Genomic DNA, 114,072 nt, shown 5'->3' with positions numbered 1-114,072 from the left:
GGACGGTCCCGATCTGCACCGGCCAATGGTCTCGGGCAGCCTTGTTCTAGAAACGCAAGTGTCACCCTATGACCGCCCCCAGCTCCTGATCGGCTACCGGTCGCCCCGCCAGGCAAGCACCGCCCTGACGCTTCAGGCCGTGCCCGGCGGTGGCATCGTGCTTGTCATGACCCGGGGGGCAGAGACATTCCACGCGGCCGTCAACCTGGATACCGGGGGGCGCACCGACATTCTGCGTGTCACCTATAGCTGGGATCTGCGTGCCCGCCGGGGGCGCTTGACGGTCGAGCGTCCGGGGCGCGCGCGCATCGCGATGCGCGAGCTCACCGACCCGATGCCGCTCAGCCGGGCCGATCTGCGTGATATGGTCATGAAGCGCGAACTCTGTGTGTTGTCGTCCGACATCAGTTATGTCGCGGCCTCGGACCGGATCGAGCCCGTCGGACCGATGCCGTCGCTTTGTCCCAACACGCCGGTCATGACCGGGTCCGGTTATCGCCCTGCGTCAGATATCCGCCGCGGCGATGTCGTGCAGACTCTGGAAGGTAGCCTCGTGCCCGTTCTGGCCACATTCCGCCGGACCGTTCCCGCGGCGGGCCTGTTCGCCCCAGTGCGGCTGCGCTCCCCGTATTTCGGCCTGACTCAGGACATCACCGTTTCCCCGTCCCAACAGCTTGTCATCGGTGGGTCGCGGGTTGAATACCTGTTCGGTTCCGAGCACGTGCTTGTGCCCGCCGGGCCGTTGACACACGGCAAGGCCGCATCGAAACGAAAGGGGGATCTTATGATCACCTATTGCCAGTTGATGCTGCCGGACCACGAAGCGGTCCTCTGTGCCGGAACCTATCTTGAAACCCTCAACATCGGGCGCATCCGGCGCAAGCGTGCCGCCCTGCGCGCCAGCCTGCTTTGCACCCAGCCGCGCAGCAGCCTGCCCGAACATTCCCGGACGGTGTTCCCGGTGCTGGGTGAGTTCGAGGCCCTGACACTCGCCGCACAACGCGCCGCCGCCTGACGGCGCCCCGCGCTGCGCCTCAGTTCATCGGCGCGTCACTGCTTTCGCTTTCCTCGCCATGGAAGAAAGGCGTCAACTGCGCCACCACGACCGAGTTCTCGTCCAGAGCCCGCTGCATCAACGCGCGTTCGTCCTCGGCGATATCATGCCCCTGCGCCTCGCGCTCCTCGATCGTGCCATAGCCGGTCACATCCAGCGGGTTGAGATCCGCCTGCTTGAGGATGGCCACGGTTTCGCGCACGGCCTCGGCCTCGTCCACGCCGCTGGCATAGATCATCAAAGCGCCCCCGGTGGCCTTGTCGGGAAGCCCGTCGCCCTCCTTGCGTCCAACCTGGACAAGAAGCGTATAGACCTGCTGGCGGGATTTTTTCTTGGGCTTTTCCATGGCGCTGGCCTTATCGCGGGACCGGCTGGCCCGTCAACCTGTGGATGCGGCGTTCCCCTGCTTTCGACTACAATTCGCGTCGATTGCAAGACAGATTGTCCCTTGGCGTAATCCAATTGGCAATGGTCTTGCCCTAGCTCTGGAAACATGGGCTCGCGACCGAGGCAGGTGTTCGTCCCCCCATTTTCAACGCGTCTCGCAGGCACGCGGGACGTCTCTTTTGCACAGGCTCCCGGGCGGCGCAAAGGGGGAATGGGCGTGGCGTTTTCTCCTGATAATTCGGTGGCGATTCCAAAGATATGAAGGGGCGCCCATACATACGTGCCTTGTGAGTGAAGACGGTTATCAGAAGGGGGAATGCTGATGCCAACGGCTTCGGAACTGCCAATTGACACATCTGCCAGCGCCATGGACATGGCAGAGACCATGTTCGGCTCGGGAATAGAAATCACGTCGGCCACCTATACCGGCGCCAGCGCTGCGTCGGGCATCTACAGCGATGGCGACACCGTCGCGCCGAATGTCACGCCATCGGATACCGGCGTCATCCTTTCCACCGGCAACGCCAGCGCAATCACCAACAGTTCGGGCGACGCCAACACCTCGGCTGGCACTTCGGGCAATATGAAAACCGCAGGCGATGCCGACCTCAACGCAATCGCCGGGGTCCAGACATACGATGCCGCCATTTTCGAAGCGACGTTCGTGCCCGACGGCAGCACGCTGACCATGCAGGTGGTGTTCTCGTCCGAGGAATATCTCGAATATGTTGGATCGGGTTTCAATGATGCAGTGGGTATCTGGGTCAACGGGGTCAAGGCCGAGCTGACTGTCGGGGATGGTGACATCACCATCAACAACATCAACGATGCTTCGAATTCCAACCTTTACGTCGACAACCCGGCCAATGCCGAGGTCGCCAACACAGAGATGGACGGGTTCACCGTCACGCTGACCCTCAAGGCGCCGGTCAATCCGGGCGAGGAGAACACCATCAAGATCGGGATCGCCGATGGCGGCGACCGCAGCTATGATTCCAACCTTCTGATCGCGGGGGACTCGGTCCAATGCGCGCTCGTCGCCGGAGGCGATGACATCGCCGTGGGGGCCGAAAGCGAAGACACGTTCGACATCCTTGCCAATGACACCACCAGCGCGTCGGGCACGCTGACCATTACCCATATCAACGGTCAGCCGGTGACGGCAGGCGACACGATCACCCTTGCGACCGGTGAAATGATCACGCTGAACGCGGATGGCACGATCACCGTCGAAACGGACGAGGATATTGGCACCAACGTCTTCACCTACACGGTCGAGGACGCGGACGGGAACACCGATGTCGGCTTCGTCAATCTTGAAACCACCGAGGCGACCACGCCCTGTTTCGTCGCCGGGACCGAGATTCTGACCCAGACCGGCCTTGTCCCGGTCGAGGCGCTCGAACCCGGTCACATGATCCTGACCCGCGACAATGGCTTTCAGCCGCTGCGCTGGATCGGCAGGACAACCCGGCTTGCCCTTGGTCATGACGCCCCCATCAGTTTTGCCGCGGGGGCGCTGGGCAATCACGAGGCCGTGTCGTTTTCACCCAATCACCGGATCCTGCTTAACTCGCCGAAGGCGGCGTTGCTCTTTGGCGAATCCGAGGTGCTGGTCAAGGCGCGCGATCTGGTCAACGGCAACACCGTCACGGTTCAGGAAACTGGCAGGCCTGTCACCTATGTGCATCTTCTCTTTGACCGCCACGAAATCGTGCGTGGCAACGGCATGGACAGCGAAAGCTATCATCCGGGCCGCGAGACCATGGACAGTTTCGATGCCGAAACACGTGCGGAAATCCTGCGCCTGATGCCGAACATGGACGCGATGATGGGCTATGGCTATGGTCCGTCCGCCCGCGTTGCCCTGCGCCGTTACGAAGCCGAGGCGCTGCTCAAGGTCGCCTGACCACGAAAAAGGCGCGCTCGAACCAAGCGCGCCTTCACCATTTCTCGTGATCCGCCGCGGGTCAGGCCCGCAACGGTATCAATCCCGCAGCAGCTCGTTGATCGAGGTTTTCGAGCGGGTCTGTGCATCCACACGTTTCACGATCACCGCACAGTACAGGTTCACACCGTTCTTCGACGGCATCGACCCGGCCACGACAACCGACCCGGCGGGCACTTCGCCATACATCACTTCGCCGGTTTCGCGGTCGACGATCTTGGTCGACTGGCCGATGAACACACCCATGCCTAGAACCGAGCCTTCGCGCACGATACAGCCTTCGACCACTTCCGAGCGCGCGCCGATGAAACAGTTGTCTTCAATGATGGTCGGGCCGGCCTGCATCGGTTCCAGAACGCCGCCAATGCCGACGCCGCCCGACAGGTGCACGTTCTTGCCGATCTGCGCACAGGAGCCAACGGTGGCCCAGGTGTCGACCATGGTGCCTTCGTCGACATAGGCGCCAAGGTTCACGAACGACGGCATCAGCACCACGCCCGGCGCGACATAGGCAGACTTACGCACGATACAGTTCGGCACGGCGCGGAACCCGGCTTGGGTCCATTCCGCATCGCCCCAGCCCTTGAACTTGCTGTCGACCTTGTCCCACCAATGGCCGCCCTGCGGGCCGCCATCCTGCTGTTCCATGTCCTTGAGGCGGAACCCCAGCAGCACGGCTTTCTTGGCCCACTGGTTCACGTGCCAGTCGCCGCTCTCCATCTTCTCGGCCACGCGCAGCTTGCCTGAATCCAGCGCGTTCAGAGTGGCTTCGATGGCTTCGCGGGTTTCGCCGCCGGTCGACGGGGTGATGGTGTCGCGGGCTTCCCACGCGGCTTCGATGGCTTGTTCCAGTTGGGCGTTCGACATGTCTTTATGGCTCCGATGAAAGAGGATTCGAGCTTTCATAACGGCATCGCGCCCCGACGTCACCCTCGCAATCGCGTGACTGGCCCTACGGCGCCAAACACAGTACCCCTGAAAGGGAAATGCGCATTCAAGGAAATCCAATACATGCCCGAAGATCGTTTGCACCCCCTATCCGATGCCCACAGCGACCGCGACGCCGCAAGCCATGTGCCCGACACGCCGCAAACCCGTTCCAAGGCCTACCGGCTGGCTTTCGCGGATGATGATTTCCTGTGCCGCGAAGAACTGCGCCCGGTCCGCCTTCAACTCGAACTGCTGAAACCTCAGCTGATCCTCGACGAGCACGGTATCGAAAGCACCATCGTGCTCTTTGGCGGGGCGCGTATCCCGGAACCGTCCAAAAAGGATACGGCGCGCACTGAGACCCTCGCGGGGCTGTCAGAGTATTACGAAGAGGCGCGCAAATTCGCCCATCTCATGACCGAGCGCAGCAACGGACGCGAGAATGTGATCGTTTCAGGGGGCGGTCCCGGTGTGATGGAGGCCGCGAACCGCGGTGCGGTGGATGCCGGGGGGAAATCCATCGGGCTCAACATCGTGCTACCGCATGAACAGGCGCCCAATGAATACGTGACGCCCGAGCTGTGCTTCAATTTCCACTATTTCGCGATTCGCAAAATGCACTTCCTGATGCGTGCCCGCGCGATTTGCGTCTTTCCCGGTGGATTCGGGACCATGGATGAAATGTTCGAATCGCTGACCCTGATCCAGACGGGTCGCATGGAATGCGTGCCGTTCCTGCTGTTCGGGCGCGACTTCTGGGAAAAGATCATCAACTGGGATGCGCTGGCCGATGCCGGCACGATCTCGGCCGAAGATCTGGAGTTGTTCCGCTTTGTCGAAACCGCCGAAGAGGCGATCGACGTGATCGACAATTGGGGCGATTGCGGACGACGGGGCAAAATCCCCGGGCGTTAAAGCATCCACCGTGCGGGGAGGGCGTCAATAAAACGCCTTGCCCGCTTACTGGATATGGCCCGGCAAAACGCCCAGCTCGGTGCCTTGGGGCAGCTTGGTCACGACCTGTGCACCCGCCACATCCTTGATTGCATAACCATACCCGGCGAGGCGGAATTTCCACTCCCGCACGCTCAGCGCCTTGCTGCGCTCGCGTTTCAGGATGTCCAGTACAGGCGCATCAATGATTGCGCCGCCAATATCTGCATGTGCCATCTGTCAGTCCCTTGCGTGTTTGTTCACACTTTAGAAACTGTCTGTTGATCGGGGCTGAATTGGCGCTCAATTATGGAAAGTTTATGGCGGGGAAACAGATTGTTTACGATTTCGGGGCTTTCAGAGAGGGAAACAGGAACTTCGGCACCAGAATCCCGGCAATCAGCGCCCCGAGCCAGACCAGCAATGTCGCGGCCAGAAGATTCGCCGTCCCTCCGATGCTGAACCCTGCCACGAAAGGCTGCGTGATCAGCAGGCCAAAGAAGATCGCCACCAGCGACAATCCCCCCAACAGCGATGGCATGTTCTTTTCCGAAATCTTGCGGATGATCGGCGTGATCACCATCAGCACCACTGTGAAAATCACCGTCACGATGATCAGCGCCAGAAACCCGATGGAAAACCCATCCAAAAGAATCATGGCCAGCAAAAGACCGACGGCATTGGTAATCAGATGTGCCGCGGCGGAAATGACAAAACGGGGCATGTGCGCGTTCCTCCTCAAGAAACCCTGCGCCACAGCCTAGCGGCTTTTCCCGATCAGATCACGCGCAACTTCAGGCGCCGCCCAGCCCGGCTTCGGCCTCGATCTCCTTGCGCGACTTGCGCGCCCGCTCGGTGGCCGACTTCAACTGACCACAGGCGGCCATGATGTCTTCGCCGCGCGGGGTACGGATCGGAGAGGCATAGCCCGCCTTGTAGATGATGTCCGCGAAGGCTTCTATCCGGTCCCAGTCCGAGCGCTGATAAGGCGAACCGGGCCATTCGTTGAACGGGATCAGGTTGATCTTGGCCGGAATGCCGCTGATCAACTTGACGAGCCGCCGTGCATCCGCGTCGCTGTCGTTCACATCCTTCAGCATCACGTATTCGAACGTGATCCGCTCGGAGTTGGACAGGCTCGGATAGGCGCGTAGCGCCGCCAGAAGCTCTTCGATATTCCAGCGCTTGTTGATCGGCACCAGCTTGTCGCGCACCTCGTCCGTGGTGGCGTGGAACGATACAGCCAGCATACAGCCGATTTCTTCGGCGGTCTTGGCAATCTCGGGCACCACGCCGCTTGTCGACAACGTGATCCGGCGGCGCGACAGGGAAATGCCCTCGCCATCCATCGCGATTTTCATTGCGTCACGCACGTTATCGAAATTGTAGAGCGGCTCGCCCATGCCCATAAGCACGATATTCGACACCAGCCTTGGTCCCGCATCGCCTGTGCCGACGCCCGGTTGCGGCCATTCATCCAGATCGTCGCGTGCCATCATGATCTGCCCGACGATTTCCCCGGCGGTCAGGTTGCGTACCAGCTTTTGTGTGCCCGTGTGACAGAAGGAACAGGTCAGCGTGCAGCCCACCTGAGAACTCACACACAGCGTGCCGCGGTCGGTCTCGGGGATGTAAACCACCTCAACCTCGTGCCCGCCCGCGATCCGCACAAGGTACTTGCGCGTTCCGTCCGCGCTGATCTGGCGGCTCACCATCTCGGGGATCTCGATGCAGAACGTTTCGTCCAGCTGCGCGCGATACGCCTTGGCAAGGTTGGTCATGGCGTGGAAATCCCGCACGCCCCACTGGTAGATCCACTGCCAGATCTGGTTCACCCGCATCTTGGCCTGCTTTTCCGGCGTGCCATTCTCGATCAGAGCGCTGCGCAGCCCGTCCCGCGTCAACCCGACAAGGTTGATCTTGCCGCCTTCAGGCAGCTTGCGGGGAATGGTCATTACGTCCTGCGTGACGGGGGCGCTGGCGGTCATGGCTTTTGGGTCCGGGCTAGGAAATCAGACGGGTGCATTACACCATTTGGCCGCAAAAGCAAACAAAACAAGGGGCAGAGGGCCGGGTAGGGCGCGTCAGGCCACCCAGGCCGACCGCACCGCCACCTGCGCCTCGTGCGATTTCAAACAGCGCCGCGCCGTTTCGCCATAGGCTACCAGCTCGATCAGCTCGGGGAACAGGCGCAACAGCTCGTCCCGCGCCTCGTGCTCGAATTGGTCAAAGGTCATTTCTCCGGGGTGGAAACTCTCGGTCTGCATCCCGTCGGAAATGATGATCTCGTGCTTGTCGAACAGGATGTGGAAGTATTCCGGCGTCGGCACATAGGACACCTGCTTGATGCCCTTCCAACCGACAAGCTGCTTGGCCGGGATCAGAACCTCACGTTCCTCGAACAGCATTTCAAAGCTCGGGTCGCGCATCCAGACCCGGTGATTGGGCGAAACATAAAGGTCGCGTGCCGGAACCCCCCGGCCCATGGCCCCGCGCGGAATGCAGATTGGCGCGCATTTCTCGTGCCCTGCGCCCCGCGCGTCCGCGACATAGGACCCGATCCAGCGGATCGGCGCAAAGCCGCCATCGCGCACCACAACCATGTCACCGGGGCGCAGGTTTTCCACCGCAACCTCGCCCCGACGCGTGGCGATCTTCGTCCCGACAAGGAAACACGGGATCGTGCCTTCGTTAATGGCGCCCGTCGTCCAGTTGCCATTCTGATCAAGCTGAACCGATTCATTCTGGTTGTTGCCGGTCGACCCGATCTGGGTCGATGTCATGCCCGCCGCCGGACCGCTTGTCGGGGTCACGATATTGTCAAACGACACGAAGCTGACCACGACACCGTCCACCACCAGCGCGACGGCCCCGTCCTTGTGCACGGCGGCATCCAGCGAATAGACATCCTGTCCGAACATCGTGTCGTCGTAGTCGCCGATCCCGTTGATCGACCGCACGTTGCCATTGGGGTGATATACGACGATCTGTATGGTCGACACGTCCATCCCGGCGGGCACCGAAGTTTCTATGAAATCCTCGTTGCCTGCTCCGCGATACTTGATCTCGGTAAATTTCGGCTCCGCCATGTCCTGCCTCCACGTTCCGTTCGTCCGACCGGTTGTCCCGATCGGCTTCCCCCATGTGGCGATGTGGCAGTGTCCGGCCCTGGCAGAGGCCCCGTCCCGCCGCGAAAGGCGGGTATTACATTACTTGCAGCGTTTCTCGGCGTCTTCCACCGCGGCGGTGAACCCGAGAAGCGAAAACGAATCCTCGGTCTTGGTCCCGCGCGAGGACCGCGCGGTCAGCGTGGCCTTGCTGCCCCGCTTCATGGCCGCGATGATCTTGGCATCGTCCCCGGACGACGCGGGCCAGGCCCATTCGCCTTCGGTGATCATCACGAATGAGTTGCCATCCACCGTGACCTCGACATTCGATCCGCTGGCAAAGGGATAGCCGCCGGTAAAGCCGACCTGTCCTTCGACCTTCATATGCGGCAGGTAGCTTACCATCAGAAGGATGTCGCTGCGGCGCACGGCGACAACGCGCCCTTCGCGCGTGTTGACGCTCTCCTTGGCGGTGCTGACCGCCCAGCATTCCTTCTTGCCGCTGTCGCTATGTTCGAAAACACTCCAGTCGGTCATGGCCGCGACCTGGTTTTCGCTGACCTGCTGCGCCTGCGCCCCAACGGCCAAAAGCGACAGACCCGCTGCCGCAACCAACGCGCTCACGAAACGTGATCCCATAATCCACAGCCTCCAAGCTGTTCATTTGCCTCAATAGTCCCAGCCCCGGCTTGATGCCTTGTTTTGTTGGGCTGGACATTTCTATCCCGATGGCCACAGTTTAGCCTGATTTATTTGCGGGGCGAAAGACCCGTTGGCACAAAATTGCCGGTGAAAAAGCGAGGATTCATGGTTCAACCTGTCCCAATGGTGGAAATCTGGCGTGGTGATTTCCTTGAAAACACCCATCACGGCCATGCCGTGGTCTGCGACGCAAGTGGCGCGATCGTCGAAAGCTGGGGCGATCCGAACGCCGTGATCCTGCCGCGCAGCTCCTCCAAGATGCTCCAGGCATTGCCGTTGATCGAAAGCGGTGCCGCCGATGCGCATAGGCTGACGGACCAGCACCTCGCCCTTGCCTGCGCCTCCCATAACGGGGCCGATATCCACACCTTCATGGTGCGTGACTGGCTATCCGCACTTGGCCTTGGCGAAGACGATCTGCGCTGCGGCCCCCAAGAACCCGCCGACATCCCGGCCCGCAATGCCCTGATCCGCTGCGGTGATCCGGCCTGCCAGATCCATAACAACTGCTCGGGCAAACACAGCGGCTTCCTGACCCTCTCGCGCCATCTCAAGGCAGGCCCGGAATACATCGACCCGGATCACCCGGTCCAGAAGGCGGTGCGCGAAGCGGTAGAGGATACGACAAACGAAACCAGCCCCGGCTACGCGATCGACGGCTGTTCCGCCCCCAATTTCGCCAGCACCATGCACGGCATGGCCCGCGCCATGGCCTTCTTTGCCGCCGCGCGCGAAGGGCAGGGCACTCGCGCCACCGCTGCCGCCCGCCTGCGCGATGCCATGGCCAAACACCCCGAATATGTCGCCGGAGAAGGCCGCGCCTGCACCCGGCTCATGCGCGCCATGAATCACAAGGTCGCCATAAAAACCGGGGCCGAAGCCTATTTCATCGCCATCCTGCCCGAACAGGAACTGGGCATCGCCCTCAAGATCACCGACGGCACCACCCGCGCCGCCGAAGCCGCAATTGCGTCCCTTCTGGTGCGCCACGGCGCGCTTGATCCGGACCACCCGACCGCGCGCGAATACATCAACGCCCCGATCACCAACCGGCGCGACATCCTTTGTGGTGTCATGAAACCCACCCCGGGCTTCCCCTGATCCAAAAACAACGGGGCCGACACACGGCGTGGCCCCGTTGTTTCTTTTTCCAAAAATACCCCCGCCGGAGGCATCCGACCTCGCGACAGGCGCCGCGCGTTCGGATAAAGCGCTACATCTCCATCGCTTCCGCGACTTCCACGGTGCCGCCGCCTCCGTCCAGGATCGGACAGCCCTTGGCGATCGCGATGGCTGCATCCATGTCGGCGGCATTGACCAGCGTATAGCCCGACACCGGGTTCGCCCCGCCATTGTCCTCGACACCCGACGCGGTCACGGTCTTGGACATCCCCGCCGGGTTGCCCCCGTCAATCAGGTCCGCGCCGACCCCTTCCATCCACGCGCCCCAGGCTGCCATGACCTTTTCGCCCTCTTCCGGCGTCTCGGGGCGTCCGCCGCCATGGTAAATGAACATGAATTTGGGCATTGTCTTCTCCTCCTGTTGAAACCCTAGCTGAACAACGCGTCCAGCTTGTTGAGAGAGGATCCCCAACCCATCTCGTAATTCTGTGCGGCCTCGGCGTCGGACAAGTCCCGATGGTCGAGGATCAGCGTCGCGCCGCCCTCCGAGGCTGCGACTGTAAACGTCACATGGCTCTCCGGCCCGCGCGCATCCGCGTCGTCATGCCAGGCCCATGTAAACCCGACCGAGCGTGGCGGATCATAGCTCGTCACTTGCCCCGAGACCTTGAACCGCTGCCCCTCGCCATTGACCATGACCGAAAACCACGGCCCCAGCCGCGACAGGTCCAGCGCATGTTCGGGCACGTGCAGCCCTTCCGGTCCCCACCATTGCAACAGGTCCGCCTGCTGCGTGACAGCCGCAAACAGCCGCTCCGGCGAGACCGGATAACTCCGCTCCAGTCGCAAATCGCTCATTCCTTGTCCTCCGCCAAAAGCGCGCCGAGCCGGTCCAACCCCGCCTCCCAGAACGCGCGATGATCCATGGTCCAGTTCGAAATCGCCCTGAGCGCCTCGGGCCGCACGGAATAGAGCCGCCGCGTGCCCTCGGCCCGTTGCCGGATCACCCCCGCCTCGCGCAGCACCTTGAGATGCCGCGAAACCGCCGGTCCGCTGATCTCGGCATTCGCAACCAATACACCGGCGGGCAATTCCCCCTCGGCCATCAGCCGCTCTACGAGCGCAAGGCGCGTCTCGTCTGCCAATGCAGCAAAAGTATGTGAAAGCTGTACCATGACCTTATTTAACATATCCGTTAAATAGAAAGCCAACGCTTTGTTGTCACGGTTTCGTGAGCGTGTAACAAACCTGCCCCGGACATAATCCGGGGGACGTTCCATGGTTGAAAGGGTGAAAATCCGGGTCAGCCCCGGACCGGGCTGTTAAGCAACAAACTCCGCCTTGGCATATCCCTGAATGTAAAGCAGCGCGCTCAGGTCGCCGAAGTTGATGCGGATATCGCATTCCGCCGCTACCGACGGTTTCGCATGAAGCGCCACTCCGGCCCCGGCCAGCCCCAGCATCCCAAGATCATTGGCCCCGTCGCCCACGGCCATCACGGCATCATGGGTCAACCCAAGGCGCTCAGAAATCTCTTTCAACGCCTGCACCTTGGCCTCGCGCCCCAGAATCGGCCGCCCCACATCGCCGGTCAGAACACCGTCTTCGACCAACAGCGTATTGGCCCGGTTCTCGTCAAACCCAAGCTCGGCAGCCACCTTGGCGGTAAACGCCGTGAACCCGCCCGAAACCAGCGCGGCATAGGCCCCGTTCGCCTTCATCGTCGCCAAGAGCGCCTTGCCCCCGGGCATCAGAGTGATCCGCTCGGCCAACACCTTGCCAATCACACCCTCATCCAAGCCCTTGAGCAACCCAACGCGTTCGGTCAGCGCGCCTTCAAAGTCCAGCTCGCCATTCATCGCACGCGCGGTGATGTCCTTGACCCGTTCGCCAACCCCGGCCTCGTCGGCCAGCTCGTCAATGCATTCCTGCTGGATCATGGTGCTGTCCATGTCGGCCAAAAGCATCTTCTTCCTGCGCCCCTCGGCGGGCAGGATCACCAGGTCCACACCCATCTTCTGCAGGTCCGCCCAGACGTCCCAGCGATTGTCCGGCATCACCTCCAGCGTGAACTCCGCCGCCTCATCCACGGCCAGCCAGTTGGCATCCCCACCCCCCCATGCATTACGCAGCGACTCGACCAGCGCAGGATCAAGCGACGGGGAAGAGGGGGCCGTAAGCAAAGTGGCGACGAACATGAGGTTTCTCCGATAGTGGGCTGCTTAATTCTGCAGTGCGGCTATCATCTGAGCGCGCGCCCTGTCCAGCCTCGCCACGAAACGAGGGTTGTCCTCGCGAAATCGCTGCGCGAAATCATCGCTTCTTTGACCACCCAGTTTTTGATGTCGGTTCCGAGTTGTCACATCGACGCTCAGTTCAACACCGACATGCAAGGCGACTTGCCTGATGAGAGCAGTTTCATCCATCGCAATGGTCCGTTCATAGCTGAGCCGCAAGGGCTGCAGACCATTTCGAGAAAAGAGGCGTTCGGTGCGCTGTTCCATCCATCTGATGCGCCAGATGGCAAGCCTGATGGTCATGGCATCATACCGGAACGCCGCTTCATCCGTGTCCCCGCTTGCACTCTCGTGCCCAATGGCATGCGCCTGCCTGGTCTGTAACATGCGCAGAACCGAAACTGCCTGCGCGACGATATCTTCGCGTACCAACCACAGGCAGGCCGTAGGCTGCACCGCCCTGAGAAACCGAGCCCCGGTTCCAAACGCCCGCATGATGTGCAGAAAGGTGACCTCACATCCAAAGACGCCGCCCAATTGATGTCCGCGCAACAAGAGTGGCGTGTAAGTCCGCATGCTCGTGGCCCCATAGAACTGCGCGATGGCTGGCATGAAGGCGGGATTGAAAACCTCATCGGGCTTACCCAGCGCACTGGTATACGTCAGCAGATCGGTCAGCCTCGACGATCCGCTGCGTGGCGTGAAGAAAATGACATAACGCGGATCGGCCAACGCCATTTCCCGCACTTGCGCGGCGCGTGCCGGATTGGCTTCTACCTCCCGAAACGGGTTTTGGAGAAACCCCAGACCTCTCGCGATCAGGTTCTTTTTTGCATCAGCCATTCTGTGACACCTGTTCACTTTTCAAGTCATCCACCTTTGCCAAGTTTCCTATCATGAACAATCGAGACGCAAAATTGGTGCAATTGGTCGCTTTGGGGTCATTTATCAGGTTGCCGGCCGAAGATTCGCCAACTATGTCCGTCCGTGGGACACCCCTCCCCAACGAGGGGCGCTTATCTGGAAGGGTAGCATTGATGGCTATTTCACAACCGGCAACGCGGCCGGCCAACCCGCGTTTTTCCTCTGGCCCCTGCGCCAAACCCCCCACATTCGATGTCACCAAACTCGCCGACGCCGCTCTGGGCCGCTCGCACCGTGCCGCCATTGGCAAGGACAAGCTGAAGGCCGCGATCGAAGGCACGCGCGACGTTCTGGGCATCCCCGCTGATTACAAGATCGGCATCGTTCCCGCCTCGGATACCGGCGCGGTCGAAATGGCCCTGTGGTCGCTTCTGGGCGCACTCAAGGTCGAGATGCTGGCATGGGAAAGCTTCGGCTCCGGCTGGGTCACCGACGTGGTGAAGCAGCTCAAGATCGACGCCGAGGTGAAAACCGCCGACTACGGCCAGATCGTCGATCTCGCCTCGGTCGATTGCAACAACGACGTCGTCTTCACATGGAACGGCACCACCGCTGGAGTGCGCGTCCCCAACGCCGACTGGATCGCGGATGACCGCGAGGGCCTCACCATCTGCGACGCCACCTCGGCCGCCTTCGCAATGGATCTGCCCTGGGACAAACTGGATGTGACCACCTTCTCCTGGCAGAAAGTCCTGGGTGGCGAAGCGGCCCACGGCATGTTGATCCTCAGCCCCCGCGCCGTTGAACGTCTGGAAAGCTACACGCCCGCATGGCCCCTGCCGAAAATCTTCCGCCTGACCAAGGGCGGCAAGCTGATCGACGGCATCTTCACCGGCGCCACCATCAACACCCCCTCGATGCTCGCCGTCGAAGACTACCTCTTTGCGTTGGACTGGGCGCGCTCGGTCGGTGGCCTTCAGGGTCTGATTGCCCGCGCCGATGCCAACGCACAGGCCGTGTTCGATTTCTGCGACGCCAACGACTGGATCGCCAACCTCGCCGAGGATGATGCGACCCGTTCGAACACTTCCGTGTGCCTGAAGTTCACCGATGACCGTATCCAGGACGGCGCCGCCTTTGCCAAGGCCGTCGCCAAGCGTCTGGAGAACGAGAACATCGCGCTCGACATCGGCGCCTATCGCGATGCCCCCGCGGGTCTGCGCATCTGGTGCGGCGGCACGGTGGAAACCTCGGACATCGAGGCCATGCTGCCTTGGCTCGCATGGGCCTTCGAGGCCGAAATCGAAGCGCAAGCCTGAGACCAAGGTGCGTGCAAGCACGCACCCTACCACAACCCCGTAGGGTGCGTGATCTCACGCACCGCTTCCCGACATTCCAAAAGGACCACCACCATGGCCCCCAAAGTACTCGTATCCGACAAACTCTCCGAAACCGCCGTCCAGATCTTCCGCGATCGCGGCATCGACGTCGACTTCATGCCCGATCTGGGCAAGGACAAGGACAAGCTCGCCGAAGTGATCGGCCAGTATGACGGCCTTGCCATCCGCTCGGCAACCAAGGTCACCCCGACCATCCTCGACGCCGCCACCAACCTCAAAGTGGTTGGCCGCGCCGGCATCGGCACCGACAACGTCGACAAGGAAGCGGCATCGAAAAAGGGTGTGATCGTCATGAACACCCCCTTCGGCAACATGATCACCACCGCCGAACACGCCATCGCCATGATGTTCGCCGTCGCCCGCCAGATCCCCGAGGCCTCCGCCTCCACCCATGCGGGCAAATGGGAAAAGTCGAAATTCATGGGCGTCGAACTCACCAACAAGACCCTCGGCGTCATCGGTGCAGGCAACATCGGCGGCATCGTCTGCGACCGTGCCCGTGGCCTCAAGATGAAGGTGATCGCCTATGACCCCTTCCTCTCGGAAGAGAAGGCCAACAAGATGGGTGTCGAAAAGGTCGAACTGGACGATCTCCTCGCCCGCGCCGACTTCATCACCCTGCACGTGCCCTTCACCCCGGCAACCGCCAACATCCTGTCGGCGGAAAACCTCGCCAAAACCAAGAAAGGCGTGCGCATCATCAACTGTGCCCGCGGTGGTCTGGTCGATGAGGAAGCGCTCGCTGAGCTGCTGAAATCCGGCCATGTGGCGGGCGCTGCATTTGACGTGTTCTCGGTCGAACCGGCCACCGAGAACCCGCTCTTCAACCTGCCCAACGTGGTCTGCACCCCGCACCTTGGCGCGGCAACCACCGAGGCACAGGAAAACGTTGCCCTGCAGGTCGCCGACCAGATGGCCAACTACCTGCTGACCGGCGCCGTTGAAAACGCGCTGAACATGCCGTCGGTCACGGCGGAAGAAGCCAAGATCATGGGCCCGTGGATCAAGCTTGCCGATCACCTCGGCGCCTTTGCCGGTCAGCTCACCGACGAGCCGATCAAGGCAATCAACATCCTTTATGACGGTGTCGCCGCCGACATGAACCTCGAGGCGCTGAACTGCTCGGTCATCGCGGGTATCATGAAGCGCGTGAACCCTGACGTGAACATGGTCTCGGCCCCGGTTGTGGCCAAGGAACGTGGCATCAAGATCTCGACCACCAACCAGGACAAGGCAGGCGCCTTTGACGGTTATGTCAAGGTCACCGTCGTCACCGACGCACGCGAACGCTCGGTTGCGGGCACCGTGTTCTCGGATGGCAAACCGCGCTTCATCCAGATCAAGGGCATCAACATCGACGCCGAGGTCGGCGCCAACATGCTCTACACCACCAACGAAGACGTGCCGGGCATCATCGGCATGTTGGGTCAGACCATGGGCGAAAACGGCGTCAACATCGCCAACTTTACCCTTGGCCGCGCTGACGTCGGTGGCGAAGCCATCGCTCTGCTCTACGTCGATGATCAAGTCCCTGCGCCGATCATCGAGAAACTGTGCAAGACCGGCATGTTCCGTCAGGTGAAACCGCTCGCCTTCGATGTGGCCTGATCCAGAAACGCACTGCAAAATCGACGCCGTCCCACACCGGGGCGGCGTTTTGCTTTTCCCGCGCCGCCTCCCGGTCTACAAGGCTCCTGCAGACGCAGGAGACACCCCATGACCGCCCCCATCTATGCTGTCGGAGACATTCACGGACACCTCGACAAGCTTGACGCGGCGCTTGAGCGGATCACCCGCGACGGCGGTGCGGATGCCAAGGTGGTGTTCCTCGGCGATCTCGTGGACCGTGGCCCCGACAGCCGGGGTGTGATCGACCGGCTCATGACCGGCCTGCAAGAGGGCCGGGACTGGACCGTCCTGCGTGGCAACCATGACCGGATGATGTCCTACTGGCTCTCCGAGGACATCAAGCCCGATCCCCAGCTTCTGCTTGGCTATCACTGGCTCGACGACCGTATCGGTGGGCTTGATACCCTCGCGTCCTACGGCGTGACCGTGCCGGACGGCGCGCGCTACTACCAGGTCCATCCCGAGGCACAGCAGGCCGTTCCAACGGCCCACCGCGATTTCCTCGACGGGTTGCCCTACCACCATCTCCATGGCGATCTGCTCTTCGTGCATGCAGGGGTCCGCCCCGGCCTGCCACTGGCGGAACAGTCCAATGACGATCTGTGCTGGATTCGCCGCGAGTTCCTCGATTATTCCGACCCGCACCCGTGGCTTGTCGTACATGGCCATACACACCGACCGACACCGGAGCATCGTGGCAACCGCGTCAATCTCGACAGCGGGGCAGGCCATGGCCGCGCCCTGACCGCAGCGGTGTTCGAAGGCCGCGATTGCTGGGTGCTGGACGAAGACGGGCGCCGGGTGCTGCGGCCCTGAGGCAACGGGACCAACCCTTACGCACGGGTAAAGGCCGCTACGGTAACACACGGCGATTTCGGGCGGGAATCACATCGATACCGACGCAATACCGACGTGTTACCGACGCGATACCGATCACCAAACCCTTGCAAACAAGGGCCGTTAACCATTTCAGGCCCATTCGGCCGCGCTCAGGCCCACAAATCCGTGCTGAGATACTTCAATCCGCTGTCACAGATCACGATCCCGACCACCCCGCCGCGCTCCGGCCCGGCCAGCAGATCCAGCGCCGCCGCCGCATTGGCCCCGGCGGAAAACCCGCCAAAAATCCCTTCTTCGCGCGCCAAGGCCCGCGCCGTCTCCCGTGCGGCATCTCCCGTGACCGAAAGATAGCCATCCACCTGACAATCCTGCAGAAATTCCAGATCGGCCATCGCATAGCCACCGCCTTGAATCGGATGATCCGGACGTGTCACCAAGCCCCCGGCAAGGGCCTCGGCGCCCTCGGGTTCCACGACATAGCCGCGCAATTTCGGGTTGCAATCCTTCAGCGCGCGGATGGTCCCGGCAAAGGTGCCCCCCGACCCGGCAAAATCAACAAAGGCCGTCAGGCTGCCATCACTGTCGGCCCACATCTCCGGCCCCGTGGTTTCGAAATGTGCCCGCGCATTCCCGGCGTGATGAAACTGATCCGCCCTAAAGGCCTGTCGCTCTTCAACAATTTCCCGAGCCACCCGATCGACCTCGGCAAGATCGCCGCCCGAAACCTGCCCCGGCACCGACCCCGGCAGCTGGTCCACCAACACCACCTCGGCCCCCAAAGCGCACATCATTCGCGCCCGCTCAACCGAGTTCCCCCGGCTCATCACCGCCACGAAAGGATAACCCTTCAACCCGCAGACAATCGCCAGCCCGGTCCCCATATTGCCACTGGTCAACTCGACCACCGTTTGCCCGGGCTGCAACGCGCCGCTGGCCTCTGCCATCTCTATGATGCCCTTGGCCGCCCTGTCTTTCTTGGAAAATCCGGGGTTCAGGTAATCCAGCTTGGCAAGGATACGCCCCTCCAGCCCGCGCGCCTGCACCAGCCGGTCCAGCCACACCGACGGCGTCCCGCCAATCACGTCCATCAGGGAATTCGCGGCCATGCCCTCTTCCTTTTGCCAAAAATATCCTGGGGTGAATGGGCCAGCGGCCCAGAGGGGCAACGCCCCTTACCGCCAGTTCAATACCACTTTCCCAGAAGTCCCTGACTTCATTGCCAAAAACCCTTCGCGAAACTCATCCACACCAAATTGGTGCGTGATCACGCGGCTGACATCAAGCCCGTTCTGCAACATGGCGATCATCTTGTACCAGGTCTCGAACATCTCGCGCCCATAGACGCCCTTGATCGTGATCGCCTTGAACACGATCCGGCTCCAGTCCACCGGCGACTTGCCCGGCGGTATCCCCAAAAGCGCGATCTTGCCCCCCATCACCAGCGCCTCGACCATCTGGTCCAGCGCGGCCTGTGACCCGGACATCTCCAGCCCCACATCAAAGCCCTGTTTCATCTTCAATTCGGCAATCACGTCCTGCAAATCTTCGCGCGCCACATCCACCGTGCGCACTGTCGGCACCACATGTTCAGCAAGTTTTAACCTGTCCGGATTAATATCCGTGATCACGACATTGCGCGCCCCGGCATGACGCGCCACCGCAGCCGCCATGATCCCGATCGGTCCGGCGCCAGTGATCAGCACGTCTTCGCCCAACAAATCAAAGCTCAAAGCCGTGTGCACTGCATTGCCCAACGGGTCGAGAATGGCCCCGATCTCATCCGGAATATCGTCCGGCAAGGGGACAACATTGAATGCTGGCAGGCGCAGGTATTGTGCAAACGCCCCCTGTTCATTCACCCCGATCCCGCGCGTCCCCGGATCAAGGTGGAACTTCCCTGCGCGGCTCTGGCGGCTTTCCGTGCCGATCAGATGTCCTTCGCCCGACACCCGCTGACCGATCTCCAGCCCAGTCACATCCCGACCCAGTTCAACGATCTCTCCGGCAAACTCGTGCCCGGTGATCAAGGGCACCGGAACCGTATGCGCGGCCCACTCATCCCAATTCCAGATATGGATATCCGTGCCACAGATCCCGGTCTTGTTCACCCGGATCAGAACGTCATCCGGTCCGATCTCGGGCACGGGCGCCTGCACCATCCAAAGCCCCTCACGCGGCTCGGACTTCTCAAGTGCTTTCATGGTGTTAGGCCTGTTCATTGGATCACCCCCAGCGCGCGCCCGACCTTGCCAAAGGCGGCCAGCGCCCGATCAAGTTCTTCGCGTGTCAAAGCCGCGTTCATCTGCGTGCGAATGCGCGCCTGACCGCGCGGCACCACCGGGAAAAAGAACCCGCTCACATAGACGCCTTCGTCGAACAGACGTGCGGCCATGTCCTGCGCCAACTGCGCCTCGCCCAGCATCACGGGAATGATCGGGTGCTCGCCCGGCAGAATGTCAAATCCCAGCTTTTCAAGACCCGCACGCCAATAGGCGGCGTTTTCAAACAACCGGGCGCGCATGTCGGCGCCTTCTTCGACCAGTCGGATCGCCTCGATCCCGGCGGCCACGATGCTGGGCGGCAGCGAGTTGGAAAACAGATAGGGCCGCGCGCGCTGCCGCAAGAGATCAATCACTGGCTGCGGCCCCGCGATATAACCGCCGATGGCCCCCCCAAGTGCTTTGCCCAGCGTCCCCGTGAGGATGTCCACATCCACCCCGAAATGATCCGGCGTACCCGCCCCGTTCGGCCCCATGAACCCGGTCGCGTGACAGTCATCCACCATCACCAGCGCCTCGTATTCCCGCGCCAGCCGCGTGATTTCGGGCAGGTTGGCAAGGTAGCCATCCATCGAGAAAACACCATCCGTGGCAATCATCACATGCCGCGCACCTTCGTCTCGGGCGTGTTTGAGCGTGGCCTCCAAATCCGCCATATCGTTGTTCATGTAGCGATAGCGCTGCGCCTTGCACAGCCGCACACCGTCAATGATCGACGCGTGGTTGAGACTATCGGAAATGATGGCATCCTCGGGGCCCAGCAGCGGTTCGAACAGGCCCCCATTGGCATCGAAACAGGCAGCGAAAAGAATGGCGTCATCCTTGTTCAGGAACGCCGCCAGCTTTTGCTCCAACTCTCGGTGGATATCTTGCGTTCCACAAATGAATCGCACCGATGCCATTCCGAAACCGCGCGGCTCCATCGCGTCCTGCGCCGCCTTGATGAGCGCCGGGTGATCGGCCAGCCCGAGATAGTTGTTGGCACACAAATTGATGACCTCGCGTTCCCCCACCATGATCTCGCCACCTTGGGGCGAGGTGATCATGCGTTCACGCTTCATGAGCCCCTCGGCCTCAATGGTGTTCAGCGTTTCGCGGATGTGGGTCAGGAATGCTTCGGACATTGGTTCCTCCATGATTCTGGAAGGTAATCTATCATAGCGGATGCGCCTCCGAAATAGAAGAATTTCACTATTTAGGAAAAAATCCAAAATAACGGATTCAGGCGACGCAACGCATCGCCCGCTAGACATGAGTGCAAAAAAGTAGAGGGGAACTTAGGCGTCCCGTACCACCAGGAATACGCGCGCAGGGCCGCCGACCGCGCGGATGCAATGCGTCACGTCTGCGGCGTAGCGGGCCGTATCCCCGGCACCAAGCCGTTGCGTCGCCTCACCCGACGTGATGTCCACGCAGCCGTCGATCACGCTCAACTGTTCACGGGCACCGCGCGTGTGGGGCTTGCTGTCCAACTCACCGTCAGGGGCAAAATGGATGTCATAGATCTCGTGCTTCCCGGCATCCTCGGGGGGCGACAGGATGCGTATCGAGCAACCTTCGCCGCGATTCTCGATCGTCGGCACCTGTCCGTCCCGCAGCACTTCTATCCTGTCCGCCGTTGTGCTTTCCTCCAGCAGCCCGGCGAAATCCACCTGCAAAGCCTTGGTCAGGTTCCACAGCGTCGCGATGGTCGGACTCGATTCGCCCCTTTCGATCTGGCTCACCATTGAACGGGACACGCCCGACAGTTTGGCGACCGCATCAAGCGACAATCCCTGTTGGCGCCGGGCCTCTTTCAGACGGCTCGGCAACAGGCCGAGGATATGGGAATCGTTGGACATTCTTCCTTCCTGCCCATGACGCGGCGTCGCTGTCAATGCACGCTGCGTCGCAGCGACCATTCGCGCCTTAACAGCTACGGACCAAATCAGTAGGGTACGCGTGCTTGAGAGTAACTATCACCACAAAGGACATCCATATGTCGGATATCGTAATTTTGGGCGGCGCACGCACCGCCATTGGCACTTTTGGCGGCGCGCTTGCCAACACCACCCCCATTGAACTGGCCAAGATCGCCTCGGAAGCAGCCATGCAGCGCGCCGGTGTCGAGCCGGGCCAGATCGGAAATGTCGTGTTCGGCCACGTCATCAACACCGATCCCCGTGACGCCTACCTGTCGCGCGCGGCAGCAATCGAAGCCGGTGTGACCAACACGACCCCGGCGATGAACGTGAACCGTCTTTGCGGTTCGGGCGCACAGGCGATCGCCTCTGCCACGCAATCGCTGATGCTGGGCGATGCCGATTTCGCTCTGGCAGGCGGTGCCGAAAGCATGAGCCGCGCCCCCTATATTGTCCCCTCGCAGCGCTTTGGCGCCAAGATGGGCGACGTCAAGACGCTCGACATGATGCTCGGCGCGCTGACCTGCCCGTTCGGCACCGGTCATATGGGTGTGACCGCCGAAAACGTCGCGGATGAACACGATGTCACCCGCGAAGACATGGACGCCTTTGCCGTGACCAGCCAGGAACGTGCGCTGGCCGCCATCGAGGCTGGCTATTTCAAGGACCAGATCGTGCCGGTTCCGGTCAAGGTCAAGCGCGACATGGTCGATTTCGTCACCGACGAGCACCCCAAGGCATCGACCATGGAGTCGCTGGCCAAGCTGCGCCCGGTCTTCCGCAAGGACGGTCGTGTGACCGCAGGTAACGCTTCGGGCATCAATGACGGCGCAGCCGCTGTTGTTCTTGCTCGTGCCGACGCGGCCGAAAAGGCGGGCCTGACGCCGAAATTCCGCGTGCTGGGCTATGCGCTGGCAGGTGTCCGCCCCGAAGTGATGGGCATCGGCCCGATCCCGGCGGTTGAGAACCTGATGGCGCGCACCGGCCTGTCGATTGCCGATTTCGACGTGATCGAGTCCAACGAAGCCTTCGCTGCGCAGGCCATTGCCGTGAACAAGGGCCTCGGCCTCGACACCGCCAAGGTCAACCCGAACGGCGGCGCCATTGCGCTGGGCCACCCGGTTGGCGCCACCGGCGCGATCATCACCGTCAAGGCGATGTATGAACTCGAGCGTATCGGCGGCTCCAAGGCGCTGATCACCATGTGCATCGGCGGCGGTCAGGGCATCGCGCTTGCGATCGAGCGCATCTGATAACATGGCCCGGCGCACAATGCGCCGGGCCTTTTTCTATCCCGTTCGCACCCTTGAAACCTGAAAGTGTTTCGCTGCGAAGGGGCGTGGCAGGCGTCCGGGCACCCTTGGTACCGACGTAATACCGACACGATACCGACGTTTTACCGACGCGGTGATTTCGGGACTATTCCATCCAGATTTCCACCCGGTCGGACCGCCCCAGCGCATCAATCACAGTGATGGTCGAGGCCCCGCTTTCCGACAATGGAAGCTGGATATCGCGCCGCCGCACACCCGTCGCCAGGGGCGCCCCATTGGCCAGCACCGAAAACGGTTTCTGCCCGTTCTTGACCTTGATCGTCAGCCCTGCTCCGGTTTTTGACAAACGCGCGCCATTGGGCGGAAAGGCCAGCTTCACGGCGTCCTCCGCTGCCGAGAACACCGCTTTGCGACTCCGAAATTTCCGTAAAGGTTCAGGGAGTTGTGCGTTTCCAAGCAGGATGGTTTCAGGCGGCGGAGGCCCCAGCGGCTCCAGCGTCGGTTTCAGCCTTTGGAACATATCAAACAGCACCGGTGCGGCCACCTTGGCGCCGAAGGCGCCGGGAACGGGTGTGCCGTCGGGGCGTCCGATCCAAACCCCGGCCACATGCCGCCCGTCATACCCGATCGCCCAGGTATCCCGGTGACCATAGCTTGTGCCGGTTTTGTAGGCGAGCCGGTTGTGCTGGGCTCCGGTGGGCGGCGCGATGCCCGACAGGATATGCCCAAGATGCCAGGCCGCTGACCGGCTCATAACCCTCTGACCGGAAGGGGGTTTTTGACCCAAACGCCAAGTCAGTTCCCGCGTGATGCCGCCGTTGGCCTGCATCGCGAACAGCTGCACCAACTCTTCCAATGACACGCCGACCCCCCCAAGCGCCATCGCCAATCCTGGCTTTGCTCCCGGAAGTTGCGGATCCAATCCGGCTTTGCGCATCGCGGCCATCAGGTTGGCGGGACCGAGTTCATCCATGAGCAAGATGACAGGAATATTCAGCGAATATCGCAGAGCTTCTGAAATCTTCAACTCTCCCCGAAAAGTCCCGTCGAAGTTCTGTGGCGCGTATTTGCCAAATCGAACAGGGCGGTCGTTGATCATGGTCTCGGGATGGATCAAACCCTGGTCGAACGCCAATCCATAAACCAGCGGCTTGAGCGTTGATCCGGGCGACCGGCGCGCGCGGGTCATGTCCACGAAACCCTGTCGATGATCGTTCTGCCCATAGCGGGCCGATCCGACCGATGCGAGAATTTCGCCCGTCTCGTGGTCGGCCACCACCATCGCAATCGAAAGGCGTTCTCCCAGGCCAAGAAGCGCATTCTTTGCAAGGGTTTCAAGAGACAGCTGCAGGGGTTTGGCTATGCTGAGGTGATGAATCCGCGCGTCGCTTTGAGTTTGCGTAGCACGGTCAGAAAGATGGGCCGCAACTGTCGGAAAATCGTGTCGCGAAGCAGGAATAGGTTCGCTCTGAGCCGCTTGAAGATCTCCCTGAGAAAGCACACCGGCGCGAGTCGCGCGCTCCAGAACCCGAGTCCGCGCGCTCTGTGCGGCGCGGCTGTGTCGATCGGGGCGCCTTGCGTTGGGGTTTTGTGGCAAGGCAACCAAAAGCGCGGCCTGCGCAGGCGTGAGGCGCGAAGGTTCCTTGTTGAACCAAGCCAATGAAGCCGCCCGAATGCCCTCGATATTCCCGCCAAAAGGCGCATGCGTGAGATAAAGGGCAAGGATGTCATCCTTGGATAGTCTCTGTTCCAACGCGAGTGCCACACGAATCTGGCGCAGTTTCCCCGGCCATCTACCTGTACCGGAGTCCTCCATCAGGCGCGCGACCTGCATGGTCAGCGTGGAGCCGCCGGACACGATACGCCCACTAATCAGACCCTGCCACGCCGCCCGCAACGCCGCGCGCGGGTCGACGCCTGAATGCTGAAAGAACCGTTTGTCTTCATAGGTGATCAGCATCCGCAGATAGGTTTGGTCTACCTGTTCCGGGCGCGCGCCCAGGCGCCAGATACCGCCATCAACCGTATAGGCGCGCAGCAGTTCGCCATGTCGGTCCCGCACCTCGACAGAAGTGTCCGCGAGAAGCGGAGGCAGGTCGGTTTCATGTACCCACTGGTCAAACCCATCCCGAAGGCCCGCCCCCAAAAGAAGCAGGCTGATGAGAAGAAAGGGCAGGGCCCGGCGCATCACTCCTGAACGATCAACTGGCCGGCTGCGGTGCGGGCGCGGTACTGGGGCCGGTACATGTCCTCGACCGAGGCCGCCGGGTGATGGTACGTGCCGGGCGACACGGCGCGCACGACATAGGCCAGCTGAAAGGCATTGTCTGAGCGCCAGTCAACCGCCGCGAGGAAGCGATCCGAGCGGAACTCGCTGTGGTCGGCATAGGCCGGATCAAGCCAGTCGAGTTCCCGCACGTCGCCGCTCGCCAGAAGGTTTGGATTGTCGATTTCAAACCCGGCCGGCAACGGGTCGTTGACCATCAATCGCGCACCGCCCTTTTCAAACGGATCGACCGTGAGCACCACGACAAAGCGATCCCCCGACCTTACATTGCTCGGGTCCATCGGAGTGCCGTCCATTGCGAAGTACTGACGGTCAAGCGTGTAGCCATAGCCTCCTTTTTCCACCGGATAGCTCGGCACACCGAGCGTGGTCAGGGTGATGTCCGTGCTCGTGTTGCCATCGTTTCGGATTTGCATCGGGTTAGAGAGCATATCCTGTTCCAGCGCCCGCAACAGGGGGCCATCAATCGGCGCGCCGTTGAGGCTCAGGTTGTTCAGGCTGTCGTCGTCGATCAGCGCATGTGCCGCCATCAGGGACCAGACTGATTCCTGCGTCGACAGCGTCCGTCCCGGTGCCGACACGCGGCTGGCAAGTTGGCCACGATCAAATGCGGTGCTACCGGATTCCACGGCCAGTGTCAGTACCCCGGCTGCATCACGCAGGCGCGTGCCATAGTCGGCCCGCCATAGCTGTGACGGGGTTTCGGACCAGAGCTGTTCCACCTGCCGCGCCGCCTGCCGAAACATGTGATCGGCCCGCGTCTGATCGCCATAATAGGCAAGCGCTGCACCAAGCTGGGCTGCCGCCAGCGGTGTTGCAAAGGCCTCGGATTTTACATCCGCATAGTAGCGCAGATCTCCCATCGCGGCCGCACCCTCACGTGCCAGAACCAGCAATGCATAGGCAATGTCTTCCCCGCCTTCATCGAAATCGGGCGCATAGTTGATACGGTTGCGCAGGTTGTCCATTGCCTGACGGAACGCCAGGTCGGGCACGTTGTACCCCTTGCCACGCGCCCGCGAGAGGAAATCGCTGACATAGGCATCTAGCCAGAAATCCCCGCTTTCGGCCCGCCAAAGCCCAAAGGCGCCGTTACTTGCCTGACGGGTCAGAACGCGCTCGACCGACTGGTCGATCCGTTCCTGCACCTTGTCGCGGCTTGCCAGACCCAGCGCGCTCGTCACCGTGTCGAAGTAGAGCAGGGGCAGGGCACGCGAGGTGACCTGTTCCGTGCAGCCATACGGATAGCGGTCCAATGCCTGCAACAGCCCCGGCGCGTCGAACCGCGCCAGCGCCCCCGAAGAGATCACGGCAGAGCCGGTGCCAGGTCGCAGGTTGGCGAACAGGTTGGCATCCACGGTCAACGTGTCGCCCGCCGCCAACTCAATTCTCTGAGTGCTGCTGATCTCGGGGTCATTGGCCCGGACGGGCATGACAAGAGATTTGACCAACTGCTTGCCGTCCGGCGTGGTCAATGCAACGCGAATGTTGTGATCGCCAACGTCCAGCGCCGTGACCGGGATGCTCAGGCGCTCTGTTGCCTGTTCGACAACAGAGATACCCGAAGGAATGCTTGCTGCATCCAGAGCAATACCTTCGGCAACCACATCCAGACCCATGCGCCCTGTTGGACCCTCGGCATGTACGATTTCGAGCAAAAGCCGGCTGGTATCTCCGGGGGCAAGGAAACGCGGCAAGCTGGCGGTCACAACGACCGGGTTGCGCACGAGCACGTCCACTTCGGCCTGACCGACTGCACTCGGACTCCAGGCGATCGCCATCAGGCGTACAGTTCCGTTGAATTCTGGCAGGTCGAACGAAACCATTGCCGTCCCATCGGCACCGACTTCAACCGGGCCTTCGAAATAGGCAATAAGTTCCTCGGTTGGCGGTGGCGAGTCGAATTGAGTGCCCGAAGTGGCATCCCCCCCGGATCGCAAGGCGCCCATGTTGCCGTTCATGCCATCAATCAGGCGGCCATAGATGTCGCGCACTTCCATGCCCAGCCGACGCTGGCCAAAATAGTGCCCCGACGGGTTCGGGCTTTGAAAGCCGGTCAGGTTCAGGATACCAAGATCAACCGCCGCCAGCGTGACATAGGCTGTTTCCCCAGGGCGGATGCCCTCGACGCTGATGCCGACATCCAATGCGCCGTTGGGTGCGGTTTTCTCCGGCGCCTCAAGCGTGACCGCAAGCTGTTTTGCGCCGGGGTCGATCTTGGCATAGCTCAGGCCCAGCGCGCGCGCCGGGTTCTGCCCGGCAGGGGCGTCGGCGGGGCGGATCACCGACGCCGTCACATAGGCCCCGGCCCCCCATTCATCGGTGACATCCAGCGGGATCAGGTTTTCCCCTTCGCGCACTTCGACGGCCTTCATTGCGATCAGACGGTTGGACATGACGGTCACAAGCGCCGTCCCGGCAAAGCGGGGCACCACGCGCAAGGTCGCTGTTTCTCCGCTACGATACCCCGGCTTGTCGAGTGAAAGTTCAAGCGTATCTGGTGTGTCCGAAGCGTCTGCAGGTGCATACCAGCCCGCATAGAAGTCGGTGGAACTTACTGCGAAATCGCCATCGAGCTGCTCAACCACGATTTCATAGCGGCCCCATTCGACCGGCGCGCTGACGTCGATCGGCTGCCCGGTCATGGCCACCTCGCCGCCCGCCACGCGGGTACGCGTTGTGGTCGGTTCCCACTCCCAGCTGCCATAGAGTTGATACCACTGGTAGGTGGTGCGCACTCGATTTACGCTCCAACGCAGTTTCATCGGCTGTTGTGACAGGTCAGCGCCCAGAGCGACAATCCTGAAACCGGCCTCGGTGCCTTCGGCCACGATATTATCTTCAAACGCGGGCTTAATTCCGATCATGGGGCCGGTGGGGGCCACGGCATGCGAAATCTTTCGCTCAACTGGTCGTCCCGAGCCTTCCATGACGCGCACGGTAATATCAGCCCTGAGCGGGCGGCCGTTGGCATCGACGGTTGGGAAGGGCAGGAACACTTCGGCCTTCCCGTCCGCGCCGGTTTCGTCCCCACCAAAATACTCGGTGCGCCGGTCAAAGCGTTCGTCATAGCGCCCAAAGTGGTAGCCCTTGAACCCCTCCACCTCGTCGCGCGCGCCCAAGGTCAGATTGCCCTCAATCGCCAGCCCCGCGCCGGGCGCACCAAACAGGTAGCGTGCTTCAACCGATAGGGGGGCCGGGTCTTCCATGTCCAGCGGTGCATCGGGCAAGGTCAGTTCAAAGTCGATCCGTTCGGGCAAGAAGTCTTCGACCAGCACCTTTGTCGTTGCCAAAGGGGCCGCGTCGAGATCGGATTTGAACGCGATTTTCCAAGAGCCGCGCGGGACAGTTGACCCGGTCGGCATGGCAAAGACATGCCCACCTGCGGAGTCTTGCGTTGATACGTGGCGCGCATACTCCACGCCATCCGGGCGCGTGAGGATTGCGGTCAGAGGTAATCCGGGCAGGGCCTCGGCCACATCGCCACGAACGAGCGCGGTAGCATGGATCGTTTCACCGGCCCGATAAGCGCCACGGTCGGTCGCGACAAATACATCGACAGGGGGTGCGGGCGGGCGGCCTTCGACACCGCGGTCGGAGAGGTCGAAAGCGGGATCGGTCAGCGACAGGAACGACATGTCGTCACCGTCTTCCAGCAACACCAAGGCCGGCGCGGCCCCGTTCGTACCGCGCGTCAGACCGGCCTCGAACCGCGCATAACCGTTTTCATCGGTCGTGACGTTGCCCAAGACCCGGTTGGCGCGGGACAAGAGGGTCACGCGAGCACCGCTGCGCGCCTCGGCCCGTGCAAGTCCGCGCACAAAGACATGCAGCCCATCCGTTCCGCTGAGCGTGGTGACGCCCAGATCGGACAGCACGAACCATTGTGTGCTTGAGGTCTCGTCATAGGTGTCCGCGCCGAGCAGATCGGCCGTTAGCGCGTAAACACCCGGCGGCAGGTCCGCGATGGCCTCGCCCACGGGCAGGCGTGTTGTCATCGTCTGGTTCAGGGTGTTCTGAACCACCCCGGTTCCGGTCCAGACGGTTTCAGCGACATCGCGGCTGAAATCCTCGATCTGCCAATAGGAAAGCGGTTTGCCGAAATAGCTGTCCTGAATGGCGCGCAACAGGTTGCGGTCACTGACCCGTTGTAAAGTAAGATCCACCTTGTCCAGATTCACAGTTTCAATCGGCAAACCGGCGTCTGCACTTCGGAGCAAGACATAAGCGCGCCCCGGAAAGGCCACGCGTGGGCTGCGGTCGCGCACATAGACCGAAAGGTCGATATCCTTAATCAACGCCTCGCCGCTTTCCGCAGGAAGCCCCGCGCGGAAAGTGAAGGTGTAACGTTGTCCATGTTCGACACCGCTCAGGCAGATTTTGCGGTCGCTGGCCTGAACCGCGATCCTCTGATCCGGGCGCTTGACGTAATCGGCGTAATCGACCCCCGATTTGGCCAGCGGTTCGTTGAACTCGGCACAAGTGCGCGGGTCTTCCGGGTCACTTTCGACGCTGTGTTCGATGATGCGGAACCCGTACTTTCCGATGGCGCTCTCCAACAGGCTCACCACGTCGCCGCGCGGCTGGATCGACTCGGCCAGACGCAGCGCGCGTAGCATGGCTTGCCCGCGTTTGCGTTCTTCGAGAAGCGTCGCCATCTGGACCAGGATACTCACGCGCGATGGATCGGAGGATGCGCGCAGATATGCGTTGATTGACGCCGACAGGGCGCGCGCGCGGTACTTGCGGGTCGTCGAGCTGTTCGCGCCATTGGCAACGTTGTTCAGGCGCGCGTAATCCATCCACAGGTCAGCCGCATCGGATTTACTGACCGCGCCGCCCATCCAGCGCATGGCGCTTTCGGTATTGCCTTCCTGTTCCCGTGTCCGTGCCGTTTGCACCATCTCCTGAACGTCCCAAGGACCGGCTGCATGAATGCGACCAATGTTCAGCGCAAGGTCGGCGGCCTGCGCCAGGTTAGAGGAACTGAGGAACCCGAGCTCTTTTGCGCGGATTTCGGCGCGCGATTTGAGACTGGCTTCGGCATCGTAAACTGTTGCCGAAATGGCCCCTTCATAGGGCTGCCTGTCACTGATGGCGCTTTTGGGGAAACAGGCGTTCGAGCGGGAATTGAATGTGAAAGCAACGCATCGCGTATCGGACAGACAGGCTTTAACGCAGGCGTCATAGGTCGTGTCGAACAGGTTCTCTAGATCCGATCCGTAAAAATCGACATCGCGGCTGACCACCACGCGCCGGTCGGGTACAAAGCTCTGCTGTGCGTGCGCAGTTTGAACGATGAACAGGCTTGTCAGTGCCGCAATGAACCAACGCATGAATATCTCCCTTGTCGAATGAGGCTATCGTGCCACGCGGTTTCCCGATCACGCAACGATTCAAATGCTTTGCCCAAGTTTAAGCGGATGTTCACCCGCATTGCGGATGCTGCGGAGAATCAAATATGCGATTCCGGGGAAGGGCACATGTCGCTAACAAAAAAACTTGCGGATGAACGCAGGGCTCGCCTGGCGGCAGAGCGTTTGCTGGAATTGAAGCAGGCGGAACTGTTCGCCGCCAATCGCAAACTTGGAAAGCACGCGGCCGAACTTTCCAATGAAATCGTGGAAACCCGGGCAGAGGTCGCCAACGTCATCAACGAGAACAAGAAGGTAAAATCCGACCTTCAGGTCGCGAACGAAAAAATCGAAATTGCCGAGCGGCGGCTTTGGCTGTCGATCGCGTCGATCCGTGACGGGTTTGCCTTTTTTGACGTGGAAAGCCGGATGATCGCGGCGAACCCGTCCTATCTTTCTGTTTTTGACGGTCTGGAAGGCGTCCGCCCTGGCATCACCTATTCCGAGATTTTGCAAGCCATCACGGATGAAGGCATTTTCAATATTGGGGATACGCCCGCGTCTGAGTGGCGTCAGATGATGCAGGAACGCTGGCACCAGCCGACCCCGGAACCGATCGTGCTGCGCCTGTGGAATGGGGAATACATCAAGCTGATCGACCAACGCGGGCATGGCGGCGACATCGTCAGCCTTGCCCTGAATATCACCGATACGGTGCGCTACGAAGCCAAGCTCAAGCGCGAGCAGCAAAAAGCCGAAGCCGCCAGCCGGGCCAAATCGGCCTTTCTTGCCAACATGAGCCACGAAATACGCACCCCCATGAACGGTGTTGTCGGCATGGCGGACCTGTTGATGGACACGTCGCTAAGTGAAGAGCAGCGGCTTTTTGTGTCCACGATCAAGAATTCTGGCGAGGCGTTGCTGGTGATCATTAATGATGTGCTGGATTATTCGAAGATCGAGGCCGACAAACTCGACCTGCGACCGGAACCCTTTGATCTTGAGCGGTGCATCCACGAGGTCATGACGCTATTGCAATTGTCGGCACGGCAGAAGGGTGTCGACCTCATCGTGGACTACGACCTTTTCCTGCCGACAATTTTCGTGGGCGATCCGGGCCGGATGCGCCAGGTTCTGACGAACCTGATTGGCAATGCCGTCAAGTTTACATCGCACGGGCACGTCATGGTGCGGGTCGTTGGCGTAGTGCGCAACAAAGGCGGCGAAGCCGAGTTGCATATTACCGTGCAGGACACAGGGATTGGCATTCCGTCGGACAAGATCGATCATATTTTCGGGGAATTCAACCAGGTCGATGAGGCACGCAATCGCGCCTTTGAAGGGACCGGGTTGGGGTTGGCGATCACCCGGCGGCTTATCGCCCTTATGTCGGGCGAAATCTGGGTGGATTCCGTTGAGGGCGAGGGATCGAATTTCGGGCTGCGGTTGACCCTGCCGGTGGACGAGAATTGCGATGGCTTGCCGACGCCCTTGCCCAGCAGTATCCGCCATGTGCTGATCGCGGACGAAGCCGAGATCAATGGCCAGTTGCTCAAGCGGCAGCTGGAACAGATGGGCGCGCGGGTGTCGCTTTGTGCCGCTGGTGACAAGGCGTTGCAGCTTGCCGAACAGGTCGATCTGGTGCTGATCGATCAGGACCTGCCGGAAATGGTCGCGCTTGAGATTGCAGAATCCTTGCGCGCGCGCGCATTGGATGTTCCGATTATCGTGCTGGGATCTGATCTTGCGTCAATTGCAGGTGATGAGCGTATGATGCTGGTGCAGGGAAGTTTGAACAAACCGGTTTCTCGCGGAGACTTGTTCGCACGGATCGCGCAGGCCGTTCAGCCGCAACAATTGGTGGACAAGCCGTCCGAGCCCCCGGCCTCGCCGAACCTGTTGCGCCCAATGCGGTTGTTGGCGGCCGAGGACAATAAAACGAACCGGCTGGTGTTCAGTAAGCTAATGAAATCGCTGGAAATGGAGATCGAATTCGCCACAAATGGGGAAGAAGCTGTTGCCCTTTATCAATCGTTTTCTCCAGACATCGTGTTCATGGACATCTCGATGCCGAAAATGGATGGCAAGGAGGCGACCCGCCACATACGCGAAATGGAAGGTGCCACTGACAAGCACACACCGATCGTGGCGCTGACCGCGCATGCGGTCGATGGTGACAAGGAGGGCATTCTGTCGGCCGGACTGGACCATTACCTGACAAAGCCGCTGCGCAAGGCTGCGATTTTCGAAATGATTACGCGGTACCGGCCTGACGATGTGATCGACCCGTTTGTCGAAGACGTGGCCGTCGCTGACTCTCCAATCGACACGATGGCTCAGGCTTCGGGGTAGTCGCGCAGGAATACCAAACGATCGCCTTCTGACATTTCGGGCTGATAAGCGTAGCCGCCAAGGTCGAAATCCTTGAGACCCTCGGGATCGGTCAAGCGGCGCTGGATTACATAGCGTGCCATCGAACCGCGGGCCTTCTTGGCGAAGAAGGACACGATCTTGGCGGTTCCGTTACGCTCTTCCATGAAAACGGGGGTAATGATGCGCAGGCCCAAGGCTTTTGGATCAACTGCGCCGAAATACTCCTGGCTGGCGCAGTTGACCAATGTGTCCGTGCCAAGTGCGTCTGCCTGTTGACGCAGGGCCTTAGCAGGCGCGTCGCGCCAGTAGTCATAAAGGTTTTTGCCGCGCCGGGTCTTCAACCGGCTGCCCATCTCCAGGCGATAAGGCTGAATGGCGTCCATCGGGCGCAACACCCCATAGAGGCCCGACAAAATGCGTAAATGTTCCTGTGCCCAGGACATTTCTTCCGCGTCGAGGCTGCTGGCCTCAAGGCCGATATACGTGTCGCCCGCGAATGCATGAACCGCCGGTCGTGTCGTGAATGCGTCGGGGTCGGCTTCGAAAACCTTGAACCGATCGCGGTTCAACCGCGCCAGATCGGGGCTTAGGTCCATCAGTTTCTGTAGATCACCCAACGTGAGATTACGCGCAGTCTTGGCCAGACGCATCGCGTCTTCTTGAAACGCAGGACGGGTTGTCTCTCCTTCAACAGGATCCCAGTTCAGCCGTTTTGCCGGGGAAACCACGATCAGCATTCGCACCTCCAGTTGTGTTGCGCCCAAGACCTAGCTCGCTTCGGTCAGGACGTCCAGAAAGGCCGATGCAAATCGCGCGGCACGTTTTTCACCCAACAATCGCGCCATGTCGTCTTCGTCGCGAGGTTTGGTGTTGGCAACTTTTGCCAGGAGTGACGCGGAACAGGTCATCGGTTTGTCGATCCCGTCCGGACCACGCACCAATGCGGCCTGTGCTTCGAGCAGACGATCGTAGAGCGTGGCTTCGTTGCGACCTGCTATCTTGCGGCGGCTAGGGTGCATCTCGGCGGCTTCCCCGTTGATCACGGCGAGGAAGGCGTCGCCGTAATTGGCCAGTTTCTTGGCGCCAACCCCGTTGACATGGGCCATGTCATCCAGAGACGCGGGGCGTTTCTCGGCCATTTCGATCAATGTCCGGTCGTTGAAGATCACATAGGCCGGCACCTTTGCGGCCTCGGCCAGCGCCCGCCGTTTGGCCTTGAGCGCCGAGAGCAACGGCGCGTCTTCTTCGTTCACCAGCATCTTGGCAGCGGGGCGACGTGCTGCTGTCTTGATCGTGTCACGGCGCAGGGAAACACTGTCTTCGCCACGTAGGACTGGCAGAGCGGTATCGGTCATGCGCAGCGCCCCATGGCGTTCAGGATCGGGGCGGATCAGGTCATGGCCCATCATCTGCCGGAACACGGCCTGCCACTGACGTTTGTCGAACTCGCGCCCTACGCCAAATGTCGGCAAAGCATCATGGCCACGCTGGCGCACCTTGTCTGTATAGTTGCCCAAAAGGATATCGATCAGATGCCCCGAACCGAACCACTCCCCGGTGCGTAATATGGCGGAAAGCGCCTTGCGCACCGCCTCGGTGCCGTCAAACACATCTGCCGGGTTGTCGCACAGATCGCATTTGCCACATTCGACCTCGGTTTCCCCGAAATAGGTCAGCAGGGTTGCACGGCGACACTTAAGGGCTTCGGCCAAACCGAGAAGGGCGTTGAGTCGCGCGTGATCGGCGGCGCGCCGTTCGGGCGGCGCGAGCCCTTCATCAATTTGTGAGCGACGCAGTCGGATGTCATCCGGCCCAAACAGGGTCAGGGTTTCGGCGGGTGCCCCATCGCGTCCTGCGCGCCCGATTTCCTGGTAATATGCTTCGATCGATTTGGGCAAATCCGCGTGAGCGACCCACCTGATATCGGGCTTGTCGATCCCCATGCCAAAGGCCACGGTTGCAACGACGATCAGCCCGTCTTCGCGCTGAAACCGGGCCTCGGTCTCGCGGCGCTCGTCGGGGTCCATGCCGCCATGATAATGCAGCGATAGGTGCCCTTCTTGGCGCAAGGCCGCTGCAAGGGATTCTGTTTTCGCGCGGGTGCCACAATAGACGATACCGGACTGCCCTTTGCGGGCGGCGGCGAATTGCAGGATCTGGCGCCGAGGATTGTCCTTGGCCGCAAAAGCCAAGTGAATGTTGGGACGGTCGAACCCGTGCAGGAAGGATTCCGGCGTTTTCCCATCGAAGAGCCGTGCTATGATTTCTTCGCGGGTTTCGGCGTCCGCCGTCGCCGTGAATGCAGCCAGTGGAACGTCGAGCGCGCGTCGCAACTCGCCGATCCGCAGGTAATCGGGGCGGAAGTCATGACCCCACTGACTGACGCAGTGGGCCTCGTCCACCGCGATCAACCCAACGCCGATCCGGCGCAACATGCCAAGCGCAGCCCCCGAGGCCAACCGTTCGGGCGCGATATAGAGCAGTTTGAGCCGCCCGGCTTCCAGCGCATTCCAGACGTCGGCGGTTTCATCTTCTGTATTACCGGAAGTCAGCGCGCCGGCCTCGACCCCGGCTTCCCTTAGGGCGCGTACCTGGTCACGCATCAGGGCAATCAGGGGTGAAATCACAACCGTCACGCCGTCCCGCATCAAGGCCGGAAGTTGGAAACAAAGCGATTTGCCACCGCCGGTTGGCATGATCGCCAACACGTTGTCGCCGCGCGTTACGGCGTCGATGATTTCCTGCTGGCCGGGTCGAAAACTGTCGAACCCGAAGACGTCACGCAGAACCGTGGCAGCGGCGCACATGAAATAACCCGTGTTTGTTGGTTTGTCTGCTCGTTAGAGCTGACAATCCCATAACCGGATTCGCTGAACAAGCCCCGAAGAGGCTCAGAACAGTATGGCGGGCAGGATATAGTCGCGCAGCGAAATGATGATGATGAACGCCACAAGCGGCGCAAGGTCCAGCGGGCGCGTATCGGGAAGGATGCGTCGGATCGGCGTATAGATCGGTTCAAGAAGGCGGTTCAGTCCGGTCCAAATCTGCGCAACGATCGGCTGGTGCAGGTTCAAGACCTGAAAGCTGATCAGCCAACTCATGATGATATGGGCCAGCATGATGAAAAAGGCCACGTCGAGGATCAGCCGCAAGGGGCCGTAGATCGCCATCATGAGGGTATTCCTTCCGTTCGTTGCGCCACAGTTAAGCACCTGCAGGCAAAAGCACAAGTCTGCCGCAAGGTTGTGGTTGACCTTTGCGGAAAGCGGGCAAAGAACGAACGCAAAGGAGAACGCGATGTACCCCTATGTCCGAATGGTCAAGGAACTGATCAAAAACCGCAGGGCGGCGCCATTGCCGCTGACCGGGACGCATGTTTCGACCCATCGGTGCTGGCCATGGGATATCGACATGTGGGCCGAATTGAATAACGGGCGGACGCTGACGCTATATGATCTGGGGCGTATTCCGATGGCGCAGCGGATCGGCCTTATCGGGGTGCTGCGGAAAACCGGGTGGGGTCTCACCATGGCGGGGGTCACGGTACGGTATCGCCGCCGAATTCGGACCTTTGAAAAGGTCGAAATCCGCAGTCGCGCGCTCTGCTGGGGCAAGCGTTTTATCTATATTGAGCAATCCATGTGGAAACAGGATGGCGAATGCGCCAACCACGCGCTTTATCGCGCGGCTGTCACGGACAAGAACGGGATCGTGGCGCCGGCGCGGGTCCTCGAGGCAATGGGGCGCGATGAAGCTTCGCCCGACGCGCCCGAATGGGTGCGCCGATGGATTGACGCCGAGGCCGAGCGTCTCTGGCCGCCGATGCAGGATTAACTTGCTATTGTTCCGCCGCGCTTGTCTAAATGGTTAAAAATACCAGAGGGATGGGGATGACAGACGTTTCGGCGCGCAAGCGTATTTGGGGCTGGTGGTTTTTTGACTGGGCCAGCCAGCCTTACAATACACTGGTTCTGACTTTCATCTTCGGCCCCTATTTTGCATCGGTCGTGACTGAGTCGCTCATGGGACAGGGGGTTGAATCCGATGCGGCCAAGGCGCAGGCGCAGGCCTATTGGGGCTATGGGCTGACAATTTCCGGCGTTTTCATTGCCGTGATGGCCCCCATTCTCGGGGCGTTTGCCGACAGTACGGGCAAGAGGATGCGCTGGGTCTGGTTGTTTTCCATCATGTACGTTCTGGGCGCTTACATGCTGTGGTACACAGAGCCGGGCAACTTCGATATCACGATGACGCTGATTTTCTTTGGCATTGGTCTCATCGGGATGGAGTTTGCCACGATCTTCACCAACGCCATGTTGCCGTCCTTGGGCAGCAAGGAGCAGATCGGCGAGATTTCCGGGACAGGCTGGGCCTGGGGCTATGTCGGGGGTGTTGTAGCGTTGGCGATCATGCTTGTGTTGTTCCAGGCGGGCGTAAATGGCAAGACGATGGTCGGGCTGACACCTGCGCTGGGGCTCGACCCCGCCACCAAGGCGGACACGCGCGTTGTCGGGCCGTTGACCGCGCTTTGGTACGCGGTCTTCATGATCCCGTTTTTCCTGTGGGTCCGCGAACGCCCGGACCCGAACCACACACCGCACAAGGTGGGCGCGGCGCTTTGTGACTTGTGGAAAACCATCGTGAATCTACCCAACCATCCCAGCCTTCTGGCCTATCTGGGTGGGTCGATGTTCTACCGCGATGCGCTCAACGGCATGTATACCTTTGGCGGTATCTACGCGCTTGGCGTTCTTGAGTGGTCGATCATGGAGGTCGGTATCTTTGGGATTGTGGCGGCACTGACCGGAGCGTTGTTCGCGTGGATCGGTGGCAAGGCGGACCGTGCGCTTGGCCCCAAACCGGTGATCGTGACCTGCATTGTGACCCTGCTGTTCACTGCGATTCTGGTGGTTGGCATTTCGCGCGAGGCTATTTTCGGTGTGGTTCTTGAACCGGGATCGGCGCTTCCCGACATCCTGTTTTATGTGGCAGGCGGTTTGATTGGCGCGGCCGGAGGCGCCTTGCAATCGGCAAGCCGGACCATGGTGGTGCTGCAATCCAACCCCGAGCGAATGACAGAGGCCTTCGGCCTTTATGCTCTTTCAGGCAAGGCGACCACTTTCCTTGCGCCGGCGCTGATCGCGCTGGCCTCTGACATAAGCGGAAGTCAGCGCTTTGGAGTGAGCCCGCTGATCGGTCTCTTTCTTCTCGGGTTGATCCTGCTAGTCTGGGTGAAACCGGCAGGAGATCCCACAAAATGGTCCGCCTCTTCCTGATCCTGAGCGCCGCCGTCTTTCTGGTCGGCTGTAAGTCCGAAACAGAAAGCCAGGCTCGTGTATCGACACAGGCTGCTGTACCAGCGTCCATGAAAGGCGTGGAGGCGCGGCAGTTGTTCGGGGCCAAAGCACAGGGGTCACGCCAGTCGGCCGTGCCCTATGGTAGTTATTCCAAGGGCTGTTTGGCTGGTGGGGTGCAATTGCCGGAGTCTGGTCCGACATGGCAAGCAATGCGCCTGTCGCGTAACCGAAACTGGGGATACCCGCAGACAGTTGATTTCATTCGCGACCTGTCCTCCTTTTCTGCGACGCAACCGGGATGGAAGGGGCTCTATGTCGGGGATATCAGCCAGCCGCGCGGTGGGCCGATGCTTTCGGGGCACCGCAGTCACCAACTTGGGCTCGATATTGATATCTGGATGCTGCCGCCCCAACGGTTGAACCTTTCGACCAAAGAGCGGGAGAGTATTTCGTCAATCTCGATGCGCAAGAACAAGGGGGCCTATGTCAACAGCAAGTGGACCCGGCAGCATCACGAGATTCTCAAGGCAGCGGCCAGCGACCCGAGAGTTGCCCGGATTTTCGTCTTTCCCGGTGCCAAGGTGCAGATGTGCAATGACGAAAAAGGTAACCGGGCCTGGTTGCGCAAGATCCGGCCTTGGTGGGGGCACCACTATCATTTCCATGTGCGCCTGAACTGTCCCAAGGGTGCGAAGGGGTGCGTTGATCAGAACCCACCGCCTGCCGGGGATGGCTGCAACGATGCGGAGAAGTGGGTGCAGGACATCCTGTTCCCGCCGCCACCAGACCCGAACGCACCCAAGCCGAAACCCCGCCGCGAACTCCAGATGGCAGACCTTCCGCGCCAATGTATAAACGTCTTGCAGTCGCCGTAATCGCCGGATTGTTCTTTGTCGGACTGCAAACGGGCCGTGCGAGCGGACCGGCACAGCATGCGCAGTTGCTCTCCGTGACTCGCTGGCAAATCCCTGAAGGCTGGTTCGGGGGGTACTCTGGCCTGATCTTGTCCGAAGACGGAAAAGAGATGATCGCGCTTTCCGATCGGGGGCACTTCGTGAAGGCGACGTTGACGCGCTCGAAGATGACATCGATGCGCGTTGAAAACGTGCATGCGTACAAGGTTTTGAACAGCGGCGGTGAATTTGAGCGAAATACTGGGCTGCGGGATTCCGAGGGGCTGGCGCGGCAGACTGACGGGCAGCTTGTTGTCTCTTTCGAGGGAAGCCACCGTATCGAGCGCTTTCGTCAACCGGGCGAAAGCGCGCAGCGTATGCCATGGTCCCGTGCGCTGAACGCTATGGTGCTGAATGGCGGTTTCGAAGGTATCGCCGAAGACGCAGAGGGGCGGCTTTACGCCTTTCCCGAGCTCCCCATCGGGGCCGATGACCGGATGCATGGATTTCGGCTTGAGGGCAATGTCTGGCGGCAGCGATTTATTCTCAAACGCGATAAACAGTTTCAACCCGTAGGTATGGATTTCGGCCCTGATGGCCGCCTTTACCTTCTTGAAAGGGGGTTCAACGGGCTTGGTTTTCGGACACGAGTGCGCAGCTTTGCCATGTCCGGCGACAGGTTGCACGACGAAAAGCTGTTGTTTCACAAAGGGGTAGGCGTCCACGATAATCTCGAAGGGCTGTCGGTCTGGCGGGATGAGCTTGGCCGCATTCGCCTCACGATGATCTCGGATGACAACTTCCGCCTGCTCCAGCGAACCGAGATCGTCGAATACGTCGTGATCAAAACCCCTTGATTTAAGGCGTTTCGCCCGTTAAACGCCGCCCGTCCCGCATGGTGCGGGGCCAAGTCGCCGCTACCTTGTCAAAACGGGCTCAGAAAACATGCAGCGTATCCACATTCCAGGCATTCTTGCCATGGCCGCGATCGTCGTCGCGTCCAACATCCTTGTTCAGTTTCTCTTTGGTCAATGGCTGACCTGGGGGGCCTTTACCTATCCTCTCGCCTTTCTCGTCACGGATGTGATGAACCGCGTCTACGGCGCTGCCGCCGCGCGCCAGGTGGTCTTTGCCGGTTTCATCGTCGGCGTCATCTGTTCCGTCATCGGTACCCAGATCATGCTTGAAGGCGATGGCTTTACCTATCCCGCCGTCACCTTGCGGATCGCGCTGGGCTCGGGTCTCGCGTTTCTGACTGCGCAACTGCTGGACGTTGCGATTTTCGACCGTCTGCGCGAAGGGCGCTGGTGGCGGGCGCCGTTGGCTTCGACCTTGATCGGCTCTTCCGCAGATACCGCGATTTTCTTTACGATCGCTTTTTCCGGCGCGCTGAGCTTTCTCGAGCCGGGCAATGATGTGAGCTGGGCGGGTGAAATGCTGCCGCTTCTGGGTGCGGGCCCGGTCGTGCCGCTTTGGGTCAGCCTCGGATTTGCCGATTGGATGGTCAAACTTTCGCTGGCGCTGCTCGCTCTTGTGCCATTCCGCATCATCGTGGGGAATATGGTGCACCGGACCACATGATTTTGTTTGACATATCCTCATCCTGTGGCAGGCTGAGGGTACGCGAAACAATCTGAAAGGAGGTGCCCATTGTCTAGAGAAGCTATGGAGAGCAGTGTCGGAACAGTTCGGAAGGAGTGCAGCTGAGGCAGCCCTTGGCTGAAACGAAAACCGAATTGGTGCTCACCTAACCGATGCACCTCCTACAATCTCGAAGGGCTGTTCCCACGCGTGGAACGGCCCTTTTCGTTGCGTGGACCCCGCCGATTTGCGCTGTCGGTATCGTGTCGGTATTACGTCGGTATTGCGTCGGTATTGCGTCGGTGTGGTTGCCCGTTTCTGCGATTTCACCGTTTCGAACCGGATTCGGTTCAGGATTTCGTAACCAATTTGAGACACGGACCATTGAAAGGGCCGACATGCTTGTTGTTGCCGAGGGGATCACCATTCAGGACTGGGAGCTGACCGAACAGTTTGTCCGCGCCAGCGGTCCGGGTGGTCAGAATGTGAACAAGGTGGCGACGGCGGTTGAATTGCGGTTCGAAGCGGCGCGTTCGCCTTCGCTGGACGGGCCGGTCAAGACGCGGCTGCGGCGGCTGGCCGGGCGGAGATGGACGCGGGATGGGGCCATCGTGATCCAGTGCGATGAAACCCGAAGCCAGGCCCGCAATCGCGAAATTGCCCGAGACCGGCTGGCCGAACTGATCCGCAAGGCGCTTGTCGCGCCCAAGAAGCGGGTAAAGACCAAGCCGACATGGGGCTCACAGCAACGGCGCCTCAAGGCCAAGAAAGTGCGCGGCGAGGTCAAGGCCATGCGTGGTAAGATCACGGGCGAGGAGTGACCTCGTCAAAAATGCCACCTTTCCAGCGCTGCCCCATCCAGAGATCCAGGTCTGCCGAGATGGGCAGGCGTTGCCCACCCACAGGCGCCAGGGTGATTTCCCCCAGATAGATACGATCTTCGACAAGATAGAGGTCGACACGGGCATATTCGAACGGCTTCGAGATCGCTTCGGCCACCTTCAGGATCAGGTCATAGTTTTCGGGGCGCGGCAGGCCTTCGCCCGTCTGGAAGAACAGCATTTCCGGGACGAAGTTGAAGTCGCGGTCAAAGATCAGTTGGCGATGATCCGTGGCGCGGTCCTGATCCACCTGCGCAGCGAAAACGCGGCCACGGCAGGCGTGGAACTTCCAGTCCACAAGAGACTCGCCGGGCTTGGGAGAGAGGTCCGCTTCGATCAGGTTCTGATTGCGGATCATGCTGTACCACCATTCCCCGGCGCGCACCCCGTGTATGCGTTTGAGCCAGCCGGCCGAGTACTGCTCCAGCCGCTCCAGCTGGTCGTCCTTGGGCGGGATCGAAAAACTATAGTTGGTGGTGCAACCAGTGTTAGATTTCGCGTAATAGGTACCCGGTGCAAGCGACAGGGTGTCCAGCAAAGCCGGGGTAATCGGGGTATTGCCTGTCCATACGGGGGGAATGGTGCTTGCCACGTCGCGCAGGTCTTCGGGGATGTATTCGGCGCAGGCGGTTCAGTCCGTCGGAGAGGGCATCGGGACCGGCGCGAAGAACTTGCTGAGGACAAGTTTTTCGAAATAGGTCTGGGGTGCGGTGTAGTTCAGATATCGCCCCCGCGTGGACAATGCGATTTGCAGCGCGCGGGCAAGCTTGTGAACAATGTCGGCCGCGGGCAGCACGTCAATACCGCGCAGCGTACCCGGCGGGGGAGGTTCCGCCGCGCCAAAGAGATTTTCCGCATAAATGCGTTTAACGGATTCGCGCGCTTGTTGGCGCGTCTCGTACATGTCGATGCGTTCAAGTTTCATGGCTGCCCGGCCAGTATGTTTTATTTTTCCTCATCCTAGCGGGCGGTCCGCAAAGCGGCAATCCATTCTTGCGTATTTCGGGCTTGAACCAGCGCGGCCAAGACGCCAACAAAGGGGCGCAAATATCAAGGGGTTGGCGACATGACATCGGATCTGGAACGGCGGGCACGGTTGCTGGGGCCGCATATGACGACGTTTTATCGCGAGCCTGTCCATGTGGCGCGGGGACAGGGCGTCTGGCTCTGGGACAAGGACGGGCGTCAGTATCTCGATTGCTACAACAACGTGCCCCATGTCGGCCATTGCCATCCCCGCGTGGTCGAGGCGATCTGTCGACAGGCTGGCGCCTTGAACACGCACACCCGCTATGTGCATGACATGATCCTTGACTACGGCGAGGCGCTCACTGCGAAGTTCGGGCATGATCTGGACAGCCTTGTGATGGTCTGTTCCGGCTCCGAGGCCAATGACGTCGCGCTGCGCATGGCGCAGGCCTTGACCGGAAAGACCGGGGTCATCGGGACGGACAACACCTATCACGGCAATACGGCGGCGGTGTCGCAACTCAATTCCTCCAAGGTGCCGGTGGGCGGTTATCAGGACCACGTCCGGCAGGTGCCCGCGCCGGACAACATGGCCCCCGTGGGTGGGAGCCGTGAGGGGCAGGCCGAAGCCTTTGCACGGGGCGTGGAGAAGGCCGTGGCCGAGCTCGACGCGTCGAGGCATGGTGTGTCTGCGCTGATCGTATGCCCGTATTTTGCCAACGAGGGCTTTCCAACGCTTGAGCGCGGCTTTCTGGATCGTGCAATCGCCGCGGTGCGCAAGGCGGGTGGATTGATCATAGCCGATGAGGTGCAGCCCGGTTTCGGGCGGATCGGGTCGCATTGGTGGGGACATGAACGGCTTGGGTTTGCGCCCGACATCGTGACATTGGGCAAGCCGATGGGCAACGGGCACCCGGTGGCGGCGGTGGTGACGCGGCCAGAGATTCTGACCTGCTTTCAGGAGGCGTTCCGCTATTTCAACACGTTTGGCGGCAACCCGGTGAGTGCGGCTGCGGCCATGGCGGTGTTGCAGGTGATCGAAGATGAAGCGCTGGTGGAGAATGCGTGCGATGTGGGCGTCTATGCGGTGGGCCTGTTGCGGGAGTTGCAGGCGCGGCATGACGTGATCGCGGATGTGCGTGGGGCAGGGTTGTTTTTTGGGGCCGAGCTGTGGCGCGACGGTGCGCCCGCGACCGGGCTTTGCGCGGCCATGGTCGACGAAATGCGGGACCGGGGTGTGCTTTTGCATTCCGTCGGGCGGCATTCCAACACACTCAAGGTGCGCCCGCCCTGCGTGTTCAGCCGGGAGAATGCCGACCAGTTGGTTGATGTGATGGACGCGGCACTTGGGGCGGTGACCTGATGGAGCGGGATGTCCATCAGCTTGCTTCGGACGCCTTGCTGGCGTGGGGCGTGACCGCGCCGCCGCGCCTGATCAAGAACCGCGAAAACGTCGTGTTCGAAGCGTGCGGGCCGAATGGTGAACGCGCGGCGCTGCGCCTTCATAGGCCGGGGTATCAGAGTGACGATGCAATCCGCTCGGAATTGTGGTGGGCCGAGGCGCTTGGGGCGGCGGGTATGGATGTTCCCTTGCCGATCCGCGCGATGGATGGCGACGTGCTGGCCGCTGTGCCGGGGCGGGTGGCGTCTCTTGTGACGTGGATGGACGGCGCGCCTCTTGGCGAAGGCGGCGTGCCGCTGGCGATGCCCGAGGCCGAACAGGTGGCGTTGCATCGGGCGCTTGGCGCGGAACTGGCGCGGCTGCATACCGAAAGTGACAATGCGACATTACCGGACGGGTTCACGCGTGGGGTGCTGGATGTCGAGGCGCTTGTCGGCGAGACGCCCGCGTGGGGCCGGTTCTGGGAGAATGCCAGCCTTTCGACCGAGGAATCCGCGCTGCTTCTGCAAGCGCGGGCGCGGTTGCGCACGGTTCTGCTGGAGCATGCAGCGGCGGCCGGTGATTTCGGTCTGATCCATGCCGATGCGTTGCGAGAAAACGTGCTGGTTTCCCGGGGCCGCGTGCGCCTGATTGATTTTGACGACGGCGTTTTCGGGTTTCGTATGTACGAGCTGGGCGTCGCCATGTCGCAGAATTGGGATCAGCCCAACCGGGATGCGCTGGGCGTGGCGCTTTTGGATGGGTATGGGCAGGTGCGCGCCTTGCCAGGTGATGCCGAAACGCTATTGCAGTCCTTCACGGTGATGCGGGGGCTGGCGTCCTGTGGCTGGGTCATCGGGCGCTACCCTGATGATCACCCGGCGGTGCGGGACTACGCGCAACGCGCGCTCGAAATGGTGCGCGCGTGGCTCTAATCCTCTGAGCGTTCGGCCCAGATAGACTGATAAGTGATTTCTTCCCCGGTATTGGCGTCCACCACGCGCGGGGCGATCGGTGTTCTGGTGGCGCGCGAGACCATGCGATAGGGCGGCGTTTTGTCAGAAGGGATATGCGCCTCGGCCCAACCGATCAAAACCTGCATGACCGGTACGAAATCGCGCGCGGCCTGCGTTGGACGGTATTCAAAACGAGTTGGCCGTTCCTGGTAGGGGCGTCTTTCCAGAAGGCCGGCTGACTCCAGTTTCTTCAACCGTTCGGCAAGAACATGTCGCGTTATGCCGAGATCGGCCTGAAGCTGATCAAACTTGCGAATACCTAGCAGACAATCGCGCAGCACCAACAACGTCCAGCGATCACCGATCACGGACATGGCTCGCGCCACGGGGCAGGCCTCGTCAGGGAGTTCATTCCATTTCATATGCGTTTCATAGCACGACTTGACAAAGTTCTAAAATAGAATTTACTAGTGAGTCTAAAAATGGAACTCAATGGGTGCCGATATGACCGATACGACGCAAACCCTCCGATTTCGACATCCATCGCGGGTGCGTGACCGAATGAAAATGCTCGGAAAGGTGGGCATACGTGCCGGGTTGTGGAGCCTGTCGCACGCCGCCCCCGATCTCATGGCGCGCTGGTACGCAGACCGTTTCACCACGCCGCGCCGATTCCCTGTGGCCCGGAGAGAAAAGGATTGGATGCGCCAGGTACGACCGTCCCGCCTGCCTTTCGACGGGGCGGATTCGCTTGCACTATATGAATGGGGTGAAGGGCCAGTTGTGCTTCTTGTGCATGGTTTTGAGGGGCGTGCCGGGCAGCTTGGCGGCTTTGTTGCCCCTTTTGTAACCGCCGGGTACAGGGTGGTGGCGTTCGACGCCCCTGCGCATGGCGCTTCGGATGGAAAGCGGACCGCCATTCAAGAGATGGCGCGGGCATTGAGCAAGGTTGCCGGCCACGTCGGCCCGGTAGAGGCTGTGGTGGCACATTCGCTGGGTTCCACGGCCTTGGTCGAGTGTCTCTATCAGGGAATGGAGGCTGACCGCGCCGTTCTGATTGCGCCGCCAGTGCATCCCGAGACCTATCTGCCGCGAATTGCCCGCCACTTTGGGATCAGCCAGAAGGTTGCGGGACGGGCGCAAGCCTTGCTTGAAGCGCGCCACGGTGCGCCTTTCGAAGATTACCGTCCCTTGTCGGCCGCGCGCCATCTCAGCCAACCTGCGCTCATCCTGCATGATGAGGATGACCGGCAAGTGCCTTTGGATGAGGGGGAAAAGCTTGCGCGGTTCTGGCCCGGTGCCACGCTGGAGATGACCCAGAGTCTCGGGCACAACCGCATCCTGCGCGACCCGGGCGTGATCGCGCGTGCGCTGACCTTCGTCCAGGCGCGCGGTTAAACAATCACGTCCATCTCGTCCTGTTCCCCAACCCCGAACACGCGCTTGTAGCGATCGATCTGATCTTGCGGACCCATCGCCTTGTTGGGATTGTCCGAAAGCTTGACCGTTGGGTTGCCATTGGCCTTGACGGCCTTGCAGACCAGCGAGAAGGGGGCCAGCCCATCGCCCCGCGTCAGGCCGCGGAAATCATTGGTGAGCAGGGTGCCCCAACCGAACGATATCTTGGCGCGCCCGGCAAACTGCTTGTGAAGCTCTTCGATTTTTTCCACGTCTAGACCATCGGAAAAGATGATTAGCTTCTGAGTTGGGTCTTCTCCACGCTCTTTCCACCAGCGGATCGCGGTTTCGGCCCCGGTTGTCGGATCGCCGGAATCGATGCGAATGCCGGTCCAGCCCGCAAGCCAGTCCGGTGCATGTTTGAGGAACCCATCGGTCCCATAGGTATCAGGCAGGATGATGCGCAAGTTGCCTTCGTGCTCTTCGTGCCAGTCGGCTAAAACCTTGTAGGGCGCTTCACGTAGTTCGGCATCGGTTTCAGCCAGCGCAGAAAACACCATGGGAAGCTCATGCGCGTTCGTGCCAATGGCCTCGAGGTCGCGCTTCATCGCTATCAGGCAGTTCGATGTGCCGACGAACTTGTCCCCCAGACCCTCGACCATGGCCTGAACACACCAGTCCTGCCAGAGATAGGAGTGGCGCCGACGGGTGCCGAAATCGGCGATACGCAGGTTCGGAAGGTCGCGCAGCCGGTCAATTTTTTCCCAGAGCTTGGTCATCGCCCGTGCATAAAGCACCTGAAGCTCGAACCGGCGCATGTCATGCAACACCGCGCGACCGCGCAGTTCCATCAGCACCGCAAGCGCCGGGATTTCCCAGAGCATGACCTCGTGCCACTTGCCTTCGAAGGTCAACTCGTACTGCCCATTGCGTTTTTCAAGGTGGTAGTCGGGCAGGCGCAGGTTTTCGAACCACTCCATGAAATCCGGGCGGAACATCTGGCGTTTGCCGTAAAACGTGTTGCCGCGCAGGAAGGTGCTTTCACCGCGGGACAGGGATAGCGAGCGGATGTGATCCAGCTGTTCGCGCAACTCACCTTCGTCGATCAAATCGGCAAGGCGCACGGCGCTCGTGCGGTTGATCAGGCTGAAGGTCACTGTTGCATCCGGACGGTTCCGGAAAATCGACTGGCACATCAGCAGTTTGTAAAAGTCGTTGTCGATCAGGGAGCGCACAATGGGATCAATCTTCCACTTGTGGTTCCAGACTCGCGTGGCGATATCGACCATAGGCTCGGGCCCCCGGATTACGGTTGTTTGCCGTTGATACCCATTATTTCACAGGGGTCCAAGCCCTTTCCCCGCAAGGGTTTTCAGGTGCGGCGGACAGGTGCCCGCGCGATCTGGTGCAGGAGTTCTGATTTTCTCACGGGTTTGGTGAGAAAGGCGTCCATTCCGGCCTCGAGACAGGCGTCGCGATCACTTTGGTAGGCATTGGCTGTCAAGGCTATGATGCGGGGCTGCGCGCCGGGCTGCCGGCGAATGACGCGGGTGGCGTCAATGCCGTCCATTTCGGGCATGCTCATGTCCATCAGGATGACATCGGGCCTGTGTGCGCTGGCCAGTTCGACGGCCTCGCGCCCATTATGGGCAGCAATGAGATCCACCTGGGCGTCCCGCAGAAACTTGGCGATCACGAGGCGGTTGGTCTTGTTGTCTTCAGCCAGAAGGATGGTCATTCCGGCAAGCGCTTTTTCAGAGGGGGGGCGCTGGGCATCGTGAGTCTGTTCTACGTCGGCATCCACATGCTGAAGCAGGAGGGTGATGGTGAAGCAGGATCCTTTGCCCGGCGTGGAGAATACAGTGATGTCCCCCCCCCATCCTGCGCGCCAGCCCGCGAGAGATCGACAAACCAAGGCCCGTGCCGCCGAACTGCCGGGTGGTGGCGGCATCAGCCTGCGCGAATTGTTCAAAAATGCGTTCGATCCGGTCATTGGGAATGCCTATTCCCGTGTCAGTCACGTCGATGGAGAGCAACAGGCCGTCTGCCCTGTCCTTGGTTTCAAGATGCACCGCAACCTCACCGTGCGCCGTGAATTTGACCGCATTGCCGATCACATTCACAAGAATCTGACGCAGGCGAACGTCATCACCCATGATGCGGTCAGGAAGCGACTCCTGTCCCGTTAAGGTCAGTTTCACATTCTTGCCCTGCGCCTCGGGGCGCAGCAGGTTCAGGACCCCGTCAATGCAATCGGATGGGTCGAACGGAACGGCATTGATCTGCATCTCGCCTGCGCGCAGTTTGGAAAAGTCGAGGATATCGTTGATGATGGTCAACAGCGCTTCGGCAGAGTGGCGAATGGTGTTGACGTAAAGCCGGGATTCTTCGGACAAGTCGGCATCGCACAATAGGTCGGACATACCGATGATGCCATTCATCGGCGTGCGGATTTCGTGACTCATGCTGGCGAGGAAATCGGCCTTGGCGCGCTCACCCTCTTCGGCGGCGCGCTTGGCCTGGGCGAGCTCCTCATGATGTTGCTTGGCGAGCGTCACGTCGCGTTCGATCGCGATGACCATTTCCATGTTGCCGGTTTCATCGAATACGGGGGCGAGGTTCGTTTCAATCCAGATGCGGCGCCCGTCCTTGGTATAGTTGATGATTTCGGCCCGGTGGCTGCGCCCGTCCTGAATGGCCTCGGCAATCTCGCGGCTGGTTTCCTCGGACGTGTCGGGCCCGTTGAGAATATCGGCGGGTCTGCGGCCGACAACCTCGTTTGGTTTGAAGCCGGTGATGCGTGTGAAGGCGTCATTGACCCAGAGTATCCTGCCTCGCACGTCGCTGACGATGACGCTGTCGAGCGCGCGTTCGGCGACAATTGCCAGACGACGCATTTCGCTTTGCTGGGCTTGCAGGGCGGAGTTGGCCTTGGCCAGTTCAAGCCCCTGCTTGAGCAGGTTCAGGCTGTTGCGGGTTTCGCGACGGTGCCCGGCCTGTACGAAGGTGATGAAGACAAACACCATGTAGGCCATCATCACGGCCCCGAAGAGATTGTAGAAAAAAGCGATGGTGGCGTGTTGTTCGTGCAGTACCTCGATCACAAAAAGCCCAAGCACCGTGAGCGCATAAACAATCAATCGACCCAAGGCGGCGGCCTTGTGAAAAGGGAGCACGACGCCGCCATTGATCGCCGCGCCGGTCAGGTAGGCGAGGCAGAAGAACATCCCGGCCTCACCGGGCGCGGAGAACCATGCAAGGCAGACGCAGGCGGCGATGGTGGTGCCCTGAAGAACCGCGGTGCAGGTCGAAAGAACATAGGCGTCCCGGAACGAGGCTCCCCTTGCCATCTGCGCGGGGACGCGGCGCAGGTAGAGACAGTCAATCGCCTCGCCAGTCAGGGCAAGCAGCACCGCCAGTGCGCCGATCTGGGGTGAAGCGAGGATCACAAGGGAGAGCGCGCCGGTGAGAGTCAGGACCTGGCGTCCGAGAAAGTGTTTCACCCGCCCGACGGCATAGCGTTCCAGCAGGCCCACAGGAGTGTTCCGTCGGTCGAAGAGGGCCAGGCGACGGTCGATCTCGAGAATTTCGGCGCCCATTTCGGGGATCATCCTTCTGCAAAGATGATCCATTTCTATGGGGTAAATCCTTAAGAATTAGGCAATTTTTGATCAGGCCAGCGTGACGCCCTTGTCCGTCATCCCGGCAAGCGCCGCATCCAGCGATCCGTCCAGATCAATCGCGCGGCAGAGATCGCGGCGCACGGTCACGGCAAAGCCCAAGCGGGCGGCGTCCTGGGCCGAGAAGTTGACGCAGAAATCGGTGGCAAGGCCGACCATGGTCAGTTCGGTGATGCCCCGCGTCCTCAAATAACCCTCCAGCCCCGTTGGTGTGCTCTGGTCGTTCTCGAAAAAGGCCGAGTAGCTGTCGATGGCCGGGTTGTAACCCTTGCGGATAATGAGATCGGCGCGGGTTGTATCCAGATCGGTGTGAAAGGCGGCGCCAGGGGTGCCCTGAACACAGTGATCCGGCCAGAGCACCTGTGGACCATAGGGCATGTCGACAAGCTCATACGGGCCCTTGCCATCATGCGAGGATGCAAAGGACGAATGGCCCGCCGGGTGCCAGTCCTGGGTCAGGATCACGGCGTCGAAATCAGGCATCAGCGCGTTGATCCCGGCAACGATGGCATCGCCGTCCGGCACGGCCAGCGCCCCGCCGGGGCAGAAATCATTCTGGACGTCGATCACGATCAGGGCATGGGACATGGCGGGCTCCTCAAAGGTTAGCGAAACCGTAACAGGTCGCACGCGGGGGTCAATGCACAGGCCGCGCGACCCGGGGTCAATGGCCTTGTTTCATGGGGTTTTGGGGGTTCGGTTTCGCGTCGGTATCACGTCGGTATTGCGTCGGTGCGGGATCGGAAAAACCGCGGGGTTAACGCAGCGCGCGGTGACAAGGGGGCTATGCCAACGGAGGTGAACAAGCCCGGTCAGGCCGCCACTTGCCCGAAAACCCCGCCTGATGCAGACTTGTCGTCAGAGGAAGGATGTCCGTGTTCCGCCGAAACGGGGGTAAACGGTCCAGCGCGGCGCAACGCATTGGGAGGAGTGTTTCATGACATCCAATACCGAAAAGTCCACGCAATCGGACGCCCCGACGCCGCAGCAAGGGGGCATTCCAGAGGTCAACAAGGTGACCGCCGATGATATCACCGCATCGCTGAAGGCCGGGTTTTCCGATTTCCTTGCCCACCCGTTCATGAGCGGCTTTTTCGGCCTGTTCTACGCGGTTTTCGGCATTCTGCTTGTCTGGTGCCTTGTCTGGCTCGGCAAGATCTGGATGATCATTCCCGCCGTCGTCGGCTTTCCGCTGGTCGCACCCTTTGCTGCCGCCGGGCTTTATGAGATGTCGCGCCGTTTGCAGAAGGGGGAAAGCTTTGGCTGGGCGGATATCCTTGCCGTCATGGCCGATCAGCGCAAACGTGAGATGGGCTGGATGGCCTTTGTCACCTTGTTCATTTTCTGGGTGTGGATGTACCAGGTGCGGCTGTGGCTGGCGATCATCCTGCAGAATGCGTCATTTTCGGATGTCGGTGGCTTTCTGAACACCGTTTTCTTCACGCCCGAAGGGTGGACCTTTCTTGCCATCGGCACCTGTTCAGGGGCGTTGCTGTCTGCCGCCCTGTTCACGGTGACGGTTGTGGCCATGCCCATGCTGCTGGACCGGGAGTGCGATTTCGTGACTGCCATGCTGACCTCGGTCGAGGTCGTCAAACAAAACCCGGTGGTCATGCTTGGTTGGGCGGCGATCATTTCGATCACTGTGCTGCTGTCCATGGTCCCCGCGTTTCTGGGGCTGGTCTTTACGTTGCCGATCCTTGGGCACACGACATGGCATCTTTATCAGCGGGCCGTGGCGCCGATGGATGGGTGAACCGTCCGACAGCGCCGTTTGCAGTTTGGCTCCAAAGAAAAACCCCGCCCGGACATGCCGGACGGGGTTCGGTTTTCGAGATCTGGCGTGGATCAGAGATCCAGTTTCTTGCCTTTGATCGGTGCCCAAAGCTTCTTGTTGGTCAGGTACAGAAGCACGGTCAGCACGGTCAGGAACAGCACGCCGATGAAACCGGCCTGTTTGCGGGCCATCATCTTGGGCTCGGCGGCCCACATCAGGAAGGCCGCAACGTCTTCGGCTTCGTGGTGCAGCGAGTTCGAGTGACCGTCGGCAAATTCCACGTCCTCACCATAGAGCGGGGGCGCCATGGCGATCCAGCCGCCCGGGAAGGCGGTGTTTTCGTAGAAAGTGGTACCCGCTTCCTCTTTCTCCTCACCGGTGTAACCGGTCAGGATCGAGGCGATGTATTCCGGGCCACCCATGCCTTTGATGAACTGGTTGATACCGGTTCCGGCAGGACCGTGGAAACCCGCGCGGGCCTTGGCCATCAGTGACAGGTCAGGCGCGTTGGGATCGCCCGACATCGGGAAGTGATCGGTGGGCTTGCGCGGGCGATCGTCTTCCAGCTCGGCGTCGTAGATGTCCATCTGCGCGGCATAGGCGCGAACCTGATCTTCGGGCAGGTGCGGACCACCTTCGTCTGCGAGCGTGCGCAACGGCACGTAGCGCAGACCGTGGCAGGCCGAACAGACTTCGGTGTAGACCTGAAGGCCGCGCTGCAGCTGGTTCTGGTCGAACTTGCCGAACGGACCTTCAAAGCTGAAGTCCACGTCGTGGATGTGGCCAGCGCCACCTGCGGCCATCGCGCCACCTGCCGAAAGGGACAGGGCAGCAACTGCGGCGATGCTAAGTTTCTTAAGCATTATCCTGTTTCCTTCTTATTCAGCAGGCTTGCCGTAATGGGCTTCGAAGTCTTCCTCGATCGTGGCCGGCGGGGTTGTCGGCTTTTCGATCACACCCAGGATGGGCAGGATCACGAGGAAATAGGCGAACCAGTAGGCCGACCCGATCAGAGAGATGGTCGAGTAGGGCGGTTCGGCGGGCATTGCGCCGGCCCACATCAGGACGATGAAGTCGATGACCAAGAGGTAGAACCACCACTTGAACTGGGGACGGAAACGACCCGAGCGCACGCGCGAGGTATCCAGCCAGGGCACCAGCGCCATGACGATGATCGCTGCGAACATGGCAAGCACACCGAAGAACTTGGCGTCGATGATGCCACCGGTGATCCAGCTTGCGAACATCACAACCCAGACATCGGCGGTAAAGGCGCGAAGGATCGCGTAGAACGGCAGGAAGTACCATTCCGGAACGATGTGTGCGGGCGTCGCCAGCGGGTTGGCTTCGATGTAGTTGTCGGGGTGACCCAGATAGTTGGGCATGAAGCCGACAATCGCAAAGAACACCACGAGGATCAGCGACAGGGCGAACAGGTCCTTGATCACGAAGTAGGGCCAGAACGGCAGGGTGTCTTTCTTGGCTTCTTCCTTGGAACCGCGACGCACGTCGACACCGGTCGGGTTGTTGTTCCCGGTGGTGTGGAAGGCCCAGATATGCACGATCACCAGTGCGGCAATCACGAAGGGCAAGAGGTAGTGCAGCGAGAAGAAGCGGTTCAGCGTGGCGTTGTCCACGGCCGGGCCGCCCAGGAGGAAAGTCTGCAGCGATTCACCCACGAACGGGATCGCGCCAAACAGGCCGGTGATCACGGTCGCACCCCAGAAGGACATCTGACCCCAGGGCAGAACATAGCCCATGAAGCCGGTGGCCATCATCAGGAGGTAGATGATCATGCCGACGATCCACGTGATTTCGCGGGGCGCCTTGTAGGAGCCGTAAAACAGGCCGCGGAAGATGTGGATGTAAACAGCCAGGAAGAACAGCGAGGCGCCGTTCATGTGCAGGTAGCGCAGCATGTGGCCACCGTTCACGTCACGCATGATGTGTTCGATCGAGGCAAAGGCCAGGTCGACATGCGGGGTGTAGTGCATCACCAGAACGATACCGGTGACGATCTGCAGCGCCAGGCAGAAGGCCAGGACGATGCCCCAGATCCACCACCAGTTCAGGTTCTTGGGGGTGGGGATCATGATGGTGTCATAGATCAGGCCAATGACGGGCAGGCGGGAGTTGACCCACTTTGCGGCGCCCGACTTGGCTTCGTAATGATCGTGAGGAATTCCGGACATGTGCGCGTTCCTTATCCGAGGACCAGCTCGCTGCCTTCAAAGGCGGCGATCGGAACATGAAGGTTTTCGGGAGCCGGACCTTTGCGGATACGGCCGGATGTGTCGTAGTGCGACCCGTGACAGGGGCAGAACCAGCCGCCGAAGTCACCGGCGCCATCACCAAGCGGCACACAGCCGAGGTGGGTACACACACCCATCATCACCAGCCATTCGCCAGCTTCGTCCATCGAGCGGTTCTCGTCCGAGGCGTCGGAGCCGGGCTTGTTGGCGTTCTGGGACATCTGGTCGATCGGCAGTTCCGATGCCGGGGTGGCGCGGGCTGCGTCGATTTCGTCCTGGGTGCGGCGGCGGATGAACACCGGCTTGCCGAGCCATTTTACAGTCAGCTGCGTGCCGGGCTCGATGCCCGACGTATCGACGCGAATCGACGACAGCGCCCGGACATCCGCGGAGGGGTTCATCTGGTTGACCAGCGGCCAGACGGCGGCACCTGCGGTCACGGCACCTGCGCCAGCGGTGGCGTAGTAGAGGAAGTCTCTGCGGGTGCCTTCGTGATCTTCTGCGTGGGACACGAGGTTCTCTCCATTTTTCAGCCGAAATCCGGCCAATATCGTTGGGGCCGCGGTGTCCCGCAGCCTCTCCCCGCCGCTATTTAACGAGAGAGTTGCTACCCGTCCAGCGAACATTCGCCTCTGACAAGCCCTCGCGTCTCTCTGTCGCGCTTGTGCAGCATATGGGCCGCAACTTGGGGTGATTCCGGGCAAGGTGGTGGAAATGGGCGCCTTTGGCGCGCAGGATGTCCGCGCCGTTGGCCGCTGGCCACCGTCGCAGGGAGGGCGGGGCGTTGCCCCGTCGCGCAGGGCTGCGCGACTCCCCAGGGTATTTTCGGAAAAAGAAAGTGCCGGGGGAATCGTCCGGCAGAGTGAGTCGCCCGGCAGTGGCAAAGCTGCTATGGGCAGAGACGGAATGCAGAGGAGGCGGCGCGCCGTGATCAGCCTGAGAGATCTGGAGTTCTTGTCCGCTTTGGCGCGGCACCGGCATTTTGCACGTGCGGCGGAGGAATGTGGCGTGTCCCAACCGGCCTTTTCCATGCGCATCCGCAAGATGGAGGAACGTCTGGGCACGTCGGTGGTGACGCGGGGCAACCGGTTTCGCGGTTTCACCCCGGAGGGTGAAGCGCTGGTGCGCCATGCGCGCAAGATCATGGAAAATGTGCAGCTTCTGGAAGCCGAGTTCCGCTCGGCGCGGGGCGACATCACCGGGCGGCTATCGCTGGGGGTGGTTCCGACGGCGGTGGCCTTTGCGGCCCAGACCGCGCGTCGGCTCTATGACCGGCATCCCGGTATCACCCTGCGAATTCTCGCGGCCACATCGCTGGAGATTCAGCAGGGCCTTGAGGACGGGCGGTTCGACGCCGGGATGACCTATGCGGAAGGCGTGTCGCGGGATCTTTTGCGGGTCGAGCGGCTCTATGACGAGCGCTATCTGTTGCTGGCGCCCGAGGCGATGGCGCCGCGCCATGAGGGCGTTGCACGCTGGGAAGAGGCGGCAGCGTTGCCGTTGAGCCTTCTTGAACCGGGAATGCGCAACCGGCGCATCCTGGATACGTTGTTTGCCGAGCTGGGGCTTGTGCCGCGCGTGGTGGCGGAAACCAACGGATTCACGGCCTCGATGGTGATGGCCGCGAACGGGATGGCCGCGACCGTGGTGCCCGAGTTGCTGGTGCAATCGCTGGGCGGGGGCACAGGCACGGTGGCGCTGCCGCTGGTGGAGCCGGAAGTCGAAAAGGAAGTTGCGCTGGTCAGTGCGCGGCGCGATCCGGGTTTGCCCGCAGTCGAGGCGCTGCGTCGGATGTTGGCGCTCTCTTGATAAGTAAAAGTTAATGCGCCTTCATTTCGGGGCGATTGATTATCAGTTTGGCTGATGTCACTGTTGCGCTCTGGCAAGGAGGGCAGCATGGCACCGCTGGACGATCAAAAAGGCATCTGGAAGAAGAAGGGCACCGGCAAATCCCGGCGCACACCCAAGGGGCGGCAGTTAGACGATGCCGCGCTGGATGAGGTGCGCGCCCTGTTGGGGAATCGGCCCCGGCGGCGGGACCTTCTGATCGAATTTTTGCATGTTATTCAGGATGCTTGCGGACATCTGTCCGCCGCGCATGTGCGTGCGCTTGCGGATGAGATGGGGATCGCGCAGGCCGAGGTTTACGAGGTGGCCACCTTCTATGCCCATTTCGACGTGGTGGTCGAGGGGAACACCCCGCCGCCCGCCCTGACGATCCGGGTGTGTGATTCGCTGTCCTGCGAGATGGCGGGGGCCGAGGCGCTGAGGACAGCGTTGCAGGACGGGCTGGACCCGGCCGAGGTGCGAGTGTTGCGCGCGCCCTGCATGGGGCGTTGTGATACGGCGCCGGTGTTGGAGATCGGGCACAACCATATCGACCATGCGACGCCCGAGAAGGTGGCGGCGGCGATTTCGGCAGGGGACACCCATGCGCATGTGCCGGACTACGAGGATTTCGCGGCTTATCGTGCGGCGGGGGGGTATGGCACGCTTTTGCGGCTGCGCGAAGACGGCGATCCGGTGGCCGAGGGGGAGAAAGTGCTCTCCTCGGGCCTGCGCGGTCTGGGCGGGGCCGGGTTCCCGTCGGGCAAGAAATGGGAATTCGTACGTGCCGAGAAGGGGCCGCGTTATCTGGCCGTGAACGGCGATGAGGGCGAGCCGGGCACGTTCAAAGACCGCTTTTATCTTGAGCGCACGCCGCACATGTTCCTTGAGGGCATGCTGATCGCGGCTTGGTCGGTCGAGGCGGAGACCTGTTTCATCTACATGCGCGACGAGTATCCGGCGGTGCTGGAAATCCTGCGGCGCGAAATTGCTGCGCTGGAAGAGGCCGGGATCGTGGCGCCGGGGTATATCGACCTGCGACGGGGGGCCGGGGCCTATATCTGTGGCGAAGAGAGCGCCATGATCGAGTCGATCGAAGGCAAGCGTGGGTTGCCGCGTCATCGCCCGCCATTTGTGGCGCAGGTCGGTGTGTTTGGCCGTCCGACGCTCGTGAACAACGTCGAAACGCTCTATTGGGTGGGTCGGATCTGCCGTGAAGGGCCGGAGGTTTTCGCGGTCGAGAAGAACGGTCGCAAGGGGCTGCGCAGTTATTCGGTTTCGGGCCGGGTGAAAAACCCCGGTGTGCACCTGTTGCCTGCGGGGTCGACCATTCTGGATGTGATCGAAGCCGCCGGGGGCATGGCCGAGGGGCATGTTTTCAAGGCCTATCAGCCGGGTGGGCCGTCATCGGGGCTGTTGCCAGCGTCGATGGATGACATTCCGCTCGATTTTGACACGTTGCAGCCGCATGGCAGCTTTATCGGGTCGGCCGCCGTGGTGGTCCTGAGCGATCAGGATTCGGCGCGGGGGGCGGCGCTCAATATGCTGCGGTTCTTTGAAGACGAGAGCTGCGGGCAGTGCACGCCCTGCCGTGCAGGGTGCGAGAAGGCCGTGAAGCTGATGCAGGCGGAACGCTGGGATCAGCCGCTTCTGGAAGAGTTGTGCCAGGTGATGGGCGATGCCTCGATCTGTGGTTTGGGGCAGGCGGCGCCGAACCCGATCCGCCTGGTGATGAAGCATTTCGGGGAGGAGATTTGAGATGGCTGACGGAGCACATATCGAAATGGTAACCTTCTCCCTCAATGGCGAAGACGTTACCGTGCCCGAGGGCACCACGATCTGGGAGGCGGCGCATGGGCGGGGTCTGGTGATTCCGCATCTGTGTCACAAACCGGCCAAGGGCTATCGCCCGGATGGAAACTGTCGCGCCTGCATGGTTGAGGTGGAAGGAGAGCGCACGCTTGTGGCGTCGTGCATTCGACCGGCCTCGGAGGGCATGGTGGTGAAGTCCGAAAGCGACCGGGCGAAGAAGGCGCGCGAGATGGTGGTCGAGCTGCTGGCCGCCGACCAGCCCGAGGTCAAACATGACGCGTCGAGCCATTTCTGGGAAATGGCGGCGTTGAACGGGGTGGAAGAAAGCCGTTTTCCGGCGAAAGCGCCCGAAAGCATTCCTTTGTTGGATGCGAGCCACGTGGCGATGAGCGTGAACCTTGACGCCTGCATTCACTGCAATCTCTGTGTGCGGGCCTGCCGCGAAGTGCAGGTGAACGATGTGATCGGCATGGGTGGGCGTGGCAGTTCGGCCAAGATCGTGTTCGATCAGGACGACCCGATGGGCAACTCGACCTGCGTCGCTTGTGGCGAATGTGTGCAGGCCTGTCCGACAGGCGCCTTGATGCCAGCGGCGATGCTGGATGAAACCGGCGCCGGGGACAGTGCCGATTTTGACCGCGAAGTGGACTCGGTCTGCCCCTATTGCGGGGTGGGCTGCCAGATCAAGTTCAAGATCAAGGACGACAAGATCAAGTATGTCGAGGGGATCGACGGGCCTGCCAATGAAAACCGCTTGTGCGTGAAGGGCCGGTTCGGGTTTGACTATATCGAACACCCGCATCGCCTGACCAAGCCTTTGATCCGGCGCCAAGACGCGCCGGCCAAGGGGCTGAACGTCGATCCGGGCAACCTGATGACTCATTTCCGCGAAGCGTCGTGGGAAGAGGCTTTGGATGCCGCGGCAGTTGGGCTGGCACGGTTGCGGGATCAGAAGGGCACATACGTGGCCGGGTTCGGCTCGGCCAAGTGCTCGAACGAGGAAGCCTATCTGTTCCAGAAGCTGATCCGGCAGGGGTTTGGCCATAACAACGTCGATCACTGCACGCGGCTTTGTCATGCCTCGTCGGTGTCGGCGCTGATCGAAAACGTGGGGTCCGGCGCCGTGACCGCGACGTTCAACGAGATCAAGAATGCGGATGTGGCCATCGTGATCGGGTGTAACCCGATCGAGAACCATCCTGTCGCCGCGACCTATTTCAAGCAGTTCGCCAAGCGTGGGGGTAAGTTGATCGTGATGGATCCGCGCGGCGTGGGGCTGGGACGGTTCGCAACCCATCGCCTGCAATTCAAGGCGGGCGGCGACGTGTCGATGCTCAACGCGATCATGCATGTGATCGTCGAGGAAGAGCTTTATGACGCCGATTACATCGCGCAGTTCACGGAGAACTGGGAGGCGATGAAGGCGCATCTTGAAGGGTTCAGCCCCGAGAAGATGGCGCCGATCTGTGGCATCGACCCAGACGAGCTGCGCGCGGCGGCGCGGACCTTTGCCGCCGGAAAGGCGGGTATGATCTTCTGGGGGATGGGTGTCAGCCAGCACATTCACGGCACCGACAATGCGCGCTGTTTGATCAACCTTGCCCTGATGACCGGCAATGTCGGCAAACCGGGCGCGGGTCTGCACCCCTTGCGGGGGCAGAACAACGTACAGGGGGCCTCGGATGCGGGTCTGATCCCGATGTTCCTGCCGGATTACCAGAGCGTGATGGATGATGGGGTGCGCTCGGCCTTTACAGAGGTCTGGCAGTCCGAGGATTTCAGCAATGAAAAGGGCCTGACCGTTGTCGAGATCATGCATGCGATCCACGATGGCGACATTCGCGGCATGTATATCCTTGGCGAGAACCCGGCCATGTCGGACCCTGACGTTGATCACGCCCGAGCCGCCTTGGCCAAGCTGGAGCACCTGGTGGTGCAGGACATCTTCCTCACCGAAACGGCGAACTACGCCGATGTGATCCTGCCATCAAGCGCGTGGTACGAGAAATCGGGCACCGTGACCAACACCAACCGGCAGGTGCAGATGGGGCGGCCTGTCTGCACGCCGCCGGGCGAGGCCAAGGAAGATTGGTGGATCGAAGTGGAGCTGGCCAAACGGCTTGGGCTGAACTGGGCGTATGACCACCCAAGCCAGGTATTTGCCGAGATGAAGCTTAACATGGGTTCGCTCGACAACATCACCTGGGAGCGTCTTGAGCGCACGGCGGTGACCTATCCTTCGCTGTCGCCCGAAGATCCAGGCCAGCCGATCGTGTTTGGTGACGGATTCCCGCGGGCCGCAGGGCGGGCGAGCTTCCGCCCCGCAGACGTGATCCCGCCCGATGAGACACCGGACGCGGACTATCCGATGGTGCTGATCACCGGGCGGCAGCTCGAACATTGGCACACCGGGTCGATGACCCGGCGGTCCAAGGTGCTTGATGCGGTTGAGCCAGAGGCGAACTGTTCCATGCATCCCAAGACGCTGCGCGCCCTTGGTGTCGCACCGGGGGAGTATGTGGAGTTGAGCACGCGGCGCGGCACGGTGACGGTGATGGCGCGGGCGGATCGCGCTGTGGCCGAGGACAACGTGTTCCTGCCCTTTGCCTATGTCGAGGCGGCGGCGAATATCCTGACCAACGCGGCGCTGGACCCTTATGGCAAGATCCCCGAGTTCAAATACTCGGCGGTGAAGGTGGCGAAAGCCAGCGCGCCGGTGGCAGCCGAGTAAGAAAAAAGGAGCGGCTTTCGGGCCGCTCCTTGTTTTTGCGGGTCAGCCTTCGGGGATCGTGGCCTGCATGCTCTCGCGCTGGGCGTATTCTGCATACCACGCGGCCAGCCCGTCACGGCCCCGGCGCCAATCACGGTCGCCATGGCGGAAATCAAGATAGCCAAGGGCGCAGCCGACGGCGATCTGTGCCATGCTGTCGGGGCCCTTGAGGTGGCTCATCCAGCGTTCATTCAACACGTCGAGCGCGTTTGTGACCTTGCCCCATTGGGCCTCGAGCCACGGCTCAAACACGATCTCTTCGGGACGCAGGCGCTTTTCGTAGACCATCAGAACAGCCGCTTCGAGGATGCCGTCGGCGGTGGCCTCAAGCGTGAGCACATCCCAGAGCCGGTCCTCGGGATAGAGGTTGGCCCCGGCGCGCGCAGCAAGGTAGCGGCAGATCACCCGGCTGTCATAGATCGCCGGGCCATCGGGGCGGATCAGGGCAGGAATCTTGCCCAGCGGGTTGGCCGCCGCGGCCTCGGGTGCGGTGTTGAGGGCCGTGGTCGCCACGGGAATCAGCTCTACATCGTCCTGTTGTCCGGTTTCGATCAGCGTCACGCGCACCTTGCGCACGAACGGCGACGCCGGGGAATGGATCAGTTGCATCGGATTATCCTTCTTGCTGGTCAGGCTCGGCCACGGGCGAGCGCATGAGCCCCGCGAGCACACGGGTTTCTGCGCCGACGCCATATGCGCCAATCTGGTCTGCCGCCGCGTGGCGGGCGGAGGCGGGTTTGTTCTGGCCAAGCTTCCACGTGCCCGCAACATCGTTGATGGTCAGGCGGAAGGGGCGGATCATGCGCAGCATGCGCTCAAAGGCCCCGGGGGTCATCTTGTCCCTTGTCCATGGCGGCTTGGGCAGAAGATGGGCTTCGAATTGCAGCGACAGCTCGTCGAGAAGGCCGGGCAATTGATCGTCGGGCATCGGGGACAGCGTCCCGGTGAGATGTACAGCGACATAGTTCCAGGTCGGAACCTGGTCGGGCAGGTTGTACCAGTCCGGCGAGATATAGCTGTCGGGGCCGCTGATCGCGATGCGCGCCGGGGTTGGCCCGGAAACCGCGCGGGCCATCGGGTTGGAGCGCACGAGATGCAGGTCGGCATGGGTGCCGTCCGGGTCAAGCACGAAGGGCACATGCGACATCAGCGGTGCAGCGTCGCCCGGCGTAGTCAGGATGCCAAAGCCGCGTTCGCGGGCAAAGGCGAGATTGTCCTCGGAAGGAATGGTGCGAAAGGCGGGGTTCGGGTGCATGTGCCGGTGCGTCTCCTTGGTCGATTGGATGTTGCAGGGGACGTTCCGGGTTGGCAAGGTGGTGATGTTCTCAGGGCGGGGTGAAATTCCCCACCGGCGGTATATGGGGGAGACCTCATGAGCCCGCGAGCGGCCCGACCGATGGTCGGGTGACAAGCAGATCCGGTGAGAGGCCGGAGCCGACGGTGATAGTCCGGATGGAAGAGAACGTGCAACGCGGGCGCCCTTTTGCCAGGGCGCGCCGGTGTTGTTCGTGATCGCCTTGGGTGACGTGTCTGTTGCAAAAGGAGAGACCGATATGACACACACCCGATTTGCCTTCATCAAGGCGCAATGGCATGCCGATATCGTCGATCAGGCGTTTGCCGGATTCTGCGAAGTCATCCCTGCGGCGCAGGTGGACGTGTTCGACGTGCCCGGCGCCTTCGAAATGCCGCTGTTGGCACGCGACCTTGCGGCCAGCGGGCGGTACGGCGCGGTGGCCTGTGCCGCTTTCGTCGTGGATGGTGGGATCTATCGCCATGATTTTGTTGCCCAGGCGGTGGTCGATGGCCTGATGCGGGCCGGGCTCGATACTGGTGTGCCGGTGCTTTCGGTATCGTTGACGCCGCACCATTACCAGGAGACCGAACACCACAATGCGATCTACCGCGCGCATTTCGTCGAGAAGGGGTGCGAGGCGGCGCAAGCCGCGCTTGGGGTGCTGAAAACCCGCGCGGGGCTTGTGGCTGCGGCGTAGACCAGCGGCGCGCCTTGCGGCGCACATGAAAATTCTGGGGCGGGTCAGGCCCGCCCCGATGCCTGCGGCGCGAGTATTTCCTGCAAAATGAAGGTCGGGGGATCGCCCGCTTTCCAGACCGGAAGCTTTGGCATGATCTTTGCGAACAGGTCCGAGGCGAGGAAGGTGTCGAGCCAACGGCCCAACGCAGGGGCTGCTTCGGCATCGAACCGAGGCTTGTCGATAAAGGCGAATTGGCGAACGAAGGGCAGGATGGCCATATCCGACAGGGTTGGGGTTGGGCCAAAGAGCCATGGGGTCTCTTCAAGCCGGGTGTTCAGGTCGTTGAGAAAGGCCATTGCCTGTGCGCGCTGGTCTTCAGGGTCCAGATCGGGATAGCGGGTGTGATACTTGGTGCGGTCGAGGGCCCGCTTGAAGGGGCCATCGGCGTGGGCGATCAAGTCTTGGCCGTCGGCGGGCATCGAGAGCCAGCCTTGCGGATCGCTCTGATGCAGGGCCCAGATCATGATGTCGAGGCTTTCGTCCAGAACCAGATCGCCAACTTTGAGACAAGGGACCGTTGCGCTGGGTGAGGTCTTCAGAAACTCCGGCGCCTTGTCGCGCAGCAGGATTTCGCGCAGTTCGACCTTCACCCCTGAGGTGGCCACGGCCAGCCGCGCCCGCATCGCGTACGGGCAGCGCCGAAAGCTGTAGAGAACGGGATCGGCCATGATGGTCTCTTCCTCCTTCATTTTGCCAGAAATACTCAAAACGCGCGCAGCGCGCCACGCCCAACCTCTGGCAGGGGCCGTCAGGCCCCGAAGAGGGCGGGAGTGCCACGATCAGGCGGTCAGCTGTCCGCCCAGAATGCCGTTGATTTTGGTTGTCACCACGGCGCCTTCGGTCTGGGGCGTGTCGAAGACCACTTCGGCAAACTGTTCTGTGCGCCCCATCTGCGGGTTTTCCATCAGCACGTGATGCGTGTGCCCGACTTGCGCCTGAAGATGGCGGGCAACTTGGTCATGCCCGGCATCGCGCAAACGCGCGGCGCGGGCTTTGATATCGTTTCCGTTGACTTGCGGCATGCGCGCTGCCGGTGTGCCGGGACGGGGGGAGTAGGGGAAGACGTGCAGCCAAGTCAGGTCGCATTCCGCCACCAGCCTGAGCGAGTTTTCGAACATCGCCTCGGTTTCGGTGGGGAAGCCGGCGATGATATCGGCGCCATAGGTCATGTCCGGGCGCAGTTTGCGGGCCTCTTCGCAGAACGCGATGGCATCGTCCCGCAGATGGCGACGTTTCATGCGTTTGAGGATCATGTCGTCCCCGGCCTGCAGCGACAGGTGCAGGTGCGGCATTAGGCGGGGTTCGGTGGCGATGGCCTGCATCAGGGCGTCGTCAGCTTCGATGGAATCGATGCTGCTGATCCGCAGGCGGGGCAGGTCCGGTACCAGTTTGAGAATGCGCAGCACAAGATCGCCCAGACGCGGCTGCATCGGCAGGTCCGCCCCCCAAGAGGTCAGGTCGACGCCTGTCAAAACAACCTCGTTAAAGCCCTTGTCCACCAGCCGCTTGATCTGGTCCACCACCACGCCCGCAGGCACCGAGCGGGAGTTCCCCCGGCCAAAGGGGATGATGCAGAAGGTGCAGCGGTGGTCACAACCGTTCTGGACCTGCACATAGGCGCGGCTGCGCGTGCCGAACCCGTCGATCAGGTGACCGGCCGTTTCGGTGACGGACATGATGTCATCCACCATGACCTTTTCGGTTTCACCAATGAAATCCGCGGCCATGCCAGCCCAGGTTTCCGGGCGCATTTTCTCGGAGTTGCCGATCACCTTGTCGACTTCTCCCATGGCGGCAAAGGTTTCGGGTTCGGTCTGGGCGGCGCAGCCGGTGACGATGATACGGGCGGTCGGGTTCTCGCGGCGCAGGCGGCGGATCTCCTGTCGCGCCTTGCGCACCGCTTCCGAAGTTACCGCACAGGTGTTCACAATCACCGCATCCCCAAGCCCGGCCTCTTGCGACATGGCCTTCATCGCCTCGGTTTCATAGGCGTTGAGACGACATCCGAGGGTGGTGAACTTGGGTGGCGCGCCAGCCATCAGGCCGACTCCAGAAAGCTGTGGGTAAAGGCGCCGGAGAAGACATGCATCGTAGGTCCGGTCATCCAGACGCCATCCTCGGCCCAGTTGATCCAGAGTGTGCCGCCATCGAGGTCGATCCGGACCTTGTGTCCGGTCAGGCCGCGCCGCGCTGCGGCCACGGCAGTCGCGCAGGAGGAAGAACCGGAGGCCATGGTGATGCCGACGCCGCGTTCCCAGACCCGCATGCGGATGTGATCCGGCCCGACAACATGGGCAACCTGCACGTTGGTGCGCTCCGGGTAAAGCGGATGATGTTCATGTTCGGCGCCGAAACCGGCAAGGTCCACGGCCTCGGCATCCTTTACAAAGAAGGTGCAGTGCGGATTGCCCATGCCGGTGGCGGTGGGCGCGCCGTCGATCGGCAGTTCCAGCGTGTCCATTTCGCGGACCAGCGGAACATCCTGCCAGTCAAGCTGGGGCTGCCCCATGTTGACCGAGGTCAGCCCGTCGCCCGCGTCCCGCGCCATCAGCGTGCCGCGATCGGTGGTCAGGCGCAGCGACGTGCGCCCGGTCTCGTCCATGATATGACGCGCGATGCAGCGCGTGGCGTTGCCGCAGGCGGCCGAGGTCGATCCGTCAGCATTGTAGAAGGTCAGGTGCCCGTCGTGCCGGTCCGAGCTGATCACGGCAAGCTGGTCAAAGCCGACGCCACAATGCCTATGCGCAATGGCCTTGATCTGGGATTCGCTCAGTTCCACGTCTCGGGTACGCGCGTCGATGACAACGAAATCGTTGCCGAGCCCATGCATTTTCATGAAGGGCAGGGATATGTTCTGGGACCTGATCATGCCGCGCATATACGCCTGTTATTTCGCCGTTTCCAGAGCGATGCATTTTTTCTTGAGAATCGTCTTGACCCCCTTGGACAGTCAGCATAGTAACCGCGCCACAGAGTGGGCCGTTAGCTCAGTTGGTAGAGCAACTGACTTTTAATCAGTGGGTCGTAGGTTCGAATCCTACACGGCTCACCACTGCAATCAATGACTTAGTAGATTTCTCAAGCGCTCGCCTCGAAAGAGGGTAAGCGCAGGGTAAGCAAATCCACGCAGTTTTTCTTTGATTTCCCCTTCTGGTTGCGCGACGCTTGATCCAACAGGGAGATCGCTATGGGCCATATTCGGCTCGGCACGCTGCCACGGACTAAGAAGTGGCGGGAAGTCGTTAGTTTAATTGATTCTGAAGCATCAATTGACGTGATAGCCGAGGCAGCCGCCAAGGCGTCCGAACTTGATCTTTCTCGTGCGACCAAAGACCCGCGGTTCCAGTTCATCAGCTCCCTGCTTGTGCGGTTGCCGCTCTTGGCGCGCATGCCTGGTTTCGAGGACGCGCTGTTAGATCTGGGCGTCGGAGAAAACGCACTGTCGTCGGTGACAGGTTTGCTAGCAGGACTTGAACTGGCCATTGATCGTCAGAGCTTTCGGTTTGGAGCTTCATCCGACGCCGGTGAACTGGCCAAAACTGCTCTGCTCGAAACGCTTTCGGTTCAACTCCGCGACCGGCTTCCGTCGCTGTTTGAGCCGACCCCTCAGGAAATCCGAGCGGCGTTAGGCAGTTTTGCATCCGGAAATCGGTTTGCTGACCTAGCCAGAGATTTCTTTGCGCGCCTGACCTATCGTTCGCTCGACTACTATCTGAGCCGTGAGCTGGCGAACCACACCGGACAGGACAAACGGTTTGCTGATGATGCTCAGCGCGTGGCGTTTCAGCAGGCATTGGCGCAGCACACGTTCGAGGCCTCAAGGATCGTGCGAGAGTTTGCCGGAGGCTGGTACGGTAAAACCGTCTGGCAGAAGCAGTCATTGGATCAAGAGGCCATTGATCACTTCACGCAATATGCCTTCAAGAAGATGAGGACCGAACTTGGGCGGCGACGTGACACCGCCTGAGCATCGCATCCGATGCCTCGCCCCGCTGACGAAAAGCGGGGGTGACGAGGAATTGCGCCTGAGGATCGACGACAAGCCTGTGGGCGTGAGGCTGCGGATCGGTCGACTAAGTGAACAACTTGTGGAGGGGTTGTCGGATCGAGCGCTTGATCTACTGGAGCTTGCCGCGGTGGTTTATGGGGCGGATGCTGCTGTAAGCCGGGGCGGATCGGTCGACCAGCAGATGGGGCGTAAGTGGCACCGCCGGTTCATTGTCGATGTACCGGTTCGTGATCATGGCTTCTGGTCGCGGCAGGATGTCACGCTATCCTTGGAAGAGACCTTGATGTTCTTGTCCGGTGACCGGTTTGAATTTGGCTTTTTCCAAAAGAAATATCCGGAGGCAGAACGCTCACGGTTTTTCAAATTCGATGCAAAGAGTTCCTGGGATGCCAATCGGGTTTTGATGTTCTCAGGCGGGCTCGATTCCTTCGCCGGAGCGCTGGAAGAAATTGCCGAGCAGGGCCAACAAGTCGCTCTGGTCAGCCATTTTTCGGCCTCCAAGATCGCCCCCGTACAGCGCAACCTGCAAAAGGCCTTGATCGGGAAACTCGGTGAGGATTGTTGTCGACATGTGCCGGTTCAAGTTCAGATGAAGGGTCGTAGCCTCAAAGAAGGCACACATCGCAGCCGGTCGTTCCTGTTCGCTGTTTTGGGGGCAATCACGGCGCAGGCTTTCGGACAAAACCGCGTATCTTTCCACGAAAATGGCGTGGTGAGCCTGAACTTGCCACCGGTCGACAATGTTGTGGGAACACGCGCAACTCGGACGACGCATCCCCAGACCCTGACACGATTTACCGATTTCTTTGCTATGGTCTTCGAAGGCGGTATGCGGGTCGACAACCCGTTTTTCTGGCGCACCAAAACAGATGTCGTCAAAGCCATTTCCCGGCTGGGCATGAGAGAGCACATAGCCCACACGCGCAGCTGTGCTGATGTTCACAATCAGACCAAGCAGCACGTGCATTGTGGACGCTGTTCTCAGTGTATTGATCGTCGCTTTGCGGTGTTGGCTGCCGAGGTGGCGCAGTATGACCCGGAAGAGGCATACAAGGTGGCTTTGATGGATGACGCGAGGGACGGTGCCATAGATCGGGAAGTTGCGCTGTCCTATGTGCGTAATGCTCAGGTGTTCGAACACATTACGCCGGAGGTTTTGGAGCGGACATTCCCGGCGGTTCTGGATGCCGTCGGACATCTTGATTATCCGCCAGCGACGGCTCTAACGATGATCGCGCGCCTGTTGAACCGTCATGGCGCTTCGGTGTCCGGGGTAATGCGCAACACGTTCGATATCCATGATACCGATAGCTTTCCTGAGGGAAGCTTGCCCAGGCTCTATGGTGACGTTCAACGACAAGCGCTGCTGGCTGCTATCCCGGATCAGGCGGCTCCAACAGACTCTCCGATGCCACATCCATTCATTCTGGAAGTTGATACGCGCAGACACCGGATTAGAATTGATGACCGGGTTACATTTGAAAAGAACGCGACAGCATCGCTATTGATCGAATTGGCAAACCTGTGGCTGACTGGCGTCGGGCAAGGATTGGCGCCACTGGACTATCCGTTTCTTCAAGCCTCTCAACTTGCCCAGCGCCTTGGATTAGCAAGCGAAGAAGCGGTGCGTCACCGGGTTATGCGTGCCCGATCATACCTAAGGCAAAGGATCGCATCGAGCGGCCTTGATGAAGCTCTGGGGACTGAACTGATCGAGAACAACCCCTGGCAGGGGTATCGCCTTGCTCCGGATCGCGTCACAGTTTGGAAAACCAAACAGGATTGAAACCTATTCCGTAACTTCAAAACCATCATCGTCATCACCGCATCGACTGCGATCCCGAAACCGCTGCATCAATTCAATCTGCCGACCTGGTGCAACCGACCCGTATGATCGAAAGGTTGTGAGAACATCCTCATGCCCCATATTCTGTGACCAAGCCTTGTACTCTTCTGGCGTCCGACAATGATCCTTGGCCAGTTCGGCAACTGTATCGCGCACACGATGTGGCGAAAACGGTGGAAGGTTGGCATCTGCAAAGGCTCGCTTGAATATCTTGGCAGCACTTGAAGGGCTGGCCCAAGGTGCTCTGAGAATGCCCATGGTTTCAAACTTCCTAGTTGTTCCCACGCCAACACGGGTCTTCGGGAACAAAGGGTCTGAGCTTGCGAATAGGTAGTCCTGCTTGAGCTCGGCAACCCAATCGAACACACAACGCTCCATCGCTTCACCGAAGGGGTAAAACGCAGTGGTAAAGGATTTACCGAACTTTGTGTCCACCTGTCGTCCGTCGAAATGAACACATCTGTGAGCCAGGTCGACATGGCCGAGCTGCAAAGTGATTGCCGCACCTTCGCGGGAAGCCGTCAAGAACAGGAAGGCAACCAACGCGCGATTGCGCCTCTCAATCACCGTTCCTTGTGGCATGTTGGCGATGATGTGCCTCACCTGATCTGGTGAGGGGTGCGGTTTCCAGAGCGATCCACGACGGGTGTTCTCGGATTTCTTGTCTGGCGTCAGGTAGTCTGCGTCCGACCGGGTGATTTTTGACTTGTAGCCCGGTTGATCTGCCAGCCAGTAGAAAAAGCCCTTCAACTCGCGCAGTGTTCCATTGATCGTGGCTGCAGATAACAGCGCGCCTGTTCGCTCATTCCGCAATCCCGCCAGATGCCGCTTGAAGGCCCGTGCTCGCTCGGAATGAAAGGCACGAAAGTCCTTGCCTGCAAGCCAATCGTCATAGAGCGAAATTGAGGCAGCGGTCTTGTCTATTGTTGCCTCGGAAACCCCCTGCGCATCTTTGCGCCAAACGAGGTATTTACGCTTGATCCGAAGGTTATCCTTGTTGCGCTTTGCCATGGTGTTTGGCCTCCTGTTCCAAGATGACATTTGAAGGGGGATCAGCACGGGACACTAATCTTGGGTTGGCCTTCTGAACCGTCACCTCGATTTTGGCCCGGATCGCTTCAAGGTCGACGCGCCTGACAACCTTGTGCATCAACGCGCCGCAACTTGGGCAAAGGCCCATCAACCGCCCACTGTCAGGCGTCTGTTGCAAATAATCGGCGATCTTTCCGTCCGGCTCCTGCGGAGCCTTGCAGCCAAGGCAATAGCAGTGATGCAGAGCCAGCTTGCACCGCGCCTTGGTTTGTTTTGCACCGAGAAACGCCTTCAGATCACGTCCCTCGATCAGCCAGGGTTTACGACTCATGTCGGCAATCAAACCGTCGCGTCTGATCCAACGAATGACGGTCTGCCGATGACACACGAGAACATCTGAGACTTCCCAAACCGTGTAGACCCGGTGCGTCTTGATCCTGCTAACCGGAAATCTCTTGGCCATCACACATGCTCCGAACTGATCGGACCGTGCGTATTTTGACAAACCTGCCCGGCCTCGAACGCCTCAATCTCGGCAACATCGTAAAGAACCCGCGCCCCGATCTTGAGGAACCTTGGCCCCTTGCCCAACCAACGCCACTGCTCCAGCGTTCGCGGCGATATATGCCAGCGCGTCGCCAATTGGTCCTGTGTCAACTTGGTCATCGAACCACCCCTCTCTTCTTAACAGGGCGCGAGGTTGCGACCTGTTTCTGAATAAAAAGGTGGGCTTCTACACGGCGAAAGTCTGTGGGCGGTCACGCCAAAGACGTGACAAAGGGATTTCTATGCCATTGATTTCATGTAGGTCAGTGCGGAAGGTTGTGACCATTGCAAAAGAGATGTGACAAGACATCAGACACTTTGGGAATCAGGGCTGTTTTGGCATTGCCCAACTGTTTAGGTGTAGCGGTCTCGCTAAACAACAAAAGATGTTTCTAGTTGTCGCCCCCGGAACTTGAGGCGATGAAGCTGGTGCCAAATCAGTACCGACTTTTTCAATAGTATCCGCAGATGTCTACCATCCACACGTGGAAACCGAACTGTGGGAAGGTCCCGCTCTCATCCTTTTCGATGGAGCGCGGCGAAAGCCCGCCTTTCTATAACCAGTCGTTCGTACACTGCGCAGAGAATGACCGCTCAGAGTCCAAACTGACAATTGCTGCGAAATGCACGAATTGGAAGTAAAGGGCGGAAGCAGACGTTCGCTGCGAACGCATGCCAATTGCGCCATGCGGTTTAAAAGCAGTCGTTGGCCTTAGATCACAAACCTTGAGGTTTGCTGATTTGCACGCCCCAGACAATGATGCACATTTGCACCGACAGGGATGTAGAAGGGCTTGTGACACCGCCCTATGTTCCTTGACGTGCCGTGAAGTGTGCCTGTGACTTTTGGGCAATGTAAAAGCATGCTAAGATTCGAATACAGGGCGCTCCATGTGTTGTCCTGACATTTCCAATTGATCCTCAAGGCTTGCCAAAATGATTAGATTACTGTCGCAAACCGCTCTTTTGTTTCTTTTCGCCGCTACAGCACATGCTCAGGTGCGTCCGTCGCCGGAAGACATGGCAGCTATGCCCAAAGACTTTTCACCTTATGTCGATGTGAATGCGCGCACGGGCGGGTTTGCCGAAAACCTTCTCTGGGGTGACACGCACCTGCACACCAATTTCTCGATGGATGCGGGCATGGTTGGCACGGTGTTGGGGCCGGAAGATGCCTATCGGTTTGCCCGTGGTGAAACCGTAACCAGCAATACCGGGCAACGGGCTCGGTTGGTGCGGCCACTGGATTTTCTTGTAGTTGCAGATCATGCCGAAAACCTTGGCGTGCCACTGCTTTTGGCGGAAGGCAATGCCGAGCTTTTGCAGAATGAGTACGGACGCCGGTTCTATGACCTGATCCAAGGTGGCGATGGGTACGCTGCTTACGATCTTTGGGGGCGAGAGGGGATGACGCAGTTCACCGACGTCATCGACGACAAACGTATTCAACAGACCACATGGGATCGCCAGATCGAGATTGCAGAGCAATTCAACCAGCCGGGCGTTTTCACGGCGATGCTAGGTTTCGAGTGGACTATGAGCGGAACACTAGAGGACCCGGGCAACCTGCACCGCGTGGTGGTGTTCCGAGACGACGGCGACCGGGTATCGCAGGTTTTACCGTTCTCATTGTTTGACGGTCAGGACGTCGAAGAGCTTTGGGCCTACATGCAAGCCTACGAAGATAAGACCGGGGGGCGGGTTTTGGCCATTCCGCACAATGGCAATGTCTCGAACGGCAAGATGTTTGCTTTGAAGCGAATGAACGGCGAAAAGATTGATGCCGACTATGCGCGCAAACGCCAGAAATGGGAGCCGCTGGTTGAGTCGACCCAGATCAAGGGCGACAGCGAGGCCCACCCGCTTCTCTCTCCGGAGGATGAATTTGCCGATTATGGCACATGGGACAAGGCCGATATTGGCGGCATCGTTCCCAAGACGCCCGAGATGCTGCCCCACGAATACACCCGCACGGCGTTGCAACTGGGCTTGCAGCAGCAACAGAAACTGGGCGTCAACCCGTTCAAGATGGGGCAGATCGGGTCGACCGACAGCCACACGGCGCTTTCGACCAGCCGGGACGAGAATTTTTTTGGCAAGATGGACACCGGCGAGCCGAAGCCGACCCGATACAAAAGCTACGTGATCCAAGCTTTTGGCGGCGACGAAGCCTTGTCGACATTTGAGTCCGATGTGCTTGCCTCGGGGCTGGCCGGGGTTTGGGCGCGGGAAAACACCCGCGAAGCGATCTGGGACGCAATGAAAGCCAAGGAAGTCTATGCCACGACGGGCACCCGCATTACCGTGCGCTTCTTTGGCGGTTGGGATTACTCGGAAGACGAAATGTATCGCCCCGACGTGGTCGAGATCGGCTATGCCCGCGGCGTCCCGATGGGCGGCGATCTACGGCCAGCCCCCGAGGGCGCCAAGGCACCGGTATTCATGGTGGGCGCTCTGAAGGACGCGTGGTCGGGCAACCTTGACCGTATCCAGATCGTCAAGGGCTGGGTCGATGCAGCGGGCGAGCGACACGAGCGTATCTATGACGTGGCCGTGTCGGACGGACGGGAGATTGATGCTGAAGGTCGTGCCAAGAAGCCGGTAGGCAGCACTGTCGACGTGGAAAACGTGATGTGGACAAACACCATCGGCGCGCCCGAGTTGCGTGCCGTCTGGACCGATCCGGATTTCGACCCGTCGGTTCCCGCCGTGTATTATGCACGGGTTCTGGAAATTCCGACACCGACCTGGCAGGCCTATGATGAAGCCCGGTTCGACATGAAAATGGATGTCGACGGAGTGCCGCGCGAACATCAGGAGCGCGCTTACACATCGCCGATCTGGTACACGCCGCAAAACTAAGGAAAGCCCCATGAGAGCGACGCGACATTCTCTGATCCTCGCACTGGGCCTTTTGGCTGGGCCTGTCTTTGCGCAGGATTTCACGGTTCAGGAGGACGAGTTTCCGGCCAAGCCACCGAACTACTCGCCCTATGTCGAGGACAGCTTTCCCCAGAACGTCTATTTCGGGGACACGCATTTGCACACGGCGTGGTCGGCGGATTCAGGGCTGGCCGGGGGCACTCCGGGGCCGGATGATGCCTATCGCGTATCACGGGGCGAGGTGTTTCGCGCGCAGTCGGGGCATCTGTTCAAGCTGATCCGTCCTCTGGATTTCGTGGTGATCTCGGACCACGCCGAAAATATCGGCCTGTCCGAGGCGCTCAACACCGCCGATCCGCTGGTCATGGCTACGGAATACGGACGGCGTTGGGCCGAGATGCGCAAGGACGGACGCGGGTACGAGGCGTTTCTGGAATTTCTCCAGAGCAGCAACGCGCGCATTGACCGGATCGACAGCCCGGATCTGACGGCCTCGATCTGGAGCCGGGTCATCGAAAATGCCGAACGCTACTATCAGCCGGGCGTGTTCACGACCTTTGTCGCCTATGAATGGACCTCGGCACCGGGCGGCAACAACCTGCACCGCAATGTCATCTTCCGCGATGGGGCATCGCGCGCACAGCAGGTGCTTCCGTTCTCGACCTATGACAGTGACGATCCTGAGGATCTCTGGGCCTACATGGCGGCCTATGAGGACAAGACCGGCGGGCGGGTTCTGGCGATCCCGCACAACGGCAACCTGTCAAACGGCATGATGTTCATGACCGAAACCTTCTCGGGCGAGGCATTCAGCGCGGACTATGCCAGCCTGCGGGCGCGATATGAGCCGCTTGTCGAGATGACCCAGATCAAGGGCACCGGCGAAGCGCATCCCCTGTTGTCGCCCGATGACCAGTTTGCCGATTTCGAGCTGCTGGATGCAGGCAATATTGAAGGGACCGCGTTCAAGACACCCGAGATGCTGCGCACGGAATACACCCGCGAGGCCCTGAAAATCGGTTTGGCAGAAAAGGCGCGTCTGGGTGTCAACCCGTTCAAGTTCGGCATGGTCGGTTCGACCGATGCGCATGCGTCGATCCCATCCTCGCGCGAAGAGAACTGGTTCGGCAAGGGATTCATCAACGAACCCAACCCCGACCGCAATGCTGGAGTCCTGGTGCAAAGCCTTGTCGATGACCGTCTGTCCATCCGAGATGTCGATCTGGGCGCTTCGGGTCTGGCGGCGGTCTGGGCAACCGAAAACACGCGCGAGGCGATCTGGGACGCGATGGCGCGCAAAGAGGTGTTTGCCACCACCGGCACGCGCCTGAGGGTTCGCCTGTTTGCGGGCTGGGATTTCACGGCAGACGAGGTAACTCGCCCCGATTTTGCGAAGGTCGGCTATGATCGCGGCGTGCCGATGGGGGCCGATCTATTCGCAGGGCCTGACGGCGCAGCACCAACATTGATGATCCGCGCCCTGCGCGATCCGGACGGTGCCAATCTCGACCGTATCCAAGTCGTTAAGGGATGGTTGGATGCATCAGGTGAAACCCATGAAACAATCTATGACGTGGCCTGTGCAGGGCGCGAGGTCGTACAAAATGCCTGCGCTGGAGAGGTCGGCAGTACGGTGAACATCGCCGAGGCCAGCTATCAAAACACGATCGGTGGGGCCATGCTAAGCGCCCATTGGCGCGATCCTGACTTTGACCCCGATCAGCACGCGTTTTATTATGTGCGTGTTCTTGAAATTCCGACCCCGCGCTGGACGGCCTATGACGCCAAGTTCTTTGATGTTGAGATGCCCGCCGGCACTGCAATGACGGTGCAGGACCGCGCTTATACCTCTCCCATCTGGTATAGCCCGGAAGGGTGAGGCGTTTGCAATTCAGGTGTTCAGTGTGCGCGCCAAAAGTTTTTCAAGTTTGGTGGACCGATACTGCCGCCCTCGCCAAAAATATCGATTTGTATTCCATTTTAGAGAATGACGGGATTGGCAAGCCGCTCTGCAGCAAATTGATCAGGTGATCAATGACCGGTTTGGGCCGGTTGCGCCAGTTGTCACCGGCACGGCGGAGGTCCGGTTCGTCCGCAAGGCAGACGCTCTTGTGAAGTGCATCGAAGGTCCGCTTTCGGTGTTTCCAGCTCTAATAGCTAGATTTCAACGCCCGAAGCCTTCTGCGCCTCATACTCTTCCGCTGACAACTCGTAACGCTTGCCAGTGAACATGTCCTTCTTCATGCGCGGCGTTAGGTGGCTGTAGTGCCGTTCGATCATGCCAATCGATGTGCCCATCTGCTTGGTCAATGCATGGATATCCATTCCGTCGTTAACGAGCGCGAACGTCGCATAGGTGTGGCGCAAGCTATAAAGCGTACGATCTTGCCCTGTCTTGGGGCACTTGAGCAGACCAGCGTCCTTCAAAAACGCCTTAAAAGTCTGCCGAAGGTGCTCAGTCACTGTTCCATCCGGCAAGCAGAACACTGGCAAATCCAGCTTCTGTTTGAGCATCTCGTAGAAGTCGATGTCTTTGATTGCCTCAGTGCGCGAATGGATGCGCTTGAGATAGTCGATGGTGCCAGCGCGACCGATGGCTTCATGAGGCTTGGTCTTTCCGTCGAGGTAAAGCTCCACATACTCCAACCCGTTTTCTTTGAAGACAGTCACATGCTTCCAAAGCAGGTTCTGCGCCTCAGTACCGTGTCGCATGCCGGTGTTGGCGAGGATCAGCACGTAGTCGCGTAGCAGGTAGCGCATGTTGCGCGACTTGCCGCCTTTGCCCTTGTCGATCCAACTCGGAAGCTTGCGGATCATCTTGCGATAATCTTCCAAGCTGAAGTCAGGACGCCGCTTTGCGCCTTCGCCTTTGTTGGCGAGAATTGGCACTTTGCCCTGTGTGATAAATCCACGAGCAACGGCCTCAGCATATACCTTGTTCATAGCCGAGTTGTGGGTGTTGAGCGTCGATGCCTTTGGCTCACGACCGATCTGCTCCGCCCGCCAAGCGTTGAAGGCTTGGATTTTCTCGTGGTCGATGTTGGTGATGAAGGTCTTCCCGAAGAACGGGATGAAGTACTTGTTCAGCGCTTTGATGTAATCCTTGAACACCTTGCGCCCAGCACCTGCGTCCAGCTGCCGTTGCATATCTGCGATGGCTAGCTTGGCAACGTCTTCGAAGCGTTTGGTGACAACGGGCAGGTCGTGCTTGGCGCGAAATTTGTAGTCGAGGTACTGATCACGGGCGACGGTCTTGGCTTCTTCCAGATCGCGCTTGCCCGTGCTGATGCGTACCCAGTGCTCGTTGATCTTGAACGTGGCCTGCCAGCGCTTGCTGTTGGGGCGCTTGTAGACCTTCACCTCCCCATCCAACAGCACATGCGTATCTGCGCCCAGCTTTGCCATTGCTGCTCCTCGATTGCCTCATCACACACTAAGTTCCTGCGTTGGTGATGTCAGCCGGAAATCGAGGACTGCAGGAGCTTAGTTGGCGCGAGCGACAATCAAAGACGCAGGTATGGGAGCGCGCCATTTGTCACCTTCGGAGAAACGGCTACGGACTTTTTCGGCTACGGCTGCTTTGATCGCTGCATTGTTTGCCTCGGGCTGTTGAGACAGAAGGTAGCCTCCGCGAGGAGCTCCGTTTTGGAAGATCTCAGCCAAGTCTCCGGGCTCATCCAGAACCCAAGAACAATCGAGCTGTTCTTGTTTTTCCACCTCGAATCCCGCGTCTGACAGGATCGACTTTGCCATTTCCTCGTTCGCAAACTGATGGAAATTCGGGCTGTCAGGCATCGTCACAGAAGGTTCACCATGCTCCTGGACACTGCTGTAAAACACTTGGAAGACAGGGGATACGTCCGGACCACACCACGAAGTCATGATGAATTGTCCCTTTGGCTTGAGAACTCTGCGAATTTCCGAAAGCGCCTTTGGCTGGTCGGGAACGTGCATCAAGCCAAAGCTGCAGACGACACTATCAAAACTGTCCTCCTCGAACGGCAGGTTTTGTGCGTCGGCTTCGATGAAATCGCCAGTTGGGAACCTCTTGCGCGCATGCGAAAGCATCTTTGCAGAGAAATCTGCGCCGGTGACTGTGTGACCTGCCTTTGCAAGCGCTTCAGTGACATTGCCCTGTCCGCAACAGAGGTCGAGGACCCTGCTGTTACTTCCAACTTGTGTCACTATGGACGGAATGGCCATGTCACTCGCTTCAGAGAACATGGTCACGTAACCTGACGAGATTGTGTCGTCAGACCAACCCTGCGTTTCTAGCTCCGCAAATCCTTCGTACGCTGCCATTTTGGCTCCTCCCAATGTCCTGTGTTTGGATAACACAAATGACTATCAGAAACTCGCCGAAATCCGTCGCCGCAACGCGGATACAAACTTGGTGATCGTGCACGGTATCGAATGATCGGTTGTCGGCTAGGGTTCCATGACCAATTCATCGTGCGCAAGAAAATAGGTTTACCACTGCCGGAATCCGTACGTCGTCTCCCTCGGAGAACTTCTCGAAGGCTGCCTTTACTGAGCTTTCAATCCCCGCCTCATCGGCTTCCGTCCCTGAATAGGCTTTCATTATGCGAGCCGCCGGGCCAACCTTGCTGGCAGCGCGTGCAGCACCTGCTACTCCGCCAGGAGGCGTGAGTACAATCTCAACTGGGCGCGCTTCGATACTAGAAACACCCGCCTGATCCATCAGATTGGCCACCCGCTTACAGTCCTGAAATGCGGTTGGACCAGGTGCGTTGGGGTCTCCTTTCGGCTGTGCGCCCAGCCGTTCCTCCGCTGCTTTCTTGGGGATATCAAACCATGGGTTTTGCGCCACCGAAGCCCAGCAAACAAAGACCATCTTACCATGATCACTCAGTACATTGGACAGGTTCTTCAGGGCTGCAACCGTGTCTGAAAAGAAGCTCATACCCAATCGCGAGACCAGAACATCGAAGTTCTGCGGCGAAAAATCATGTGTTTGGGCATCAGCCAACAGGAATGACGCGTGCTGCACGCCCGCCGTTTTCGCCCTTTTGGCAGCGCGTGCAAGGAGCGGATCAGAGATATCTACCCCAAGAACATTGCCAGCCGGAGCGCGTCGGGCGGCTTCAATGGTGCTTGCTCCGGTTCCACATCCTATGTCGATAACTCGGTCCGTTGAGACAATGTCAGCCATATCCAGCATCATGTCCAACATTCCGGCCATCGCGGCATCCAGAGCGCGTTCGTGTTCAATCCACTTGAGGCCCGCGGGTGAAGCCCAATAATCGGCCTGCGCTTTGTTTGCTTCCATGAAATGCCACCCCCGTTCCGAACAACCTAGCAGGCATTCATGCTAAACGCAGCATTCGTTCAAAAGGGCTCTCCCGAGACATCTGACTAAAGCCATCAGATGACTGCCCATCGCAACATTGCAGGCGTTGCCAATGTCGCCACACTTCACGCTGTCTTCGACTGTGTCCGCAAACACTGTGGCGAAGAAGTGTGTTGCAGTTACTGTGGGCAAACAGTGTGTTGCGAATGACCCAGCCCCCTGAAATCAGGCCACAGAGGTGTTAGTAATCCGTCCAAGCAAAGGATGGACCATGAAACGCAGATTTTCAGACGAACAGATCATCGGGATGATCAAGGAGTACGAGGCGGGCGTGAAAGCTCAGGAGCTTTGTCGCCGCTACGGTATCAGCGACGCGACGTTCTATAAATACAAAGCAAAGTTTGGCGGTATGAACGTGTCTGATGCCAAGAAGTTGCGGGCTCTGGAAGATGAGAACAACAAGCTGAAGCGCATGTTGGCGGATGCGATGCTCGACAACGCAGCCCTGAAGGATCTCGCAACAAAAAACTACTGACGCCCGATGTGAAGCGGCGAGCCGTGCACGATGTGATGGATCGGCACGGCTTGTCCGAGCGTCGGGCATGTGAATTGGCGGACCTGCATAGGTCAGTTTTTCAGTATCAGAAGCAGGATCGGGGCGACGGCACCCTGCGCAAGCGGCTTCGGGAGCTGGCGAATGAACGTCGCCGGTTCGGTTATCGACGTTTGGGCATCCTGCTGGCCAGGGAAGGTTTTAAGGTGAACCACAAAAAGCTGTTCCGGCTTTATCGCGAAGAGGGGCTGGCGGTGCGCCGCAGGCGGTCACGCAAGCGAGCTTTGGGCACGCGGCGACCCATTCTGGTGCCGGATCGTGCCAATCAGCGTTGGTCGTTGGATTTTGTCTCCGACGCCTTCGAAGATGGGCAGAGGTTCCGTGTGCTATGCATCGTGGACGATTGCACCCGTGAGGCACTGGCAACAGTCGTGGATCGTTCTTTGTCCGGGGCGCGGCTGACCCGTGAACTGGATGTGCTAATCCGAAGGCGCGGGCAACCAGACATGATTGTCTCAGACAATGGGACGGAAATGACATCTCATGCAGTGCTCAGATGGAGCCAGGATACCGGCGTTGGCTGGCATTACATCGCGCCGGGGAAACCTATGCAGAATGCTTTTGTCGAGTCATTCAACGGCAGGCTGCGGGATGAATGTCTGAATGAACACATCTTCGGCAACCTCGCCGAGGCCCGAAAGATCATCGAAAGCTGGAGGATCGATTACAACACACAGCGACCACACACATCACTTGGCGGGCTGGCTCCAGCCGTTTACGCCAATCTCAACCGTGCCACCCGGCCTGCTTCGCTTGAGCTACGCAAGGGCTCCGCTCAGCAGGCCTTGACCGCAACCTAATCACGAGAAAGAAACAGGAACGGAGTCTACATCCGAACGGCCCGGATCAAGGGGCTGGGTCACTTCGCGAACCAAGTGCGTGAAGGTACGAGAAACATGACGAGGCGTAGAAAGGTAGCGATCTTGATCTGTGCGATCATCGCAGCACCATTTGTTTTGTTCTATGGCTACTTCATCTGCGCGATCCCTCTGCTTTGGCCCTATTACGAGCCGCAAATGGAGGGTGCTGAAATCATCGATCCAGCGGCATGGTTCTTACCTCGCACGAATTCTACGCCCTATGCGAAGTTTCCACTCGGCCATGGACAGTACGTGAAGGTTTTTTCCAACTGCTATCCACTCAAAGAGCAAGGGTATCGGGCTTGTGCGATCAAGATGCATTTTACCATTTCCACCGGAACCGAAATCTCCTTCGCAGACATGCCTATTGTTGCGAAGTCACCGGATGGTGAGGATTTGGTAGATGTAAAATTGTACGAGGAATTCGCAGGAAGATTGCCAAATGTCGTTCGTGACGGTCAAGTATTTGTCGAATACTCTGATTTCATGCAGGTAGCCATGGTCTCGCTCAAAGCGTCGACGGGATACGCCTACACCGCCAATATTCCGGACATTATTATTGGAGCTGAGCGAATTTCTCTGCCCGAAATACGGTTCACTCGCGTTGACAACCTGACATGCGTCGGAGTTTTCTCTAACTTCTAGGTGGTGTCTGAGCAACGTCTCCCGCTATTGCGAGAAAGCCGTTTGAGCGCCACGGCAAGCGGAGAGTCGGACGAATTGGCCGGATTCGGTGTTTCTAGCCAGCTTGCGTCTGGACGCGGTGCCTGCAGATCATAAAGACGGTCTTCAAGTGGTAGCAAGGTGTGGCGCCGAAAAGCCCAATCATTCTTCTTCGGTGAGAACGCTGAAAGGCAGCGCCACCAGCACCGTTCTTCGATCTCGGCCGTCTCTCGAATCCGCCCTTTCACGACCCTTATCGGCTTGATCCCGAGTTCCCTGCTCAGCGCTGCGGTCGAAGTTTGCAGTCGCTATCTTACTGCTCAAATGGCGGCGATCTAGGTAGTCGTGGGCTTCTACCTTGTTGTTTTTCTTGGAGGGAGAAGGAAAGCCGCTCCGAAAAGTACACACAAAGATACAAAGATTAGAACCTTCGGGTCTGGAACTACCTCAAGACGGGCCATTTTCAAAACGAACGCGAACAATAGCGACCCAAAAACAGAACCCAAGGCTAAAGCCAAGATTGGCGGCGTCCGGCGTGAACGTCGCCTACCGATAGGCGAATGTCTCCGGATCGACAGAGACGGCTAAAGAGCAAGAACTTGGCGCTCTTGGCGAACGACCGGTTTCATGCAGCCCGAACTCAGCGACCTGCCGCGGTGGCATTGGGCGGGTCAGAGCTCAAGGCCGACTTTCGAGAATTGCGTCAGTGTCAGAAGTATGCCGAGCTCAAAGGATCAGTTGCAGCCTGAAGCGAATGAATAGATTTCGACACCGTCTTGATTGACGTACCGCTCTCTGCCATCGCCGTAGACGAAAGCAAGATCTGGGCGGAATGGGCTTCCTCGTAGCCGCTTGTCGTCAAATGTGATGGCCATCCGGCCTTCAGGGTCGATGTAGCCGGAGCCATCTTCAAAGGTGACATATGCAAGGCCGCCCGAGAAGTCGGTGGCCTGCTTGAACAGGGCTGGGATCGCAATATTTCCCGCCTCGTCGAGGTAACCAAACTTGCCCGCGTCTTCAAAAACAGCGCGTCCCTCATAGACCATCCCGATTGACGTAAATACTGGTTCGATTAGGACTTCGCCGGACCTTGTATCGATCAGCCCAACGACCTGTTGGCGACGCTTCACATCGATGTACTTCCTGATCGGGCTTAGTTTCCCGCCTTCGAAGTGAAACTGGCCAAAGTTCGACATTAAGCGCTTGTTCGGCTCACGGGGTTCCACGGTGAAATTGCCTGACCGATCAATGAAGCCGGCTGCATTGCCTAACCTCACCTCGGCGACGCCGTCACTGAACGGAGCGGCCATGTCAAAACTGGGCTCGATCTGCCATTCGTTGCTTGCGACGTTGAAGTAACCCGCCTTTCCCTCGACGACGACATTCACCAAGTCCTCCGAAACCACGTAAACTTGATCGAACTGCGCATCTGCTAGCATCTCACCACTAGCATGCAGAACTCCTTGCTTGCCTCTGGTTTCAAACATCAGGTACGGGCCATTCGTTAGGAAGCGTATGATGTCGTATACCGGCTCTACGATGTAGTTGCCGTCGTCGGCGATAAGGCCCCACCAACCGTCGACCATCACGACGGAGGCGCCTTCACGGAAACCTGATGCGTAGTCGTAGTTGAACGAGATCACCTCGGCCCCAGTGGCATCGATGAAGCCCCACTTTCCATCGCGGGATACCGCGGCTACCCCGTCGCGGAAACCGTAGACCATGTCATAGACAGGAGGAACAATCTCTCCTGAAGGACCGACGAAGCCCCATTTCATTCCGACGTGGCCAGAGGAAACGGCGACAGCAACCGGTCCGTCCGCGCCGAGAACATTGGGGGCATATCTGAGGTCGGTACACTCGGGGAAGGGAAAACGGAGGCCCTGCAGGCTGTCGTAACTCGGCGGTGTGATGACGTCTCCTGCCTCAGAGATGAACCCCCACTTTCCGTCCACGAGAATTGGGTAAAGCACACCTGATCCGGCAGTTTCCTGAGCGTGGGACGGCATTGCTGCTTCAAGCAATAGAAGGCACGGAAGCAACAACCCAAGTGGCCTAAACTTCATCTTCGCTCTCCTGTTTTCTTTTCCCGTAACTGGCGTATGCGAGCGAAATTGCTCCAGCAGCGAACTGCGCAAAGAGGAACACCAGCGGAGTTAACGGCCAGAAATTCTGCCTTATCGCGATATTTTCATAGCTGTGCTGCGTCCTGTTCCAGCTTGCGTATAGATCAATAGTTCGACCCGACTGGCGACCGAACAAGACGAATACGTTCGAACCTCGCGCGCTCGGAACACGACCGGCGACGACGCGCCAGCCCTCCGCAATAAGATGCTCTTCGAGGCCACTTAGGGCCGCCAGCGTTTCGCCCTGCGGGTCAAGATGATAGATGATGCCCGGGCCGCTGGTGGAATTTCCGAACGGATCAGGCGTTACAAGTGAGACCTCAAGGTTGGCTCGGTCAAGAATGCTTTCGGATCGAAGAAGCAGTTCCAGACTTGCCATGCCGTACGGCAGGTATCCGCAAGCAGGAACTCCGACAATCGTCACAAAAAGTGCAAGCGTCGGAGAGACCGAGCGAAATCGACCCTTTGATCGCATTGCGACCGTCCAGATGCCCCATGCAGCGTATGGCACGAGCAGGATCGGGGCAATGAATAAGATGAGCCCAGACGCGGCACCCACCATGGTGACAGATGTTAGGGTGCCCAGACATGCACTGATGCAGAACACTGTTAACAAACCGTTAAGCTTACTATCTGACTGCATAATATGACCGTAACCAAGGGCCGCCCTATCGCATTGATTTATGTCAAGGGCGGTTTTGTCCGCATGTGAGACATGAGACACCGGTGCAGCGAACGGCCGGTTTGAAACTGGTCGATTTGACATGCTCTGAATGCCCGCTTCGAGGAAGCTGTGCCGCGCCGCCGCGACGGGCTCAGAGACGTGGTCGTCGTCTGTCGCAAAGTCTTGCTGCAGCGGCAAAAGGCAGGTTTGTCCCGCATCTTCCCAGTTCGGCACCAGCGTGGCGAAAGGCGGGTTCAGGTTTGGGCTTACCAGCCCGAGTTGAAAGTCCGCTTGCGCCGTTTCGCCTCTGGTTTCTCGCCGTCGCAGAGAATTTCCTGAATCGCCCTTTGCGTCGAGCAGCACAATCGACCCAGACTTACCGCTCATTGGGCAAGGATGCGCCGCAATGTAGGTTCACCAAACTGGCCAAGCGCTGCTCTTGCGAGATCGATTGATCACAGGAGGTCGGGAGTATGGAAAAGGCCGCCGTTCACCAATTACGCCGCACGCGAGATCCATTGACCTCGCTCAAGGCACCAAGTGGGTTCTGTGGGTATGAAGCCTCAGCGCGACCACCCGAATAGAGGGACAATCCGATGAAGGCCGTTGTTCAAGACAGATATGGAGGACCTGAACACCTGCGTCTCACCGATATACAAATGCCAGAACCACGCGCAACCGAGATGCGAGTAAGGGTTCTCGCCTGCGGCGTGAACCTGTCGGACTGGGAGTATCTTGTCGGCGCCCCGTTCTACGCGCGGCTTGTCGGTGGTCTTTTTCGCCCAAAGAACCCTGTGCTCGGCTCTGACATCGTTGGCGTCGTCGAAAAACTGGGCTCGGGCGCGTCCAGTTTTACGATTGGCGAGAGGGTGATGGGTGATCTTGTCATGATGCGGGGTGGTTTCGCAGAATACGCCTGTGTGTCAGAGGCCGAGATGATCCGGGTGCCGGTCGATCTCCCAGACGAAATTGCCGCGTGTTTGCCTCAGGCGGGAGGCATTGCTCTGGCCGGCACCGAAGGTCTGTCGCCCGGCGACACCCTATTGATCAATGGCGCGGGCGGAGGTTCAGGCACTATGGCCCTGCAACTGGCAAAGGCGGCAGGTGTCCCTGTCACGGCTGTCGACAATGCGAGCAAGATCGCTTGGCTCAAGGAGCTGGGAGCAGACGAAACCATTGACTACAGGGCGCATGACTTTACCGGTTTGGGAAAGAAGTGGACCCGGATCCTCGACATGGTTGCGACCCGTGGCCCAGCCCGGGTTGCGGGATGTCTTGCGACGGGCGGAAAATACAGGGCAGTGGGTGGCAGGGTCAGCGTGCTGCTTTCGCTGGTGTTTGGCGGGGTGCTCTTTCGCCCTGCAAAAAAGTCCATTGGCATGCTGATGGTTCCCAGCGGCCGGAACCTGACCGAACGCGTCGCGCGTGCAGCAGTCGACGGGAAAATCTCACCGCATCTGGAAGCGGTTCTGCCCTTGTCGTCTGTTCCAGAGGCGCTTCGCCGCACGGGATTAGGCGAAGTGAAAGGTAAATTGGTCATCAAGCCGTGAAAAGCGGCATGTCCGCGATGTGGATAAAGGCAACTCGCGGGCCACGCAGGTCCGCCCTCACCAGGGACTGTTCGACAGTTGTGCCGCCCTGCTCAGATGCATTTCAACAAACGTCCACGACGACAATACCTGTCTTCTGCCCTTTCTCGACATAGCGGAATGCGTCGGCGATCTCGCCCAGCGGGTAGCTCCGGTCGAATACGCCTCTGAACATGCCATCAGACATCAGACCGGCGAGCTGTTGAATGAACCCCGGCGCGTCGTCGGGAAACGGGATACGAACTCGCCTGCTCCTCAAGGCCCCGTAAACCATACCGAGAATGATGTTGGACCAGCCCGGGCCGAGGTCGGTGGCCGAGAAAATCCCGTTCTTTGCCAACAGGGGGCGGCATTCAAAGTACGACGTCTTGCCCACGGCATCGAAGACAAGATCGAATGTCTCACCAAGTGCTGTGAAATCCTCTGTCTCGTAATTCACAACCCGATCCGCTCCGAGCGCACTGGGCAAATCGATATGACGGGTTCCAACAACAACGACCACATACGCTCCACGCGCCTTGGCGAGTTGAACCGCTGCCGTGCCAATCGCCCCGGAAGCCCCGTAGATCAGGCAGCTCGACCCTTCGGACAGAATCTGCGTCGTGCCATTCGCGTACCAAGCGCCCTCCCCAACGACAGCCCGATGATAGGGAATGCCTCCCGGAATGCGCGCGATAGCTCCGTCGGCTGGTACGCAGAGATACTCGGCATGCGCTCCGAACATGTCGGGAGAAATCCCGAACACGCGATCTCCGACATCAAAGGCGTTCACACCGTCTCCGAGAACGTCGACCTCTCCGGCGAAGTCCATTCCCAGAACCTGCATCTTCGGCCGGACCAGCCCGGTCATCGCGCGCGCGAAAAAGGGATGCGCCCGCAACGTCGCGGTGTCGGTCCGATTCACCGTCGACGCGTGAACCTTCACGCGCACCTCCCCCTTCGAAGGATGCGGACGCGGGATGGTTTGAAGCGAAAGTACCTCCGGAGGCCCGTAGCGCTCGAAAACAATAGCTCTCATCGATTCATTTGCTGCCATCTTGGAAAGATACCAGAGTAGTGACCGCCCCAACGATGGAATTCGGGTTGGAAAAAAGACCTACTCTTGATTTGGCACGCTCTTTTGTAGAACAGCGCCTTTCCGGGCGGCGTCGAGGAACGTATCGCGTCAATTTCCAAACATCAGAAGGACCAGACCAAGAGCGCCCCATCCGGCGATTGCAGGCAGAACGATCCAGTATTGCCCTTCATTCGGCAAATTCCAGTCGGCGGCGCCCCGCGCCGCAATCACCGTCCACAAACACGCTATAGGCCAATACACCGTCACCCCGAGCGCCGCGCCGAGAGCGACAACGGCCCACGACGATCCCAGAATGTGTCCGACCAGACCCAAGCCCAAAAGCGGCGCGTAGAAAATCAGGTCAGCGCCCGCAAAACCCTTGAAGAACGCCACCCCCACCTCGGTGATCTGATCAGCCGGCTCTTAGCTTCCCATCTTCACCCCGGGCGAATAGCTCAAAGCAGCGGTACATTGTGCTGCGACGAGGTAGATAAACAGCAGCCAGCCCGGAACTTGAATGAGCCAGAAAGCAGTATTCGACATCTTCGACCTCCGTCATCCCTCAAGGCAGGTTAACACGACCGCAACCCGCGTCATGGCAATACGCATGGCAAAGAAGGCGCCCGTCATGCAAGCAAATCGGACTAACTCCGCCTTGCCTGTTTGCCTTAAGCTTGGTTCAGGCTCGCGCCCGTTCGAGCCGTACTTTTAGGGGAATGGCATGACACCAAAAAGGCGCACCGAAGGACTGGCTCAAATTGGGTCTCCAAGCCAGTGGATCAAGTTGGTTCTGGTGTACATATTGATCCCGCTGACCCTGTTTGCATGCAGCGGTGACCTCGGATGGCGGCAAGCATGGCTCTATTCCCTGCTAATTGTCGTTGTTGGTATAGGAGGGCGCATTTGGGCCGAGCGACAACATCCCGGACTTACGGCCGACCGACAAAATGTCGAAACCATCCAAAATGCAAAAGGCTGGGACAAAATACTGGCTCCGCTGATGGCGGTGAGTATCAGCTATCCCTTGGTTGCAGTGGCTGGGCTGGACCACCGCTATGGTTGGTCTCCAGAATTTCCGCCCTGGTCAAGTTTCGCAGGTTTCATCCTGATTGCGTTCGGATATACTTTCGCGGCGTGGGCAGTGGCTGAGAACCGCTTCTTCTACAGTGTCGTGGTCGTCCAGACCGACCGAGGGCACGTTGTGTGTGACAGCGGCCCGTACCATTACGTTCGGCATCCGGGCTACGCAGGAAACATCCTTGCCCTTTTCGGCATCGTTCTTGCTCTGGGGTCAGTGTGGACACTGCTTCCTGTGGCGGCGGCATTGGCAATCTCTGTCTTGCGTACTGCGCTTGAAGATCGGACATTGCAGAAAGAGTTGCCCGGCTATCGGGATTATTCAGAACGCGTGCACTATCGATTGATCCCGGGCATATACTGAAAGTGACGTCCTACAGGTTTGTCATCCCTCTCAGGCTAAAACGGTGGAATTTCACCTGTTTCGGAGCCACCAATCACTTGTGTGGACCAGCGGAAGCCGAAGATTCATCACAAAGCTAACTGCTTGTACGAACAACCCAGTTGGGCGAAGGTTTCACCGCCTTGTCGCAGCATCCTTACCGATCGGATTACTTTACGAATGTTGTTTGCTAGCTGGCATTCCGTCTGTCCAGTGTCTGCAGAGGATGTCTGGTTTCGCCCCGAAAGAAGGATTCTGCGCTCTTTCCCAAGGTCCGTTCTGAGCCTAATTCGCTGAAAATCTGACTGATTTTGTCGATGGCGACGGGCCTCTGATCGGTGCAGTCAGCTTATGCACGGACGCCCACGAACTGGATGCGAGTCTGCAACTCTTCGCTGATGGTCTCCATGGCCGGCCGCAACGCATCGAAAGATGGCTTCACATACCTCTGCCCTGTGATCGAAAGCGGCGTGTGGTTGAGCAGGCGCGAAGACCAGTAGCTTACTTCACCGATCGCACTCGCTGCGGCTGCACGAGTCCGGAAAGTCCGCAATGCGGTCACTGGAGGTAATCGCAGCGAAACACCGCTTCCGCCCTTCACACTCCTTTTAGAGCCCTTTGAAACAGCGTGTTGAAGCCAGGGTGCTACTGCGCCGTTCCTGTCCGGGCGGCCATGATCGCCTCTTCGGCCGCCAAGGCCGTCTGGTCCAGGGCCGAGCGGTGGAACCGCATGCCGTAGAATCACAGCGACCCGCCTGATTCGCCGCGGTGGAACAGATACATCTGGGCGCTCGCGTGTCCGTCGTCGGGGATTTTGGGACAGATGGGCGCCTGAGCTAAGAGAGGATCTGGCTCATCTGGTTCATGAGATTATGCGGCGGATTTGCGGTGAAGCAAGCGCCGGGTTTCGATGGTCTTTCGTTTGATCCTTTCTCGTTGTTTCAGAATGGTCTCGCCGCGCCCGAAGTAGACATCGGCCGGGGTGAGGTTTTGCAGGCTCTCGTAGTAGCGTCGGTGGTTGTAGTGTTCGACGAACGCGTCGATCTGCTGGCGGAGATCACCGGGCAGGTGATAGGCAGAAATGGCGCAACTCTGTCGATTCGCGTTAATCCAACTCGAACCGCAGGACGCCCGCTGCGGCAAGTTCATCATCGAGTTCCCTTCCCGTCAGAAATTCAAGGGTAGATGCCGCGCTGGCCTGTGAGGTTCGACTAAGAAATATCGACATATCGATATGGGTCCCAAGCTCTTCGGGTAGGATTGCCGCAGGAACCACCCCTGGTGTTGCAAGCACCGTGGTCAGCGGAGCGACTGCAAGCTCAACTTGGCCAGCGGCGACGGATGCGACCGGCTCGCCACCACCCATGGCCAGGCTCTTTGGTAAAAGTGCAGTATTCAGATCGAGTCGCTCGATCACATCGAGGTAGGTGCGGCCACTTGTACCTGCACTCGTGTAGGCGATGCTGTCGGCTTCATGCAAAAGGGCTTTGATCGTTTCAACGTCTTTTCCGATTGAGCCTGCGATTTTCTCTTTTCGGCCAATGGCAAGGGGCACACGTCCAAAAGCTCGGTGACTGGCTGCCTCTGCATTTCCAGTTTCTATGAGCCCCTTAGCGTAAGGGGGATTGGTCAAACCGATGTCATAAGCTTCACCCGCCGAGATGCGCTCCGGTATCACTGGGTTGAGATCAACCAACTGAATGACCGATGCACCCGTTGCCGTTTCCAAGCGCGGAACGAGGTTATTCATGATCGCCCGGATCGCCACCGGTACAAAAATGCGCAGTTCACTCGGCATAGCAGATGAGATTTCTGACGGTGTACTCCAATATTATCTTTGCATGATCCTTTGCGGCTGAGAACAGGGCAATGCTTGCAAAAAAGAGCAGTTCGACTTGGAAACTGAGCAGACGCCGCACGATTTCGAGTGAAAGGCTGCTCATCGGGAAAAAGGAAGATTTCGCTGCACCAACCCCAAGGGCAGCAAACCGCACGTTGCGTTTGCAGCTAAAAGCACCACGGGCGGGAAGCGGGCCTTCGCTGCTTTGAGAACCTTCGTCAGCAACGAGGGACTATTGTTTGATTATGGTGCGCTCCTTTCTGAACTCGCTTGGAGATTGACCGGTCCACCGCTTCATGCCGCGTGTGAAGCTGGCCGGATCGGCGTATCCCAGTGCTTGAGATATGCTGGCCAAGCTGCCTCCCGTCGCCAGTTTTTGCTCTGCTTCTTCAATTCGTGTCATCTCAAGAATCTTCGAAAACGTCTGCCCTTCACAATCAAGCTGACGCTGTAGAGACCTGCGGCTGATCCCAGCAGCGAATGCAATGCGATCTATCGAGGGTTTGCCATCCTTCAGCATCTGTTTCAGCAGGAGTTTGACGGCACCACTGAGTTTGCCATCCGACCGCAGAGATGTAAGTTCATATTGATCAAAAACACTATTTGCCCCATCTACAACGTGGTCTTGCACCATTGCCTTATCGGCGAGCTCGTCTGCAATCCAGATTTCTAACGCCCGGGTTGGTGAAGGTGACACTGAATCTCCCAAATAACCCGATAAATGAGAAAGCCCAAATTGAGGGTGCGGCACCATCAGAATGCGTCTCATGGACGGCGCGACTGGACCAGAGGCCGAGAGGACAGACTCGATCATTGCAACACAATATTGTTGCACAGCATGCAACGTTTCGTCCTCGTCAAACCGTAGGAACCATCCTTCCATCAAGCGCAGAAAACCTCTTTCTTCTGAGAGCTGAAGCGTTTCGTGGGAGCAATGATAGGGCAAGAGTTCAGCTGTGCTGGCAAACAAATGCCTAGGTGTTCTTGAGGTCAGAGTGAGGCGTGCGAGTAATCCGAGTTCAAAAAAACCCAGGTCACTCGCAACTCGCCAAGGTGCGTCGGGGCCGAACTCCTCACTCAACTTGCGCAACAGCAAAGCGGCATTGCGCAGCGGAATCACCGAAAACGGGTTCGTGTCATCAATCCAGTTCAGGTCAGCGGACCCCAAAAGCTGTGTTCGATCGAGTCCATTGGCGCGAATCCAGTGCAGGATTGGGAATACGGCACCGGCGCGTATGAGAGGGATGGTGTTGGATGCGCTCATTGGCTTTTCTTGATGGTAACCACCTAGGTCTTCACGTGATGGCACCAGAAGTCAAGCGAGCGCAATCGTTTTTGATATAGATCAAGTCCGAAGTATTCGGCAGGCCAATAATGGATACGTTGTTGGCAAAGAGGCCTTGCGTATTATCGCAAGGAGACGGCACGAATGCTTCGCAAGATTTCCAATAGTCTGGCTCTTTTGGGTGCGGGTCACCTTCTATTCGTGGCGGGATCAACCGTGGTGAAGGCCGACGAGACCGACGCAATTCTTCTGCTGCGTGCGATGTCGGCGTATATCGGGGGCCTGGAAAGCTTCAGCATCGATTTCGACGCCGAGCACGAATTGGTTTCTACCGATGGTGAAAAATTCGGACTGCGAAGCTCTGGGCACGTCGCCGTTCGCCGCCCCGACCGACTGTCTATAAGCCGCAATGCCGGTTTTAGCGAACTCGACTTTCTCTACAATGGACAAAACCTGACCGTTCAGGACAGCACCTCGGGCTTGCGTACGACATTAGCTGTGGCCGGTGGCATTGATGCCTTGATCGACGAGTTGCGGGACACGCACGGGCGTCCGCTTCCCGCAGCCGACCTGATAGCTTCCGCAGCCTATGACGTATTGATGGAGGATGTCACTGAGATCAAAGACCTGGGCGTCGGTGTCGTGAACGGCATCACCTGTGACCACTTGGCTTTCCGCAAACCTCATGTCGATTGGCAAATCTGGATCGCACAGGGCGAAGCACCCTATCCATGTCTGATGGTCATCACTACCCGAGATATCGCGATGGCCCCGCGATACAGTGTGTCCGTCAAGGGCTGGACCGAGCGCGCGGATGATATCCCCGAGGGTCTTATGGGCAAGGCGTTCACCGATGTTGATATCGGGACGTTTCTCGCTGAGGCGCCCGGTTTTCCGTCGAATTACGTATTGGAGGACTCGAAATGATATTCAGGGCAAAATTGCGTGCTTTGGCTGCCATCGTGAGTGCCGCCGTCCTTCTGGTGCTGCTTTCGGTTGGCGACACTACATTTTCCTCTGGGATCATCCCCCAAGCGGAGGCGCGTTTGGGGCGCCCTGCAACTCCCGTAAGCGTCGCCGGAGCAGGGCGACGTACAGTTCGCCGGTGCGCTGCTGGTGTCTACAATTGCTGACGTTCTTCCAATGCCTGCGGCGGCGGAAGAGTAAATAGGAAATAGGAGGTTCACTTGAAAACCACCATCAAAGCACTTGCTTTTGGCATATCAGTTCTTTCTGTCGGCCACTCAGCATCGGCTCAGAACTCGGATTGGCAGTATGAGGCGACGATCTATCTCTTTGCGCCAGAATCCAAGACAGCGATCACAACGCCGTCAGGGCGGATAGAAGGAACCCTCAGCTTCGCCGATGCGCTGGACAATCTCGACTTTGCATTCATGGGAGCTTTTGGTGCCAGCAATGGCAAATGGAGTTTCCTTGTCGACTACATGTACAATGATCTCTCGTTCAGCAATGCGACGCCGGGGGGGGCGCATTCGGGATTGAATGCGTCGATGACGACCCAGATTCTTAACGGATACGCCGCATATCGGGTGCACGACAGCGGAAATGTGCAGTTGGATTTGGCTGCTGGTTTCCGGTGGTTCGACACGGACACAACGTTGACGCTATTGCCTGGCGCGGCTCCAGGACGCGTCGGCGCTGCCAATGCGAATTGGGTTGATCCTGTTATTGGCTTTCGCGCCCGTGTCGCCTTTTCCGAGCGTTGGAACGGAACTGCCTTCTTCGACTATGGCGGCTTCGAACGCGGCAAAGAGACATGGCAGGCGCTTCTTACGGCCGACTATGAACTCAACGACCGATGGCTGCTGCGCGGCGGGTACCGCTATATTTCGATGGAGAATGTCGTGAACGGCAATCCATTCGAATTTAGCCAATCCGGCCTGATATTCGGCGCAACCTATCGGTTCTAAACAACAAGCAGGAGGAACAAGGTTATGAAGACGGCATTTTTCCCCAAGGTGTCTGCGGTTGTAGCATTTGCATTGTGTGGACTACCTGTTTCTTCTGATGCACAAGAACGCGGCGCCATTGACCGGACGGTTCTGCCCATCGCCGGGCCGCCGCTTCAGCTTTTTGACGATCTGGACGTGCGCGACACCACCAGACCTTCCCTGTTTCAGCCGACCGCCCCGGAAGGTGCGCCGAACGTGATGATCGTGCTGGTAGACGATTTGGGGTTTGCGGGAACCAGCGCCTTTGGTGGGCCAGTTGACACTGAAACTTTTGATCGCCTCGCCGCCGACGGTTTGAGCTTTGTTAATTTTCACACAACGGCGGTTTGTTCCCCGACCCGGGCTGCGATAAAAAGTGGGCGCAACCACCATGTGAACAACATGGGCGGGATCACCGAAAACGCGACAGCTTATCCAGGTGACAGCGGCATGATCCCGGACACGGTCGCGCCTATCGCTGAAATACTGCGCCATAATGGGTATAGCACCGCTGCTTTTGGAAAGTGGCATGAGACAGCAACCTGGGAAACCAGTGTGTCCGGTCCGCATGATCGTTGGCCGACCAGACAGGGTTTTGACAAGTTTTACGGTTTTCTTGGGGGAGAAACCAATCAATGGGCACCGTTCATTTATGACGGGGTGCATCCAGTAGAACTGCCCGACGACCCGAATTATCATTTCCTGACAGACATGACGGATCAGGCGATCTCTTGGATTAAGTACCAAAAGGCGCTTACCCCAGACAAACCGTTCTTCGTCTACTATGCACCGGGGGCGACGCATGCGCCTCATCATGTGCCGCAAGACTGGAGCGCGCGCTGGAAGGACAAGTTCGATCAAGGGTGGGATGCCCTGCGCGACGAAATTCTCGCACGACAGATCGCGAATGGCGTCACCCCAGAAGGTACAGTACTGCCGCCGAAGCCAAGCGCTATCCCAGACTGGGATACCTTGAATGACGATGAGAAAACGCTTTTCACACGACAGGTCGAGGTGTTCGCAGGATACGTGGACATGACCGATTACGAGATAGGCCGTCTCATAGATGGGATCGCGGGCACAGGGCAGTTGGAGAACACGCTTATCTTCCTGGTCTACGGCGACAACGGTACCAGTGCCGAAGGCGGGCGCAACGGTATGTATAACGAGATGACCTATTTCAATGGGGTCACACAGACCGTTGAGGAACTTCTGGAATATGTCGACGTGTGGGGCGGACCCGAAACCTATCCGCATCAGTCGGCCGGTTGGGCGGTTGCCTTCGACACACCATACAAGTGGGTAAAACAGGTCGGTTCTGATTTCGGTGGCACCAAGGTTGGTATGGCAATCCACTGGCCCGCTGGTATCAAATCCAAAGGCGAACTGCGCAGGCAGTTCTCGCATGTCATCGACGTGGCTCCCACCATCCTCGAAGCGATCGGCTTACCTGAGCCACGTATGGTCAATGGTGTGCCGCAGGTTCCCATGCAAGGCACCAGTCTCGTGTACACGTTCGAGGATGCCTCGGCCGCTGAACGCCACACCACCCAGTATTTCGAAATGTTCGGAAACCGGGCGATCTACAAGGACGGCTGGCTGGCTCGGACCATCCACAAAGCACCGTGGGAAGCCAAACCCCGCGCCGCCCTAGCAAATGACACTTGGGAATTGTTCGATACGACCAGCGATTTCAGCCTTGCCCACAACTTGGCCAGTGAGCATCCCGAAAAACTCGCCGAACTCAAGACGGTCTTCATGATCGAGGCTGGTCGCAATCACGTTCTGCCGATCGACGACCGTACCTTTGAACGTTTCGACGCCGCAGCAGTGGGGCGTCCTGATCTGATGGCAGGACGAACATCTCTGTCGCTGGCAGATGGTATGACCGGAATGGGAGAAAATGTCTTTTTGAATGTGAAGAACCGTTCGAAGGCGATCTTGGCGAAGGTTGACGTTCCGGCCGACGGTGGCCACGGTACAATCATTGCGCAAGCCGGACGTTTCGGCGGCTGGTCTCTCTACGTCAAGGATGGTGTACCTGCCTATACCTATAACTTCCTTGGCCTGCAAAGCTTCACGATAGCGGGAAGCGAGCCGCTGTCCAAAGGCCAGCACGAAATCCTGTTTGAATTCGACTATGACGGTGCTGGACGCGGCAAAGGCGGGGCCGGTACACTAAGTGTAGATGGCCGGGAAGTTGCGGAAGGTCGGATAGAACGCACACAGCCGCTGGTTTTCTCGGCTGACGAAACCGCCGATGTCGGGATTGATCTGGCAACTGCTGTCGTGCCGGAAATCGGATCAGAGGCCGAATCCCGGTTCACTGGCAAGGTACTAAATGTATCGATCTCTGTTGCAGAATGACATTGGGGGTCCATTCATGCATATTTAATTTTGGCACTGGGTGGTTCCCGTGCTGGTCTTTTGGGCTTGCTGTCTCCATTCGGTACGGCAGCCTTTTCACCGGTCCGAATTTGTTTTCGATGTCGGCTTTTTAGAAGGCAACCTACCCAGCTTACGCCTGCAGAAAAGGCCAAGTACCCGCTTTGAGACGGGTGCTGAATAATAAACCAATGAACAGAAAGGGCTCGATCCAGACCTTCGCCGCGGGCCTTAAAAAGGTCCGCTAAGGTAGGCTTGTAGGGTTGCGGTAGTGTGAATGCGCCCTCTAGCTTTCGATCTTTTTACCAAATGCTTCTGCTGCCTTCCTGAGAGGATCATCAGCCAAGTGGGCATAGCGCTGCGTGGTGAGCGGGTTTGTGTGGCCAAGCAGCTTGCCGACGATGGCCAAGCTCGTTCCGCCGGACACAAGATGCGACGCGAGCGTATGCCGATTGTCGTGGATGCGATAATCGTCAATTTCAGCATCCCTGATAATCGACCTCCAGAATCTTTTGAGGTCAACGACGGGCTTTTCTGTAGACTTGCCTGGGAAGAGGTATTTCGATTTTGCATCGCTGACAGTCGCCATCTTGACCAAAAGGCGAACTGCCGGTCCCGACAGAGGAAGGTGTTCGGTCCGTTTCTGCTTTGTGTGATGTGAAGGCTTGATCCAAGTGCCGCGGTCCAGATCGAAGTCAGACCACTGCGCAGAAAGAACTTCGCCGATCCGCGATCCTGTCAGCAGTTGAAGTCTGATTGCGTTTGCGGCCAACTGGTTGGGATGGGCGTCCAAGGCAGACAATAATCTTTCGAGCTCTTCGTTGGACAGCCAACGATGACGCTTTTCTTCCGTGTATTTATCAACCCCGCGCGCTGGGTTGTTCGGGCGCCAGCCCCATCTAATCGACAGTTCGAACATCTTTGACAAAAGCGCGAGGACTCGGTTTGCCTGATACGGAGTGTCGCAAAGGGCATTGTGCAGGGTTTGTACATCTTTGTGTGTAACCTCCGCGACCTTGAGTTTTCCGAGCTTTGGGACGATCAATCTGCTAAGCATCGACTGGTCATTGGCTACACTCTTTGGACGTTTCTTCGGAATAGCGTGCGTAACCAGATACTGCTCGCCCAGTTCTTCCATCGTCGGCGCATCACGCAATGCCCTGGATTGCGCGACCGGGTCACCGCCTCGGATCACATCCGCCAGATAACCCGAAGCAATGTCTCGGGCCTGAGCGAAAGACATCAAAGGCCCATGCCTTCCGATGGTCTTCCTTCTGGATCGCCCGGTTTGTTGGCTCCGGTATTGAACAACGTAGCTCTTCGTGCCGTTGGATTTCACCCGAAGGCCAAATCCCGGCAATCCGGCATCCCAGAAAATCACGTCCTTCTCGCCTGATTGCAATTTGTCGGTGACGGATTTTGACAGCTTGAGCTTTGGCATTGGGTTCTCTCTGTGAATTAAATAGGGTAAGCAAAAGGTAAGCAAAAGGTAAGCAACTGGCGATGAATAATAAAGGGGCGCATAGAAGCGAAAGGTGCCAATAGTTCAGTTTATTACTTATAAACAAGTATGATGTAGAGGCGAGCTGCGCCGTGTCGAAAAGGATAGAAAACTAAGTCGTAAGACTTTTAATCAGTGGGTCGTAGGTTCGAGTCCTACACGGCTCACCACTTTGTCTTGATAAGACAGTGTGTTGCACGCGCATCTTTTGGGGCGCGGTGCGCGCGCCATTGGCGGTCGCTGTCGCGGCAAGAAAATCTGACTGCATGCAACCACGTGTCGGCGGCATGCCCCCTTTCACCGGAGCCGAACGCCCTACCCGAAGGCTAGCTCCAGCTTCATGGCCGAGTTTCCTGGCGCGTATCCGCATGTCCGAAAAGATCGGATTCGAAAGCAAGGCCGGCGTCGGGGCCATGCCGTTGCAATCGTGGCGCGGGTTACTCGAATGCTTCGAAGATCTCTTTCACGGCATCGTCCACGGCGCCGGCCAAAAGTTTTCCGCCATCATCGTCGCAGGCGTCCTTGAGCTCTTCGACAAACTCGTCCTTGAGGCTGCCAAGGCTGCTTTCCGGGACGGTTGCCACGACGTCGATCTGGCGGTTGTAGAGCGAGACCATGGCCATCAGGCGCACGATCCGGATCACCTGTTCCGGGTCGTTCTCGAATTCAGTCAGAACGCTTTCGCAGCTGTGATGCATGAACGGAGCTGCGGACGCGATGATTTCGTCCATTTGTTCGTCCGCGGACGCGGTCCCGGAAATTGCCATCAGGCCAATTGAGGTTGCGGCATAGAGTGTATGTCTGAACATGTGGGTCACCATTGTTTTTAAGGCGTCGTTGCGGGCCGATCACTTTTTCTTCCGGTAGCCGGCGATGGCGCCGACGACGGCACCCGCCTTGGCGCCATCACTTCCCCCGACGAGATACCCGACACCCGCGCCCACAGTGGCGCCCTTCACCGTGTTCTTGGTGCGCTTGGACTGTGCATCGGCGACTGTCGGCATCGCGAGGCTTGTCGCCAAAAACAGCGCGACGGCTGTCGTCAGCATTGTTCTGGTCTTCAACATGGTCAGGTCTCCTTTGTTGATCGTAATTGTTCGGTGTCGGTTCTAGCTCCAGGTTGCGTCACCGCATGGGTCGGGCAGACGGGAAAGCCCAACTCCCATCAAGAATTTCCGGGCTGGGCTGATAGAGACGCACAGTATAGTTCCAATCCTCCATGATTGGCAGGCAGTTCACGCGCCCGTCTTCGCATCCGCCCAAATGAACCGTCGTCGAGCCGTCATCGTTGCGTTTGCCCATGACCGAATTGACGACGTAGCCGTCAACCGCGTTGGGTTCGAAAAAGCCGGTGGCATTATAGAGGCTGATGGACCAGAACGCGCCAACAGGCACGTCCGCCGGGACGTCGATCTTGTATTCTCCTACGGGGAGGTTGGGTTCAACACTGAGATAATACGCCTCCTGCTCGGGCAGCCCACCCCAGCCAACCGCGGTGCCAATGAAGTGCATCACCGGGTTCACGCTGTCTCTTGTCCCAAAAACGCCTGCGCTGGATGTCGCGAATCTGCCAAGCTCCATCGCTGCCCGCACCACACCTTCATAGCTTGCCTCATCATAATTCGGCATCACGAAGGGTGTGGCCGATGCCGCGTCGATTTTCATCTGATCCTGAAGCGCGTTGACGATGGCAACATCGGCAGGGTCGTTGGCGTCCACAAGCGTGCGCATCAGGACGATGACATAGGGCGTGCCAAAGGTGTCCATGTCGAGCTCGTAAGTCCCGCCGCCATGGAACACCGCGTCGACGTAGTGATCCTGGTCAACAACCATGGTGGCCATGTAACGATCCCCAGCGTCCGGGAGGGTCAGGGTCGCGCCCTTTGAAATATCGACGACCACGGAACTATACAGGGTGTCCCGGTTCATCCGAACGGTCGGCTGGACATCGATCGGGGTCGGTTTCCGGAAATGGAAGAATTTGTTGATCCCGCCCGCGAGAGCGACGTACTTGTCCAGCTCAATGTCGGTCGCCGCGCGGATGAAGTTGTTGATTGTGACCGGGGTGGCGTGTGCATCCACGATTTTGCTCAGGTTGTCCTGGGCCAACTCGGCCGACGTTGCTCCGGACAGCATCGTGACAGCCGCAGCAACCTTGACCCCCATTGCGAAACGACAAGTCCTGTTCATATCAATTCTCCAAAAAAATCTATAAATGTTACGTGCGGCGACCCGGAATGGTCAAACCCTGTTGCTTTGCTGAAGTGCGGGCGCGGTCACTATGCCGCTCCTCGCTAGGTTGTGTCATCGGACATTTCCCGACAGATTGACGGCATGCGTCTCAACATGGTGACAATCCGGGAGTTTTCGCATGTGGTTGACCTGCTTGATCGGTTTGCCGCACCGGAAATTGTGGATGGCGCCCTTCTGTCTGCAGGATTGGATCGCTCCGTCCTGAAAGAGAAAGCGGGTTTTGCCCCCTATGCCGCAGAGGGCGTTGTGGTCGAGGCCGTGGCACGTTCCATCGGGGATCGACATCTGGGGGCAAGGGTTGGCCATGCGTTCGACTATTCGACATACGGTGCCTACGCGACCTATGTGCTGGGCGCGCCCGATCTGGGAACGGCGCTCGAAAGAGGACGGCGGGCGCTGGTGCTGACGCATCCCGGTTCTTCAATCACGTTCCGGCAAACCGGGTCGCATCTCGTGGTCGGGCGGGATTCAAGGGGATTGACGATCACCGGTCACAGGCATCTCGACGAAGGCACGGTGTTCGTCATCGGGGCCGTGGCGCGGCATTTCCTCGGGGCGGGCTGGGTGCCGGACTGGGTCGAAGTCCCCGATGAGCCGCGAAATTGCATTGAAACACTCGAGCGTCTTGTTGGGGCGCCGGTGCACGTCCGCGCGGGTCCCCCTGGTATTGCCATCCGGCTGTCTGAACTGCCGACGCTGAACCCGGACGTGTCGCATCGGCAAGACAAGATCACGCTGCAGGACCTGGCCGGGCTGATGGGGGTTTCCCCTGTACAGACCGTCGCCGATGTCGTCGAACACATTCTCCGCATCACCTTTGCACATGGGGACGTGTCCGAGGTATCCGTGGCGCGGCACCTCGCGATCGGGCCAAGGACATTGCAGCGCGCCCTGCGACGGGAAGGGACGTCGTTCAGGGAGGTACGGGCAGGGTTCGCAGAGAAAAGCGCACGTCATCTCGTCGCGCGGACGGGTAGATCTCTGGAAGAGATCTCCAGCATGCTGGGTTACAAGCATCCCAGAAGCTTTCGGCGCGCTTTCAAAGGCTGGACGGGAGTTTCGCCATCCGGGTATCGCGCCAACCCGCCCGGAGCGTGAAAAGCTCGCTGGGGCACAGGGCCTCCGGGGGGCGCATGCTTTTGGCGGGTATACATGTACGGCCTGCACAAAGGCGGTTGCAGGAGCGGGCGGGCGTTATATACCAAAGTGATCCACAGGAATGGAAAACCGCCCCGTGATTGTAAGTTTCAGCAAGAATTTCCTGCTTATCAAGACACGCAAGACTGCCGGGACTTCGGTCGAGCTGGCCTTGTCGCCCTTTCTCGAGGCTGGTGATGTCGCGACGCCGATCAATCCGAAGGAAGAGGAAACGCGCAATGCTGGCGAAGGGGTTGTGATCGGGCGGCCTGCACGGCTGGGCATCAGCCTCAGGGATCATTCGCCGCTGTGGCGGGCGCGGTTCGTCTATGGCCGACGGATCGACGACATGCGCATCGTTACCATCGCGCGCAATCCGTGGGACCGGGCGGTTTCGCAGTTCTTCTGGACCATGCGGCGCACCGACATGCGGGCGCGGGATTTTGACGAACAGCGCGCGGCGTTTGCCAAATATACCCGCACCTATGGTCCGCGCGGACCGTTGGACTGGGTCTATGGGCGCAAGCGGCAGCGCGCCTTGTCCAATCACCACATGTACAGCCGCAAGGGTGAAAACCAAGCCGCCTTTGTCATCTTCTTTGAACGTCTCGAGGAAGACCTCGCACGATTGGGACAGGGACTTGGCCTTGACGGGCGCCCGGTGCCGCCGAATGCGAAATCCGGTATCCGCCCCAAGACGGCGCGGCGCTGGCAGGAATATTACGACAACGACCTCAGGGATTTCGTGGCGAGGCATTGCCGCCGGGAAATCGAGGATTACGGGTATGATTTCGAAGGCAAAGCCGCGCCGGAATACCGCAAGTCGCTCTGGTAGGGCACGGTCCTAGCGCGCTCCGACAACCACGAAAGGTGCCCAGACCGACGGGTGGGCGTGATGCGTGATGTCCCCGCGATCTATCATGTCCAGCATTGCCCGGCGCAGGCGCTGTGCCTTGGCGGCGCCCTCCGCTTCTGGTGGGGCCGAGAGCGTGGCCAGTGTCAGCCGTGCGGCGGCATCGTCGCGCACCGGCCAGTGTGACACGAGAAGTGACTGCGCCCCCGCAAAGAGAAATGCGCTCGCCAGCCCCGACAGACCCTCGCCACCCGGCGCGCCATCGGACGCCGCCGTGTTGCAGGCCGACAGGATCACCCAATCCGCCACGAGATCCAGCCGGGCCGCTTCGGAAGCGGTCAGTAGCCCGTTGTCGGTTTCGTCCGGTTGATCGGGCGCGGAGAAGGCGAGCGCCGGTTCGCTGAGCCCGCTCAGGTCGCCCGCCACGAGCCCGTGGGTTGCGAACACCACGATTTCAGCGTCGCGCAGGCGTGTAGATGATTTGACGGCGGCCTCTGTCGCGTCGGCTCCAAGGGCGAGCTGGTCGAGCGGTGTATCCAGCGCATCGGCCAGCCCCAGCAGTTCGCGCCGGGTGCCCGGCAGGCGGGCCAGTGCGCGCACCCCGTCCGCTGCGTCGGCGCTGCGGGTGAACAGCGTGGCGATCTGAGGTGTTTTGGCATCCGGCGCGCCCTGAAATGCCGGATCGGCAAATCCCGCGAGTGTGACTTTGGGAGGGCGTGTCGGCTGTGCTGCGCGCTGGGCAAGGAAGGCGGCGGCAGAAGGGACCGTGGCAAAGCCAAAGCGGCGGATCAGCCACGGGGCGGACTGGAAATCGGCATCAGTTTCAAGGGCGACAGGACGGTCCAGCAACACGGCAAGGGGCAGGCCGGACAGAGCGCCTTCCTTGACGACATAGACTGTCTCGACGCCGTCCAGACTGTCCGAGATCGGCGCGAACAGCGCCTGATAGAGTCTGTGGGCTGTTTCGGCATCAAAGGCGGGGGCCGCATCCTCGGCAAATTCTTCATCCAGCGCCTGCGCGGCGCGCGATGGGCCGGAGGGATCGAGATCGGCTCGCAGGCGCCGGATTGCATGGTCCAGTTCCCGATCTGTAAGGGGCGAACGCGCCCATGTGGCCGATGTTGCGGTCATGGCAAAAAGATAGGTTTCATCCGGCGTCGACACCGGCATGAAAAACGCTTCGCCCGGGGCCAGAGACGACTGGATCTCGGAAACGGATACTGTGCGGGGCTGGGTCAGGCGGGCAAAGTCCGGGAACTGAGACGCCAGCGTGCGATCGGTTTGAGCGATCCGTTCGGAGAGCTGTTCAAGCTGTCCACGGAAAGCTGCAAGGCGGGGGTCGCCTTGTTGTGCGTGGGTCAGCAGCTCGATGTATTGCGCGTCCGTCGCGCGCCACAGGTTCACCAGTTCCTGCTTTTGTCGCGCCAGCGCGGCCAGTGCGTCGTCCCCGGCGGCAAACCGCGCCGCGACGCGCTGGGCGACATGGGCGGCCTTGCTGGCCTGCGCCCACTGCGCCGCCTCGAAGGCCCGGTTCAGGCCCGTGTCGCGATCCGTTTCCCATGTTGCAACTACGCTGGAGAGCACCTGCCGCCGCGTGTCGCGCAATTCGCCTGCGCCGGTGGTGGCCTCGGTGTCCATTTGCCAGCGGTTCGCCAGAAAGCCCTGCATCGCGGCATCGGACAGCTGTGCGCCAGTTGCCGCGTCGCCCGCACCAAGATGCAACCAAGCCTGATTGAACGTCGCCTTGATCAGTTCGGGGTGGTTTGGCGGCAGGGCGCCCGCCAGCGCAACCTGTGCCTCGCTGGCGAGCTCGATGGCCCCGGCAAAGTCATTCGCAGCGCCCCGCGCGGCGGAGAGGTTCAGCGCGGCGCGCGCGAACCGCGCCGGGTCATCGCTCTGGCGTTGGATGACAACGGCCTTTTCAAGCGCCTGCGTTGCATTGGTGATCTGGCCCGACTGCAGGAGCGTCAACCCGAGGTTTGAAAAGGAAACCCCGGTCTTGAGGTGACCCTCGGGGAAGATTGCAAGGCGGATGTCGAGCGATTGGCGTTGCGCCGTGAATGCGCCGTTGAGATCGCCTTCGGCGCGCAGCGTTTCGCCAAGCCCGTCAAGGACGTTGGCGCGCACTTCTGAGGTGGATATCCCGGCCCCGACCAACATGGAATCGGCCTGAAGAAACAGGCCCCGCGCCTCGGCAAACCGCCCCTGTCCGCGTAGGATCGCGGCAAGGTTGCCGATCACGGTGGCCATGTCACGGGGGGACCATTGGGGGCTGGGGACCATGTCGGCCTGTTGCAGCAATGCCTGCCGGTAATAGGTTTCCGCGTTGCGTGGATCGCCGTTCAGAGAGGACAGACGCCCCAGCGCGTTGAGCACGCGCACCGTGTCGTGTGCGGGCAGCTCGGCCAGCATTGGCACCACCTGGTTGAGAATGGCTATGCCGTTCTGAACATAGCCATCCTGCGCCGTGAAATACGCAAGGTTGGTGACGTTGGTGATCAGGTCTTCCTTGCTGGCCTCGGGGCTGTTCAGGGTGAGTTCGACCGCTTCCTGTTGCAAAAGCCGGGCTTCTTCAAAACGGTTGAGATCGCCAAGGATCGTGGCCAGAAGCGCCTTGGAGTGGATGATGACATTGTCGATCCCGCCGTGATCCAGGCGCAGTTGCAGCGCGCGGCGCGCGGTTTCCTCGGCCTCGATCAGCCTGCCCTGCTGGGCTTGCGTGGCGGCGATGTTGTGCAGGGTCGAGGCGATGGAAAGCTCGTTTTCCGGGATCGACGCGTTGAGCGCGTAGGTTTCGAGATAAAGCGCCTCGGCCTCGGCATAGCGGCCTGCGTAATAGAGTTCATTGGCTCGCATCGCGGTCTCGAAAGCCTGCGTGATGATCTTGCCTTCGGCCTCGGTCAGGTCACGCGCCTGCGCCGGGGTGGTCAGGCCCGTTGAGAGGGCAAGGCAGGCGGCAAGGGCAAAGGGTTTCATGTGCAGTTACTCAATCAGAGGGCATCACGATCAGGCAGGAGGTATAGGCATCGTCCGAGGGACAGTTTTCGGCGCGCTGGCCCGGTTGGTCCGTGGTCGAGGCGGCGGTATGGGCGGCGTGAAGGAAAAGCTCCAGCGTGTCGCGGCTGGCGCGGCGCGCTTGCGTGGCACCGAAACCGGTATCGGATTTTCGGGCCAGATCGGCCTGCCGCCAGCGCAGCGCCTTGCGGGCGTATTCGAGCGTCTTTTCAGGCACATCGCCATGACGCAGGACATTGGCCGCCGAATAGAGAAAGAAATCCCGGTTTGGCATCTGATGCTTTTCATGCGCCACCAGAACCCGGTCGGTCACGGCGATGAAGGCGGCGGTGGCGATCGGCTCCTGCGCCACCAACTGGCCATAGATACGCATCATTTCGACGTAGAACTCTGCAACAAGTGCGTCAACGTCCAGCCCCGCGCCGTCGGCAATAGTGCGTGATTGCATGAGCAGGTCGAGCGCGGCGTCGATCTGGCCATCTGCGGCCAGAATACGTGCCTGGCGTTGCAGCAGTGTGTAGCGCTGACGCGGGCTGGCGGAAACCTCCATCGCGGCGGCCAGTGCGGCGCGCTCGACGTCCGGGCGGTTGATCTCGGTGGCGGCGGCGGCGAGACCGTTCAGGGTGGAAAAGGCGATGTCGGCTGCTTCCGTATTCACATGGCCCCACCAATCGGGTTGGCCGGACAATTGCCACGGCGTCGTTGTCATGTAACCAAGCGCCCGCATGTAGGCATTCGCCGCCTCGCGGTGGCGCCCGAGGGAAAACAGCGCCTCGGCGGTGAGCTTTTCCGCCTCGGTGTTCACCGCGCGCAGGTCGGCCTCGGTAAAGCTCGTGTCCATCGGCAGAAGCGCCGATCCGGCCAGCACCAGCACCCGTCCATAAGACCCGGAGGACTGAGCGTCGTAGGCGGTTTCCAGCGTGTCACGCGCGATGTCGAGCGCGGATGTGTTGAAATCCCCAAGCTGTCCCTCGGCCCATTCGGCGGCGTGTTTCTCGTAATCGGCAATGTCCTCTGCACCAAACGTGCGGGCCAAAGTGGGCAGGGCAAGGGTCAGCGCGGCATGGGCCTCGGCAAAGCGGCCCAGATCGGCAAGCGCGTAGGCGCGCGAGGCCATCAGTGCGGCCTGAAAATCCGATTGCCCGGCATCGCCCGCGATCAGAGCAAGCCCGTCTTCGGCTACCTGCAGGGCATAGGCGGGATTGCGGGCCTCGAGCCGCAGGTGATCGGCCAGCATCGCATAAAGAATCGAAAGGTCCGGGTCGATGACACCCGAAGCCTTGACGCTGCGCAGGATGCCCGCAATTCCGAGCGCCATCTCATCGGGGTTCGCGCCCCTTTGGAACAGCGCGTCGATCTCGGCCATGGCCTGATCGAGCGTGTAGGCGTGTACAGGTGAGGCAAAAAGGGTGAGACAGGTCAGGCAGGTGGCAAGCAGGCGGCGCATCAATACCCCCCGTGCCCGACGATGACGAAAGGCGCCCAGGCGGCGGGGTGGGCCAGTGTCGGATCGCTTTCGTCCATCAACAGGGCCTGCATCGCCGACTGCAGGGCTTCGGCCTTGCGTCGTGCGCCGTTCGCGGCGCGCAGGGCGGTGAAGGTGTCGGTGGTCAGCCGCGCCGCGGCGTCGTCACGCACGGGCCAGTGCGACACCAGCAAGGAGCGCGCCCCGGCAAAGAGAAAGGCCCGCGCCAGCCCGGAAAGTCCTTCGGCATCGGGGCGGCCATCGCTTCCGGCGGTATTGCAGGCCGACAGGACCACCCAATCCGCCGCGAAACGCATGCCCGCGATCTCGGAACTTGTCAGCAAGCCGTCATTCCCCGGCGCCACGGTGTCAGGCGGGGTCAGGACAAGCGCGGGCTCTGCCAGCCCGCGCAGCTCGCCGGACAACAGCCCGTGGGTGGCAAAGGCGATCACCTTGGCGCGATCAATGGGGGCGGCGCGCACGGCAGGCTCGGAGGCGTCGGCACCCAGATGGACCTGGCTTTGGTCGCGGCCCAGAACCTCGGCCAGCCGATCAATCTCGGTCCGCGTGTTGGGCAGTGGGGCCAGCGCGCGGATGCTGTCGAGATCGGCCGCGCCAGAGCGGAAGAACTGTCCGCCTGTCGGGTTGGACAGCGCGCCGGAAAAAATCGGGTCGCCGAACCCGAGAAAGGCAAGCTGGTCGTCGGACGGAGTGGCGCGGGAGCGGCTGACAAGGGCGAGGCTCTCGACCGAAGGCAGGGTGGTTAATGCGTGGCGTTGAAACATCCAGCCCGTCGCGCGCAGGGCGTCTGGGTCGGTATCCTCGCCGCTGATCTGGCGGTCCGTGACCAAAAGGCTGAAGGGCAGACCGGACAGGGGGCCGTCCGCGACGGTGTAGATGTGGTTGAGGCCCTTGAGATATGGCTCCAGCGGGAAGATCAGTTCGGAATAGAGCAGCCACGCGTTCAGCCGATCAAAAGCCGGGGTCGAAGGCCCGTCAAAAGCGCCGTCCAGCGCTTCGGCGGCGCGCACTGTCGCTGCGGCCTGAAGCGAATGACGAATGGCCGTGACGCTTTCACCAATTTCCGAGGTGCCCAGCGAAAGGCGGTGCCACGCGGCGGCGTCCGGGGTGATCAACCAGACAAACGTGCGCCGCTCGCCGGAATAGAGAAACAAGAGCCCCTCGTCGGCGGCGAGATGGGATTGCACTTCCGCAACCGAAAGCGGGTGCGGGCGGGCCAGCTTGTCGAATTCGGGGAACTCGGTTGCGATGGTGGCATCGAGCGCCGCGATCTGCGTGTTGAGATGGCTGATTTCTCCCGAAAGCCGGGTGAATTCGGCGCGCGCATCCCCTGCCGACTCTCCGCCCAATCGTGCCAGCGCGGCCTCGTTGGCCTGTACCTGATCGGCGAGAACCTGGCGGTCCTGAAGGTGTCGGGCCAGCGCGTCATCCCCTGCCGCAAGGCGTTGGCTGGTCTGTTGCAGCGCGCTTCCGGCAGAGGACAGGAAGCCCCATTGCGCGGCCTGAAACGCTTCGTCCAGCAGGGTGATCCGCTGCGGTTCGGGCGCGGCGTGGCTTTCGCAGGCCAGCCCGGTCAGCGTGATCAGCGAGGCCAGGAATAGAACCATACGGCAGAGCATGGTTCAGCCATCCCCCGGCACGGCGTCGATCTCGAATTGCAGCACGGCGCCGCCGGGGCCGTCTTCCTCGTCATCCAGCGCAATCGCGCCGCGTGTCGTGGTGCCGAAACCGGCCTGCATGAAGGCGGCGGCCATGCTTGAGGCGTTGCCGCGCGTTGTTTCCAGCTCGGCCTGTTCCATGAAAGCAAGGTTCTCGACCACGGATTGCGGTTTGGCCGGGGTCAGGACCATGATCACCCGGTCGCGACCAAAGGCCGTGTCGGTGATCCGCAGCAACCCTTTTTTGAGGCTGTCACCGGGTTGCATCCGGCCGGAAAAGAAATGGCTAATGGAATAATCGCTGCCTACGTACAGCACGTTCACGTCCACCGGTTGATCCGTGTTGTTCTGGGCAAGGATATGCACCTCGTCGCCGGGGATCAGCTTGGGCACGGCCACGGTATCAAGCGTGCGAAGCGTCTTGTTGCGCTTGTTCTTGGTACGCAGTTCCACGTCCACATCCAGATCGGATGCGCCATAGCCTGCGCCGATTTTCAGAAGGTTGAGCGCGCGCGACATGTGACCGAGCGTGTCTTCGAGAACAACGGCCAGATCCTCAATCGACTTGTCGGCGATGCTGATCGACGGTGTCTGACCGGGGTTCTCGGGATCAAACAGCCCCGCGGAGGGCAACAGCCAGACCGCGCCGGGGCGCGGGCTGTCCGGGAGAAAGGCCATGCGGATATCCGCATCCTCGCCGGGAGGGACAAAGCGGATGCGGCTGGACATCTCGCCGTCAGAGCGGATCACCGCGAGTGCTTCGGCAAGGGCGGCGCCGTGGTTGGCGGCATCCGGCTCGGGCAGGGCGACAGTGAGGGTGAAATCCATGCCCTGCGCCTGTTTGCGCAGATAGGCGCCGTTCGGGATGGCGTCGGGCGTCAGGGCTGCTTGACCATGGGCGGCAATCGGGACCACCTCGGAGGAAAAGGCATCGGACCAGTCCACGCGGAAATACCCCAGTACCGCTTTGTCCGCATCGGCGGCCGACGCAAACAGCGCAAGTTCTGCCCCTTCGGTCAGATTGTGTAGAGCGCCCGCGGGGATGGTCAGCACGTCGTCCCCGATTTCCACCGGCCACTGGGTCACGGGTTTCACGGGCTCGCCCGAGAACACGACCGTGTCGAGATCGCCCTCGAACATCGGGGTTGACCGGGCCATGTTCTTGACCGCGTACCGGCGCAACACTTCCTGCCCCAACTGGCGATAGGTGATGCCGGGGTTCTGGGCCAGCGTTTCAAACAGGACAAAGGTGAACACCCCTTGGGATCGCCGCCCCTTCTTGCCCTTGGGTAGGCGTTTTTCGGGAGTGGTTTCGTTGGTCTGCGCCGCGAAGAAGGCCACGAATCCGCCGGTGTCACCCGCCGGGGCCGCATCGGCCACCGGGCTTTCGGGGCGGGCACGGGGATCGGGCAGGGCGCGGGAGCTGGTTTCGGCATCGGCCAGCGCGGCGTCGGGAATGCCCAGGGCGCGCGGGTCGAGTTTGCGCAGGCGCACGTCGTCATCCCCCGTGGGCGCGGCGCGGGTTGCGGTGCCGGAATGGCAGCTGTCAAAAACCGCCCAGACGGTGGCGCCACGCGCGCGCAGGGCGTCGATCATCTGGCCGATTTCGTCGTCAACCAACGCGTTTTCGACTGTGCCCACCGTGTCGTTCCAAGGGCCGATATCGACGGGCAGAAACAATTCGTCCAGCCCGTCCAGCTCGCTGTCCGGGTCGGCAGCGGGAGCCTGGCTCCCGTGGCCGGAGAAGTGCAGGTAGACGAAGTCCCCCGGCTGAACCGTTTCCGTGAGATCGGCAAAGGCCTGACGGATCGCGGCCAGCGTGGGCGCGGTCGATCCTTCGACACCATCGGCAAGGATGGTGACATTTTCCGGCGCGAAGGGCGTGCTCGCCGACGTGGTCAGGAACCGCTGCACAAGGTCGATGTCATTGGCCGGACCCCGCAGCCAGAACCGTTCCTCCAGATTGGTATAGGTCGACGCCCCGATCAGGATCGCGTGGTTGTCCCGCGCATGGGCGGGCAGCGCCAGCATGGCAGCGGCGGCCGAAGCAAGAAGGGTGGTGCGCAACATGCCCGGCATCCTCAATTGGTGATCAGTGCGTATTGATTTTCCGCCGCGCCCTTGTTGCGCACCTCGACATGAAAGCCGCTGGTGGTCGCCGGGCGCCAGCCGCAATAGGCGATGTCGCTGACATCCGTGTCAGAACACACGAGCCGCCCCTGCGCGTCATAGATGTAGAGGTTGAGATCGGTGTTGCCCTTGCCCTCGACATAGACCTCGGCATAGGCGCCGCCGGTGAACGGGAGCGATTCATATTGGTCGGTGCCATTGGCGCCGATGGTGACGACGCTGTAGACAGGACCGTCCGCGACGCCCTTGGTCATCTCGACCCGGATATCCACGATCAGCCCCGACATGAGCTCATCGTCCCCGGCCAGCGCCGCAGCAGTGTCGAGCATGTCCTGCCATGTGACGATCTCTCCACCGCTGCTGCCCCCAACTGGGGCGCGATCGCTGGCGCTGAGCGCTACGGATTTGCGCAGCTTGGCGGCCGAGATCATCAGCAGGGGATCGGTTTCGGCCTGAGCGATGGCAAACAGCTCTCCTGAGAGGCGGAAGGTATTCAACGGGCTGGTCTGGGCCTGTGCCTGAGCGCTGGTCGTGGCCAGAAGGGCAGAGAGACAAAGGGCTTTGAACTTCATTCCGGGTCTCCTGAAAAGGGGGAGTTCAAATAATCAACTTGTCTTCAATCTAAGGAGGCAGCTTTGCCCGGATCAACGGAATTCTGCGTGATCCGCCGTTTCTAACCGGATTTGTCATGAGCCTTGCGTGACACGCCTCGCTAGGGTGCAGGAAACCGAGATCAAGGAGTACGAGATGCGAGTTTTGCCCCGATTTGTCCTTTTCATGGTACTGCCGCTGTGGTTGTTCGCCACGCCCCAGATGGCCAAGGCAATGGCCTCGATGCGCCCTGCGATCGACGCAACATTTGTTATTCGGTCCAACGATCTGGAAGAGCGTCTTCTGGGGTCGGGATTCCGGTTTCTGCGCCCTGGTCTGGCGGTGACGAATGCACATGTGGTGGGCAATGAGAGCACCGTGTTGATCGTTGATGTGCACGGTGCGCGCGAGGTTGCGACGGTGGTGGCACGCGATCCGGTGCGCGATATCGCGATCCTGAGCGTCTCGGAGTCCGGCACCTTCCTGCGACCAACCCCTGTTGGGACTACGGAGCTGGGGCAGGTGGTCTATGCCATTGGCGCGCCCTATGGGGTGGAGTTCTCGCTCAGCCGGGGGATCATCTCGGCGCTGGAACGCCAGATCGAGGCCAATGTCCCGATGCGCATGATTCAGCACGACGCGGCGGTCAACCCAGGCAGTTCGGGCGGGCCGCTGATGGATATGAGTGGCCGGTTGGTTGGCATGAACAGCCAGATCGCGGACGGATTTCGCAATTTCATCGGCATCGCCTATGCCATTCCGACCGAAGCGCTTGTGGCGGCCATCGCGCGGCTTGAGCAAGGGGGCGAGACCGACTTGCCGCGCATGGGGCTGCGTACGCGCCCCGTGAGCCCGAAAGTGGCCGCCGCAATGGATATGGAAGACCACTCGGGCATTCTGGTCGACTCGGTTTCGGCTGGCAGCGCGGCGGATCGCGCCGGAATGAAACCCGGTGACATCCTGCGCGAAGTGGGTGGGCGTCCGCTGGAAAAGATTGGTGATCTTGCCTTTGCGCTGGAGGCGGTGGCGGGCCGGCCTGAGTTCGAAGTTGTCGTTGAGCGCAGCGGGCGTGAGGAAACCCTGACTGTAACTACGGCCGTTGAATCCCCGACAAGCGCGGCCCGCGGCGGCGAACCCGCGCGCCGCTCGGAGTATGGCTTTGATGAAACTGGAATGAAAATTGGTTCGGACGGGCGGATCGACTCGGTCACGGAGTTGAGCCTTGCCCATTACGAGGGCCTGCTTGCCGGGGATCGGATCGTCGCGGTGAATGGGGTGACTGTTGTCGACGGGCTGTTCGAGAGTTTCCGCATCACGCGGCCCGTGCTCTTGCTGGTCGAGGTGTCCGACGGGTCGACCAAGCATGTGATCCTTGACCCGTGGGCGCGCCCCGGTCGGTTGCGCCCGGTGTCTGGTGCGAATGTGCTTGACGAAAGCGTTGTACTCTTCTGAACTTGGCGAAAGGAATTTGCCATGACCAACCCTTCTGTCCTGATCATCGAAGACGATCCCATCAGCGCCGAAACCGTCGCCAGTGTTGCCCAAAGCCTTGGCTGTGACACCGAGGTTCAGGGCACCTATGATGATGGGCTGGCGGCGGCCACGTCCGGAGATTTCGACGTGATCATCGTGGATCGCATGTTGCCCGGTGGCGACGGGATCGATGCCATTGCCAAGTTGCGTGGCGCCGGGTCGAATGCGCTGGTTCTGGTGGTCAGCGCGCTGGGCCGGGCCGCCAACAAGATCGAAGGGCTGGAACGGGGTGCGGATGATTACCTTGCCAAGCCGTTTGACGCCGACGAGCTGCGCGCGCGGGTGCAGGCGCTGTTGCGGCGAGCAAGAATGCAGACCAGCGACAATGACCTGTTGGTGTTCGGCGATCTCGAAGTTCGGCTCAAGGCGCGCACCGTGCATTTCGGGCAGACCCATATCAAAGTGACACCCAAGGAATTCGACCTTTTGACCTTCTTTGCCCAGAACGCAGGACAGGCGGTGACGCGGATGCAATTGCTGTCCGAAGTCTGGAACCTGCATTTCGATCCCGGCACGAACGTGGTCGATGTGCATATCAGCCGCCTGCGTCGCAAGCTCGAGGCCGATACCGGGATCACCTACATCCATACCGCGCGGGGCGAAGGGTATATCTTTTCTCCAACCGCGCCCGAAGCTGCCTGATACATGGATCGCAAGACCTCAAGATCGGCCAGTCTGCGCCTGACCATCCTTATCGCGGGGGTCATGGTGCTGGTGTCGCTTGGGGGGCTTTGGTTCCAATACGGACAGGTGGCGCGGGCCTTTGACGCGCGCCAGATCGAGGCGCTGCAGGCTGATCTCGATGGGTATTCCGCGCTTTATGATCAGCGGCGCATCCCGGCCCTGCGGCAGGCGATGGAGTTCCGGGCACGCACGCAGGTGGGGTATGAGCGCGTCTTCCTGCTGCTTGATAAACAACAGCAATTCCTGGGCGGCAATATTCCACGCTGGCCTGAAGGTGTGGAAACCACGGCGCAGGGGTTTAAAGCCGACCCGGTGCAATGGTTTGGCTATACGCTCCCGAATGGTGAGGCCGGTCGATACATGGGCGTGGCGAGGTCTTTGCCCGGTGGCTTTCCCATTCTGGTTGCCACGTCATTGACCCAGAAACAGGCGTTGATGGCGGATATGCGGGCCACGATTGCGCTTGCGGCGGTCATCATGGTCGCGCTCAGCATCGTTGCCGGATGGCTGGTCAGCCGCCTCGTGATCACGCGCATTGACCGCGTGAACCGGCTGGCCGACCGGGTGGCGGGCGGTGAGCTTGGCGCCCGCATTCCCGGTGCGCGCAGCGATGACGAGTTCGGACAGCTTGAAACCCATGTGCATGACATGCTGGATCGGATCGAGACCCTGCAAAACGCAACGGCGCGCCTGTCCGACAATATCGCGCATGAATTGCGAACGCCGCTTAACCGCATCCGGCAGGGGCTTGACCGGGTCGAGGGGCAAGACGCGGTGGTTGATGGGTTGAAGGCCGAGTTGAATGACACCGTGCGGGTGTTCGAGGCGCTGCTCGACATCGCCTCTGCCGAGGCCGCAACCGGGGACATGCCGTCGCTTGTCCCGGTGAATCTTTCGGAGCTGTGCGAACAGATGTTCGACCTTTACGAACCGCTGGGCGAAGAGCGCGAATTGTGGGTCAGCGCCGAGATTGCGCCGGATCTCTGGATTGTCGGAGACCGCGCATTGGTGTCCCAGCTTGTGGCCAATCTTCTCGACAACGCGCTCAAGTTCACCACGCCCGGCGATGCGGTGACCCTCTCACTGCAACAGGCTGGAGAGCGGCATCGGCTTAGCATCACCGATACCGGTCCGGGGGTGCCGCAAGAGCTGCGGGATCGGCTGTTCGAACATTTTTCACGGGGTGAACCGGCACGCGGCGTGACGGGACATGGTCTCGGCTTGGCGCTGGTGCGCGCGATTGCCGCGCGCCACGGGGCCAAGCTCAGGATTTTGCCTCAAAACAAGGGCTTTGCGGTCGAATGCCTTTGGCCTAGAGTTGACGCGATGTAAGCTGCTGCATCTGGGTTGGGTTGGACATTGGTTTCTGAAATTTTGCGTAGTTTTCTGGGCGCGGCCGTGGTGACACTGGCGGGGTGCGCCGCCGTCAACGAGCCGATCAATGCGACGTCGCGCGGCGGTATTCCGGGCGGAGCCGAAAGCCAGACCACCTATGTTGTTGATGACGTCTTTATCGGACTTGCCTTTTCAGGCGGCGGTACGCGGGCATCGTCTTTCTCTTATGGCATGTTGCAGGAATTGCAGGCCAATGGCCTGTTGAAATACGTGCGTTTGGTGTCGGGCGTGTCAGGGGGATCGGTGACGGCGGCCTATTACGGGCTGACCGGAGCGCGCGGCATGAAAGGCTATCGTGAGAGATACCTGATTAAGGATGCCGAAACCTATATGGCCAACAACCCGGTCAATCCGGTCACGATTGCCAAGGGGCTTTCGGGCGGCGCCAATGATCGCAGCACCTTTGCCCGGTTTCTTGATGAAACCCTGTTCCACAACGCGACCTTCAAGGATCTGCACAAATCCGGGATCGAAACCTGGATCAATGCCAGCGACGTGGCGAACAACACGCCCTTCCTGTTTTCGACCGAGACCTTTGCCGCGCTGTGCAGCGACCTGACCAAGCTGCCCGTGTCCGAAGCGGTGGCGGCGTCGGCGGCGTTTCCGCTGGTGTTCTCGCCCATCGTGCTTGAGAGCCATCAGGACTGCACCTACCGCGAACCCGACTGGCTCACGGCGGCGCGCAACAACCCCGAGGCCACGTCGGCCCTGCGTGCCTATGGCAAGGCGCTTGAAAGCTATCGCGACCCGGACAAGGTACGTTATGTGAAGCTGCTGGATGGGGCCGTGACCGACAATTTCGGCACTACGGGGCTTTCGGTGGCGCGTGCCAAGTCGCAGAACGAGGTCGGTCCGCTGACCCCGAAACAGGCGGTGCGGATGCGACGGATGATGTTCCTTGTCGCCAATGCCGGTGTGCAGCAGGACTATAAATGGACGCAAGAGATCAAAGGGCCGGGCGGGGTCGAGTTGGCCATGTCGATTGCCAATTCTTCCATGGGCGCGGCAACACGCGTCGGCTTTGACGTGATGCGCCTGTCTCTGGATCGCTGGCATGGCGACCTCGTGGAATGGCGCTGCAGCCTGTCATTGCCCGAAGTGAAGGAACTGCGCGGATCGCTCGAAGGTTGGGATTGCCAGGACGTGAAGCTGTTCGTAGGCGAGGTGAACTTTGATCCGCTGCCCAAGGAGATGCGGGACAAGCTTGATGAGATTCCGACGCGGCTCAAGCTGCCCGAGGAGCAGGTGGACCTAGCGATTGCCGCCGCGCGGCAGTCGACCCGTCTCAACGCCGAGTTCAACGGCTTTCTGCGCAGTCTCAAGGGGGCGGAGCCCGTCGAGGGTGCGCGCCGCATAACGCCCAAAAAATCAGCCCCGGTTTCGAATTGATGACAAATCCGTTCATGTTTCAACACGCGCTTGATCGGTGCCAAATCCCTTGTATCGTTGGCTATTATGACCAAAGCTCTTAAGCCAAGATCATATTACCTCGGACTGCTCATGACAGTCTTCTGCGCGGCGCTTTTTGTCCTGGGCGTCGCGCAGACCCATGCGCAGACCGCCCCGCAGACGCGAGCCGTTCTTG

General features: G+C 59.9%; 98 protein-coding genes, 1 tRNA gene, 1 pseudogene and 1 riboswitch (2 of these 101 only partly in view). Of the genes and pseudogenes, 42 read left to right on the top strand and 58 right to left on the bottom strand.

The genetic code is table 11. The features are described from left to right. Positions 1–1,015, top strand: the 3' portion of a protein-coding gene (locus ACS3QZ_RS13890) for a Hint domain-containing protein (RefSeq protein ID WP_456038377.1). 83 nt of this gene lie to the left of the window's left edge; only the last 1,015 of its 1,098 coding nucleotides appear in the window; its start codon lies beyond the left edge, outside the window; it ends in the stop codon at positions 1,013–1,015. 19 nt (positions 1,016–1,034) lie between these two features. Here ACS3QZ_RS13890 and ACS3QZ_RS13885 read toward each other — a convergent pair whose 3' ends face one another. Then, on the bottom strand, positions 1,035–1,400 hold the full coding sequence (locus ACS3QZ_RS13885; protein ID WP_456038376.1) for a DUF8846 family protein: 366 nt from the start codon (positions 1,398–1,400) through the stop codon (positions 1,035–1,037). 363 nt (positions 1,401–1,763) lie between these two features. Between ACS3QZ_RS13885 and ACS3QZ_RS13880 the strand changes: the two genes are divergently transcribed. Continuing rightward, positions 1,764–3,350, top strand: a complete 1,587-nt coding sequence (locus tag ACS3QZ_RS13880) for a choice-of-anchor L domain-containing protein (RefSeq protein ID WP_456038375.1) — start codon at positions 1,764–1,766, stop codon at positions 3,348–3,350. A 78-nt stretch (positions 3,351–3,428) separates the two neighbouring features. Here the strand turns inward: ACS3QZ_RS13880 and dapD are convergent, their stop codons facing one another. Then, the gene (dapD, locus tag ACS3QZ_RS13875; protein ID WP_093092015.1) at positions 3,429–4,256 is read right to left on the bottom strand and encodes a 2,3,4,5-tetrahydropyridine-2,6-dicarboxylate N-succinyltransferase; all 828 of its coding nucleotides are present in this window, start codon (positions 4,254–4,256) and stop codon (positions 3,429–3,431) included. A gap of 144 nt (positions 4,257–4,400) precedes the next feature. On the opposite strand from dapD, the gene ACS3QZ_RS13870 reads away from it, so the two are divergent. Further along, positions 4,401–5,234 carry an LOG family protein gene (locus ACS3QZ_RS13870; protein ID WP_456038374.1) on the top strand — a complete coding sequence of 278 codons (834 nt, stop codon included), beginning with the start codon at positions 4,401–4,403 and terminating at the stop codon, positions 5,232–5,234. Between the two features lie 45 nt (positions 5,235–5,279). Here the strand turns inward: ACS3QZ_RS13870 and ACS3QZ_RS13865 are convergent, their stop codons facing one another. The 5 genes from ACS3QZ_RS13865 to ACS3QZ_RS13845 form a co-directional block, all read right to left on the bottom strand. Then, positions 5,280–5,489 (bottom strand): hypothetical protein, encoded by a 210-nt coding sequence (locus ACS3QZ_RS13865; RefSeq protein WP_093092011.1) that lies wholly within the window; start codon positions 5,487–5,489, stop codon positions 5,280–5,282. 103 nt (positions 5,490–5,592) lie between these two features. Further along, positions 5,593–5,976, bottom strand: coding sequence for a hypothetical protein (locus tag ACS3QZ_RS13860; RefSeq protein ID WP_456038373.1), 384 nt, complete (start codon positions 5,974–5,976; stop codon positions 5,593–5,595). A 70-nt stretch (positions 5,977–6,046) separates the two neighbouring features. Continuing rightward, entirely contained in the window at positions 6,047–7,240 is a 1,194-nt protein-coding gene (gene rlmN / locus ACS3QZ_RS13855) for a dual-specificity RNA methyltransferase RlmN (RefSeq protein WP_456038372.1), read from the bottom strand. 96 nt (positions 7,241–7,336) lie between these two features. Next, positions 7,337–8,341, bottom strand: coding sequence for a Hint domain-containing protein (locus ACS3QZ_RS13850; RefSeq protein WP_456038371.1), 1,005 nt, complete (start codon positions 8,339–8,341; stop codon positions 7,337–7,339). Between the two features lie 120 nt (positions 8,342–8,461). Then, positions 8,462–8,998 (bottom strand): invasion associated locus B family protein, encoded by a 537-nt coding sequence (locus tag ACS3QZ_RS13845; protein WP_093092004.1) that lies wholly within the window; start codon positions 8,996–8,998, stop codon positions 8,462–8,464. A 168-nt stretch (positions 8,999–9,166) separates the two neighbouring features. Here ACS3QZ_RS13845 and ACS3QZ_RS13840 point away from each other — a divergent pair, with 168 nt between their 5' ends. Beyond that, positions 9,167–10,162, top strand: coding sequence for an asparaginase (locus ACS3QZ_RS13840; protein WP_456038370.1), 996 nt, complete (start codon positions 9,167–9,169; stop codon positions 10,160–10,162). 112 nt (positions 10,163–10,274) lie between these two features. Here ACS3QZ_RS13840 and ACS3QZ_RS13835 read toward each other — a convergent pair whose 3' ends face one another. From ACS3QZ_RS13835 to ACS3QZ_RS13815, 5 genes are all read right to left on the bottom strand, one after another. Beyond that, positions 10,275–10,589 (bottom strand): YciI family protein, encoded by a 315-nt coding sequence (locus tag ACS3QZ_RS13835; protein ID WP_456038369.1) that lies wholly within the window; start codon positions 10,587–10,589, stop codon positions 10,275–10,277. 23 nt (positions 10,590–10,612) lie between these two features. After that, on the bottom strand, positions 10,613–11,041 hold the full coding sequence (locus tag ACS3QZ_RS13830) for an SRPBCC family protein (RefSeq protein ID WP_456038368.1): 429 nt from the start codon (positions 11,039–11,041) through the stop codon (positions 10,613–10,615). Next, on the bottom strand, positions 11,038–11,358 hold the full coding sequence (locus ACS3QZ_RS13825) for an ArsR/SmtB family transcription factor (protein ID WP_456038367.1): 321 nt from the start codon (positions 11,356–11,358) through the stop codon (positions 11,038–11,040). The genes ACS3QZ_RS13830 and ACS3QZ_RS13825 overlap by 4 nt, the downstream gene beginning before the upstream one ends. Positions 11,359–11,505: 147 nt before the next feature. Beyond that, the gene (gene serB, locus ACS3QZ_RS13820; RefSeq protein ID WP_456038366.1) at positions 11,506–12,381 is read right to left on the bottom strand and encodes a phosphoserine phosphatase SerB; all 876 of its coding nucleotides are present in this window, start codon (positions 12,379–12,381) and stop codon (positions 11,506–11,508) included. 24 nt (positions 12,382–12,405) lie between these two features. Further along, on the bottom strand, positions 12,406–13,263 hold the full coding sequence (locus ACS3QZ_RS13815) for a Stf0 family sulfotransferase (RefSeq protein ID WP_456038365.1): 858 nt from the start codon (positions 13,261–13,263) through the stop codon (positions 12,406–12,408). Between the two features lie 194 nt (positions 13,264–13,457). On the opposite strand from ACS3QZ_RS13815, the gene ACS3QZ_RS13810 reads away from it, so the two are divergent. The 3 genes from ACS3QZ_RS13810 (at position 13,458) to ACS3QZ_RS13800 (ending at position 17,129) form a co-directional block, all read left to right on the top strand. Further along, complete coding sequence (locus tag ACS3QZ_RS13810; RefSeq protein WP_456038364.1) at positions 13,458–14,603, top strand: phosphoserine transaminase; 1,146 nt, start codon at positions 13,458–13,460, stop codon at positions 14,601–14,603. 93 nt (positions 14,604–14,696) lie between these two features. Beyond that, on the top strand, positions 14,697–16,292 hold the full coding sequence (gene serA / locus ACS3QZ_RS13805; RefSeq protein WP_456038363.1) for a phosphoglycerate dehydrogenase: 1,596 nt from the start codon (positions 14,697–14,699) through the stop codon (positions 16,290–16,292). A 108-nt stretch (positions 16,293–16,400) separates the two neighbouring features. Beyond that, on the top strand, positions 16,401–17,129 hold the full coding sequence (locus tag ACS3QZ_RS13800) for a metallophosphoesterase family protein (protein WP_456038362.1): 729 nt from the start codon (positions 16,401–16,403) through the stop codon (positions 17,127–17,129). Positions 17,130–17,302: 173 nt separating this feature from the next. Here ACS3QZ_RS13800 and ACS3QZ_RS13795 read toward each other — a convergent pair whose 3' ends face one another. The 4 genes from ACS3QZ_RS13795 to ACS3QZ_RS13780 all read right to left on the bottom strand — a co-directional run bounded on the left by ACS3QZ_RS13795 (position 17,303) and on the right by ACS3QZ_RS13780 (position 21,273). Then, positions 17,303–18,259 (bottom strand): PLP-dependent cysteine synthase family protein, encoded by a 957-nt coding sequence (locus tag ACS3QZ_RS13795; RefSeq protein WP_456038361.1) that lies wholly within the window; start codon positions 18,257–18,259, stop codon positions 17,303–17,305. A 66-nt stretch (positions 18,260–18,325) separates the two neighbouring features. Beyond that, complete coding sequence (tdh, locus tag ACS3QZ_RS13790; RefSeq protein ID WP_456038360.1) at positions 18,326–19,354, bottom strand: L-threonine 3-dehydrogenase; 1,029 nt, start codon at positions 19,352–19,354, stop codon at positions 18,326–18,328. Between the two features lie 14 nt (positions 19,355–19,368). Next, positions 19,369–20,556: a glycine C-acetyltransferase gene (locus ACS3QZ_RS13785; RefSeq protein WP_456038359.1), complete on the bottom strand. Its 1,188-nt coding sequence runs from the start codon at positions 20,554–20,556 to the stop codon at positions 19,369–19,371. Positions 20,557–20,709: 153 nt separating this feature from the next. Beyond that, positions 20,710–21,273, bottom strand: a complete 564-nt coding sequence (locus ACS3QZ_RS13780; protein WP_456038358.1) for a helix-turn-helix domain-containing protein — start codon at positions 21,271–21,273, stop codon at positions 20,710–20,712. Positions 21,274–21,410: 137 nt separating this feature from the next. Between ACS3QZ_RS13780 and ACS3QZ_RS13775 the strand changes: the two genes are divergently transcribed. Further along, entirely contained in the window at positions 21,411–22,586 is a 1,176-nt protein-coding gene (locus ACS3QZ_RS13775; protein WP_093091983.1) for an acetyl-CoA C-acyltransferase family protein, read from the top strand. Positions 22,587–22,752: 166 nt separating this feature from the next. Here the strand turns inward: ACS3QZ_RS13775 and pbpC are convergent, their stop codons facing one another. Both pbpC and ACS3QZ_RS13765 read right to left on the bottom strand, forming a co-directional pair. Then, complete coding sequence (gene pbpC / locus ACS3QZ_RS13770) at positions 22,753–24,798, bottom strand: penicillin-binding protein 1C (RefSeq protein WP_503457500.1); 2,046 nt, start codon at positions 24,796–24,798, stop codon at positions 22,753–22,755. Continuing rightward, positions 24,795–30,230 (bottom strand): alpha-2-macroglobulin family protein, encoded by a 5,436-nt coding sequence (locus ACS3QZ_RS13765; protein WP_456038356.1) that lies wholly within the window; start codon positions 30,228–30,230, stop codon positions 24,795–24,797. Before ACS3QZ_RS13765 ends, pbpC begins: the two co-directional genes overlap by 4 nt. Before the next feature lie 147 nt (positions 30,231–30,377). Between ACS3QZ_RS13765 and ACS3QZ_RS13760 the strand changes: the two genes are divergently transcribed. After that, on the top strand, positions 30,378–32,600 hold the full coding sequence (locus ACS3QZ_RS13760; RefSeq protein WP_456038355.1) for a response regulator: 2,223 nt from the start codon (positions 30,378–30,380) through the stop codon (positions 32,598–32,600). On the opposite strand, the gene yaaA is transcribed toward ACS3QZ_RS13760, so the two are convergent. From yaaA to ACS3QZ_RS13745, 3 genes are all read right to left on the bottom strand, one after another. Then, positions 32,585–33,358 carry a peroxide stress protein YaaA gene (gene yaaA / locus ACS3QZ_RS13755; protein ID WP_456038354.1) on the bottom strand — a complete coding sequence of 258 codons (774 nt, stop codon included), beginning with the start codon at positions 33,356–33,358 and terminating at the stop codon, positions 32,585–32,587. The genes ACS3QZ_RS13760 and yaaA overlap by 16 nt on opposite strands. A 30-nt stretch (positions 33,359–33,388) precedes the next feature. After that, positions 33,389–35,428 carry a DNA helicase RecQ gene (gene recQ, locus ACS3QZ_RS13750; RefSeq protein ID WP_456038353.1) on the bottom strand — a complete coding sequence of 680 codons (2,040 nt, stop codon included), beginning with the start codon at positions 35,426–35,428 and terminating at the stop codon, positions 33,389–33,391. Between the two features lie 84 nt (positions 35,429–35,512). Further along, positions 35,513–35,794 carry a YggT family protein gene (locus ACS3QZ_RS13745; protein WP_456038352.1) on the bottom strand — a complete coding sequence of 94 codons (282 nt, stop codon included), beginning with the start codon at positions 35,792–35,794 and terminating at the stop codon, positions 35,513–35,515. A gap of 124 nt (positions 35,795–35,918) precedes the next feature. Here ACS3QZ_RS13745 and ACS3QZ_RS13740 point away from each other — a divergent pair, with 124 nt between their 5' ends. The 6 genes from ACS3QZ_RS13740 (at position 35,919) to arfB (ending at position 41,213) form a co-directional block, all read left to right on the top strand. Further along, a complete protein-coding gene (locus tag ACS3QZ_RS13740; RefSeq protein WP_456038351.1) occupies positions 35,919–36,455 on the top strand; it encodes an acyl-CoA thioesterase in 537 nt (178 codons plus the stop codon). A gap of 56 nt (positions 36,456–36,511) precedes the next feature. Continuing rightward, a complete protein-coding gene (locus ACS3QZ_RS13735; protein ID WP_456038350.1) occupies positions 36,512–37,897 on the top strand; it encodes an MFS transporter in 1,386 nt (461 codons plus the stop codon). An 89-nt stretch (positions 37,898–37,986) separates the two neighbouring features. Then, positions 37,987–38,793, top strand: coding sequence for a penicillin-insensitive murein endopeptidase (mepA, locus tag ACS3QZ_RS13730; protein ID WP_456039343.1), 807 nt, complete (start codon positions 37,987–37,989; stop codon positions 38,791–38,793). Then, complete coding sequence (locus ACS3QZ_RS13725; protein WP_456038349.1) at positions 38,766–39,668, top strand: esterase-like activity of phytase family protein; 903 nt, start codon at positions 38,766–38,768, stop codon at positions 39,666–39,668. Before mepA ends, ACS3QZ_RS13725 begins: the two co-directional genes overlap by 28 nt. An 88-nt stretch (positions 39,669–39,756) precedes the next feature. Continuing rightward, a complete protein-coding gene (locus ACS3QZ_RS13720; protein WP_456038348.1) occupies positions 39,757–40,392 on the top strand; it encodes a queuosine precursor transporter in 636 nt (211 codons plus the stop codon). 398 nt (positions 40,393–40,790) lie between these two features. Beyond that, the gene (gene arfB, locus ACS3QZ_RS13715; protein WP_456038347.1) at positions 40,791–41,213 is read left to right on the top strand and encodes an alternative ribosome rescue aminoacyl-tRNA hydrolase ArfB; all 423 of its coding nucleotides are present in this window, start codon (positions 40,791–40,793) and stop codon (positions 41,211–41,213) included. Here the strand turns inward: arfB and ACS3QZ_RS13710 are convergent. Next, positions 41,197–41,865 carry an ATP-grasp fold amidoligase family protein gene (locus ACS3QZ_RS13710; RefSeq protein WP_456038346.1) on the bottom strand — a complete coding sequence of 223 codons (669 nt, stop codon included), beginning with the start codon at positions 41,863–41,865 and terminating at the stop codon, positions 41,197–41,199. The two genes, arfB and ACS3QZ_RS13710, sit on opposite strands and share 17 nt — an antisense overlap. Before the next feature lie 39 nt (positions 41,866–41,904). Further along, positions 41,905–42,198 (bottom strand): hypothetical protein, encoded by a 294-nt coding sequence (locus ACS3QZ_RS13705; protein ID WP_456038345.1) that lies wholly within the window; start codon positions 42,196–42,198, stop codon positions 41,905–41,907. A 141-nt stretch (positions 42,199–42,339) separates the two neighbouring features. Between ACS3QZ_RS13705 and ACS3QZ_RS13700 the strand changes: the two genes are divergently transcribed. Together ACS3QZ_RS13700 and ACS3QZ_RS13695 are read left to right on the top strand one after the other, a co-directional pair. Then, positions 42,340–43,605: an aspartate aminotransferase family protein gene (locus tag ACS3QZ_RS13700; RefSeq protein WP_456038344.1), complete on the top strand. Its 1,266-nt coding sequence runs from the start codon at positions 42,340–42,342 to the stop codon at positions 43,603–43,605. Continuing rightward, the gene (locus ACS3QZ_RS13695; protein WP_456038343.1) at positions 43,605–44,558 is read left to right on the top strand and encodes a phosphotransferase enzyme family protein; all 954 of its coding nucleotides are present in this window, start codon (positions 43,605–43,607) and stop codon (positions 44,556–44,558) included. The genes ACS3QZ_RS13700 and ACS3QZ_RS13695 overlap by 1 nt, the downstream gene beginning before the upstream one ends. On the opposite strand, the gene ACS3QZ_RS13690 is transcribed toward ACS3QZ_RS13695, so the two are convergent. Then, complete coding sequence (locus ACS3QZ_RS13690; protein ID WP_456038342.1) at positions 44,555–45,001, bottom strand: winged helix-turn-helix transcriptional regulator; 447 nt, start codon at positions 44,999–45,001, stop codon at positions 44,555–44,557. The genes ACS3QZ_RS13695 and ACS3QZ_RS13690 overlap by 4 nt on opposite strands. 139 nt (positions 45,002–45,140) lie before the next feature. Here ACS3QZ_RS13690 and ACS3QZ_RS13685 point away from each other — a divergent pair, with 139 nt between their 5' ends. Continuing rightward, on the top strand, positions 45,141–45,977 hold the full coding sequence (locus tag ACS3QZ_RS13685) for an alpha/beta fold hydrolase (protein ID WP_456038341.1): 837 nt from the start codon (positions 45,141–45,143) through the stop codon (positions 45,975–45,977). Here the strand turns inward: ACS3QZ_RS13685 and pncB are convergent. The 4 genes from pncB to pncA form a co-directional block, all read right to left on the bottom strand. Continuing rightward, complete coding sequence (gene pncB / locus ACS3QZ_RS13680; protein WP_456038340.1) at positions 45,974–47,266, bottom strand: nicotinate phosphoribosyltransferase; 1,293 nt, start codon at positions 47,264–47,266, stop codon at positions 45,974–45,976. The genes ACS3QZ_RS13685 and pncB overlap by 4 nt on opposite strands. Before the next feature lie 83 nt (positions 47,267–47,349). Continuing rightward, positions 47,350–47,715, bottom strand: coding sequence for a response regulator (locus ACS3QZ_RS13675; RefSeq protein ID WP_456038339.1), 366 nt, complete (start codon positions 47,713–47,715; stop codon positions 47,350–47,352). Between the two features lie 16 nt (positions 47,716–47,731). Further along, the gene (locus ACS3QZ_RS13670) at positions 47,732–49,576 is read right to left on the bottom strand and encodes a sensor histidine kinase (protein ID WP_456038338.1); all 1,845 of its coding nucleotides are present in this window, start codon (positions 49,574–49,576) and stop codon (positions 47,732–47,734) included. A 72-nt stretch (positions 49,577–49,648) separates the two neighbouring features. Next, a complete protein-coding gene (gene pncA, locus ACS3QZ_RS13665; RefSeq protein WP_456038337.1) occupies positions 49,649–50,245 on the bottom strand; it encodes a bifunctional nicotinamidase/pyrazinamidase in 597 nt (198 codons plus the stop codon). Between the two features lie 349 nt (positions 50,246–50,594). Here pncA and ACS3QZ_RS13660 point away from each other — a divergent pair, with 349 nt between their 5' ends. Next, entirely contained in the window at positions 50,595–51,413 is an 819-nt protein-coding gene (locus ACS3QZ_RS13660; RefSeq protein ID WP_456038336.1) for a DUF2189 domain-containing protein, read from the top strand. Positions 51,414–51,505: 92 nt separating this feature from the next. On the opposite strand, the gene ACS3QZ_RS13655 is transcribed toward ACS3QZ_RS13660, so the two are convergent. Genes ACS3QZ_RS13655 through petA form a run of 3 tightly spaced genes read right to left on the bottom strand, consistent with a single transcriptional unit; the run spans position 51,506 to position 54,198 of the window. Then, positions 51,506–52,297 (bottom strand): cytochrome c1, encoded by a 792-nt coding sequence (locus ACS3QZ_RS13655; RefSeq protein WP_456038335.1) that lies wholly within the window; start codon positions 52,295–52,297, stop codon positions 51,506–51,508. A gap of 15 nt (positions 52,298–52,312) precedes the next feature. Next, positions 52,313–53,626 carry a cytochrome b gene (gene petB / locus ACS3QZ_RS13650; protein WP_093091944.1) on the bottom strand — a complete coding sequence of 438 codons (1,314 nt, stop codon included), beginning with the start codon at positions 53,624–53,626 and terminating at the stop codon, positions 52,313–52,315. Positions 53,627–53,637: 11 nt separating this feature from the next. Next, positions 53,638–54,198: a ubiquinol-cytochrome c reductase iron-sulfur subunit gene (gene petA, locus ACS3QZ_RS13645; RefSeq protein WP_456038334.1), complete on the bottom strand. Its 561-nt coding sequence runs from the start codon at positions 54,196–54,198 to the stop codon at positions 53,638–53,640. A gap of 415 nt (positions 54,199–54,613) precedes the next feature. On the opposite strand from petA, the gene ACS3QZ_RS13640 reads away from it, so the two are divergent. The 3 genes from ACS3QZ_RS13640 (at position 54,614) to fdhF (ending at position 60,056) form a co-directional block, all read left to right on the top strand. Further along, a complete protein-coding gene (locus tag ACS3QZ_RS13640; RefSeq protein ID WP_456038333.1) occupies positions 54,614–55,495 on the top strand; it encodes a LysR family transcriptional regulator in 882 nt (293 codons plus the stop codon). An 87-nt stretch (positions 55,496–55,582) separates the two neighbouring features. Further along, positions 55,583–57,271, top strand: a complete 1,689-nt coding sequence (locus tag ACS3QZ_RS13635) for an NAD(P)H-dependent oxidoreductase subunit E (protein ID WP_456038332.1) — start codon at positions 55,583–55,585, stop codon at positions 57,269–57,271. Position 57,272: 1 nt separating this feature from the next. Further along, positions 57,273–60,056 (top strand): formate dehydrogenase subunit alpha, encoded by a 2,784-nt coding sequence (gene fdhF, locus ACS3QZ_RS13630; RefSeq protein WP_456038331.1) that lies wholly within the window; start codon positions 57,273–57,275, stop codon positions 60,054–60,056. A 42-nt stretch (positions 60,057–60,098) separates the two neighbouring features. Here fdhF and ACS3QZ_RS13625 read toward each other — a convergent pair whose 3' ends face one another. Further along, the gene (locus tag ACS3QZ_RS13625) at positions 60,099–60,704 is read right to left on the bottom strand and encodes a glutathione S-transferase (RefSeq protein WP_456038330.1); all 606 of its coding nucleotides are present in this window, start codon (positions 60,702–60,704) and stop codon (positions 60,099–60,101) included. Between the two features lie 4 nt (positions 60,705–60,708). Further along, positions 60,709–61,350, bottom strand: a complete 642-nt coding sequence (locus tag ACS3QZ_RS13620) for an FMN-binding negative transcriptional regulator (RefSeq protein WP_456038329.1) — start codon at positions 61,348–61,350, stop codon at positions 60,709–60,711. A gap of 62 nt (positions 61,351–61,412) precedes the next feature. Further along, positions 61,413–61,563, top strand: a riboswitch (FMN riboswitch). 85 nt (positions 61,564–61,648) lie between these two features. Between ACS3QZ_RS13620 and ACS3QZ_RS13615 the strand changes: the two genes are divergently transcribed. Next, complete coding sequence (locus ACS3QZ_RS13615) at positions 61,649–62,089, top strand: 6,7-dimethyl-8-ribityllumazine synthase (RefSeq protein ID WP_456038328.1); 441 nt, start codon at positions 61,649–61,651, stop codon at positions 62,087–62,089. Between the two features lie 44 nt (positions 62,090–62,133). On the opposite strand, the gene ACS3QZ_RS13610 is transcribed toward ACS3QZ_RS13615, so the two are convergent. The 3 genes from ACS3QZ_RS13610 to dapF form a co-directional block, all read right to left on the bottom strand. Continuing rightward, positions 62,134–62,799 (bottom strand): glutathione S-transferase, encoded by a 666-nt coding sequence (locus ACS3QZ_RS13610; protein ID WP_456038327.1) that lies wholly within the window; start codon positions 62,797–62,799, stop codon positions 62,134–62,136. Between the two features lie 111 nt (positions 62,800–62,910). Next, positions 62,911–64,170 carry a tRNA (N(6)-L-threonylcarbamoyladenosine(37)-C(2))-methylthiotransferase MtaB gene (gene mtaB, locus ACS3QZ_RS13605; RefSeq protein ID WP_456038326.1) on the bottom strand — a complete coding sequence of 420 codons (1,260 nt, stop codon included), beginning with the start codon at positions 64,168–64,170 and terminating at the stop codon, positions 62,911–62,913. Then, positions 64,170–65,009 carry a diaminopimelate epimerase gene (gene dapF / locus ACS3QZ_RS13600; protein WP_456038325.1) on the bottom strand — a complete coding sequence of 280 codons (840 nt, stop codon included), beginning with the start codon at positions 65,007–65,009 and terminating at the stop codon, positions 64,170–64,172. Before dapF ends, mtaB begins: the two co-directional genes overlap by 1 nt. Positions 65,010–65,107: 98 nt before the next feature. Between dapF and ACS3QZ_RS13595 the strand changes: the two genes are divergently transcribed. The 3 genes from ACS3QZ_RS13595 (at position 65,108) to ACS3QZ_RS13585 (ending at position 67,926) form a co-directional block, all read left to right on the top strand. Continuing rightward, positions 65,108–65,183: transfer RNA gene (locus ACS3QZ_RS13595), tRNA-Lys, on the top strand. A gap of 135 nt (positions 65,184–65,318) precedes the next feature. Continuing rightward, complete coding sequence (locus tag ACS3QZ_RS13590) at positions 65,319–66,098, top strand: hypothetical protein (RefSeq protein WP_456038324.1); 780 nt, start codon at positions 65,319–65,321, stop codon at positions 66,096–66,098. Continuing rightward, positions 66,073–67,926, top strand: a complete 1,854-nt coding sequence (locus ACS3QZ_RS13585) for a 7-cyano-7-deazaguanine synthase (RefSeq protein ID WP_456038323.1) — start codon at positions 66,073–66,075, stop codon at positions 67,924–67,926. The genes ACS3QZ_RS13590 and ACS3QZ_RS13585 overlap by 26 nt, the downstream gene beginning before the upstream one ends. A gap of 3 nt (positions 67,927–67,929) precedes the next feature. Here ACS3QZ_RS13585 and ACS3QZ_RS13580 read toward each other — a convergent pair whose 3' ends face one another. The 3 genes from ACS3QZ_RS13580 to ACS3QZ_RS13570 are packed head-to-tail and all read right to left on the bottom strand — an operon-like array spanning position 67,930 to position 69,684. Continuing rightward, positions 67,930–68,997, bottom strand: a complete 1,068-nt coding sequence (locus ACS3QZ_RS13580; RefSeq protein WP_456038322.1) for a tyrosine-type recombinase/integrase — start codon at positions 68,995–68,997, stop codon at positions 67,930–67,932. Beyond that, positions 68,975–69,481: a helix-turn-helix domain-containing protein gene (locus ACS3QZ_RS13575; protein WP_456038321.1), complete on the bottom strand. Its 507-nt coding sequence runs from the start codon at positions 69,479–69,481 to the stop codon at positions 68,975–68,977. Before ACS3QZ_RS13575 ends, ACS3QZ_RS13580 begins: the two co-directional genes overlap by 23 nt. Beyond that, on the bottom strand, positions 69,481–69,684 hold the full coding sequence (locus ACS3QZ_RS13570; protein ID WP_456038320.1) for a helix-turn-helix domain-containing protein: 204 nt from the start codon (positions 69,682–69,684) through the stop codon (positions 69,481–69,483). The genes ACS3QZ_RS13575 and ACS3QZ_RS13570 overlap by 1 nt, the downstream gene beginning before the upstream one ends. A 909-nt stretch (positions 69,685–70,593) precedes the next feature. Between ACS3QZ_RS13570 and ACS3QZ_RS13565 the strand changes: the two genes are divergently transcribed. Beyond that, positions 70,594–72,426: a DUF3604 domain-containing protein gene (locus ACS3QZ_RS13565; protein ID WP_456038319.1), complete on the top strand. Its 1,833-nt coding sequence runs from the start codon at positions 70,594–70,596 to the stop codon at positions 72,424–72,426. 10 nt (positions 72,427–72,436) lie between these two features. Beyond that, entirely contained in the window at positions 72,437–74,326 is a 1,890-nt protein-coding gene (locus tag ACS3QZ_RS13560) for a DUF3604 domain-containing protein (protein ID WP_456038318.1), read from the top strand. A 278-nt stretch (positions 74,327–74,604) separates the two neighbouring features. Here ACS3QZ_RS13560 and ACS3QZ_RS13555 read toward each other — a convergent pair whose 3' ends face one another. The 3 genes from ACS3QZ_RS13555 to ACS3QZ_RS13545 all read right to left on the bottom strand — a co-directional run bounded on the left by ACS3QZ_RS13555 (position 74,605) and on the right by ACS3QZ_RS13545 (position 77,737). After that, the gene (locus ACS3QZ_RS13555; protein WP_456038317.1) at positions 74,605–75,852 is read right to left on the bottom strand and encodes a tyrosine-type recombinase/integrase; all 1,248 of its coding nucleotides are present in this window, start codon (positions 75,850–75,852) and stop codon (positions 74,605–74,607) included. Positions 75,853–75,930: 78 nt separating this feature from the next. Then, positions 75,931–76,749, bottom strand: a complete 819-nt coding sequence (locus tag ACS3QZ_RS13550; protein WP_456038316.1) for a class I SAM-dependent methyltransferase — start codon at positions 76,747–76,749, stop codon at positions 75,931–75,933. A gap of 145 nt (positions 76,750–76,894) precedes the next feature. Next, positions 76,895–77,737, bottom strand: a complete 843-nt coding sequence (locus tag ACS3QZ_RS13545) for a class I SAM-dependent methyltransferase (protein WP_456038315.1) — start codon at positions 77,735–77,737, stop codon at positions 76,895–76,897. A 292-nt stretch (positions 77,738–78,029) separates the two neighbouring features. On the opposite strand from ACS3QZ_RS13545, the gene ACS3QZ_RS13540 reads away from it, so the two are divergent. Together ACS3QZ_RS13540 and ACS3QZ_RS13535 are read left to right on the top strand one after the other, a co-directional pair. Next, positions 78,030–79,171 (top strand): IS3 family transposase gene (locus ACS3QZ_RS13540; RefSeq protein ID WP_456038314.1). Its coding sequence is split into 2 segments (ribosomal slippage): positions 78,030–78,276 and positions 78,276–79,171, totalling 1,143 coding nucleotides; the frame shifts between segments, so codons are not numbered across the junction. Positions 79,172–79,294: 123 nt separating this feature from the next. Next, positions 79,295–79,876, top strand: a complete 582-nt coding sequence (locus ACS3QZ_RS13535; RefSeq protein ID WP_456038313.1) for a hypothetical protein — start codon at positions 79,295–79,297, stop codon at positions 79,874–79,876. Between the two features lie 752 nt (positions 79,877–80,628). On the opposite strand, the gene ACS3QZ_RS13530 is transcribed toward ACS3QZ_RS13535, so the two are convergent. Together ACS3QZ_RS13530 and ACS3QZ_RS13525 are read right to left on the bottom strand one after the other, a co-directional pair. Further along, a complete protein-coding gene (locus ACS3QZ_RS13530; protein WP_456038312.1) occupies positions 80,629–81,960 on the bottom strand; it encodes a WG repeat-containing protein in 1,332 nt (443 codons plus the stop codon). Then, positions 81,950–83,071, bottom strand: coding sequence for a hypothetical protein (locus ACS3QZ_RS13525; protein ID WP_456038311.1), 1,122 nt, complete (start codon positions 83,069–83,071; stop codon positions 81,950–81,952). The genes ACS3QZ_RS13530 and ACS3QZ_RS13525 overlap by 11 nt, the downstream gene beginning before the upstream one ends. Before the next feature lie 272 nt (positions 83,072–83,343). Here ACS3QZ_RS13525 and ACS3QZ_RS13520 point away from each other — a divergent pair, with 272 nt between their 5' ends. After that, positions 83,344–84,234 carry an NAD(P)-dependent alcohol dehydrogenase gene (locus ACS3QZ_RS13520; RefSeq protein ID WP_456038310.1) on the top strand — a complete coding sequence of 297 codons (891 nt, stop codon included), beginning with the start codon at positions 83,344–83,346 and terminating at the stop codon, positions 84,232–84,234. A 103-nt stretch (positions 84,235–84,337) separates the two neighbouring features. Here ACS3QZ_RS13520 and ACS3QZ_RS13515 read toward each other — a convergent pair whose 3' ends face one another. Together ACS3QZ_RS13515 and ACS3QZ_RS13510 are read right to left on the bottom strand one after the other, a co-directional pair. Continuing rightward, the gene (locus tag ACS3QZ_RS13515; RefSeq protein WP_456038309.1) at positions 84,338–85,291 is read right to left on the bottom strand and encodes an NAD(P)-dependent alcohol dehydrogenase; all 954 of its coding nucleotides are present in this window, start codon (positions 85,289–85,291) and stop codon (positions 84,338–84,340) included. 147 nt (positions 85,292–85,438) lie between these two features. Further along, positions 85,439–85,723, bottom strand: a complete 285-nt coding sequence (locus ACS3QZ_RS13510) for a hypothetical protein (RefSeq protein WP_456038308.1) — start codon at positions 85,721–85,723, stop codon at positions 85,439–85,441. Positions 85,724–86,051: 328 nt separating this feature from the next. On the opposite strand from ACS3QZ_RS13510, the gene ACS3QZ_RS13505 reads away from it, so the two are divergent. Beyond that, positions 86,052–86,771, top strand: coding sequence for a methyltransferase family protein (locus ACS3QZ_RS13505; RefSeq protein WP_456038307.1), 720 nt, complete (start codon positions 86,052–86,054; stop codon positions 86,769–86,771). Between the two features lie 888 nt (positions 86,772–87,659). On the opposite strand, the pseudogene ACS3QZ_RS13500 reads toward ACS3QZ_RS13505, so the two are convergent. The 3 genes and pseudogenes from ACS3QZ_RS13500 to ACS3QZ_RS13490 form a co-directional block, all read right to left on the bottom strand. Further along, positions 87,660–87,863: pseudogene (locus ACS3QZ_RS13500) on the bottom strand (integrase core domain-containing protein); the annotation flags it as partial. Positions 87,864–87,894: 31 nt separating this feature from the next. Then, positions 87,895–88,587: a substrate-binding domain-containing protein gene (locus tag ACS3QZ_RS13495; protein WP_456038306.1), complete on the bottom strand. Its 693-nt coding sequence runs from the start codon at positions 88,585–88,587 to the stop codon at positions 87,895–87,897. 274 nt (positions 88,588–88,861) lie between these two features. Beyond that, the gene (locus ACS3QZ_RS13490) at positions 88,862–89,893 is read right to left on the bottom strand and encodes a helix-turn-helix transcriptional regulator (protein ID WP_456038305.1); all 1,032 of its coding nucleotides are present in this window, start codon (positions 89,891–89,893) and stop codon (positions 88,862–88,864) included. Positions 89,894–90,058: 165 nt separating this feature from the next. Between ACS3QZ_RS13490 and ACS3QZ_RS13485 the strand changes: the two genes are divergently transcribed. From ACS3QZ_RS13485 to ACS3QZ_RS13475, 3 genes are all read left to right on the top strand, one after another. Beyond that, a complete protein-coding gene (locus tag ACS3QZ_RS13485; protein WP_456038304.1) occupies positions 90,059–90,841 on the top strand; it encodes a DUF2092 domain-containing protein in 783 nt (260 codons plus the stop codon). 260 nt (positions 90,842–91,101) lie between these two features. After that, positions 91,102–91,845 (top strand): outer membrane protein, encoded by a 744-nt coding sequence (locus ACS3QZ_RS13480; RefSeq protein ID WP_456038303.1) that lies wholly within the window; start codon positions 91,102–91,104, stop codon positions 91,843–91,845. A 24-nt stretch (positions 91,846–91,869) separates the two neighbouring features. Further along, positions 91,870–94,233, top strand: a complete 2,364-nt coding sequence (locus ACS3QZ_RS13475) for an arylsulfatase (protein WP_456038302.1) — start codon at positions 91,870–91,872, stop codon at positions 94,231–94,233. Between the two features lie 304 nt (positions 94,234–94,537). Here ACS3QZ_RS13475 and ACS3QZ_RS13470 read toward each other — a convergent pair whose 3' ends face one another. The 4 genes from ACS3QZ_RS13470 to ACS3QZ_RS13455 all read right to left on the bottom strand — a co-directional run bounded on the left by ACS3QZ_RS13470 (position 94,538) and on the right by ACS3QZ_RS13455 (position 97,942). Beyond that, a complete protein-coding gene (locus ACS3QZ_RS13470; RefSeq protein WP_456038301.1) occupies positions 94,538–95,692 on the bottom strand; it encodes a tyrosine-type recombinase/integrase in 1,155 nt (384 codons plus the stop codon). A gap of 497 nt (positions 95,693–96,189) precedes the next feature. Then, on the bottom strand, positions 96,190–96,561 hold the full coding sequence (locus tag ACS3QZ_RS13465) for a hypothetical protein (protein WP_456038300.1): 372 nt from the start codon (positions 96,559–96,561) through the stop codon (positions 96,190–96,192). A 39-nt stretch (positions 96,562–96,600) separates the two neighbouring features. Next, the gene (locus tag ACS3QZ_RS13460) at positions 96,601–96,819 is read right to left on the bottom strand and encodes a YMGG-like glycine zipper-containing protein (RefSeq protein WP_456038299.1); all 219 of its coding nucleotides are present in this window, start codon (positions 96,817–96,819) and stop codon (positions 96,601–96,603) included. A 58-nt stretch (positions 96,820–96,877) separates the two neighbouring features. Beyond that, positions 96,878–97,942: a DUF1214 domain-containing protein gene (locus ACS3QZ_RS13455; protein ID WP_456038298.1), complete on the bottom strand. Its 1,065-nt coding sequence runs from the start codon at positions 97,940–97,942 to the stop codon at positions 96,878–96,880. Between the two features lie 144 nt (positions 97,943–98,086). Here ACS3QZ_RS13455 and ACS3QZ_RS13450 point away from each other — a divergent pair, with 144 nt between their 5' ends. Together ACS3QZ_RS13450 and ACS3QZ_RS13445 are read left to right on the top strand one after the other, a co-directional pair. Then, on the top strand, positions 98,087–99,103 hold the full coding sequence (locus ACS3QZ_RS13450) for an AraC family transcriptional regulator (protein WP_456038297.1): 1,017 nt from the start codon (positions 98,087–98,089) through the stop codon (positions 99,101–99,103). Between the two features lie 121 nt (positions 99,104–99,224). Next, positions 99,225–99,977, top strand: a complete 753-nt coding sequence (locus ACS3QZ_RS13445) for a hypothetical protein (protein WP_456038296.1) — start codon at positions 99,225–99,227, stop codon at positions 99,975–99,977. A 9-nt stretch (positions 99,978–99,986) separates the two neighbouring features. On the opposite strand, the gene ACS3QZ_RS13440 is transcribed toward ACS3QZ_RS13445, so the two are convergent. The 5 genes from ACS3QZ_RS13440 to ACS3QZ_RS13420 are packed head-to-tail and all read right to left on the bottom strand — an operon-like array spanning position 99,987 to position 108,856. Next, positions 99,987–102,971 carry a CHAT domain-containing protein gene (locus ACS3QZ_RS13440; RefSeq protein ID WP_456038295.1) on the bottom strand — a complete coding sequence of 995 codons (2,985 nt, stop codon included), beginning with the start codon at positions 102,969–102,971 and terminating at the stop codon, positions 99,987–99,989. Between the two features lie 10 nt (positions 102,972–102,981). Then, positions 102,982–104,457 (bottom strand): hypothetical protein, encoded by a 1,476-nt coding sequence (locus ACS3QZ_RS13435; RefSeq protein WP_456038294.1) that lies wholly within the window; start codon positions 104,455–104,457, stop codon positions 102,982–102,984. Further along, entirely contained in the window at positions 104,457–106,115 is a 1,659-nt protein-coding gene (locus ACS3QZ_RS13430; RefSeq protein WP_456038293.1) for a CHAT domain-containing protein, read from the bottom strand. The genes ACS3QZ_RS13435 and ACS3QZ_RS13430 overlap by 1 nt, the downstream gene beginning before the upstream one ends. Positions 106,116–106,118: 3 nt before the next feature. Then, entirely contained in the window at positions 106,119–108,224 is a 2,106-nt protein-coding gene (locus tag ACS3QZ_RS13425) for a caspase family protein (RefSeq protein WP_456038292.1), read from the bottom strand. Between the two features lie 11 nt (positions 108,225–108,235). Continuing rightward, positions 108,236–108,856, bottom strand: coding sequence for a hypothetical protein (locus ACS3QZ_RS13420; protein WP_456038291.1), 621 nt, complete (start codon positions 108,854–108,856; stop codon positions 108,236–108,238). Between the two features lie 127 nt (positions 108,857–108,983). Between ACS3QZ_RS13420 and ACS3QZ_RS13415 the strand changes: the two genes are divergently transcribed. The 5 genes from ACS3QZ_RS13415 to ACS3QZ_RS13395 form a co-directional block, all read left to right on the top strand. After that, entirely contained in the window at positions 108,984–110,327 is a 1,344-nt protein-coding gene (locus tag ACS3QZ_RS13415; protein WP_456038290.1) for a trypsin-like peptidase domain-containing protein, read from the top strand. A gap of 21 nt (positions 110,328–110,348) precedes the next feature. Further along, a complete protein-coding gene (locus tag ACS3QZ_RS13410) occupies positions 110,349–111,050 on the top strand; it encodes a response regulator transcription factor (RefSeq protein WP_456038289.1) in 702 nt (233 codons plus the stop codon). 3 nt (positions 111,051–111,053) lie between these two features. Continuing rightward, positions 111,054–112,424 (top strand): sensor histidine kinase, encoded by a 1,371-nt coding sequence (locus ACS3QZ_RS13405; protein WP_456038288.1) that lies wholly within the window; start codon positions 111,054–111,056, stop codon positions 112,422–112,424. Positions 112,425–112,451: 27 nt separating this feature from the next. Beyond that, positions 112,452–113,876 carry a patatin-like phospholipase family protein gene (locus ACS3QZ_RS13400; RefSeq protein ID WP_456038287.1) on the top strand — a complete coding sequence of 475 codons (1,425 nt, stop codon included), beginning with the start codon at positions 112,452–112,454 and terminating at the stop codon, positions 113,874–113,876. Between the two features lie 111 nt (positions 113,877–113,987). Continuing rightward, positions 113,988–114,072 carry the beginning of a caspase family protein gene (locus ACS3QZ_RS13395; protein ID WP_456038286.1) on the top strand. 1,955 nt of this gene lie beyond the right edge of the window, so 85 of the gene's 2,040 nt are visible here — the first part of the coding sequence; its start codon is at positions 113,988–113,990; the stop codon falls past the right edge of the window.

This window comes from Shimia sp. W99 (assembly GCF_053851455.3).
This window is presented reverse-complemented; position numbering and strand designations above follow the sequence as displayed.

Coding starts and splice junctions, on each gene's coding strand:
- ACS3QZ_RS13885 (WP_456038376.1), bottom strand. CDS start 1,400: ATGGAAAAGCCCAAGAAAAAATCCCGCCAGCAGGTCTATACGCTTCTT.
- ACS3QZ_RS13880 (WP_456038375.1), top strand. CDS start 1,764: ATGCCAACGGCTTCGGAACTGCCAATTGACACATCTGCCAGCGCCATG.
- dapD (WP_093092015.1), bottom strand. CDS start 4,256: ATGTCGAACGCCCAACTGGAACAAGCCATCGAAGCCGCGTGGGAAGCC.
- ACS3QZ_RS13870 (WP_456038374.1), top strand. CDS start 4,401: ATGCCCGAAGATCGTTTGCACCCCCTATCCGATGCCCACAGCGACCGC.
- ACS3QZ_RS13865 (WP_093092011.1), bottom strand. CDS start 5,489: ATGGCACATGCAGATATTGGCGGCGCAATCATTGATGCGCCTGTACTG.
- ACS3QZ_RS13860 (WP_456038373.1), bottom strand. CDS start 5,976: ATGCCCCGTTTTGTCATTTCCGCCGCGGCACATCTGATTACCAATGCC.
- rlmN (WP_456038372.1), bottom strand. CDS start 7,240: ATGACCGCCAGCGCCCCCGTCACGCAGGACGTAATGACCATTCCCCGC.
- ACS3QZ_RS13850 (WP_456038371.1), bottom strand. CDS start 8,341: ATGGCGGAGCCGAAATTTACCGAGATCAAGTATCGCGGAGCAGGCAAC.
- ACS3QZ_RS13845 (WP_093092004.1), bottom strand. CDS start 8,998: ATGGGATCACGTTTCGTGAGCGCGTTGGTTGCGGCAGCGGGTCTGTCG.
- ACS3QZ_RS13840 (WP_456038370.1), top strand. CDS start 9,167: ATGGTTCAACCTGTCCCAATGGTGGAAATCTGGCGTGGTGATTTCCTT.
- ACS3QZ_RS13835 (WP_456038369.1), bottom strand. CDS start 10,589: ATGCCCAAATTCATGTTCATTTACCATGGCGGCGGACGCCCCGAGACG.
- ACS3QZ_RS13830 (WP_456038368.1), bottom strand. CDS start 11,041: ATGAGCGATTTGCGACTGGAGCGGAGTTATCCGGTCTCGCCGGAGCGG.
- ACS3QZ_RS13825 (WP_456038367.1), bottom strand. CDS start 11,358: ATGGTACAGCTTTCACATACTTTTGCTGCATTGGCAGACGAGACGCGC.
- serB (WP_456038366.1), bottom strand. CDS start 12,381: ATGTTCGTCGCCACTTTGCTTACGGCCCCCTCTTCCCCGTCGCTTGAT.
- ACS3QZ_RS13815 (WP_456038365.1), bottom strand. CDS start 13,263: ATGGCTGATGCAAAAAAGAACCTGATCGCGAGAGGTCTGGGGTTTCTC.
- ACS3QZ_RS13810 (WP_456038364.1), top strand. CDS start 13,458: ATGGCTATTTCACAACCGGCAACGCGGCCGGCCAACCCGCGTTTTTCC.
- serA (WP_456038363.1), top strand. CDS start 14,697: ATGGCCCCCAAAGTACTCGTATCCGACAAACTCTCCGAAACCGCCGTC.
- ACS3QZ_RS13800 (WP_456038362.1), top strand. CDS start 16,401: ATGACCGCCCCCATCTATGCTGTCGGAGACATTCACGGACACCTCGAC.
- ACS3QZ_RS13795 (WP_456038361.1), bottom strand. CDS start 18,259: ATGGCCGCGAATTCCCTGATGGACGTGATTGGCGGGACGCCGTCGGTG.
- tdh (WP_456038360.1), bottom strand. CDS start 19,354: ATGAAAGCACTTGAGAAGTCCGAGCCGCGTGAGGGGCTTTGGATGGTG.
- ACS3QZ_RS13785 (WP_456038359.1), bottom strand. CDS start 20,556: ATGTCCGAAGCATTCCTGACCCACATCCGCGAAACGCTGAACACCATT.
- ACS3QZ_RS13780 (WP_456038358.1), bottom strand. CDS start 21,273: ATGTCCAACGATTCCCATATCCTCGGCCTGTTGCCGAGCCGTCTGAAA.
- ACS3QZ_RS13775 (WP_093091983.1), top strand. CDS start 21,411: ATGTCGGATATCGTAATTTTGGGCGGCGCACGCACCGCCATTGGCACT.
- ACS3QZ_RS13765 (WP_456038356.1), bottom strand. CDS start 30,230: ATGCGTTGGTTCATTGCGGCACTGACAAGCCTGTTCATCGTTCAAACT.
- ACS3QZ_RS13760 (WP_456038355.1), top strand. CDS start 30,378: ATGTCGCTAACAAAAAAACTTGCGGATGAACGCAGGGCTCGCCTGGCG.
- yaaA (WP_456038354.1), bottom strand. CDS start 33,358: ATGCTGATCGTGGTTTCCCCGGCAAAACGGCTGAACTGGGATCCTGTT.
- recQ (WP_456038353.1), bottom strand. CDS start 35,428: ATGTGCGCCGCTGCCACGGTTCTGCGTGACGTCTTCGGGTTCGACAGT.
- ACS3QZ_RS13745 (WP_456038352.1), bottom strand. CDS start 35,794: ATGATGGCGATCTACGGCCCCTTGCGGCTGATCCTCGACGTGGCCTTT.
- ACS3QZ_RS13740 (WP_456038351.1), top strand. CDS start 35,919: ATGTACCCCTATGTCCGAATGGTCAAGGAACTGATCAAAAACCGCAGG.
- ACS3QZ_RS13735 (WP_456038350.1), top strand. CDS start 36,512: ATGACAGACGTTTCGGCGCGCAAGCGTATTTGGGGCTGGTGGTTTTTT.
- mepA (WP_456039343.1), top strand. CDS start 37,987: ATGAAAGGCGTGGAGGCGCGGCAGTTGTTCGGGGCCAAAGCACAGGGG.
- ACS3QZ_RS13725 (WP_456038349.1), top strand. CDS start 38,766: ATGTATAAACGTCTTGCAGTCGCCGTAATCGCCGGATTGTTCTTTGTC.
- ACS3QZ_RS13720 (WP_456038348.1), top strand. CDS start 39,757: ATGCAGCGTATCCACATTCCAGGCATTCTTGCCATGGCCGCGATCGTC.
- arfB (WP_456038347.1), top strand. CDS start 40,791: ATGCTTGTTGTTGCCGAGGGGATCACCATTCAGGACTGGGAGCTGACC.
- ACS3QZ_RS13705 (WP_456038345.1), bottom strand. CDS start 42,198: ATGAAACTTGAACGCATCGACATGTACGAGACGCGCCAACAAGCGCGC.
- ACS3QZ_RS13700 (WP_456038344.1), top strand. CDS start 42,340: ATGACATCGGATCTGGAACGGCGGGCACGGTTGCTGGGGCCGCATATG.
- ACS3QZ_RS13695 (WP_456038343.1), top strand. CDS start 43,605: ATGGAGCGGGATGTCCATCAGCTTGCTTCGGACGCCTTGCTGGCGTGG.
- ACS3QZ_RS13690 (WP_456038342.1), bottom strand. CDS start 45,001: ATGAAATGGAATGAACTCCCTGACGAGGCCTGCCCCGTGGCGCGAGCC.
- ACS3QZ_RS13685 (WP_456038341.1), top strand. CDS start 45,141: ATGAAAATGCTCGGAAAGGTGGGCATACGTGCCGGGTTGTGGAGCCTG.
- pncB (WP_456038340.1), bottom strand. CDS start 47,266: ATGGTCGATATCGCCACGCGAGTCTGGAACCACAAGTGGAAGATTGAT.
- ACS3QZ_RS13675 (WP_456038339.1), bottom strand. CDS start 47,715: ATGACCATCCTTCTGGCTGAAGACAACAAGACCAACCGCCTCGTGATC.
- ACS3QZ_RS13670 (WP_456038338.1), bottom strand. CDS start 49,576: ATGGGCGCCGAAATTCTCGAGATCGACCGTCGCCTGGCCCTCTTCGAC.
- pncA (WP_456038337.1), bottom strand. CDS start 50,245: ATGTCCCATGCCCTGATCGTGATCGACGTCCAGAATGATTTCTGCCCC.
- ACS3QZ_RS13660 (WP_456038336.1), top strand. CDS start 50,595: ATGACATCCAATACCGAAAAGTCCACGCAATCGGACGCCCCGACGCCG.
- ACS3QZ_RS13655 (WP_456038335.1), bottom strand. CDS start 52,297: ATGCTTAAGAAACTTAGCATCGCCGCAGTTGCTGCCCTGTCCCTTTCG.
- petB (WP_093091944.1), bottom strand. CDS start 53,626: ATGTCCGGAATTCCTCACGATCATTACGAAGCCAAGTCGGGCGCCGCA.
- ACS3QZ_RS13635 (WP_456038332.1), top strand. CDS start 55,583: ATGGCACCGCTGGACGATCAAAAAGGCATCTGGAAGAAGAAGGGCACC.
- fdhF (WP_456038331.1), top strand. CDS start 57,273: ATGGCTGACGGAGCACATATCGAAATGGTAACCTTCTCCCTCAATGGC.
- ACS3QZ_RS13625 (WP_456038330.1), bottom strand. CDS start 60,704: ATGCAACTGATCCATTCCCCGGCGTCGCCGTTCGTGCGCAAGGTGCGC.
- ACS3QZ_RS13620 (WP_456038329.1), bottom strand. CDS start 61,350: ATGCACCCGAACCCCGCCTTTCGCACCATTCCTTCCGAGGACAATCTC.
- ACS3QZ_RS13615 (WP_456038328.1), top strand. CDS start 61,649: ATGACACACACCCGATTTGCCTTCATCAAGGCGCAATGGCATGCCGAT.
- ACS3QZ_RS13610 (WP_456038327.1), bottom strand. CDS start 62,799: ATGGCCGATCCCGTTCTCTACAGCTTTCGGCGCTGCCCGTACGCGATG.
- mtaB (WP_456038326.1), bottom strand. CDS start 64,170: ATGGCTGGCGCGCCACCCAAGTTCACCACCCTCGGATGTCGTCTCAAC.
- dapF (WP_456038325.1), bottom strand. CDS start 65,009: ATGCGCGGCATGATCAGGTCCCAGAACATATCCCTGCCCTTCATGAAA.
- ACS3QZ_RS13590 (WP_456038324.1), top strand. CDS start 65,319: ATGGGCCATATTCGGCTCGGCACGCTGCCACGGACTAAGAAGTGGCGG.
- ACS3QZ_RS13580 (WP_456038322.1), bottom strand. CDS start 68,997: ATGGCAAAGCGCAACAAGGATAACCTTCGGATCAAGCGTAAATACCTC.
- ACS3QZ_RS13575 (WP_456038321.1), bottom strand. CDS start 69,481: ATGGCCAAGAGATTTCCGGTTAGCAGGATCAAGACGCACCGGGTCTAC.
- ACS3QZ_RS13570 (WP_456038320.1), bottom strand. CDS start 69,684: ATGACCAAGTTGACACAGGACCAATTGGCGACGCGCTGGCATATATCG.
- ACS3QZ_RS13565 (WP_456038319.1), top strand. CDS start 70,594: ATGCCCAAAGACTTTTCACCTTATGTCGATGTGAATGCGCGCACGGGC.
- ACS3QZ_RS13560 (WP_456038318.1), top strand. CDS start 72,437: ATGAGAGCGACGCGACATTCTCTGATCCTCGCACTGGGCCTTTTGGCT.
- ACS3QZ_RS13555 (WP_456038317.1), bottom strand. CDS start 75,852: ATGGCAAAGCTGGGCGCAGATACGCATGTGCTGTTGGATGGGGAGGTG.
- ACS3QZ_RS13550 (WP_456038316.1), bottom strand. CDS start 76,749: ATGGCAGCGTACGAAGGATTTGCGGAGCTAGAAACGCAGGGTTGGTCT.
- ACS3QZ_RS13545 (WP_456038315.1), bottom strand. CDS start 77,737: ATGGAAGCAAACAAAGCGCAGGCCGATTATTGGGCTTCACCCGCGGGC.
- ACS3QZ_RS13530 (WP_456038312.1), bottom strand. CDS start 81,960: ATGAAGTTTAGGCCACTTGGGTTGTTGCTTCCGTGCCTTCTATTGCTT.
- ACS3QZ_RS13525 (WP_456038311.1), bottom strand. CDS start 83,071: ATGAGCGGTAAGTCTGGGTCGATTGTGCTGCTCGACGCAAAGGGCGAT.
- ACS3QZ_RS13520 (WP_456038310.1), top strand. CDS start 83,344: ATGCCAGAACCACGCGCAACCGAGATGCGAGTAAGGGTTCTCGCCTGC.
- ACS3QZ_RS13515 (WP_456038309.1), bottom strand. CDS start 85,291: ATGAGAGCTATTGTTTTCGAGCGCTACGGGCCTCCGGAGGTACTTTCG.
- ACS3QZ_RS13505 (WP_456038307.1), top strand. CDS start 86,052: ATGACACCAAAAAGGCGCACCGAAGGACTGGCTCAAATTGGGTCTCCA.
- ACS3QZ_RS13495 (WP_456038306.1), bottom strand. CDS start 88,587: ATGCCGAGTGAACTGCGCATTTTTGTACCGGTGGCGATCCGGGCGATC.
- ACS3QZ_RS13490 (WP_456038305.1), bottom strand. CDS start 89,893: ATGAGCGCATCCAACACCATCCCTCTCATACGCGCCGGTGCCGTATTC.
- ACS3QZ_RS13485 (WP_456038304.1), top strand. CDS start 90,059: ATGCTTCGCAAGATTTCCAATAGTCTGGCTCTTTTGGGTGCGGGTCAC.
- ACS3QZ_RS13475 (WP_456038302.1), top strand. CDS start 91,870: ATGAAGACGGCATTTTTCCCCAAGGTGTCTGCGGTTGTAGCATTTGCA.
- ACS3QZ_RS13470 (WP_456038301.1), bottom strand. CDS start 95,692: ATGCCAAAGCTCAAGCTGTCAAAATCCGTCACCGACAAATTGCAATCA.
- ACS3QZ_RS13465 (WP_456038300.1), bottom strand. CDS start 96,561: ATGTTCAGACATACACTCTATGCCGCAACCTCAATTGGCCTGATGGCA.
- ACS3QZ_RS13460 (WP_456038299.1), bottom strand. CDS start 96,819: ATGTTGAAGACCAGAACAATGCTGACGACAGCCGTCGCGCTGTTTTTG.
- ACS3QZ_RS13455 (WP_456038298.1), bottom strand. CDS start 97,942: ATGAACAGGACTTGTCGTTTCGCAATGGGGGTCAAGGTTGCTGCGGCT.
- ACS3QZ_RS13450 (WP_456038297.1), top strand. CDS start 98,087: ATGCGTCTCAACATGGTGACAATCCGGGAGTTTTCGCATGTGGTTGAC.
- ACS3QZ_RS13445 (WP_456038296.1), top strand. CDS start 99,225: ATGGAAAACCGCCCCGTGATTGTAAGTTTCAGCAAGAATTTCCTGCTT.
- ACS3QZ_RS13440 (WP_456038295.1), bottom strand. CDS start 102,971: ATGAAACCCTTTGCCCTTGCCGCCTGCCTTGCCCTCTCAACGGGCCTG.
- ACS3QZ_RS13435 (WP_456038294.1), bottom strand. CDS start 104,457: ATGCGCCGCCTGCTTGCCACCTGCCTGACCTGTCTCACCCTTTTTGCC.
- ACS3QZ_RS13430 (WP_456038293.1), bottom strand. CDS start 106,115: ATGCTCTGCCGTATGGTTCTATTCCTGGCCTCGCTGATCACGCTGACC.
- ACS3QZ_RS13425 (WP_456038292.1), bottom strand. CDS start 108,224: ATGTTGCGCACCACCCTTCTTGCTTCGGCCGCCGCTGCCATGCTGGCG.
- ACS3QZ_RS13420 (WP_456038291.1), bottom strand. CDS start 108,856: ATGAAGTTCAAAGCCCTTTGTCTCTCTGCCCTTCTGGCCACGACCAGC.
- ACS3QZ_RS13410 (WP_456038289.1), top strand. CDS start 110,349: ATGACCAACCCTTCTGTCCTGATCATCGAAGACGATCCCATCAGCGCC.
- ACS3QZ_RS13405 (WP_456038288.1), top strand. CDS start 111,054: ATGGATCGCAAGACCTCAAGATCGGCCAGTCTGCGCCTGACCATCCTT.